90 protein-coding genes and 2 pseudogenes (2 of these 92 only partly in view) are annotated in these 115343 nt (G+C 71.3%); 43 read left to right on the top strand and 49 right to left on the bottom strand.

Features of this window, described 5'->3' with window-relative positions; all coding sequences use genetic code 11:
• Window positions 1–333, top strand: partial view of a hypothetical protein gene (locus tag ACZ7MF_RS10815; RefSeq protein WP_471475830.1) — the 3' portion only. 267 nt of this gene lie to the left of the window's left edge; only the last 333 of its 600 coding nucleotides appear in the window; its start codon lies beyond the left edge, outside the window; its stop codon occupies window positions 331–333.
• 26 nt (window positions 334–359) lie between these two features.
• Here ACZ7MF_RS10815 and ACZ7MF_RS10820 read toward each other — a convergent pair whose 3' ends face one another.
• Window positions 360–788: a DUF2326 domain-containing protein gene (locus ACZ7MF_RS10820; RefSeq protein ID WP_471475832.1), complete on the bottom strand. Its 429-nt coding sequence runs from the start codon at window positions 786–788 to the stop codon at window positions 360–362.
• A gap of 293 nt (window positions 789–1081) precedes the next feature.
• Window positions 1082–1351, bottom strand: a pseudogene (locus ACZ7MF_RS10825) (restriction system modified-DNA reader domain-containing protein); the annotation flags it as partial.
• 127 nt (window positions 1352–1478) lie between these two features.
• Between ACZ7MF_RS10825 and ACZ7MF_RS10830 the strand changes: the two are divergent.
• Window positions 1479–3623 (top strand): UvrD-helicase domain-containing protein, encoded by a 2145-nt coding sequence (locus tag ACZ7MF_RS10830; RefSeq protein ID WP_471475833.1) that lies wholly within the window; start codon window positions 1479–1481, stop codon window positions 3621–3623.
• A gap of 14 nt (window positions 3624–3637) precedes the next feature.
• On the opposite strand, the gene ACZ7MF_RS10835 is transcribed toward ACZ7MF_RS10830, so the two are convergent.
• Window positions 3638–4783, bottom strand: coding sequence for a sigma-70 family RNA polymerase sigma factor (locus tag ACZ7MF_RS10835; RefSeq protein ID WP_471475834.1), 1146 nt, complete (start codon window positions 4781–4783; stop codon window positions 3638–3640).
• A gap of 679 nt (window positions 4784–5462) precedes the next feature.
• Here ACZ7MF_RS10835 and ACZ7MF_RS10840 point away from each other — a divergent pair.
• Together ACZ7MF_RS10840 and ACZ7MF_RS10845 are read left to right on the top strand one after the other, a co-directional pair.
• The gene (locus ACZ7MF_RS10840) at window positions 5463–8498 is read left to right on the top strand and encodes a hypothetical protein (protein ID WP_471475835.1); all 3036 of its coding nucleotides are present in this window, start codon (window positions 5463–5465) and stop codon (window positions 8496–8498) included.
• A 107-nt stretch (window positions 8499–8605) separates the two neighbouring features.
• Window positions 8606–13300: a DEAD/DEAH box helicase gene (locus ACZ7MF_RS10845; protein WP_471475837.1), complete on the top strand. Its 4695-nt coding sequence runs from the start codon at window positions 8606–8608 to the stop codon at window positions 13298–13300.
• 1186 nt (window positions 13301–14486) lie between these two features.
• Here the strand turns inward: ACZ7MF_RS10845 and ACZ7MF_RS10850 are convergent.
• Complete coding sequence (locus ACZ7MF_RS10850; protein WP_471477218.1) at window positions 14487–17468, bottom strand: carbohydrate binding domain-containing protein; 2982 nt, start codon at window positions 17466–17468, stop codon at window positions 14487–14489.
• A gap of 353 nt (window positions 17469–17821) precedes the next feature.
• Here ACZ7MF_RS10850 and ACZ7MF_RS10855 point away from each other — a divergent pair, with 353 nt between their 5' ends.
• The 4 genes from ACZ7MF_RS10855 (at window position 17822) to ACZ7MF_RS10870 (ending at window position 23767) form a co-directional block, all read left to right on the top strand.
• On the top strand, window positions 17822–19546 hold the full coding sequence (locus tag ACZ7MF_RS10855; RefSeq protein WP_471475838.1) for a carbohydrate-binding module family 20 domain-containing protein: 1725 nt from the start codon (window positions 17822–17824) through the stop codon (window positions 19544–19546).
• Window positions 19547–19727: 181 nt separating this feature from the next.
• Window positions 19728–20831, top strand: a complete 1104-nt coding sequence (locus ACZ7MF_RS10860; protein WP_471475840.1) for a C40 family peptidase — start codon at window positions 19728–19730, stop codon at window positions 20829–20831.
• A 4-nt stretch (window positions 20832–20835) separates the two neighbouring features.
• Window positions 20836–21768: a hypothetical protein gene (locus ACZ7MF_RS10865; RefSeq protein ID WP_471475841.1), complete on the top strand. Its 933-nt coding sequence runs from the start codon at window positions 20836–20838 to the stop codon at window positions 21766–21768.
• Between the two features lie 121 nt (window positions 21769–21889).
• On the top strand, window positions 21890–23767 hold the full coding sequence (locus tag ACZ7MF_RS10870; protein WP_471475842.1) for a GNAT family N-acetyltransferase: 1878 nt from the start codon (window positions 21890–21892) through the stop codon (window positions 23765–23767).
• A gap of 25 nt (window positions 23768–23792) precedes the next feature.
• On the opposite strand, the gene ACZ7MF_RS10875 is transcribed toward ACZ7MF_RS10870, so the two are convergent.
• The gene (locus ACZ7MF_RS10875; protein ID WP_471475843.1) at window positions 23793–25262 is read right to left on the bottom strand and encodes a serine/threonine-protein kinase; all 1470 of its coding nucleotides are present in this window, start codon (window positions 25260–25262) and stop codon (window positions 23793–23795) included.
• Window positions 25263–25316: 54 nt separating this feature from the next.
• The gene (locus tag ACZ7MF_RS10880; protein WP_471475845.1) at window positions 25317–26234 is read right to left on the bottom strand and encodes a LysR family transcriptional regulator; all 918 of its coding nucleotides are present in this window, start codon (window positions 26232–26234) and stop codon (window positions 25317–25319) included.
• Window positions 26235–26305: 71 nt separating this feature from the next.
• Between ACZ7MF_RS10880 and ACZ7MF_RS10885 the strand changes: the two genes are divergently transcribed.
• Window positions 26306–26767, top strand: coding sequence for a tautomerase family protein (locus ACZ7MF_RS10885; RefSeq protein WP_471475846.1), 462 nt, complete (start codon window positions 26306–26308; stop codon window positions 26765–26767).
• 19 nt (window positions 26768–26786) lie between these two features.
• Here ACZ7MF_RS10885 and ACZ7MF_RS10890 read toward each other — a convergent pair whose 3' ends face one another.
• Entirely contained in the window at window positions 26787–27836 is a 1050-nt protein-coding gene (locus ACZ7MF_RS10890; protein WP_471475848.1) for a LacI family DNA-binding transcriptional regulator, read from the bottom strand.
• 138 nt (window positions 27837–27974) lie between these two features.
• Between ACZ7MF_RS10890 and ACZ7MF_RS10895 the strand changes: the two genes are divergently transcribed.
• Genes ACZ7MF_RS10895 through ACZ7MF_RS10910 form a run of 4 tightly spaced genes read left to right on the top strand, consistent with a single transcriptional unit; the run spans window position 27975 to window position 33451 of the window.
• On the top strand, window positions 27975–29279 hold the full coding sequence (locus ACZ7MF_RS10895) for an ABC transporter substrate-binding protein (RefSeq protein WP_471475849.1): 1305 nt from the start codon (window positions 27975–27977) through the stop codon (window positions 29277–29279).
• Window positions 29280–29289: 10 nt separating this feature from the next.
• Window positions 29290–30246 carry a carbohydrate ABC transporter permease gene (locus tag ACZ7MF_RS10900; protein WP_471475851.1) on the top strand — a complete coding sequence of 319 codons (957 nt, stop codon included), beginning with the start codon at window positions 29290–29292 and terminating at the stop codon, window positions 30244–30246.
• Window positions 30243–31061 (top strand): carbohydrate ABC transporter permease, encoded by an 819-nt coding sequence (locus ACZ7MF_RS10905; protein WP_471475852.1) that lies wholly within the window; start codon window positions 30243–30245, stop codon window positions 31059–31061. Before ACZ7MF_RS10900 ends, ACZ7MF_RS10905 begins: the two co-directional genes overlap by 4 nt.
• Window positions 31058–33451 carry a beta-xylosidase/alpha-l-arabinosidase gene (locus tag ACZ7MF_RS10910; RefSeq protein ID WP_471475854.1) on the top strand — a complete coding sequence of 798 codons (2394 nt, stop codon included), beginning with the start codon at window positions 31058–31060 and terminating at the stop codon, window positions 33449–33451. Before ACZ7MF_RS10905 ends, ACZ7MF_RS10910 begins: the two co-directional genes overlap by 4 nt.
• 56 nt (window positions 33452–33507) lie before the next feature.
• Here ACZ7MF_RS10910 and ACZ7MF_RS10915 read toward each other — a convergent pair whose 3' ends face one another.
• Complete coding sequence (locus ACZ7MF_RS10915; protein WP_471475855.1) at window positions 33508–34080, bottom strand: dihydrofolate reductase family protein; 573 nt, start codon at window positions 34078–34080, stop codon at window positions 33508–33510.
• 39 nt (window positions 34081–34119) lie between these two features.
• A complete protein-coding gene (locus ACZ7MF_RS10920) occupies window positions 34120–35820 on the bottom strand; it encodes a PucR family transcriptional regulator (RefSeq protein WP_471475857.1) in 1701 nt (566 codons plus the stop codon).
• Window positions 35821–35971: 151 nt separating this feature from the next.
• Here ACZ7MF_RS10920 and ACZ7MF_RS10925 point away from each other — a divergent pair, with 151 nt between their 5' ends.
• The 4 genes from ACZ7MF_RS10925 to ACZ7MF_RS10940 all read left to right on the top strand — a co-directional run bounded on the left by ACZ7MF_RS10925 (window position 35972) and on the right by ACZ7MF_RS10940 (window position 44111).
• The gene (locus ACZ7MF_RS10925) at window positions 35972–37234 is read left to right on the top strand and encodes an aspartate aminotransferase family protein (RefSeq protein WP_471475858.1); all 1263 of its coding nucleotides are present in this window, start codon (window positions 35972–35974) and stop codon (window positions 37232–37234) included.
• 154 nt (window positions 37235–37388) lie between these two features.
• Window positions 37389–38828, top strand: a complete 1440-nt coding sequence (locus ACZ7MF_RS10930) for an NAD-dependent succinate-semialdehyde dehydrogenase (protein WP_471475860.1) — start codon at window positions 37389–37391, stop codon at window positions 38826–38828.
• Between the two features lie 58 nt (window positions 38829–38886).
• Window positions 38887–40332: an argininosuccinate synthase gene (argG, locus tag ACZ7MF_RS10935; RefSeq protein WP_356865825.1), complete on the top strand. Its 1446-nt coding sequence runs from the start codon at window positions 38887–38889 to the stop codon at window positions 40330–40332.
• A gap of 383 nt (window positions 40333–40715) precedes the next feature.
• Window positions 40716–44111, top strand: coding sequence for a CARDB domain-containing protein (locus ACZ7MF_RS10940; protein ID WP_471475861.1), 3396 nt, complete (start codon window positions 40716–40718; stop codon window positions 44109–44111).
• A gap of 51 nt (window positions 44112–44162) precedes the next feature.
• On the opposite strand, the gene ACZ7MF_RS10945 is transcribed toward ACZ7MF_RS10940, so the two are convergent.
• The 5 genes from ACZ7MF_RS10945 to ACZ7MF_RS10965 form a co-directional block, all read right to left on the bottom strand.
• The gene (locus tag ACZ7MF_RS10945; RefSeq protein WP_471475863.1) at window positions 44163–46445 is read right to left on the bottom strand and encodes a hypothetical protein; all 2283 of its coding nucleotides are present in this window, start codon (window positions 46443–46445) and stop codon (window positions 44163–44165) included.
• 96 nt (window positions 46446–46541) lie between these two features.
• Window positions 46542–47561, bottom strand: a complete 1020-nt coding sequence (locus ACZ7MF_RS10950; RefSeq protein ID WP_471475864.1) for an oligopeptide/dipeptide ABC transporter ATP-binding protein — start codon at window positions 47559–47561, stop codon at window positions 46542–46544.
• Complete coding sequence (locus ACZ7MF_RS10955) at window positions 47558–49570, bottom strand: dipeptide/oligopeptide/nickel ABC transporter permease/ATP-binding protein (RefSeq protein WP_471475866.1); 2013 nt, start codon at window positions 49568–49570, stop codon at window positions 47558–47560. The genes ACZ7MF_RS10950 and ACZ7MF_RS10955 overlap by 4 nt, the downstream gene beginning before the upstream one ends.
• Window positions 49570–50520, bottom strand: coding sequence for an ABC transporter permease (locus tag ACZ7MF_RS10960; protein WP_471475868.1), 951 nt, complete (start codon window positions 50518–50520; stop codon window positions 49570–49572). Before ACZ7MF_RS10960 ends, ACZ7MF_RS10955 begins: the two co-directional genes overlap by 1 nt.
• Window positions 50521–50600: 80 nt before the next feature.
• Window positions 50601–52154, bottom strand: a complete 1554-nt coding sequence (locus ACZ7MF_RS10965) for an ABC transporter substrate-binding protein (protein ID WP_471475870.1) — start codon at window positions 52152–52154, stop codon at window positions 50601–50603.
• Between the two features lie 185 nt (window positions 52155–52339).
• On the opposite strand from ACZ7MF_RS10965, the gene ACZ7MF_RS10970 reads away from it, so the two are divergent.
• The 6 genes from ACZ7MF_RS10970 (at window position 52340) to ACZ7MF_RS10995 (ending at window position 58602) form a co-directional block, all read left to right on the top strand.
• Window positions 52340–53092, top strand: coding sequence for a FadR/GntR family transcriptional regulator (locus tag ACZ7MF_RS10970; RefSeq protein WP_388525018.1), 753 nt, complete (start codon window positions 52340–52342; stop codon window positions 53090–53092).
• Window positions 53093–53352: 260 nt separating this feature from the next.
• Window positions 53353–54375, top strand: a complete 1023-nt coding sequence (locus ACZ7MF_RS10975) for an acetylxylan esterase (RefSeq protein WP_471475871.1) — start codon at window positions 53353–53355, stop codon at window positions 54373–54375.
• Between the two features lie 25 nt (window positions 54376–54400).
• On the top strand, window positions 54401–55885 hold the full coding sequence (locus ACZ7MF_RS10980) for an exo-alpha-sialidase (RefSeq protein WP_471475872.1): 1485 nt from the start codon (window positions 54401–54403) through the stop codon (window positions 55883–55885).
• Between the two features lie 88 nt (window positions 55886–55973).
• The gene (locus ACZ7MF_RS10985) at window positions 55974–56933 is read left to right on the top strand and encodes a dihydrodipicolinate synthase family protein (protein ID WP_471475874.1); all 960 of its coding nucleotides are present in this window, start codon (window positions 55974–55976) and stop codon (window positions 56931–56933) included.
• On the top strand, window positions 56930–57877 hold the full coding sequence (locus ACZ7MF_RS10990; RefSeq protein ID WP_471475876.1) for an ROK family protein: 948 nt from the start codon (window positions 56930–56932) through the stop codon (window positions 57875–57877). Before ACZ7MF_RS10985 ends, ACZ7MF_RS10990 begins: the two co-directional genes overlap by 4 nt.
• Window positions 57874–58602 (top strand): N-acetylmannosamine-6-phosphate 2-epimerase, encoded by a 729-nt coding sequence (locus ACZ7MF_RS10995; protein ID WP_471475877.1) that lies wholly within the window; start codon window positions 57874–57876, stop codon window positions 58600–58602. Before ACZ7MF_RS10990 ends, ACZ7MF_RS10995 begins: the two co-directional genes overlap by 4 nt.
• Here ACZ7MF_RS10995 and ACZ7MF_RS11000 read toward each other — a convergent pair whose 3' ends face one another.
• Window positions 58603–60057 carry a glyceraldehyde-3-phosphate dehydrogenase gene (locus ACZ7MF_RS11000; RefSeq protein WP_471475879.1) on the bottom strand — a complete coding sequence of 485 codons (1455 nt, stop codon included), beginning with the start codon at window positions 60055–60057 and terminating at the stop codon, window positions 58603–58605.
• A gap of 211 nt (window positions 60058–60268) precedes the next feature.
• Between ACZ7MF_RS11000 and ACZ7MF_RS11005 the strand changes: the two genes are divergently transcribed.
• A complete protein-coding gene (locus ACZ7MF_RS11005) occupies window positions 60269–60685 on the top strand; it encodes an SseB family protein (protein ID WP_471475881.1) in 417 nt (138 codons plus the stop codon).
• Window positions 60686–60718: 33 nt separating this feature from the next.
• On the opposite strand, the gene ACZ7MF_RS11010 is transcribed toward ACZ7MF_RS11005, so the two are convergent.
• On the bottom strand, window positions 60719–61126 hold the full coding sequence (locus tag ACZ7MF_RS11010; protein ID WP_471475883.1) for a MarR family winged helix-turn-helix transcriptional regulator: 408 nt from the start codon (window positions 61124–61126) through the stop codon (window positions 60719–60721).
• A 128-nt stretch (window positions 61127–61254) separates the two neighbouring features.
• Between ACZ7MF_RS11010 and ACZ7MF_RS11015 the strand changes: the two genes are divergently transcribed.
• The 5 genes from ACZ7MF_RS11015 (at window position 61255) to ACZ7MF_RS11035 (ending at window position 63807) form a co-directional block, all read left to right on the top strand.
• Window positions 61255–61542 carry a helix-turn-helix domain-containing protein gene (locus tag ACZ7MF_RS11015; RefSeq protein ID WP_016327912.1) on the top strand — a complete coding sequence of 96 codons (288 nt, stop codon included), beginning with the start codon at window positions 61255–61257 and terminating at the stop codon, window positions 61540–61542.
• A gap of 212 nt (window positions 61543–61754) precedes the next feature.
• The gene (crcB, locus tag ACZ7MF_RS11020; RefSeq protein WP_471475885.1) at window positions 61755–62219 is read left to right on the top strand and encodes a fluoride efflux transporter CrcB; all 465 of its coding nucleotides are present in this window, start codon (window positions 61755–61757) and stop codon (window positions 62217–62219) included.
• Window positions 62216–62560 (top strand): DUF190 domain-containing protein, encoded by a 345-nt coding sequence (locus tag ACZ7MF_RS11025; RefSeq protein ID WP_471475887.1) that lies wholly within the window; start codon window positions 62216–62218, stop codon window positions 62558–62560. The genes crcB (ACZ7MF_RS11020) and ACZ7MF_RS11025 overlap by 4 nt, the downstream gene beginning before the upstream one ends.
• Window positions 62557–62931, top strand: a complete 375-nt coding sequence (gene crcB, locus ACZ7MF_RS11030) for a fluoride efflux transporter CrcB (RefSeq protein WP_356864925.1) — start codon at window positions 62557–62559, stop codon at window positions 62929–62931. Before ACZ7MF_RS11025 ends, crcB (ACZ7MF_RS11030) begins: the two co-directional genes overlap by 4 nt.
• A gap of 39 nt (window positions 62932–62970) precedes the next feature.
• Complete coding sequence (locus ACZ7MF_RS11035) at window positions 62971–63807, top strand: undecaprenyl-diphosphate phosphatase (RefSeq protein WP_471475889.1); 837 nt, start codon at window positions 62971–62973, stop codon at window positions 63805–63807.
• Window positions 63808–63846: 39 nt separating this feature from the next.
• Here ACZ7MF_RS11035 and ACZ7MF_RS11040 read toward each other — a convergent pair whose 3' ends face one another.
• On the bottom strand, window positions 63847–64905 hold the full coding sequence (locus ACZ7MF_RS11040; RefSeq protein ID WP_471475891.1) for a fatty acid desaturase family protein: 1059 nt from the start codon (window positions 64903–64905) through the stop codon (window positions 63847–63849).
• A 135-nt stretch (window positions 64906–65040) separates the two neighbouring features.
• Here ACZ7MF_RS11040 and ACZ7MF_RS11045 point away from each other — a divergent pair, with 135 nt between their 5' ends.
• Window positions 65041–65973 carry a glutaminase gene (locus ACZ7MF_RS11045; protein ID WP_471475893.1) on the top strand — a complete coding sequence of 311 codons (933 nt, stop codon included), beginning with the start codon at window positions 65041–65043 and terminating at the stop codon, window positions 65971–65973.
• Between the two features lie 18 nt (window positions 65974–65991).
• On the opposite strand, the gene ACZ7MF_RS11050 is transcribed toward ACZ7MF_RS11045, so the two are convergent.
• The 3 genes from ACZ7MF_RS11050 to ACZ7MF_RS11060 form a co-directional block, all read right to left on the bottom strand.
• Window positions 65992–67167: a D-alanyl-D-alanine carboxypeptidase family protein gene (locus tag ACZ7MF_RS11050; RefSeq protein ID WP_471475895.1), complete on the bottom strand. Its 1176-nt coding sequence runs from the start codon at window positions 67165–67167 to the stop codon at window positions 65992–65994.
• A 124-nt stretch (window positions 67168–67291) separates the two neighbouring features.
• Window positions 67292–68431, bottom strand: coding sequence for a transcription termination factor Rho (gene rho / locus ACZ7MF_RS11055; RefSeq protein ID WP_471475896.1), 1140 nt, complete (start codon window positions 68429–68431; stop codon window positions 67292–67294).
• A 360-nt stretch (window positions 68432–68791) separates the two neighbouring features.
• Complete coding sequence (locus tag ACZ7MF_RS11060) at window positions 68792–69220, bottom strand: nuclear transport factor 2 family protein (RefSeq protein WP_471475898.1); 429 nt, start codon at window positions 69218–69220, stop codon at window positions 68792–68794.
• Between the two features lie 80 nt (window positions 69221–69300).
• On the opposite strand from ACZ7MF_RS11060, the gene ACZ7MF_RS11065 reads away from it, so the two are divergent.
• Both ACZ7MF_RS11065 and ACZ7MF_RS11070 read left to right on the top strand, forming a co-directional pair.
• Complete coding sequence (locus tag ACZ7MF_RS11065; RefSeq protein WP_471475899.1) at window positions 69301–69894, top strand: PadR family transcriptional regulator; 594 nt, start codon at window positions 69301–69303, stop codon at window positions 69892–69894.
• Window positions 69895–70067: 173 nt separating this feature from the next.
• Window positions 70068–70793, top strand: a complete 726-nt coding sequence (locus tag ACZ7MF_RS11070; RefSeq protein ID WP_471475901.1) for a class I SAM-dependent methyltransferase — start codon at window positions 70068–70070, stop codon at window positions 70791–70793.
• Window positions 70794–70802: 9 nt separating this feature from the next.
• Here the strand turns inward: ACZ7MF_RS11070 and ACZ7MF_RS11075 are convergent, their stop codons facing one another.
• From ACZ7MF_RS11075 to ACZ7MF_RS11100, 6 genes are all read right to left on the bottom strand, one after another.
• Window positions 70803–71576, bottom strand: coding sequence for a GntR family transcriptional regulator (locus tag ACZ7MF_RS11075; protein WP_471475902.1), 774 nt, complete (start codon window positions 71574–71576; stop codon window positions 70803–70805).
• A gap of 124 nt (window positions 71577–71700) precedes the next feature.
• The gene (locus tag ACZ7MF_RS11080) at window positions 71701–72669 is read right to left on the bottom strand and encodes an acetylxylan esterase (RefSeq protein ID WP_471475904.1); all 969 of its coding nucleotides are present in this window, start codon (window positions 72667–72669) and stop codon (window positions 71701–71703) included.
• A 118-nt stretch (window positions 72670–72787) separates the two neighbouring features.
• Window positions 72788–73372, bottom strand: a complete 585-nt coding sequence (locus tag ACZ7MF_RS11085) for an Rv1733c family protein (protein ID WP_471475905.1) — start codon at window positions 73370–73372, stop codon at window positions 72788–72790.
• Window positions 73373–73523: 151 nt separating this feature from the next.
• Window positions 73524–74306 (bottom strand): ferredoxin reductase, encoded by a 783-nt coding sequence (locus ACZ7MF_RS11090; RefSeq protein WP_471475907.1) that lies wholly within the window; start codon window positions 74304–74306, stop codon window positions 73524–73526.
• On the bottom strand, window positions 74299–74904 hold the full coding sequence (locus ACZ7MF_RS11095) for a sulfite oxidase-like oxidoreductase (protein WP_471475909.1): 606 nt from the start codon (window positions 74902–74904) through the stop codon (window positions 74299–74301). Before ACZ7MF_RS11095 ends, ACZ7MF_RS11090 begins: the two co-directional genes overlap by 8 nt.
• A gap of 49 nt (window positions 74905–74953) precedes the next feature.
• Window positions 74954–75490 (bottom strand): MarR family winged helix-turn-helix transcriptional regulator, encoded by a 537-nt coding sequence (locus ACZ7MF_RS11100; RefSeq protein WP_471475911.1) that lies wholly within the window; start codon window positions 75488–75490, stop codon window positions 74954–74956.
• Between the two features lie 262 nt (window positions 75491–75752).
• Here ACZ7MF_RS11100 and ACZ7MF_RS11105 point away from each other — a divergent pair, with 262 nt between their 5' ends.
• Window positions 75753–76595, top strand: a complete 843-nt coding sequence (locus ACZ7MF_RS11105) for a putative protein N(5)-glutamine methyltransferase (protein WP_471475912.1) — start codon at window positions 75753–75755, stop codon at window positions 76593–76595.
• On the opposite strand, the gene ACZ7MF_RS11110 is transcribed toward ACZ7MF_RS11105, so the two are convergent.
• Entirely contained in the window at window positions 76585–78690 is a 2106-nt protein-coding gene (locus ACZ7MF_RS11110) for a SpoIIE family protein phosphatase (RefSeq protein ID WP_471475914.1), read from the bottom strand. The two genes, ACZ7MF_RS11105 and ACZ7MF_RS11110, sit on opposite strands and share 11 nt — an antisense overlap.
• 256 nt (window positions 78691–78946) lie before the next feature.
• Here ACZ7MF_RS11110 and ACZ7MF_RS11115 point away from each other — a divergent pair, with 256 nt between their 5' ends.
• From ACZ7MF_RS11115 to ACZ7MF_RS11130, 4 genes are all read left to right on the top strand, one after another.
• Window positions 78947–79864, top strand: coding sequence for a hypothetical protein (locus ACZ7MF_RS11115; protein ID WP_471475916.1), 918 nt, complete (start codon window positions 78947–78949; stop codon window positions 79862–79864).
• 106 nt (window positions 79865–79970) lie between these two features.
• Complete coding sequence (locus ACZ7MF_RS11120; protein WP_356864944.1) at window positions 79971–80342, top strand: hypothetical protein; 372 nt, start codon at window positions 79971–79973, stop codon at window positions 80340–80342.
• Between the two features lie 111 nt (window positions 80343–80453).
• The gene (locus ACZ7MF_RS11125; protein ID WP_471475918.1) at window positions 80454–82469 is read left to right on the top strand and encodes an FAD-dependent oxidoreductase; all 2016 of its coding nucleotides are present in this window, start codon (window positions 80454–80456) and stop codon (window positions 82467–82469) included.
• Between the two features lie 76 nt (window positions 82470–82545).
• On the top strand, window positions 82546–83097 hold the full coding sequence (locus ACZ7MF_RS11130) for a PadR family transcriptional regulator (RefSeq protein WP_471475920.1): 552 nt from the start codon (window positions 82546–82548) through the stop codon (window positions 83095–83097).
• A 21-nt stretch (window positions 83098–83118) separates the two neighbouring features.
• Here ACZ7MF_RS11130 and ACZ7MF_RS11135 read toward each other — a convergent pair whose 3' ends face one another.
• Both ACZ7MF_RS11135 and ACZ7MF_RS11140 read right to left on the bottom strand, forming a co-directional pair.
• The gene (locus tag ACZ7MF_RS11135) at window positions 83119–83676 is read right to left on the bottom strand and encodes a hypothetical protein (RefSeq protein ID WP_471475921.1); all 558 of its coding nucleotides are present in this window, start codon (window positions 83674–83676) and stop codon (window positions 83119–83121) included.
• A gap of 155 nt (window positions 83677–83831) precedes the next feature.
• A complete protein-coding gene (locus ACZ7MF_RS11140) occupies window positions 83832–84815 on the bottom strand; it encodes a fibronectin type III domain-containing protein (RefSeq protein ID WP_471475923.1) in 984 nt (327 codons plus the stop codon).
• A 399-nt stretch (window positions 84816–85214) separates the two neighbouring features.
• Here ACZ7MF_RS11140 and ACZ7MF_RS11145 point away from each other — a divergent pair, with 399 nt between their 5' ends.
• On the top strand, window positions 85215–86075 hold the full coding sequence (locus tag ACZ7MF_RS11145; RefSeq protein WP_471475924.1) for a glycoside hydrolase family 75 protein: 861 nt from the start codon (window positions 85215–85217) through the stop codon (window positions 86073–86075).
• Between the two features lie 59 nt (window positions 86076–86134).
• Here the strand turns inward: ACZ7MF_RS11145 and ACZ7MF_RS11150 are convergent, their stop codons facing one another.
• The 3 genes from ACZ7MF_RS11150 to dhaK are packed head-to-tail and all read right to left on the bottom strand — an operon-like array spanning window position 86135 to window position 88179.
• Window positions 86135–86545 carry a PTS-dependent dihydroxyacetone kinase phosphotransferase subunit DhaM gene (locus ACZ7MF_RS11150; RefSeq protein ID WP_471475926.1) on the bottom strand — a complete coding sequence of 137 codons (411 nt, stop codon included), beginning with the start codon at window positions 86543–86545 and terminating at the stop codon, window positions 86135–86137.
• A complete protein-coding gene (gene dhaL / locus ACZ7MF_RS11155) occupies window positions 86538–87137 on the bottom strand; it encodes a dihydroxyacetone kinase subunit DhaL (RefSeq protein WP_356864951.1) in 600 nt (199 codons plus the stop codon). The genes ACZ7MF_RS11150 and dhaL overlap by 8 nt, the downstream gene beginning before the upstream one ends.
• Window positions 87138–87186: 49 nt before the next feature.
• The gene (gene dhaK / locus ACZ7MF_RS11160) at window positions 87187–88179 is read right to left on the bottom strand and encodes a dihydroxyacetone kinase subunit DhaK (protein ID WP_471475928.1); all 993 of its coding nucleotides are present in this window, start codon (window positions 88177–88179) and stop codon (window positions 87187–87189) included.
• Window positions 88180–89207: 1028 nt separating this feature from the next.
• Here dhaK and ACZ7MF_RS11165 point away from each other — a divergent pair.
• Entirely contained in the window at window positions 89208–92906 is a 3699-nt protein-coding gene (locus ACZ7MF_RS11165) for a KAP family P-loop NTPase fold protein (RefSeq protein ID WP_471475930.1), read from the top strand.
• A 19-nt stretch (window positions 92907–92925) separates the two neighbouring features.
• Window positions 92926–93090 (top strand): annotated as a pseudogene (locus tag ACZ7MF_RS11170) (pirin family protein); the annotation flags it as partial.
• A 967-nt stretch (window positions 93091–94057) separates the two neighbouring features.
• Here the strand turns inward: ACZ7MF_RS11170 and ACZ7MF_RS11175 are convergent.
• Window positions 94058–94360 (bottom strand): helix-turn-helix transcriptional regulator, encoded by a 303-nt coding sequence (locus tag ACZ7MF_RS11175; RefSeq protein WP_471475931.1) that lies wholly within the window; start codon window positions 94358–94360, stop codon window positions 94058–94060.
• A gap of 412 nt (window positions 94361–94772) precedes the next feature.
• Here ACZ7MF_RS11175 and ACZ7MF_RS11180 point away from each other — a divergent pair, with 412 nt between their 5' ends.
• Window positions 94773–96509, top strand: a complete 1737-nt coding sequence (locus ACZ7MF_RS11180; RefSeq protein ID WP_471475933.1) for an ATP-binding SpoIIE family protein phosphatase — start codon at window positions 94773–94775, stop codon at window positions 96507–96509.
• Window positions 96510–96824: 315 nt separating this feature from the next.
• On the opposite strand, the gene ACZ7MF_RS11185 is transcribed toward ACZ7MF_RS11180, so the two are convergent.
• The 11 genes from ACZ7MF_RS11185 to ACZ7MF_RS11235 all read right to left on the bottom strand — a co-directional run bounded on the left by ACZ7MF_RS11185 (window position 96825) and on the right by ACZ7MF_RS11235 (window position 107189).
• Window positions 96825–97994 carry an alpha/beta hydrolase family protein gene (locus ACZ7MF_RS11185; protein WP_471475934.1) on the bottom strand — a complete coding sequence of 390 codons (1170 nt, stop codon included), beginning with the start codon at window positions 97992–97994 and terminating at the stop codon, window positions 96825–96827.
• Between the two features lie 114 nt (window positions 97995–98108).
• Window positions 98109–98771 (bottom strand): CoA transferase subunit B, encoded by a 663-nt coding sequence (locus tag ACZ7MF_RS11190; RefSeq protein WP_471475936.1) that lies wholly within the window; start codon window positions 98769–98771, stop codon window positions 98109–98111.
• Window positions 98768–99523 carry a CoA transferase subunit A gene (locus tag ACZ7MF_RS11195; RefSeq protein ID WP_471475938.1) on the bottom strand — a complete coding sequence of 252 codons (756 nt, stop codon included), beginning with the start codon at window positions 99521–99523 and terminating at the stop codon, window positions 98768–98770. The genes ACZ7MF_RS11190 and ACZ7MF_RS11195 overlap by 4 nt, the downstream gene beginning before the upstream one ends.
• Before the next feature lie 13 nt (window positions 99524–99536).
• Complete coding sequence (locus ACZ7MF_RS11200; protein ID WP_471475939.1) at window positions 99537–100316, bottom strand: SDR family NAD(P)-dependent oxidoreductase; 780 nt, start codon at window positions 100314–100316, stop codon at window positions 99537–99539.
• Entirely contained in the window at window positions 100313–101065 is a 753-nt protein-coding gene (locus tag ACZ7MF_RS11205; protein ID WP_471475941.1) for an SDR family NAD(P)-dependent oxidoreductase, read from the bottom strand. The genes ACZ7MF_RS11200 and ACZ7MF_RS11205 overlap by 4 nt, the downstream gene beginning before the upstream one ends.
• Window positions 101062–102033 (bottom strand): fumarylacetoacetate hydrolase family protein, encoded by a 972-nt coding sequence (locus ACZ7MF_RS11210; protein ID WP_471475942.1) that lies wholly within the window; start codon window positions 102031–102033, stop codon window positions 101062–101064. Before ACZ7MF_RS11210 ends, ACZ7MF_RS11205 begins: the two co-directional genes overlap by 4 nt.
• Window positions 102034–102123: 90 nt before the next feature.
• The gene (locus tag ACZ7MF_RS11215) at window positions 102124–103056 is read right to left on the bottom strand and encodes a VOC family protein (protein ID WP_471475943.1); all 933 of its coding nucleotides are present in this window, start codon (window positions 103054–103056) and stop codon (window positions 102124–102126) included.
• A gap of 4 nt (window positions 103057–103060) precedes the next feature.
• Window positions 103061–104074, bottom strand: a complete 1014-nt coding sequence (locus tag ACZ7MF_RS11220) for an amidohydrolase family protein (protein ID WP_471475944.1) — start codon at window positions 104072–104074, stop codon at window positions 103061–103063.
• A complete protein-coding gene (locus ACZ7MF_RS11225) occupies window positions 104071–105204 on the bottom strand; it encodes an FAD-dependent oxidoreductase (protein ID WP_471475946.1) in 1134 nt (377 codons plus the stop codon). The genes ACZ7MF_RS11220 and ACZ7MF_RS11225 overlap by 4 nt, the downstream gene beginning before the upstream one ends.
• Window positions 105205–105228: 24 nt before the next feature.
• On the bottom strand, window positions 105229–106191 hold the full coding sequence (locus ACZ7MF_RS11230) for a cyclase family protein (protein WP_471475947.1): 963 nt from the start codon (window positions 106189–106191) through the stop codon (window positions 105229–105231).
• Window positions 106188–107189, bottom strand: a complete 1002-nt coding sequence (locus ACZ7MF_RS11235) for a fumarylacetoacetate hydrolase family protein (RefSeq protein ID WP_471475948.1) — start codon at window positions 107187–107189, stop codon at window positions 106188–106190. The genes ACZ7MF_RS11230 and ACZ7MF_RS11235 overlap by 4 nt, the downstream gene beginning before the upstream one ends.
• A gap of 128 nt (window positions 107190–107317) precedes the next feature.
• Between ACZ7MF_RS11235 and ACZ7MF_RS11240 the strand changes: the two genes are divergently transcribed.
• Both ACZ7MF_RS11240 and ACZ7MF_RS11245 read left to right on the top strand, forming a co-directional pair.
• Window positions 107318–108247: a LysR family transcriptional regulator gene (locus tag ACZ7MF_RS11240; RefSeq protein WP_471475950.1), complete on the top strand. Its 930-nt coding sequence runs from the start codon at window positions 107318–107320 to the stop codon at window positions 108245–108247.
• 513 nt (window positions 108248–108760) lie between these two features.
• Window positions 108761–110278 (top strand): MFS transporter, encoded by a 1518-nt coding sequence (locus ACZ7MF_RS11245; protein ID WP_471475951.1) that lies wholly within the window; start codon window positions 108761–108763, stop codon window positions 110276–110278.
• 163 nt (window positions 110279–110441) lie between these two features.
• On the opposite strand, the gene ACZ7MF_RS11250 is transcribed toward ACZ7MF_RS11245, so the two are convergent.
• The 5 genes from ACZ7MF_RS11250 to ACZ7MF_RS11270 all read right to left on the bottom strand — a co-directional run.
• On the bottom strand, window positions 110442–112139 hold the full coding sequence (locus tag ACZ7MF_RS11250) for a sodium:solute symporter family transporter (protein WP_471475952.1): 1698 nt from the start codon (window positions 112137–112139) through the stop codon (window positions 110442–110444).
• 229 nt (window positions 112140–112368) lie between these two features.
• A complete protein-coding gene (locus tag ACZ7MF_RS11255; RefSeq protein ID WP_471475954.1) occupies window positions 112369–113004 on the bottom strand; it encodes an NAD(P)-dependent oxidoreductase in 636 nt (211 codons plus the stop codon).
• A 134-nt stretch (window positions 113005–113138) separates the two neighbouring features.
• Window positions 113139–113720 (bottom strand): NADPH-dependent FMN reductase, encoded by a 582-nt coding sequence (locus ACZ7MF_RS11260; RefSeq protein WP_471475956.1) that lies wholly within the window; start codon window positions 113718–113720, stop codon window positions 113139–113141.
• A 5-nt stretch (window positions 113721–113725) separates the two neighbouring features.
• Window positions 113726–114724 (bottom strand): amidohydrolase family protein, encoded by a 999-nt coding sequence (locus tag ACZ7MF_RS11265; protein ID WP_471475957.1) that lies wholly within the window; start codon window positions 114722–114724, stop codon window positions 113726–113728.
• Window positions 114725–114734: 10 nt separating this feature from the next.
• Window positions 114735–115343, bottom strand: the 3' portion of a protein-coding gene (locus ACZ7MF_RS11270; RefSeq protein ID WP_471475958.1) for an LLM class flavin-dependent oxidoreductase. 522 nt of this gene lie beyond the right edge of the window; 609 of the gene's 1131 nt are visible here — the last part of the coding sequence; the start codon falls outside the window, past its right edge; the stop codon is at window positions 114735–114737.

Raw genomic sequence — 115343 nt, forward strand, 5'->3', positions numbered from 1 at the left:
CCCCGCCCGGCCGAGCGCCCACGGCGCAGCAGCCGGCGAGCTCCGGGGGTGATCGACCCGTTCGCGGTCTTCGCCGAAGGCGACGAGGCGGGACTCCGCTCACACCTGGGTGAACTCAGCCTCGAACAACTGCGGGACATCATTTCCGAACACGGGATGGACCACGACCGGCTGGCGATGAAGTGGAAGGCCTCCGAACGGGTCATCGACCGCATCGTGGAACGCGTCCAGTCGCGGACCGCGAAGGGGGCAGCCTTCCGGGGCCGCCCGGAGCATGCCACGCCCCGGCACGGCGAGGCCGGCGGCCCGGCGGCCGAGACCTCGCCGCAGTGAGGTGAGCGGAGTGCGGGGCGAAACGGTCAGAACCGGAAGCCGAACATCCCGCCCTCTTCGTACCTGTCGTCGAGCTTCGGCTCGATAGGCGCCACGTGCCGCACCGAACCGAGGAGCCGTACCTGCTCCAGTACATCGGAGTTGAGAGTCACGATGTACTGGAGTCCCTCACTGGCACAGACCTCGTCGGCGAGTTTGAGGGCCTCCGCGATCTGCCGCTCGTCGACCCCGTCGAAGAGGTGGCTGTCGTGGACCAGGAAGTCGGGACCCCTGCCGTGGCGGTGGCAGATCACAGCGGCCGTCAGGTCCAGGCAGAAGATCACCATGCGGTTGATGCCGAGACTGTCACCGCTGTCGACGTGCGGGGTGATCTCCAGGCTGTGCGTGCCCGCGTTGATGAGGAGATAGGCGTCGCGCTCGCCGCCGTAGAGTCGGCGGGCGAACTCGGTGAACATCAGAATGGCTTCACGCGTCTGGGGTGCGCGCTCTTCGAGGTCGCCCTCCAGGGTGGCCCGTAGCCTCGCCCGGCGTAAAGGACCTTGTCGCCGAGCATCAGCCCGTCCGCACCCACGTGGCCCAACGGGCCGTGGGCCCGTACCGGCAGGTAGTCGGTGTGCAGAAGGCCGAGCAGCCTGTCCACGAACCGTTCGACTGGGTGTCGTCCATATCGACGAGCTGTTGACGCAGTAACGAGCGCGCAAACATGCGCTGGGTGAAATCCATTGTGCCGCCCCCCTGTTCTGGACGCTCAGATCCGGCTGCGCAGCATGCCGAGCGAGACACCCTCATCAGTGCGCCAGGCATCCCACCCGTTGACCTTGCCGTGGGCCGCGGCGTCACAGGTCCCTGACGGGGAGTCGCATATGCGGCCGTCTTCCAGCCGGAGAGAGCCCTCCGGCGTGACGTGCGCGAAGTACTCCTGCCCGAGGTTGCGGCGACGCCAGAGGAGTCGCTGCCCGGACTTCAGCAGGCCGGCGTCGAGCAGCGGGCCGAGCGCGCCCGGCCGCACGGGCGGTGAGCTCCGAGTAGTTGTCCAATCACCCGCGCGGCATCGTGTTGATGCGGCACCGCACGACGAACATCATGGCTTTCGTAAACTCAGTCAACAGCAGTACCGTGGGCCGTCGCCGACGAGGGTGGGAAGCATGCCGCAGATCGCGATCACCAACACGTTCTGGGAGGGCGTCGACCGGCTGGACCGGCCGGCCCGGGCCCGTGTCCACAAGGCGATGGCCAAGTTCCAGCAGCTGACGGTCGCGCAGCTCCACGCGGACAAGGGGCTGCACCTGGAGTCGGTGGTCAGCTCCCGCGATCCCCGGATGCGCACGATACGCGTCGACGACGGGCTGCGGATCGTGCTGCTCGCGCCCGACGACGGCAGCGACCTCTTCGTCTTCGTGCACGTCGTCAGCCACGACAAGGCCTACACCTGGGCCAAGCGGCGGCTCTACACGGTCAACAGCGTCACCCGCTGCCTGGAGGTGCGCGACCTGACCGCGATGGAGCAGATCACGCCGCTCTTCGCGCAGGAGGCCGCCGCCGCTCCCCAACTCCTGTTCGCCCCCTGGTCGGACACCGTGCTGCGGCACCTCGGTGTCGACGACGTCACGTTGCGCGCCGCTCGTACCGTCACCAGCAAGGCGCAGTTGGAGGCGTTCGGCTCGCTGATGCCGGAGGACCAGTTCGAGGCGCTGTGGCTGCTCGCCGACGGCCTCGACCCGAACGACATCTACCGCGAGCTGGTCGCCGTGCGGCAGAAGGAATCCGCGGCCGCGGACGACACCACCGGGGGCGACCTGGCCGCCGCCGTAACCCGGACCAGGAGCCGGATCGCGCTCGTCACCGGAGCCGACGAGCTCGCCGACATCCTGGCCAAGCCCTTTGCGGCCTGGCGGATCTTCCTCCACCCCACCCAGCGGCGCATCGCCTACCGGCCCTCCTATGCCGGACCCGCCCAGATCTCCGGCGGGCCGGGCACCGGCAAGACGGTCGTGGCTCTGCACCGCGTCAGACACCTGCTGGACCGTGCCCCCGACACGCGGGTCCTCCTCACCACGTACACCAACGCCCTGGCCCGCTCCCTGCACAGCAGCCTCGCACTGCTGCTCGACCACGACGAGGAACTGCTCGCCCGCGTCGATGTCACCACCGTGGACGCCGTCGCCCACCGCACCGTACGGCAGTTGCGGGGCAACCCCGGCGGAGCGCTCGGCGACAAGGACGAGCGGACCCGCTGGCAGCGCCTGCTCCGCCGTCTCGACCTGCCCTGGAACGAGGCGTTCCTGGCGCAGGAGTACCGGCATGTGATCCTCGCCCAGGACCTGCGGAGCGAGGAGGAGTACCTCGCGTGCGAGCGGCGCGGACGCGGCAGCGCGCTCGGACGGGCCCAGCGGCGGCGGATCTGGCAGGCCGTCACCCTCTTCGAGGAGGAGCTGGCGCGCACCCGGTCGCACACCTGGCTCCAGGTCTGCGCCGAGGCGGCCCGGCTGCTGCGGGACAAGCCTGGGGCGGGTCCGTCGTACGACCACGTCGTCGTCGACGAGGCACAGGACCTGCATCCGGCGCAATGGCGGCTGCTGCGCGCGCTGGTCCCGGAGGGCCCCGACGACCTGTTCGTCACCGGCGATCCCCACCAGCGGATCTACGACGCCCGGGTCTCCCTGCGCTCCCTCGGCATCGCCGTGGCCGGCCGCAGCGGACGGCTGCGCGTCAACTACCGCTCCACCGAGGAGATTCTGCGCTGGTCCCGCTCCCTCCTCGACAGCGAGCCCGTCGCCGACCTGACCGGTGACGGCCACGACACCCTCACCGGATACCGCTCCCTGCTCCACGGCGCCCACCCGGTGTGCGAGGGACACGGGTCGGAGAACGAGGAGGCCGACGCCGTCGTCCGGCAGGTGCGCGGCTGGACGGACGCCGGAGTCGCCCCGTCGGACATCGCGGTCTGCGCCCGCTTCAACACCCTGACGCGCAAGCTCGCCGACCGGCTCACCGCGGCCGGTCTCCCCGTGGTCCGGGTGCGCGACGGCGAACCGGACAGCGCGGTCGGGGTGCGCGTGTCGACCCTCCACAGCATGAAGGGACTGGAGTACCGGTGCGTCGCCGTCGCCGGGGCCACCGCGAGCGCCTTCCCGTTCCCCCCGGCCGTCACCCCCGCCGACATGGACGGCATCCAGCACGCCACCGACCTGGCGGCCGAACGCTGCCTGCTCTTCGTCGCCTGCACCCGGGCCAGGGAGGCGCTGTACGTGTCGTACAGCGGGCGGCCCAGCGAGTTCCTGCCGGGATGACGGGGCGTCGCGGTTCAGCCGACGGCGCCGTAGATCCAGCGGGACTCCACGAGGTGGCGGCGGGGGGCGGCCGCGATCTGGTGCCCCCCGTCGACGACCCGGAACCAGTCGTCCTCGATCAGGACGGTGACCATCTTCCGGCACCACTGCCCCCCGACGTGGATCGTCTGGTGGCCGACCACGACGATCCCGGGCGGATACACCTTCCTGCGTGCGCGCAGGACGGCGGACGGCGGTGCGGCGGCCGGTCCGGTGGCGCGGGTCCGGTACTCCCGGATTCCGCCGAGCAGCTTCGCGACGGCCTTGGATTCGATCTGGCGAATCCGCTCCCGCGTCACGCCCAGTTCCCGTCCGATGGCCTCAAGAATCAACTCGGGCCCGCCGTCGAGTCCGTGCCGAAGGACCATGACCTGGTGCTCCCGCTGGGTGAGAGAGCCGACCAGCAGCGCGTGCACCTCCTGCGCCGACATGTCCTGGTAGTACGCGTCGGGTTCGGACCAGTGCGGCCCGCGTGTACTCCGGTCGGTTTCCTCATGCAGCATGTCGTCACCGATCGCCTCCGCCAGCTCCTCCAGCGGAACCGTCCGACGCACCCGGGACAGCACAGTGCGTGCCTCGTCCGGAGTAACACCCGCGCGGGCGGCCACCACGGGCAGTGCCGCCTCGGGAGTGGGGTGTCCCAGCTCCCGGGCCGCTCTGCCCAACGCGCTCACCGTGTCGTGGGCGTGTACGGGGAGCCGGACCGTGCGGCTCTGATCGGCGATGGCCCGGCTGATCGCCTGGCGGATCCAGGGCACGGCGTAGGTGGAGAACCTGAAGCCCTTGCGGTGGTCGAACTTGTCGATCGCGTGCAGCAGACCGATGTTGCCCTCCTGGATCAGATCCATGAGGTCAAGCCCGCGCCCGGTGTAGTGGGTGGCGACACTCACCACCAGACGAAGGTTCGCTTGGCTGAAATCGGTGAACGCCCGTTCCCCGATGTCCACCAACTGCCCGAGCTCCTTGCGCAGCTTGGGGGCGATCTTCCGGTTCTCCTCGTCCCGTTTCTCCCGCGCCAGCAGTCCCGCTTCGATGGCCTGCGCCAGTTGTGCCTCCTGCTGTCGGGAGAGCAGGGGGAACGTGCCGATCACCTTGCGGTAGTACTTCAACGGGTTGAACACGGGCCGGCCGGTGTCGGATTCCTCGAAACCCACATCGGCCGACCGGGAGGCCGGGCGTGGCTGCGACTTCGGTGCCGGCTCGGACGGAACAGGGTCCGGTTGCAGCGTTCGCACCGACAACGCGGCCAGATCAAGTTGGCTGTCAGGGCCCAGCTCCAGCGTGAAGCGAGGCCCAGGATCCCTCTGCGCCGGGACGGCCGGGAGTCCGGAAGCCGGAGAAGCCTGGTCGGGGTTGCGTGCGGGACCGGGACCCTTCGGCCTGGAAGGGGCTGCACCGCCGACCGGTACGCCGAACTGCGCTGCCACGGCGGGAGGGAGCGTCACCCCGTCCCGCGCAACCTGGCTCAATGCCTCGATCAGCGCGGACTTGTTCACGCCGGCCAGCAGCTGCCGCAGGGCTGCTGGAGTGAGAACCCGCTCCGGGCCCGCCGCCGCCAGAAGCTCGGCGTGCAGCGTGGCCGGCGTCGCGGCATCGAGGTCGGTCCTCATCGGCGTACCCCCCAAGTACTGAACAGTGGTGCAACAAGCCCTCTTGTATGGGATCACCCGCCACTGACAACGCGAGAGGACCCACAGCCGAAAACGGAGTCCCTGTGGCTTTCGTGTGAGGGAATGGTAAAACAGTGAACATCAGCCGGTCCGGTCTGCACGGGAGTACGGTCCGGTCGGGGAGGAAACAATGCTGGTGGATCCCGCGCAGCTGCTGGACGACTGCGAGCGGGCATGGAGCGAGGCGGGCGAGCCGTCGGCAGGCGACGGGGCGGATTCCGTCGTCCGACGGACCACGCTCGTCCTCGAGGCACTCGTAGCCCATGTGCTCCTCGCCGAGCGGTCGAGCCTGGCACACGAGGTCGTGTTCACCCGCTGGCCCGCGTGCACGGTCCATGGGGTGGCCTTCGGTTCGCAGACCGGTACCCCCGGTTTCGCGCATATGCTGGCCGAGGCACGGAGACGTGTTGTCGCGGCCCGGCCCGAGTTGGGCCGCCGTCGTACTGCCTCGTCCCCGCCCACCACCGAGGCGGACTGGATCAGGGCCGCACGGGAGGCGGCGGCCTCCTTGGGCTGGACCTGGCGCCCACCGGTCACCGGGCGCCCGGCGGACACTGCTCCGCCCGATCCCCCCGTCCGGAACCTCGCGGCTCCGCCTCAGCTGCGTCTCGGTCCCGGCGCGGGCAGCGTCCTGCTGACCCTGCCCGGCGGCCCGGACGCGGCCACCTGGCAGCTTGCGGCCGATGGCGAGTCGTTCACCGCGTCACCGCCGCACTGGGTCCTGCCCGCGCCCGTCCGCCGGGTCGAGGCCACCGACCCGGCCGGTACCACCCATGCTTCGGCCGTCGTCGACCCGGACACCGTGCTGTTGGCCTTCGCCGCCGACGGCCACCACGTCCCCCTGGACGAGCCGCTGCCCGCAACCGAGGTCCATCTCCTGCACGTGGGCACCCTGGAGACGGAGGGGACGCAGGCCGCAGTCGTCGAACTTCCCACCCCGTACGGCTGGAGCGGGTGGATCCTCAGCAAGGTGTCCCTGGTCGGCGTGACCCGGCTCCGCGCCTCCGACGCCGCCCCCGGAAAGTGGCTGGAGGTGGCCGTCGGGCGGTCGTTCGGCTGGGAAGGGGGCGCGACGCTGCCCTGGCTCACCGGTGAGGACGGAACTCCGGTGTGGCACCGACCGCCCGCGCTCCGACTCCGGCGCCGTCCCGGTGAGCCGGAGACACCGCACTGGCAGGTGGAGGTGCGCCGTCCCGGCCGTGAGGCGATGCTCGCCGTTCTCACCGGCGTACCCGGCGCTCTTCTCGACCCTTGGGAACACGTCCCCGGCCCGCTGCTCGGCCCGTACGAGATCCTCGTCCACCGCCCCGGTCGGCGACGGGGGCAACGCCGCCTCACCGCCTTCCTCGCAGAGGGCGTCGAGGCCAAGCCCTCCGCCGAGTGGCGCCTGCTCGCTCCACAGGGCGGACTGGTGCCGACGCGACTGGACGTCCGTACCGTCGGACCGGTCACCGTCTTCCGGAACGCGGTCGAGTTCGCCCCGTACGAGATCAGCAGGGAACTTGTACTGCGCGACGGCACGCGCGGGTTCCGGGTCCAGGCACTCGTCCCGTACTCCGAGGTCCGCCTGGAACTCGACGGCAGTCCACTTCCCTGGTCGATCCGGCCGCTCGACATCGACGCGGCCGACCTGGCACGGGACAGTGCCCTGACCGTGCGCCTGCCCGAGCAGGCGGTGGCCGTGACCCCCGAACTGGCGCTCGTCGTCGAGGGCGCGACCCTGGTCAGCCTGTGGCCCGAACGCCGTACCCGGACTCGCAGGGGCGACCTGCGTTATTCCCTCACCGCCCTGACGGACACCGTCCGCGACTGCGCCAAGGCCGAACTGCGGCTGCTGGTCGCGGGGCAGGACGTCCACGTCGGTAGCGTCCGCACCCAGCCCGTCGCGGAGGACGTCATACCGGACGGCACCGGACTGCTGCTGCGCGGGCTGCGCCACCCCGGTGAGCTGACCGCCCGGCTCTACCAGGTCCTCGCCCCGTGGCAGCAGCCGCTGAGCGTGCCGGTCGACGACAGCGGGCGTATCCCGCTGCCCGCCGCATGGCGGTCGGCCGGACCGCTCGTCGTGAGCCTGCGTGCCGGGACCCACACGGCCGACGTCGCGCCCGCCTGGCCCCGTCTGCGCGACCGCGACACCCTGGTACTGCGCCGTTCCCCCTGGACATCGGGGGGCGTCGACCGCACTGTCGCGGCTCGGACCACGGAGTACCTGGGCGGGCGCGGAGCGCTGCCGCGAGGCACCGAAGCCATTCCGTACCAGTGGATCGTGGCAGCCCGCGGCCGGGATCTGCAGGCGTGCGGGGCGAAGGAGGCCGCACCGGCGGAGTGCCTGCGCGCCCTGGGGGACGCCGGGCCCGACGCCCTCCTGGGAGCGGCGGACAGCTCCCTGCGCTCCGGCGAGCCGGCCGCCGCGCTGGTGGGCAGCGGCCTGGCCGCCCTGCGTATCCGGGAGGTGACCGACCCGGCCGCCGTACGCCCCGTCTGGCGGCGGGCACCCCTGTGCGCGCTGCTGCTCACGGCGCCGCTGCTGCCGTATCTGTCCGGCGACCCGGCCTACCAGATCGACGAGTTGTATCCGGAGGAGAACGAACTCCTCGACGAGGCGGGGCAGTTTCTGGGGGATGTCGGTATGACGATCCTGTCCGGACAGGACGACCCCAGCGGCACGGCCGGCCGGTTCGACGCCCACGCCCGTGCCCTGAACGAGCTTCCCGAAATCCAGCAGCAGGCCATGTGGCGCACGGCGGGTGTCGTACCGCGCGGACTCCTGGACACCGACACCCGGGCCGCAGCCGCCTGGCAGGCGTTCCGCGACCGTCGCACCCTTCAGTACTACGCCCTGCGCGAGGAGTACGAGGAATGGCTGACGGCCGTCGAGAACTTCCTCGGTGACGGGCATCCCCTCCTGGTCACGGCGTTCCTCGACCGGGGGCCGGGTTCACTGCGCGGACCCGGCGAGGCGTGGATGCGGGTGCCCCAGTTCTCGCTTGGCTGCGCGCTGATCGCCCGGCTCGCCGCCGCGGGAGATCCACGGGCCGTCAAACTGGAGCGGGGACTGCGGCCGTTGTGGACGTCCGTGGCCGCCCACGCACCCGACCTCACCGCCGTCGACCTCGCCCTCGCGGAGTGCCTGGTCGCCGCCGAGACCGTACGGACCACCGGCTGAGCCGGCCGGAGACAGCCGTCCCGCCCGAGCGGGCCCCGACCATACCGGCCTTCGGCCACGTTTCGCACCGCCACATCCATCCCCCGCCGCAGCCTCGGAGTCAGTCCGTGCACAGCCTCGACCCGCTCGCCACGTCCACGCTGATCAGCGACACCTACCGCCGCTACCTGCGCTCCCTGCTGCCCCTGCGCGACCCCCGCCTGGCCGAGGCCCTCGCCCAGGCCATCGACACCAGTCCACTGCTCACGAAGGGCCCCCTGCTGGAGGCCACTCCGGCCTACGCGCCGGGCGCCACCCTCAACGAACTCATCGGCGAGGGAGTACTGGACCCCGCGTTCCGGCAGCTGACCGGCCCCGCCCTGCCCGCCGACCGCCCCCTTTACCGGCATCAGGAGCAGGCACTGCGCAAGGCCGCGGCCGGACGCAACCTGGTCGTCGCCACCGGTACGGGATCCGGCAAGACCGAGAGCTTCCTGCTGCCCATCCTCAACGCGCTCGCTGCCGAACACGCCCGCGGCTCCCTCGGCCCCGGCGTCCGCGCTCTCCTGCTGTACCCCATGAACGCGCTCGCCAACGACCAGATGAAGCGCCTGCGCCGAATGCTCGCCGCGGCCCCCCACATCACCTTCGGTCGCTACACCGGCGACACCAAGGACGACCCGCGCCGAGCCGCCGACACGTTCGAGCAGCTCAACCCCGGCGAACCACGCCTGCCCAACGAACTGCTCAGCCGCCGCGAGATGCGCGCCACGCCGCCCCACCTCTTGCTCACCAACTACGCCATGCTTGAGTACCTGCTGCTCCGCCCCCAGGACATGGACCTTTTCGAAGGGGAACACGCGGGCGGCTGGAAGTTCATCGTCGTCGACGAGGCCCACGTCTATGACGGAGCGCGCGGCGCCGAACTGGCCATGCTGCTGCGCCGGCTGAAAGACCGGGTGGGCCAGGGGCGAGAGATCCAGGCCATCGCCACCAGCGCCACCGTCGGCGCGGAGGAGAACCCCGCCGCCGTCACCGCCTTCGCCCAGGCCCTCTTCGACGTCCCCTTCCACTGGGACGCCGACGACCGCGCCGCACAGGACCTCGTCACCGCGACACGAGTGGCCACGCCCGACGGCCCGCACTGGGGACCGCTGCCGACCACCGAGTACCTGCGGCTGTCCACCATGGCCGATCCCGGTCCCGAGATCGTGTCGGCCGCACGCATGCACGGACTGCCCACCCACACCAACCCGGCCACCGCCCTCGCGGCCGAAGCCGGCACCGCCGCCCTGCGCCGGGCCCTCGCCGAGGGGCCACGGCCCGTGCGCGACATCGCACAGGCCGTATTCCCCGGCGACCCGGTGGGACCGGCCGCTCTCACCGCGCTCATCCAGCTCGCGAGTCAAGTGACGGACACCGATGGTGCCCCCGTTCTCTCCGCCCGCTACCACCTCTTCGCACGGGCCACCGAAGGCGCGTTCACCTGCCTGGCCCCGGACGGTCCCCACCTCGACCTGGCCCGCCACGAGGTCTGCCAGCACTGCGCACGGCCCTCGTTCGAGCTGGGCGCCTGCCGTCGCTGCGGTGCCGTCCACCTGCACGGCACCCTCGACGGCCCCGGGGCGCCGTCCCGCCTCGCGCACCGCAAGTCCCCCGACAAGCCCCACACCTGGCTGCTCCTGGACGGGGACGACTCGGGCGCCGGCGTTGACGAGGACGACGAAATCCTCTACGAGAGCGCCAAGGGCGGACTCAGTGAACGCAGACTGTGCACCCACTGCGCCGCCGTGCACCCCGCCGGAACGACGGCCTGCACGGCGGACGACTGCCGGGGGACCGAACTGCGCCGCGTCCACCAGCTCGACACCCGCGAGGGAACCCCGGCCTCCTGCCTCGCCTGCGGTGCCCGCGGCCACGGCATGATCCGGCTCTTCGAGACGGGCAACGAAGCCGCTGCCTCCGTCCTCGGCACCGCCCTCTACCAGGCGCTGCCCCCGGCGACCGACGGTCCCGCCGCCGCGCTGCCCGGACGTGGTCGCAAGCTGCTGTTCTTCAGCGACAGCCGCCAGGCCGCCGCCTACTTCGCCCCCTACCTGGAGGAGTCCTACACCCGTATCCAGCACCGGCGCCTGATGACCCAGGCCGCGCTGAAAGGTTGCCCCTACCCCGACGAGCCGCTGCACATCGACGACCTCGTCGCCCACACCGTCCGAGCCGCCGACCGCGCGGGCGTCTTCCGCCGCAACGACTCGCGCCAGGCCAAGCAGCGCGATGTCGCCCTGTGGGTGATGCAGGAAGTGCTCAGCATCGACGACCGCCAGTCGCTCGAAGGAGTTGGGCTGCTCCGGGTAGACCTCGACCGCGAGCCCTTCTGGCAGCCGCCCGCTGCGCTCACCTCCCTCGGCCTGACCGACGACGAGGCATGGTGGCTGGTGCAGGAACTGCTGCGCACCGTGCGCAACCAGGGTGCGCTCACCATGCCCGAGGATGTCGATGCGGGCGACGAGGCGTTCGCCCCGCGCCGCGGACCCGTCTGGGTCCGCTCCAAGGGGTCCGACGCCAAACGCAAGGTGATCAGCTGGCTGCCGAGTGCCGCGGGCGTCTCCAACCGGCGCGTCGACTATCTGGAACGGGTGCTCGACGTCCTCGGGCATCAAGGCGACCGGCGCGGGGCCGCCCTGGAGATCCTGGGCCGGCTGTGGACCGACCTCACCACCGGACACCTCGCCGACTGGCTGCCGGGGGAGAACCAGGCCGGCATCGGCGCGGTCCGCCGGCTCGACCATGCCTGGCTGCGGCTGCGGCCCGTCACCGAGGACAGCGAGCCGCTGCACGCCTGCGACCGCTGCCGCCGTGTCGTCGCCGTGTCCGTGCGCGGAGTGTGCCCCACTCTGCGCTGCACAGGCAGCCTCGAGGAGTACAAGCCGACCACCGAGACGGACGGCCACCTCCGCCGCCTCTACCGCACCTTCGACCCCGTCCCGCTGCGTGCCCAGGAACACACGGCCCAGTGGACCGGCGAGAAGGCCGCCGAGATCCAGGGGGAGTTCGTCCGCGGACAGGTCAACGCCCTTTCCTGCTCGACCACGTTCGAACTCGGCGTCGACGTGGGCGAACTGCAGGCCGTGGTCCTGCGCAACATGCCACCCTCCACCGCCAACTATGTGCAGCGGGCCGGACGCGCCGGCCGTCGCGCGGACTCCGCCGCGCTCGTCCTCACCTACGCCCAACGACGCCCCCACGACCTCGCACGGTTCGCGGAACCCCAGCGGATGATCGCCGGAGAGGTCCGGGCCCCGATCGTCCCCGTCGACAACGTCCGCATCGACCGCCGCCACGCCCACTCGATCGCCCTCGCCGCGTTCTTCCGCGCCATGAAGGAGGAACGGGGCCGCATCTGGCGCACAGCGGGTGAGTTCTTCCTCCCCGACGACACCACCGGCGAGACCGCGGCCCACATCGTGCGCGACTGGCTCACGCCCGTCCCGGAGAGCGTGGCGGCCTCGATCCGCCGAGTGCTTCCCCCAAGCGTCCAGGCCGAGATCGAGGTGGAGTCGGGCGCGTGGACCGGCGAGCTGGACCGGTTGCTGCGGGCAGCGGGACAGATCCTCGGCCAGGACGTCACCGCCTACAGCGAACGACGCGACCAGGCGGTGACCGCCCGCAAGTACCGGCTGGCGGACATGTACGAGAAGGTCATCCGCAACCTGACGCACCGTGACCTCCTCGGTGTCCTGGCCAACCGCAACGTCCTGCCCAAGTACGGCTTCCCGGTGGACACCGTCGAACTGCGCATTCCGCAGGACAGCGGCGCCGTATCGGGCCAGCTCGAACTCACCCGCGATCTCAGCGCCGCCGTCCATGAGTACGCGCCCGGAGCCGAGATCGTGGCGGGCGGCCGTCTGTGGGCATCCGCCGGCGTCTACCGACTGCCCGACCGTGAACTGGTCAGCCGTTACTACGCCGTGTGCGGCACCTGTGGCCGTTACGGTGAGGCCACCGAGCCCGTCGACCCCACCTGCGCCGCCTGCGGCACGCCGTCCACCTCCGTCCCGCGCCGCTACGTCGAGCCGGTCTACGGTTTCGTCGCCGCGCGCGGACCCCAGCGCAGCCCGGGACAGGCACCGCCGCGCCGCTCCTGGTACGGCGACGTCCACATGTCCACCGACACCGCGGACGTCCACGAGGGAACCACCGTCTTCGCCTCCGGACACAGCACGGCCTGGTCGGCGGGTGCCCGGGGCGAGATGGTGGTCGTCTCGGAAGGGCCGGGCGGTGCCGGGTACGAGATCTGCGACTGGTGCGGCTGGGGTCGTCCGCACGCGCGAGCGGCGTCCCGGGGTGCGGCACACCCTCATCTGCTGAAGGACGCGCAGTGCACCGGCCCGCTCCGGGTCGTCTCCCTCGCACACCGGTACCCGACGGACTTCGTCCAGATCCACCTCGATCCGCTCACCGCGCTCAGCGCGACGCAGGAAACCCTGCGCTCCGGTCTCTACGCACTGCTGGAAGGCGCGGCCACCCACCTGGAGATCAGCAGGGACGACATCGACGGCACGGTCCACACCGGAACGGACGGAATGCCATCGCTGCTGCTCTTCGACACCACACCGGGGGGCGCGGGCAACACGATCCGCATCGGGGAACACCTCGAAGCCGTCGTCGCGGCGGCGACTACCCGGATGAACGGCTGTGAATGCGGCCCTGAGAGCAGCTGTTACGCATGCCTGCGGACCTTCCGCAATGAGCGCTTCCACGAACTGCTGAGCCGCCGCGAGTCCATGATGCTCCTGGGCGCCTTGTCAGGAGTCGGCAACTGACCGCGCGAAGGTGAAATGTGAAGTAGGGGACAGCTTGTGAAGTGAGTGTAGGGATCAGATCCTGGTGTCGAAAACGATCAGTGTGACGTCGCCCCCGGCGGGCGCGGACAGTCCCCGGGGAGACAGTGAGTGGTCCGGACAGCAGACTCGTGCAGACCGCGGTGATCGGGAGCCCGAACTCGGGACGCGCGATCATTCTGCCGACGGACGCCGACGAACTGCTGCGGTGGCGCCGCGGTCACCGTGCCTTCACATTCTGGTGCGGAACACAGCTCGGCGGTTGCGGCAACGAGCTTTCCGACCGCCTGTACCGGGACAAGGTCTGCCACTTCGCGCATCGGCCCCGTGCCTCGTGTCGCCGCACGGCCACGGGTGCCAAGGCGCCGAATTCACCTCTTCAGCAAGGATGATCTCGCCGCCTGGACCGGCAGACTCGGGATCAAAGGCCGTGCCACCTCACGCGATCTAGGGTCCGGACCCGGCCACGCTGTCGACTTCCGTGCCGAGAGCGACGGGCAGCAGCACGTACGCTTGCAGTTCAGCAAGCTCTCTCACGGCGAGTGGACCAGCACACGTGATCGGCGGACGGGTGAGGCGGCCACCCTCGACTGGGTCTTCGGGCCGAACACCGTGAAACCGGAACATGACTCCCGAGGGACTGAGCGTGCCAGGAGCCGAGCTGCGACGCCGGTACATCAGGCTCGAGACCTCTCGAGGTGGCAGGTACCGCAGGGCGCCGAGGTCGCCCACTCTCTGAGGCTTTGCGCGGAGCACGGGAGAGGCAGGACATAGGGCTCGAGGTGGGTCTTCTCGAACAGGCGGAAGATCGATAATCACCCTGCCGAAACCCGAACGCACCACACTGCTGCAGGAGATGAGGACGGCACGCGACTGGCTGAACAGTAGGGTGACGAAGCGCCAGGCGCTGGCGAATCCGGGGAAGAAGATGCGGGCGAAGAAGAAGGGCGGCACGCTGAGTGACGCCCGTCTGCTGCAGCGCCTCGGGGAGAAACCCAAAAGAGGGAGTCGTCGTAGTGATCTCACGCGCCGTTCGGCATCCCACAGGAGGTGTGGGGCACCCGCCGAGCCGTCACCGGAACGCGGCGGCGTACTCAGCAACCGTGCAGCGTGACGTGTGGGGCCGACGGCGGACGCTGCCGGCCCCACGTCGGAGGCTTCCGGTGGTCTACTTCAGATAAGGCCCGTCCGCTCCGATCTTCCCGGGACCGTTCAGGACGTACACCCGCAGATTGCCCTTGCCCGGTGCGGCGACGGTGAGGCGGCCGTCGGTGACGGTGCGGGTGTCGCCGGTGACCGCGTCCCGGTAGGTGCCGTTGGGGATGCCGCCGTAGGTGGCGCCGCCCGAGACGGTGACGAGGGCGAAGCTGTCCGTGCCGCCGTCGGTGTAGCGCCGCTTGAAGGCCATGTCACCGGTGATGCCCTCCGTGGAGTACTGGCCCGTCTGGAGGGCGGGGACGGCCCGCCGGATCTGGTTCAGCCGCTGCACGTGCTTGACCAGCGGCTGCTGGAGGGTCGTGGCGACGGCGCCGGAGGCCGAGTCCACCTCGGAGAAGTCGGAGGCCGTGACGTCGCCGGCGAGGTGGTCGCCGTAGTAGGCGCGGCCCGTCGTGGCGAGGGGGCAGGTGGGGCCGCAGTCGATCTTCCTGCCCTTCTGGAACTCGATCTCCGATCCGTAGTAGAGGGTGGGGATGCCGCGGAAGGTCCACATCAGGGACATGTTCTCGGCCCAGGCGTCGGTGCCGCCCGTGTAGCGCTCGCTGCTCTTGTTCGGGCCGTAGTCGTGGCTGTCGACGTAGACGACGTTGTACGTGGCGTCGTTGTAGCTGTCGTCGGAGTCCTTGCCGTTGTGGAAGGCGTTGCTCGCGTCACCGAAGTTCATGTGCATCCGCATGTCGATGACGTTCATGCCGGAGAAGCGGCTGTGGTCCGGGGTGTGGTAGCTGTTGCCCTCAAGGAAGGCGTTGGCCGACGTGGGCTGGTTGCCCGTGCCCTGCTGCTGCTCGTACTCGTACATCTCCAGGGCAGCCTTCGCGTCGTCGGCGCTGTACTCCTTGCGCTCCTTCCACGTGTAGAACTGCGCCGAGTGGTTGACCGAGCCGCGGTTCCACTTGTCGTTGACGAAGGCGGCGACCTCGCCGAAGACGAAGAAGTTCTTCGCGGCCTCGGCGCCGTGCTGCCGGGCCACGCGCTCCTGGATCGCAGGCAGGAAGCGGCGGTTCCAGGTGGTGCGCGGGATGTGCACGGCCGTGTCGACGCGGAATCCGTCGACGCCCATGTCGATGTACTTGTCGTAGGCGCCGATGAGGTAGTTCTGCACCTGCGGGTTCTCGGTGTTGAAGTCGGCGAGGTCCTCGTGCAGCCAGCAGGAACGGGAGTCCTCGCCCTCCCAGTTGCCGATCCAGCAGTTGTGGTACAGCGCCTTGGGGAACATGCCGGACGTCGGGCTGGGCCACTGGCAGTTGTAGATGGTGTAGCCCTCGGGGCTCCTCGCCCCGGTGGGTCTGCCCCAGTCGACGCAGGTGTTGCCGGTCGGCTCGGCGGTCGACCAGAGGTCGCCGTTGTAGTAGGACTTGCCGCTCTTGGGCTCGACGGTCAGGCCGTCGTACTCGAAACCGGGCTGCTCCTCGTCGTAGTACCAGCTCCACTGGGAGTCGCGTACTCCGTAGACGGTCGGCGTGAACAGGCCCTTGGCGCCCCAGCGGGAGGAGTGGTTGTAGACGACGTCCTGGTAGATCTTCATGCCCTTGGCGTGGGCCGCGTCGATGAGGTCCTGGTAGGAGGCGCCGGCGGACTCCAGACGCGGGTCGACCTGGTAGAAGTCGTAGCCGTGGTAGCCGTGGTAGTCGTAGTCCGAGCGGTTGAGGACCACCGGAGTGATCCACACCGCGGAGAAGCCGAGGGCCTTGATGTAGTCGAGCTTGTTCACCAGGCCCTTGAAGTCGCCCCGGAACATGGGGTCGTCGTTCGCCGCGTTGCCGGACTTCTCGTGCTGGCTGCCGCCGCGGTTGTTGGAGCTGTCGCCGTCGTTGAAGCGGGCGGTCAGGACGAAGTAGACCGGGTCCTTGCGGGGATCGGTGGCCAGGGGCTTGCCGGCCGCGGGCGCCGGCGGTTTCGTGCCGGTGGTGGCGATCGCGGCGGCCGAGGCCGCGGAGACGTTGCCCGCGGCGTCCGTCGCCCTGACGGTGTAGGTGTAGGTGGTCCGCTCCGCCAGGCCGGTGTCGGAGAAGACGGTGGAGCCGACGTCGCTCACGACCTCGCCCCCGGTGCCGCCGCTGCGGGTCACCTGGTACTTGGCGACCCCTTTGTCGTCGGTGGACGGCTCCCAGGTCAGCACGACGGACACACCGTCGGCCCGGGCGCTCACCCCGGTGGGGACGGTCGGTGCCGCTGTGTCGGGCACCTCCTCGGTGCACGCGTCGTCGGCGTCGGCGGTGACCGTGCTGTCGGCGACGGTGGTGACGCCGGCGGGCAGGGTGTAGTCGGCGCCCTTGTTGTTGTCCCACACTCCGTTGCCGTTGTTGAACGCGGCCGTCATCGAGGTGGCCGCGCCCAGATCGACGTCCTTCTTCCACCAGCCCGCGCAGGCGGCCTGCATGCCGACGCCGGGGACGGCGGTCCAGGAGCCGCCCGCGGGCCGGTAGTGGATGTTGGCGGTGGTCCAGCCGAGGGTGCGGGTGGAGTAGTAGACGGTGGCCCTGTTGCCGTCCCCCGGCGTCGGGTCGGGATCCTGACCCCCGGCGCAGGGGTCGGAGTGGGCGATCACGCCGTCCTTGACCGTGATGGCGCCGGTGCCGAGGGCGTAGTTCGCGCCCCCGTTGTTGTCCCAGGTGCCCGAGCCGTTGTTGAAGGTGGCCCGCAGCCCCTCGGCGCTGCCCAGGGGGACCGTCCTCTTCACCCAGTCCGTGCACGCGGCCTCCATCGCCACGCCGGGGACCTCGGTCCAGGAGCCGCCGTCGGGTGCGTAGTGCAGGTTGTACCGGTCCCAGTTCTTCGTCTTCGTGTAGTAGAAGACGGTCGCCGTGTTGTCGGCCTCGGCCGCCGCCGCGGTGGGGTCTGTGGCGGGGGAGGCGGCGGGTGGGGCGGACACCACCGACAGGACGGCGCCGACGGCGACGGCCGCGGCCAACGGCCGTCCGAGCCGGCGCATACGGATGCGTCTCGTGCGTCTCGTGCGTCTCATGCGTGTCTCCGGGGAGGCGGGCGAAGCAGCGGGCGGGTGATCGGACGCGGAGGGCTTGAAAGGGTGGACGGAAAGTTGCAGAAATCTCTTACGGCAGCGGGAAGTTACCCGTACGCGGCGACGTCGTAAAGAGGTCGCGCTTCAACTTTCCGGCGTGCGGGAGGGGTTGACCGTGGTTGAAGGCCGCCCTTACGGTCACGACCGCAACCGCTTGCAGAATTCTTGCTGCAACGCGTTGCAAGTGTGTGCCGACCCGTCGACTCCCCGGACACCCGTCGGCACCGCACCCGGGACACCCGCATCCTCACACGGGAGACTCCATGCACGGGAACACCAGCCCAGCGCGAAGAATCACCGCCACCGCGCTCGCCCTCACCGCCGGCGTGGCCGGCAGCCTCCTCGCCACCACGGCACCGGCCCAGGCGTCCCCACCCGGCGACAAGGACGTCACCGCGGTGATGTTCGAGTGGAAGTTCACCTCCGTCGCCCAGGCGTGCACCGACACCCTCGGCCCGGCCGGCTACGGCTACGTCCAGGTCTCACCGCCCCAGGAGCACATCCAGGGCGGACAGTGGTGGACCTCGTACCAGCCGGTGAGCTACCGGATCGCGGGCCGCCTCGGTGACCGCGCCCAGTTCAAGAGCATGGTCGACACCTGCCACGCGGCCGGTGTGAAGGTCGTCGCCGACTCGGTCGTCAACCACATGTCGGCAGGTAACGGCACGGGTACCGGCGGCTCGTCGTACACCAAGTACAACTATCCCGGCCTCTACTCGTCCAACGACCTCGACAACTGCACCTCGCAGATCAACAACTACGGCGACCGCTTCAACGTCCAGGAATGCGAACTGGTCGGCCTCGCGGACCTGGACACCGGCGAGGACTACGTCCGGGGGAAGATCGCCGGCTACCTCAACGACCTGCTGTCCCTCGGCGTCGACGGCTTCCGCATCGACGCGGCCAAGCACATGGCCGCCGCCGACCTGGCCGACATCAAGTCCCGGCTCAGCAACCCCAACGTCTACTGGAAGCACGAGGCGATCTACGGCGCGGGCGAGGCCGTCTCCCCGACCGAGTACCTCGGCAGCGGCGACGTACAGGAGTTCCGCTACGCACGCGACCTCAAGCGCGTCTTCAACGGCGAGAACCTCGCGTACCTGAAGAACTTCGGCGAGGCCTGGGGCTACCTGCCCTCGGACAAGGCCGCCGTCTTCGTCACCAACCACGACACCGAGCGCAACGGCGAGACCCTCACCTACAAGGACGGCGCCACCTACACGCTGGCGCACGTCTTCATGCTGGCCTGGCCGTACGGCAGCCCCGACGTCCACTCCGGCTACGAGTTCACCGACCACGACGCGGGCCCGCCGAGCGGCGGTCAGGTGAACGCCTGTTACAGCGACGGATGGAAGTGCCAGCACGCCTGGCGCGAGATCTCCTCCATGGTCGGGCTCCGCAACACCGCACGCGGCCAGGGGGTGACCGACTGGTGGGACAACGGCGGCGACCAGATCGCCTTCGGCCGCGGCTCCAAGGCGTACGTCGCCATCAACCACGAGGGCACCTCGCTGACCCGTACGTTCCAGACTTCGCTGCCCGCGGGGGACTACTGCGACGTCCAGACGGGCAAAGGTGTCACGGTCGACGGGGCAGGCCGGTTCACCGCCACCCTGGGTGCCAACACGGCGCTCGCCCTGCACGTCGGCGCCCGCACCTGTGACGGCGGCGGCGATCCCGGCGACCCCGACCCGGTGTCCTCCGGCGTGTCCTTCGCGGTCGACGCCACCACCAGCTGGGGCCAGAACATCTACGTGACCGGCAACCGGCCGGAACTGGGCAACTGGAACCCGGCCGGCGCCCTCGAACTCGACCCGGCCGCCTACCCGGTGTGGAAGCGGGACGTCGAACTCCCCGAGGGTACGACCTTCGAGTACAAGTACCTCCGCAAGGACGGTGCGGGCAACGTGACCTGGGAGAGCGGCGCCAACCGCACCGCGACGGTGAACACCACGAAGACCGCTCTCAACGACACCTGGCGCAACTGAGTACTGCCCGGTGAACAGTTGCGTGTGAGCAAGCCGACACACGTGGGGAGACCGGGGTGGGCCGTTCGGGGGAAGGTAGTGTGTTCAAGGCCCGAACGGCCCACCGCGTCACCCGCGGTGGCGACCGCGGCGGCAGCCGCCCGTCCGGTCCGCCCGCACGCGACCTCTGAGAGTGGAGCTCATGAACGTGTCGACCGGCGGCAGACGGTTACGGAGTCGGGGAGCCGCGATAGCCCTCGTCTGTGCGATCGCCCTGTTGCCCGGCCCAGGTTACGCGGCTCCGGGCGAGCCCGACCCTGGCACCGGCCAGTCGATCGAGGACATCCGCGACGAACTGGACGGCCTCTACCGCGAGGCGGAGGTGGCCACCGAGGCCTACAACGCCGCGAACGAGAAGGCGGGCAAGCAGGAGAAGCGGCTGACGACCCTCCGCAAGGACCTCACCCGTGCCGAGAAGCGGGTGAAGGACCTGCGCGACCTCGCCGGCGCGGCCGCCCGGACCCAGTACCGCGGGGGCGATCTCGCGGCCACCGGCATCCAGTTGCTGCTCGGGGACCACCCGGAACAGGCCCTCGACGAGGCGTCCCAGGCCCGCCAGGCCATGCGCGGCCTGGTCAACGTCTCCGAGACCCAGAAGACCGCCCGCGAGGCACTGGGCGAGCAGACCGAGGCCGCCTCGAAGGAACTGCGGGAACTGAAGAGCAGCCGTGCGGACAAGGCCGCGGCGAAGCAGAAGATCGAGAAGAAGATCGCCTCTGCCGAGCGGATCGAGGCCGGACTCGAGGAGGAACAGACCCGCAGGCTGGCCGCGTTGGAAGAGCAGCGCACCCGGGAGGCCGAGGCCAGGTGGACGGAGTCCGGCGGCTCCTCCGGCGGTTCTTCGGGGAAGAGCAAGGGCAAGGGGCGGGCGCCGGGCGGCGGGACGCAGGTGAGCGGAGCGGCCGGGAAGGCCGTGGGCTTCGCGATGGCGCAGATCGGCAAACCCTACGTGTGGGGCGCGGTGGGCCCGTCCTCGTACGACTGCTCCGGACTCACCTCCGCGGCCTGGGCGGCGGCCGGGCACCCCATTCCCCGCACCTCGCAGGCACAGTGGGGCGGCCTGACCCGCGTCAGCCTGTCCTCGGCCCGGCCCGGAGACCTGATCATCTACTACAACGACGCCACCCACGTGGGCATGTACATCGGAGGCGGACAGATCGTCCACGCACCGCGGCCCGGCCGCAACATCACCACCGCGCCGGCCGCCTCCATGCCCGTCCTCGGCGTCGTACGACCCGGAGCCTGACCGGATGACCCACTCGCTGACCCCCCGTGACGAGGGGAACCTGCCCGCGCTCGCCGCCCCGCCGCTGATCCGACTCGACGCCTACGTGGCCGAGGACGGGTCGACGGTGGTCAACGGCCACCTGCTGGAGATGGGCGGCATGCGACCGCCCAACGAGGCGATCCTCGACGCCGTCGCCATGTTCGCCCGCACCCTGGGGGCCCCGGTCGCGGCCACCGTCATCGACCGCACCGTGCAACAGGTGGCGCGCCTGCGGGTCCACCCCGACGGCTCCAGCCGGACCATCGCCGACGAGGACGACCTGCCGCCCGGTCGGGAGCGCACCGCCGCGGAGGAGGAGGCGTTCCCGCCGCTGGCCCGCGTCGAGCGCATCATCCAGCACGCGCAGCGCGAGGAACTGCACGCCGCGTTCGTCCTCGCCAGCGCACTGCGGGAGCACCTGACGCTGCGCCGTGGTGCCGAGGACGAACTCTCCCTGGAGGCACGGGCGATCGAGGCCTACCTCGCGTACCTGCGCGGTGACCACATGCTTTCCACCGTCCTCGCGCTGACCGTCGCCCGCATCCGCTGCCGCACCGACCTGAACCGGGCCGCCCCCGACGTGGCCCGTGCCACCGCGGCATGGCAACGGCTGTGGGACGAGAGCCAGGTGGCCACCCGGGGGCAGGAACTGCTGCACATGTGGGAGCGGCTGTCCGCGGCCGGCCTGCTCCAGGAGGCATCCCACCACGCCATGGCCCAGGCCGTGCGGACCCGGCTGGAACAAGGTGGCCGTTCCGTACCGCCGCAGTCCGTGCCCGCGGCGGCGGCCCTGCCCGCGGGCAGCGGCTCGGCCCCCACTGCCGTTGCCCCTGAGGACAAGCCCCTCAAGCCCGCTCGGCGCGGTCTGCGCCGCTTCACCCGACGGGCCGGCAGGCCTCCCGGGCAGTCCTCCTGAGGGTCGTTCGTTAGAGGGCGAATCCATGTCCATGATGACAGCTCAGAGGTGGATTTCGTAGGACGGACGGCACAGCCCGTCGGCCTTCCCCGACGCGTGGGCGAGGCTGACAATCGTCGTCATGCCCAAGCCCACAGAGGTCGATCAGGACAGCGTCGTGCGCGCGCGGAACATCCTCCTCGCGTCCGGACGACGGACCGCACGCGAGGAGGTCGACGCCTGCCGGGTGCTCGCGCGCGTCAGCCCCGCCGCGTATCTGCCGCGGCTGGCACGCGCGCTGCGGAATCTCAGCTACGACCGCGTGTACCGGGACCGCCCCGAGGACCGACTCGCCCTGTGTGAGGAGGCGGTGGCCGCCGCACGCGCCCTCGATCCGGCCCACCCCAAGTACACCGACGTGCTGTACGACGCCCTCGACGGCTGTCAGCGCGCGCTCTACACCCTCGGCCGCCGCGCCGAAGGCCTCGCCGTGCGGGCCGAGATGCTCGCCGTCGGACGGACGCGGGCCGAGTCGTCCGGCGACGGGGCGGTGTGGGGACTGTCCCCGTGGGCCACCGGACTCCTGGAGGAGGGCCGCTGCGCGGAGGCCGCGGACGTGCTGTCGGAGTCCGTGGCCCGCGGACGCCCCCACGGCCCGCAGGACGGCACGTTCGCCTGGACGCTGCTGGAGTGGATCGCCGCCCTCGACGCCGCGGGCCGGTCCGACGAGGCGCTGACCGCCGTGGCGGAACTGCTCGCCGTGCTGGCGGCGGGGGCCGTGAAGGACGGGCCGCGGGCCTGCCGGCTCTACGTGCTGATCCGGTATGCCCAGATGCTCGACGGCGTCCTCCGCCGGGCCGAGGCGACGGAGGTCCGTCAGGAGGCGCTCGCCCTGTTCCAGGAGCTGGCCGCCCACGGGGAGGAGGAGGCGAAGTCGTGGAGCGGATACCACGCCGCGTTCTGGGCCCTCCTGTTCTTCATGTCCGTCGCCGACAGCGAGCGACCGGCGGCCGGACAGCCCCGCCCGCCTGTCGGCACCGACGTCCACCACTGGTCGCCCGACGTGAGGGAGCGCTACTTCCAGAGCCGTGAGAGTCTCCGGGCCGACGTGGACCGACTCGCGCTCCGCGCGGCGGACGGCCCGGACGGCCCCGACGGCCTGGCGGAACAGATCCGGCTGCACCGGATGCTCACCGTGCGCTGGGCCCTGTCCTGGGGGTGGCAGAAGGCACGGCTGCGCGAACTGTTCGACGAGGGCGTGACTCTGGCCCGGGACCTGCGTCGGCAGGACTCGGTCGCCGGGAGCAGGGCACTGGTCACGGCGCTGACGAGCAGAGCCACCTTCCATGTCGCCGCCACGGAGTTCACCGAGGCCCTCGAAGACTTCCGGCAGGTTCTGGAACTCCACCGAGGCCCTCTTCAAGCAGTCGGCCGGGTGGGCCAGGATGCAGACATGACACAGGGAATACGCTCCGGGCTTCCGCGAGAGAACATCGAACTGCCGGACGGTTCAGTACTGCGACGGCGCTCCCTGGTCTCCGACGACGCGTTCATCGACGCGGTCGCCGCCGACGTCGGGCATCTGGGTGAGTGGCTTCGCTGGGCCCAGCATCCGCCCACCCGCGAGGAGACCGAGCGGTTCCGTGCCGAACAGGACGCGGACTGGGACGCCGGGCGGTCCTTCGTCTATGTGCTGACCCCGCCGGACCGTCTCGACCGGGTGCTCGGCGGGGGCGCGCTGTTCCCGAACGGCGAGGCGGGCGTCCTGGAGATCGGCTACTGGGTCTGTTCGCCGGCCACCGGCCGCGGACTCGCCACCCGGGCCGCGGCCGCGCTGACCGAGGAGGGCCTCGGGCTCCCCGGCGTCGAGGCCGTGGAGATCCACTGCGACCGGGCCAACGCCCGAAGTGCCGCGATCCCGCCCCGGATCGGGTACCGGTTGCTTCGCGTCGAACCCGACGAGCCGCAGACCGCCGCGGAGGCCGGACAGAGCATGGTCTGGCGCCACGACGGCGCCTGACCCCGGAGTGTCGGGCGTCCCGGACTCAGCGGCCGTCGAACCCGCTGTGCGTCATGGTGGCCACGACGCCCGCCACCTTCACCTCCACGACGACCTTGCCCCTGGTCCACCTGGTCGACGTGCCGTCCGGCGCGCCCAGCGCCTCGAGGACCGACACGGGAAGGCGTTCCCGGTCCCCGGGCTCGGGATAGAAGGCGACCAGACACAGCTCGCCGCGGCCGTTGAAGGCGTACTGCGCGTCCATGGTGACCCCGCAGAACGTCTCGGGACCCTGGCCCGTGACCCACCAGTCGCCGTTCTGCTGGGCCGCGTCCGGGAACCTCGCCCGGAAATCGGCGACGCTCGCTCCCCAGGGCAGGCCGTTCCAGCTCTGCGCGAGGGATCGTGCGCCGGGGTCGGCCGGGCCCGCGTGCTCCGGGGTGCCGCGGCCGTCCTTGCGGCGGGTGGGGATCAGCCGGGCCAGTCCGCGGCGCCGGGGTGGAGCGGCGGCCGCGGCCCCAGGTCCGGCCCCAGGTCCGGCTCCGGGTCCGGCCCCAGGTCCGGCTCCGGTCCCGTAGGGCTTCGTCTCGTCGGCGAGTGTTTCGCGGACCAGTGTCGCCTCGGCGTCCGCCGATGCGGTGCCGACGCCGTGTGCGGCCCCGAACTCGCTGATCATGCGGGTGATCGCGGCCGGCAGCCAGTCGTCGGTGACCGCGTCGTCCGAGAGCGAGCCGAGGATGCCCGCCGGAGTGGGGCGGGCGTCGGGGTCCTTGGCCAGACAGGCGGCGACCAGACCGCGCAGTTCGTGATCGACGAGGGTGAGGTCCGGTTCCTCCTGAACGATCCGGTACATCATCGCCGCGGGATGCCCGTCACCGAACGGGGCGCGACCGGTGGCGGCGAACGCCAGCACCGACCCGAGGGCGAACACGTCGCTCTCGGGACCGACCCCGCGGTCCCCCCGCGCCTGTTCGGGCGACATGTAGGCCGGGGTGCCCGCGACGACCCCGCTGACCGTGTGCGACGTGGCCTCCAGCGCCCGCGCGATGCCGAAGTCGATGACGCGGGGCCCGTCGGCCGCCAGGACCACGTTGCCCGGCTTCAGGTCGCGGTGCACTAGGCCGCACCGGTGAACCGCGTCGAGCCCCTCGGCCAGACCGGCCGCCAGCACCCGCAGCGCCCCGGCCGGCAGGGCGCCGTGCTCGCTCACCACCGTGTGCAGCGAGGGCCCCGGCACGAACGCACTGACCAGCCAGGGGCGTTCCGCGTCCGGGTCGGCGTCGACGACCTGCGCGGTGAAGAACCCGCCGACCCGCCGGGCCGCCTCGACCTCCCGGGCGAAGCTCCGCCGGAACCCGGCGTCGGCCCCGTACTCCGGGCGAACCACCTTGACGGCCACGGGTCTTCCGCCCGCCGACCGTCCGAGGAACACCTGTCCCATGCCGCCGGCGCCGAGCCGGCCCACGAGCCGGTAGGTGCCTATGCGGTCCGGATCCCCTGGCTGCAGCGCTTCCATCGGCCCCCCTGGTCGCCCGACTTCGGAGATCTTCTCAGACACCGACCCCGCGCGTCAGCCGGCCAGGTCGGCGGCGCGCCTTCGCAGGGCGTTGACCAGTGACCCGGCGGGCGCCGTGAGCCGGCCGGGCAGCGACACCAGGTCGATGCGTCGTACTTCCTCCGCGACGCCCGTGACGTCGACGAAGCGTACGCCGTCCGGGACCACGGGCAGCAGCGCCGGTGAGGCCGTGGTGACGCCCGCCCCGGCCGCGACCAGGTGCAGCTTGGTCAGCCAGTCGCGGGCGGTGTGCGCGATGCGGGGTCGGCCGGGCAGCCCCGGCCAGACGCCGAGCAGCGGCTCGTCCGCGCTGCCGGGACCGGCGATCCAGGGCTGCGCGGCGATGTCCTCGACGTCCGCGGTGCCGCGTTCGGCGAAGCGGCTGTCCGCCGGCACGGCCAGGGCCAGACGCGTCTCCAGCAGGGGTTCGACGTGCAGGGGAGGGTCGTCCGTGTCGGGCGAGCGGTGCGGGGGCCGTGAGGTCAGGAGAGCCAGGTCGAGGGTGCCACTGCGCAGCGCGCGCACCAGTGCGGGTGTGCTCCCCTCCCGCGTCGTCACCCGCAGACGGGAGTGTTCCCGGCGCAGTGCCGACAGGGCGTCGGCCACGAGCACCGCTCCGGCGGCCGGAAAGTACCCCAGCCGGACCCGGCCGGTGGCGTCCCGCACCCCGCGCAGTTCCCGGTCGGCCGCCTCCAGGGCGTCGAGCGCGGCGACGGCGTGGCGCAGCAGGGCGCGGCCCGCGCCGGTCGGCCGGACACCGCCGGGGAAGCGGTCGAACAGGCGGGCTCCCGTCGCCTGTTCCAGCGCGGCCACCTGCCGGGAGACCGCCGACTGCGTGAAGCCGAGGCTGTGCGCGGCCGCGGTGAAGGTGCCGCGCTCGGCCACCTCACGCAGCACCCGCAGCCCGGCCAGTGTCACATCGGCCATGCCCATGAGGCGACAGCATATCCACCATGCCGAACATTCGCTGTCGGAATGCCTGCCCGGCTCCTAGCGTCGGCGCCATGCCTCTGATCACCGTTTCCCTGCGGCAGGGAACCACGCCCCAGTACCGCCGCCTCGTCTCCGAGGCCCTCCACAAGTCCATGGTCGACGTGCTGAAGATCCCGCAGGACGACCAGTTCCACGTCTTCCACGAGGTCGCGGACGACAACTTCGTCATACAGCCGGTCGTGTTCGGCCTGCGGCGCACCCCGCGCACCCTGTTCATCCAGTTGTCGTTCAACCGGCGCGGCGCGGAGCAGAAGGCGGAACTGTTCCGGGCGATCGTCGCCAACCTCCGGCTGTACGCGGACGTCCCCGAGGAGGACGTCATGCTGGTGGCCTTCGAGACGGCGAGGGAGAACTGGTGGGCCGCCGGCCGCGTCGTCGACCCCGCCACCGGCTACGACGAGCGCATGACCGACGTGCCCGACCTGCCCGACCTGCCCAGTGTGCATGGCGCGCCCGAGGACCCGGGCCGGTAGGAGCCGCCGCGGTTCGCCGTCAGGTGTCCGCGCCGCCGGGCGCAGCGGGAGCCCCGCCCGCTGGCGCCGTGCTCTGCCGTACGACGAGATGCGTGGCCAGTTCGATGCGCCGGCCGGCCCGGCCGGGCTCGTCCGGACGGAAGAGCATGCGGGTGGCCTCCTCGGCCATGTGCCGCAGCGGCTGGTGGACGGTGGTCAGCGGCGGGCTCGACCACTGGGCCAGCGGCACGTCGTCGTAGCCCACGACCGAGAGGTCCTGAGGGACCCGCAGGCCCCTGACGCGGGCCGCCTCCAGCACCCCGAGCGCCTGGAGGTCGCTGCCCGCGAAGACCGCCGTCGGCCGGTTGGGACCCGCCAGCAGGTCCATGCCGTGCTCGAAGCCGCTCTCCACGCTGTAGTCGCCGTACCGGACCAGGGCCGGGTCGATCGGCAGGCCCGCCATCGTCATCGCCGAGCGGTAGCCGTCCAGCCGGGCCAGTGAGCACAGCATGTCCTCGAACCCCGTGATGATGGCGACGCGTTCGTGTCCGTGGTCGGTGAGGTGACGGGTGGCCGCCAGGCCCCCGGCCCAGTTGGCCGAGCCGACCGACGGGACGTCGGGGTCGGGGTCGCCGGCCGGGTCGACGATGACGAAGGGGATGTTCCAGGACCGCAGCCGCTGCTTGACCTCGGCGGGGAGCGAGGAGAAGACCAGTACCACGCCCAGCGGCCTGCGCCTGAGCACGCCGTCGATCCAGTCCGGCGCGGGTGCGTGCCGGGTGCCGCTGCGGGTGAGTACGACCTCGGTCCGGTTGGCCTTGGCGACGTCCTCCACACCCCGGACGAGTTCCATCGCCCAGACGCTGTCCAGCTCGTGGAAGACGAGTTCGACCAGCGGCGAGCGCGGCGGGCTCGCGTTGCGCCGACGGTAGCCGTGCACCTCGAGAAGCCGCTCCACCCTGGCCCGGGTGGTGCTGGAGACATCCGAACGACCGTTGAGGACCTTCGAAACTGTCGGAGGAGAGACCCCCGCCTCTTTCGCCACCTCGGCCAGGGTCACCCGGGCGCCCACCTCAACTTCATCGTGCATGCAGGAAGGATAGGCCATGCGATCGATAACGTTTTGAGTCGGCAGCCGCACGGCCATTGACCAGAAATCCGGTCTCACTTTACTGTCCGACCAGCATGGACTTTCGGTGATGGTGCCGAAACTTTCGAAAGGCGAACGATGAAGACACGTGCGCGCTTGCCCAGACTGGTCGCCACCAGCGCGACGCTCGCCCTGGCGCTGAGCCTGTCGGCCTGCGGTGACGGGGACGGCGGGGCGTCGTCGAACGACGGCAAGATCCATGTCCTGGTCTACGGGGACGCCAGCAACAAGGTCGAACAGCAGATCGTCGACACCTTCAACAAGACGTCCGACGTCAAGGCGGTGCTCGACACCATCCCCGGTGCCGACTACCAGACGAAGCTCCAGACGATCATCAACACCCCGCAGGCCCCGGACGTCTTCTTCAACTGGGGCGGGGGCAGCATCAAGCCGTTCGTCAAGGCGGACCTGCTGCTGCCGCTCGACGACTTCATCAAGAAGGACCCGGGCCTCAAGGACAAGTTCCTCCCGTCCGTCTTCAACAGCGCCGTCGTCGACGGCAAGCCGTACGGCATACCGATGCGCGGCACCCAGCCGGTCCTGCTCTTCCACAACAAGAAGGTCCTCGAGGACGCGGGCGTCCAGCCGCCGAAGACCTGGGACGAGCTGCTCGCCGCGGTGGACAAGCTCAAGGACGCGGGTGTCACCCCGATCGCGCTCGGCGGCGGCGACGTGTGGCCGACCCAGATGTGGTTCCAGTACCTCTACGACCGCATAGCCGGTCCCGAGCTGTTCGCCAAGGCTGTCGGCGGCGACAAGAGCGCCTGGGAGAGCGCGGACAGCAAGAAGGCCCTGGACATGATCAAGGAGCTCGTCGACACCGGCGCCTTCGGCAAGAACTACGACTCCGTCAAGTACACCAACGGCGGCTCGGTCCAGCTCGTGGCCTCCGGCAAGGCCGGCTTCGAGCTGATGGGCTCCTGGTACTACTCCCAGCAGCTCACGGACCACAAGGAGTTCGCCGAGAAGGACCTCGGTTACACCGCCTTCCCGAGCGTCGAGGGCGGCAAGGGCGACCCGGGGAACGTCGCCGGCAACACCAACAACTACTACTCGGTGATGAAGAAGACCAAGCACCCCGAGGCGGTCGCCGAGTTCCTGAAGCTCATGTACTCCGACGAGTTCGTCAAGGCGCAGCTCGACATCGGCAACCTGCCGACCACCACCAACACCGACAAGTTCATCGACAGCTCGGGCACCCCCGAGTACTCGCGCTTCCAGTACGACCTCGTCGCCGACGCCCCGAACTTCCAGCTGTCCTGGGACCAGGCGTACCCGCAGAAGGCCAGCTCGGACATGCACAAGGCCATCCAGCAGTTCTTCAACGGACAGCTCGACACGGACGGCTTCATCAAGGCCATGCAGGCCCTCCCGACCGAGTGACGAACGGCTCATGACCACACACCTCACGAGCGAACGGCCCGCCGCCGGACCCCGCAAGGAGTCCCGGCGGCGGCCGCCCGCCGCGTCCGCGACGACGGTGGGCCGCCCCAGCTTCGCCTGGGCGGTTCCCGCCGCACTGTTCTTCGCCCTCTTCGCGATCGTCCCGCTGATCATGGTGGCGGTGCTGTCCTTCATGAGCTGGGACGGCATCAGCTCGCCCGAGTTCGTCGGCACGGACAACTGGTCGCGCCTCATCGACGACCCGGTGATGCTCAAGAGCATCTGGCTGACCCTGCTGCTCACCGTGCTCGGCGTGGTCCTCCAGACCCCGCTGAGCATCATGCTCGGCGTCTGGGCCGCCGGTCACCAGCGCAACCGCGCCGTCCTGTCGGTCATCTACTTCATCCCCCTGCTGCTGTCCGCGACGGCGGTGTCCGTGCTGTGGCGGGCGCTGCTCGACCCGAACTTCGGCATCCCGGCGGAGGCGACGTGGCTCTTCGGCGACGGCAACCTGTTCGGTGAACAGACCACCGCCATCGGGGTGCTGGCGTTCGTCAGCACCTGGCAGTTCACGCCGTTCCACACGCTGATCTACCAGGGCGCCGCCCGCGCCGTCCCGCCGGTGCTCTACCAGGCGGCGGAGATCGACGGGGCGGGCCGCTACCGGCAGTTCTTCCACATCACCCTGCCGCAGCTGCGCACCTCCATGATCACCTCGATGATCCTGATGATCGTCGGCGGCCTGACCACGTTCGAGACGGTCCTCATCCTGACCCAGGGCGGCCCGGGCACCGACACCACCATCAGCGCCTACTACATGTACGACAAGGCCTTCAAGAGCTTCGACTACGGCATCGGTTCCGCGATCGCCCTGGCCCTGGTCGTGGCGGCCACGATCATCTCGCTGATCGTCGTCCGGGTCTCCGGCTACGACAAGATGCGCAGCTCCATGGAGGGTGTGTCATGAGGCGCCGACCCAACTACGTGGCCGGCGTCGGCTCGCTCGTCTGGCTCTTCGTGGTCGGACTGCCGCTGTTCGTGCTGCTCGCCGCGACCCTGCGCACCCGCCAGGACTACGCCGAGAACGGCCCGGTCTCGCTCCCGGACAGCTTCACGCTGGACAACTTCACCGGCGCCTTCGACTCCGGCTTCGGCCAGTACTTCTTCAACACGCTCGTCGTCACCGCCTGCGTGATCGGCATCGTGCTGCTGCTGGTCCCGCCGCTCGCCTACGCCATCGTCCGCAGCCGCGGCAGGGCCACGTCGGCGATCTTCCGGCTGTTCCTGCTCGGCCTCGCCATCCCGGCCCAGGCCGTGATCGTGCCGATGTTCTACCTGATCAGCGAAGCCGGGCTGTACGACAACCTGCTCGGCGTCATCCTGCCCACGGCCGCGTTCTGCCTGCCGATGTCCGCGCTCATCCTCAGCGGTGCGATGCGGGACATCTCCCCGGAGCTGTACGAGGCCATGGCGATGGACGGCGCGAGCCCGCGGCGCATGTTCTTCCAGCTCGTCGTGCCGCTGTCCCGCGGGGGACTCTCCACGATCGTGGTGTTCTCCGCACTCCAGGCGTGGAACGGCTTCCTGTTCCCGCTGGTGCTGACCCAGTCCGAGTCCACCAAGGTGGTCACCCTGGGTCTGTACAACTTCCAGACCGCGCACGGCATCGACATCCCCGGTCTGCTGGGAGCCGTGGTGCTGTCCATGGTGCCCATCCTGCTCGTCTACCTGTTCGCCCGTCGTGCCCTGATCCAGGGGCTGATGGGTGTCGGAGGAAAGTGACTGCCGACGTGGCCGTAGAGACCACCCCCGAAATCCCCCTCTGGAACGACCCCACCCACCCCGTCGCCACCAGAGTCGACGCGCTCGTCGCCGCGATGACCCTCGAGGAGAAGATCGCCCAGCTGTACGGAGTGTGGGTGGGCGCCTCCGACCAGGGCGGCGAAGTCGCCCCGCATCAGCACGACATGGAGGAGGCCGTCGACCTCGATGCGCTTCTCCCCACCGGACTGGGCCAGCTGACCCGCCCGTTCGGCACGGTCCCCGTCGACCCCGCGCTGGGTGCCCTCTCGCTCATGCGCAGCCAGGCCCGCATCACGTCGGCCAACCGGTTCGGCATCCCCGCCCTCGCGCACGACGAGTGCCTGGCCGGCTTCGCCGCCTGGGGCGCCACCGCCTACCCCGTCCCACTGTCCTGGGGCGCCACCTTCGACCCGGACGCGGTGTGCCGGATGGCCGCCGCCATCGGCCGCGACATGCGGTCCGTCGGCGTCCACCAGGGCCTCGCGCCCGTCCTCGACGTGGTCCGCGACGCCCGCTGGGGCCGGGTCGAGGAGACCATCGGCGAGGACCCCTACCTCGTCGGCACCATCGGCACCGCGTACGTCCAGGGCCTGGAGTCCACCGGGATCGTCGCCACCCTCAAGCACTTCGTCGGCTACTCCGCCTCCCGCGCCGGCCGCAACCTCGCCCCGTCGTCCGTGGGCGCCCGCGAGCGGGCCGACGTCCTGCTGCCGCCGTTCGAGATGGCGGTCCGCGAGGGCGGCACCCGCTCCGTCATGCACGCCTACACCGACATCGACGGCGTACCCGCAGCGGCCGACGAGACGCTGCTGACCGGGCTGCTGCGCGACACCTGGGGCTTCGAGGGAACGGTCGTCGCCGACTACTTCGGCATCGCCTTCCTCAAGACCCTGCACGGCATCGCCGCCGACTGGGCCGACGCCGCGGGCGCCGCGCTGGGGGCGGGCGTGGACGTCGAACTGCCCACCGTCAAGACGTTCGGCGCACCGCTCGTCGAGGCGGTCACCGAGGGCCGGGTCCCCGAGGCGCTCGTCGACCGGGCGCTGCGCCGCGTACTCGGCCAGAAGGCGTTGCTCGGACTGCTCGACCCGGACTGGAGCCCGGTCCCGCCCGCGCTCGACGGGGTGGACCTCACGGACCCGGAGGCGCTGCGCGGCCGGATCGACCTGGACCGGGCCGAGAACCGGGAACTGGCCCGCGAGATCGCCGAGAAGGCGGTCGTCCTGCTCACCAACGACGGCACCCTGCCGCTCGCCCGGCCCCGCCGCATCGCCCTGGTCGGCCCCAACGCCACCGAGGCCACCGCCGTACTCGGCTGCTACTCCTTCCCGCGGCACGTCGGGGTGCAGCACCCGGAGGTCCCGGTCGGCATCGACCTGCCCACCCTGCACGACACCCTGACCGCCGAGTTCCCCGACGCCGACATCACCGTCGCCCGCGGCACCGGTGTCGACGACGGCGAGGTGTCCGGCATCGGCGAGGCGGTGGACGCGGCCCGGGACGCGGACGTCGTCGTCGCCGTACTCGGCGACCGCGCGGGCCTGTTCGGCCGGGGCACCAGCGGCGAGGGCTGCGACGCCGAGTCCCTCACGCTGCCCGGCGCCCAGCAGCAGCTCCTCGACGCGCTGCTCGACACCGGCAGGCCGGTGGTCACCGTCCTGCTCGCCGGACGGCCCTACGCGCTGGGCCGCGCCGCGGCCGAGTCCGCCGCGATCGTGCAGTCGTTCTTCCCCGGGGAGGAGGGCACCGCCGCGATCGCCGGCGTGCTCGGCGGGCGCACCAGCCCCTCCGGGAGACTGCCCGTCAGCGTGCCCGGCAGCGCGGGTGCCCAGCCGACCACCTACCTGGGGGCGCGGCTCGCCCAGGCCAGCGAGGTGTCCAACATCGACCCGTCGCCGGCCTTCGGTTTCGGGCACGGGCTCACGTACACCACGTTCGCCTGGAGCGACCTCGAAGCGCACACCAAGGAGGCGCCGACCGACGGAGCGTTCGCGCTGGAGCTCACCGTCCGCAACACCGGCGAACGGCACGGCACCGAGGTGGTGCAGCTCTACCTGCACGACCCGGTCGCCTCCGTCGTCCAGCCGGTGCAGCGCCTCATCGGCTACACGCGGGTGCCGCTGGCCCCCGGCGAGGCCCGCAGGGTGCACGTCGAGGTGCCCGCCGACCTCGCCTCCTTCACCGGCCGCGACGGCCGCCGGATCGTCGAACCGGGCGACCTGGAACTGCGGTTCGCCGCGTCCAGCACCGAGCCGCGGCTGACGGCGACGGTCACGCTCACCGGAGCGGAACGGCGGGTCGACCACACCCGGCGACTGCACGCCGTCTTCGCGCAGGAGACCGTGGAAGGTGCCGCCGAGGGCGCCTGAGCACAGCCCATGGACGGCGAGCGGTGGTCCCTGGGGACCACCGCTCGCCGGGCGGTTCAGCGGACGACGTCGAAGACGTTCTTCTGCAGGCCGTTGGCGTAGACCTCGTGCTCGACGAGCCTCAGCCGCTGCGCGTCCTTGTCCGTGTCGCTGAACAGCCGCTTGCCCGCGCCGAGGAGGAGCGGGAAGACCAGCAGGTGGTAGCGGTCGATCAGCCCGGCGTCCGACAGGCTCCGGTTCAGGGCGGCGCTGCCGTGGACGATGATGGGGCCGCCCTCGCCCTCCTTCAGCGCGGCGACCTCGTCGAGCGAGCGCAGGATCGTCGTCTCGCCCCAGTTCGTGACCAGGTCGTCATCGGTGAGGGTGGTGGAGACGACGTACTTCGGCATCGTCCGGTACTCGGGGAACTCCGCCATGTCCGGCCACACCGGGCTGAACGCCTCGTAGCTGACCCGGCCGAGGAGCAGTGCCGCGGCTTCGCTCTGCTCCCGGCCCTTGATCTCGTACGCCTCGGGGAGGAAGTCCACGAGCTTGAAGGTCCAGCCGGAGTTCCGGTAGCCGGGCTCGCCGCCGGGGGCCTCCACGACACCGTCGAGCGAGACGAAGGCGGTGCTGATCAGAGTACGCATGGGGAGTTCCTCAACGTTTCGTTTCCGGACTGTGTACCACTACGACCGCGGGCCGGGGGGAAACTCATCGGTCCCCGGCCCGGTCCCGATCGGCGGCGGGGCGACCGGGGGTGCCCGCAGCGCGTCGACGGCGTGCAGGGCGGCGTGGAGTTCGGTGCGCTGCTCGCCGGACTCCAGGTCGCCGCCGAGCAACCGCTCGATGGTGCGCAGCCGTTGGTAGACGGTCTCCCGGGACAGACCCGCCGAGCGGGCGGCCACCGTCTTGTTGCCCGCAGCGTCCAGATAGCCGCGCAGGGTCGCCACCAGGTCGGTGCCGTGCCGGGCGTCGTGGTCGAGCAGCGGGCCCAGCCGCCGTTCCGCGTAGTCCTGGACGCGCGGGTCGTCGCGCAGGGCGTACAGCAGGCGGCGCAGGCCGATGTCGGCCCGCTCGTGGAAGGAACGGCCGGCGGGGAGGGGCCGGCCGGGCTCGGTGGCCTCGGCCACCCGGGCGGCCTCCCGGAACGAGCGGGCCACATCGGCGAGGTCCCCGGCCGGCGCACCCACGCTCACCGTCGCGCCCGGGGCCGCGTCCAGCGCGGCGCGGGCCACCCGCTCGACGGTCTCGCGCCACGGCCGGGCCGGGCGCAGCGCCAGCAGCACGCCGAGCCGGCCGGGGGACAGGAGCCCCACGAGGGCCGCTGCCCCCGTGGCGGTCAGCTCCTCGGAGAGCCGGAACTCGGTGGCCTCCCCGTCCCGCTCGGGCGGCAGGTCCGCGAGGACCGCGACCAGGCGGACGTGTTCCGCGGGCAGCCCCAGGGCCGCGACGCGGGCCCGTGCGTCCGCGGGGGAGCGGTGACGCTGCTCGACCAGGTCGCGCAGGGCGTTGCGGTGGGCGGTGCGCTCCCACGGCGTGGGACGGGTGAGGCGCGCGATGGTGAGCGCCATCGCGGTCCGCTCCAGCACCGTGACGTCCTCGGGCCCGCAGTCCCGGCCGGGGAGCGCGGCGGGGAGCGTGCGGGGGAGCATGACGACGCGCCCCCACCGCTCGCCCTGGTACTCCACCGGGGCCGCGAGCCAGCCCTCGGGACCGGAGACCCCCGCGCGGTCGGTGGCGGGCGTGGTGCGGGAGCGCCGCTCCCAGTCCGTGAGCGCGGCCTGGGCCGTGGTCCCGGAGGGCTCGCAGGCCAGCGCCCGGTGCACCAGGTTCTCCAGCACGACCGTGCGGCCGCTCATCTCCGCCGCGGCGCGCAGCACCTCCTCGGGGCCCGCGCCGCGCAGGGTGAGGGCGGTGAACGCCTCGTGGACACGCTGGGTCCGGCGCATCGCGTCCGCCTGGTGGCCGAGGATCAGGGTGTGGACGACCTGGGTGACCTCCAGGAAGTTGACGTCCCTGGCGAGCGTGACGAGGGGCAGTCCGCGCGCACGGCAGGCCCGGACCAGGGCGTCGGGCGGCCGGTGATAGCGGCGTACCAGCTCCATGACCAGGGCGGCGGCACCGACGGCCGCGAGTTCGTCGACGTAGCGGCGGACCCCGGCCCAGTCGTCGGGCAGGGGCATGCCGGTGGTGAGGACGAGTTCGCCGCCCTTGAGGAAGGAGGCGGGGTCCGTCAGTTCGGTGACGTGGACCCAGCGGACCGGGCGGTCCAGGTGCTCCTCGCCCGCCACCACCCGCGGATCGCCACCGGCCAGGACCGGCAGGGCCAGCACGTCGGCCACGGTGGGCGGCCGGCCCGCCGGGCCGGGCTGCCGGTTCTCGCTCACGGTGCCTCCCTGGGCACCCAGGCTACGCCGAACGCCTGACACATCGTCCGGACACGCTGCCCCGGCCGGACAGATCACGCGTTGCCGTGCCCGCCGGGGCGGGAAGGCTCGGGGGACCGCAGGACACCGACGAACAGGCCGGGAGACGAGCATGACCGCACTGTCGCCGCACCTTCGCCAGGCCACCCCCGTGGTGGCCGTCCGGGGCGAGGGCGTCCACCTCGACGGCGAGGACGGCCGCCGCTATCTGGACTTCACCGCCGGCATCGGCGTCACCAGCACCGGCCACTGCCACCCCAGGGTCGTGGCCGCCGCCCAGGAGCAGGTCGCCACCCTGGTCCACGGCCAGTACACGACCGTCATGCACCCGCCGCTGCGCCGCCTGGTCGACAGGCTTGGCGAGGTGCTGCCGCCGGGACTGGACAGTCTGTTCTTCACCAACTCCGGCAGCGAGGCGGTCGAGGCCGCGCTGCGCCTGGCCCGCCAGGCCACCGGACGGCCCAACGTGCTGGTCTGCCACGGCGGCTTCCACGGCCGCACGGTCGCCGCCGCCTCCATGACCACCTCCGGCACCCGCTTCCGGTCCGGGTTCTCGCCGCTGATGAGCGGCGTGGTCGTCACCCCCTTCCCGACGGCCTTCCGCTACGGCTGGGACGAGGAGACCGCCACCCGCTTCGCCCTGAAGGAACTCGACTACACCCTCCAGACGATCTCCTCACCCGCCGACACCGCCGCCGTGATCGTCGAACCGGTGCTCGGCGAGGGCGGGTACGTCCCCGCGAACCGCGCCTTCCTCCAGGGCCTGCGGGAGCGGGCCGACCGCCACGGCTTCCTGCTGATCCTCGACGAGGTGCAGACCGGCGTGGGCCGCACCGGCCGGTTCTGGGGCCACGAGCACTTCGGTGTCGCCCCGGACGTCCTCGTCACCGCCAAGGGCCTCGCCAGCGGCTTCCCGCTCTCCGGCATCGCCGCCCCCGAGGAGCTGATGCGCAAGGCCTGGGCGGGCTCGCAGGGCGGCACGTACGGCGCCAACGCGGTCGCGTGCGCGGCGGCCTGCGCCACGCTGGACGTCGTACGCGACGAGAAGCTCGTCGAGAACGCCGGGGCGATGGGTGCCCGGCTCCGCCACGGCCTGGAGGCGGTGGCGTCCCGGAACCCGGCCATCGGCGACGTACGGGGGATGGGGCTGATGCTGGCCAGCGAGTTCGTCACCGAGGACGGCGAGCCGGACCCGGAGACCGCCGCCCGGGTGCAGCGGGCCGCCGTCGACGAAGGACTGCTCCTGCTGCTCTGCGGGGCCTGGAACCAGGTGGTGCGGATGATCCCGGCCCTGGTGATCGACGAGACGGCGGTGGACGAGGGCCTCCGGGCCTGGGCCGCCGCCGTCGAGGCCGGGACGTCGGGGGCGGCGTGACGCCGACGGCCGCCGCGCACCACCGCACCGCCTGCACCGCACGAACGGCCTGCCCCGTATGCACGGCCCGCCCCGCACGCACCGCCTGCCCCGCACGCACCGCCTGCACCGACCGCCCCCTACGCACGACGCACCGGCGATCAGGAGGGACCCCATGACCGACACCCCCACGCAGCTGTTCCTCGGCGGTGGCTGGGCGGACGCCGCGGACGGCGCCGTCATGCCCGTCGACGACCCCGCGACCGGCGAGATCCTCGCCCATGTCGCCGACGCGGGCCCGGGGGACGCCCGGCTCGCCGAGGAGGCGGCGGTCCAGGCGCAGGAGGAATGGGCCCGGACGGCGCCGAGGGCGCGCAGCGAGATCCTGCGCCGGGCGTACGAGCTCGTCCTGGAGCGCACGGACGCACTGGCCCGCCTGATGACCTCCGAGATGGGCAAACCGCTGGCGGAGGCCCGGGGAGAGGTCGCCTACGCGGCGGAGTTCTTCCGCTGGTTCTCCGAGGAGGCCGTCCGCATCGACGGCGGCCACGGCGTCCTGCCCGACGGCCGCAACCGCATGCTGCTCTCCCGGCGCCCGGTCGGACCGTGCCTGCTGATCACGCCGTGGAACTTCCCGCTCGCCATGGGCACCCGCAAGATCGGCCCGGCGATCGCGGCCGGTTGCACGATGGTGCTCAAACCGGCACCCCAGACCCCGCTCTCCAGCCTGGCCCTGGCGGCGATCCTCAAGGAGGCGGGTCTGCCGGACGGGGTGCTCAACGTCGTCACCACGTCCAGGGCGGGGGAGGTCTGCGAACCGCTCCTGCGCGGTGGGCGCATCCGGAAGCTGTCCTTCACCGGTTCGACGGCCGTGGGGCGGCTGCTTCTGGCACAGTGCGCGGACACCGTCGTGCGGACCTCGATGGAGCTGGGCGGCAACGCGCCGTTCGTGGTCTTCGACGACGCGAACCTCGACGCGGCCGTGGACGGCGCGATGGTCGCCAAGATGCGCAACATGGGCGAGGCGTGCACCGCCGCGAACCGCTTCTTCGTGCACCGCTCGGTGGCGGGGGAGTTCGCCGACCGGCTGGCCGGGCGGATGGGAGCACTCGTCGTGGGCCCCGGTACGCGGGACGGCGTCGACGTCGGCCCGCTCATCGACGCCGCCGGGCGCGCCAAGGTCGAGGAACTGGTCGCCGACGCGGTGGAGCGCGGTGCCCGGGTGCTGGTCGGTGGCACCACGCCGGAGGGTCCCGGCCGCTTCTACCCGCCCACGGTGCTCACCGACGTCTCACCGGACAGCCGCCTGATGACGACGGAGATCTTCGGCCCCGTCGCGGCGATCCTCACCTTCGACGACGAGGACGAGGTGGTCCGCCGCGCCAACGACACCCCCTGGGGGCTCGTCGGCTACGTCTTCACCGACGGCCTGGACCGCGCCCTGCGGGTCAGCGAACGCCTGGAGGTCGGCATGGTCGGGCTCAACACCGGCCTGGTCTCCAACCCCGCCGCGCCCTTCGGCGGCGTCAAGCAGTCGGGGCTCGGCCGGGAGGGCGGCCGGGTCGGGATCGAGGAGTTCCTGGAGTACCAGTACGTGGCGCTGCCGACGGGGTGACGCAGACGACGCGGGACGAGGCTTTGCATGGTCATGCGTAATCATGCATACTCTTCCTATGTCCAAGGTCCTCACCTCCCTCCCCACCGGCGAGCGCGTCGGTATCGCCTTCTCGGGCGGCCTCGACACCTCCGTCGCGGTCGCGTGGATGCGTGACAAGGGCGCCGTCCCGTGCACGTACACCGCCGACATCGGTCAGTACGACGAGCCCGACATCGCCTCGGTGCCCGACCGTGCCAAGACGTACGGCGCCGAGGTCGCGCGCCTGGTCGACTGCCGCGAGGCGCTGGTCGAGGAGGGCCTGGCCGCGCTCACCTGCGGGGCGTTCCACATCCGCTCGGGCGGGCGCGCCTACTTCAACACCACGCCGCTGGGCCGTGCCGTCACGGGCACCCTCCTCGTCCGGGCGATGCTGGAGGACGACGTCCAGATCTGGGGCGACGGCTCCACGTTCAAGGGCAACGACATCGAGCGGTTCTACCGGTACGGCCTGCTCGCCAACCCGCAGCTGAGGATCTACAAGCCCTGGCTGGACGCGGACTTCGTGACGGAGCTCGGCGGCCGCAAGGAGATGTCGGAGTGGCTGGTCGCCCACGACCTGCCCTACCGGGACTCCACGGAGAAGGCGTACTCCACCGACGCCAACATCTGGGGCGCCACCCACGAGGCCAAGACCCTGGAGCACCTCGACACCGGCGTGGAGACCGTGGAGCCCATCATGGGCGTGCGGTTCTGGGACCCGTCGGTCGAGATCGCGCCCGAGGACGTGACCATCGGCTTCGACCAGGGCCGCCCGGTGACGATCAACGGCAAGGAGTTCGCCTCCGCGGTCGACCTGGTCATGGAGGCCAACGCCGTCGGCGGCCGGCACGGCATGGGCATGTCCGACCAGATCGAGAACCGGATCATCGAGGCCAAGAGCCGCGGCATCTACGAGGCGCCCGGCATGGCCCTGCTGCACGCCGCCTACGAGCGTCTGGTCAACGCCATCCACAACGAGGACACCCTCGCGCAGTACCACACCGAGGGTCGGCGCCTGGGCCGGCTGATGTACGAGGGCCGCTGGCTCGACCCGCAGTCCCTGATGATCCGCGAGTCGCTGCAGCGCTGGGTCGGCTCGGCGGTCACCGGCGAGGTCACCCTCAGGCTGCGGCGCGGCGAGGACTACTCCATCCTCGACACCACGGGCCCGGCGTTCAGCTACCACCCGGACAAGCTCTCCATGGAGCGCACCGAGGACTCCGCGTTCGGCCCGGTGGACCGGATCGGCCAGCTGACCATGCGCAACCTGGACATCGCCGACTCCCGCGCCAAGCTGGAGCAGTACGCCGGTCTCGGTCTCATCGGCACCGCCAACCCCGCCATCGGCGCCGCCCAGGCCGCCGCGACCGGGCTGATCGGCGCCATGCCGGAGGGCGGCGCGCAGGCCATCGCCTCGCGCGGCGAGGTCTCCGCCGACGACGAGCTGCTGGACCGCGCCGCGATGGAGTCCGGCACGGACTGACCCCTCGTCCCCTGTCCGAGGGGACCCCGCACCGGCAAGGGCCGGCCCGACACCTCAGGGTGTCGGGCCGGCCCTTCTGTTTCTCTCCATCGTGCACGACTTGCGTGCTTTGCAAGCTTCCAGCGACCCACTCTGCTCACTCAAGAGCTTCATTGCCAGTTCAAGTGCTACGCAAGGATGCCGCAAACAACGCAAGCGGTTTACGTGCCAACTCCGGCCTCAGTCGCGACCGTTGACAAATACATGACGCGCTAGAAACCTGATGACGCACTTTCCGCAAAGAATCGACTGTCCTGCTCAATTGGCGCGCAGATTCGGTGCTTCCCCCCAACTGCCGGGCCGCCGCGCCCTCCCCGACTCCCCACGGAACAGAGGACACACCCATGAGACGGAGATCTCTCGGCCGGCGGACGCTCACGGGCGCCGCCGTCGCCGGGCTGATGACCCTCGGGCTGCTGCCACTGCCCCTCGCCGCCACCGCGCAGGCGGCGACGGCGCCGGTGACGGCCGCCGCCGACGTCAACCTGGCCCTCGGCCGCCCCGCCGAGGCGGGCGGCTCGCACGGCGCCTACCCGGCGGGCAACGCCACCGACGGACAGCAGGCCACCTACTGGGAGGGGCCGGCCGGCACCTTCCCCGAGTGGCTCCAGGTCGACCTCGGCACCGCCCGCGACGTCGACCGGGTGGTCCTCAAACTGCCCGCCGGCTGGGAGAACCGCACCCAGACGCTCTCCCTGCGGGGCAGCACCGACGGCTCCACGTTCCACAGCCTCGACGGCTCCGACGGACGGGCGTTCGGCCCGGCGCAGGCGGGCACCGTGGCCATCGACCTCGACTCACCCTCCGAGGCCCGCTACGTCCGCGTCGACATCACCGGCAACACCGGCTGGAACGCCGCGCAACTGGCCGAACTGGAGGTGTACGGAGACGACGTCGACACCGGGCCGCCGCCCACCGGCACCAACCTCGCCCGCAACAAGCCCGCCGAGGCCACCTCCACGACCCAGAACTACGTCGCCGCCAACGCCACCGACGACTCCACCTCCACGTACTGGGAGGCCGCCGGCAACCCGGCCGACCTCACCGTGAAGCTCGGGGCCGACGCCGACGTCAGCGGTGTCGTCGTCAAGCTCAACCCCGACCCGGTGTGGTCCGCCCGCACCCAGAGCATCCAGGTGTTCGGACGGGCGCAGGGCGAGAGCGGCTTCACCTCGCTGCGCGAGCGCGCCGACTACGCCTTCAGCCCGGGCCGGGACAACGCGGTGACCATCCCGGTCAGCGGCCGGGTCTCCGACGTACGGCTCCGGTTCTTCTCCAACACCGGGGCATCCGGCGGCCAGGTCGCCGAGTTCCAGGTCCTCGGCACCGCCGCGCCCGCGCCCGACCTCACCGTCACCGGCCTCGACTGGTCGCCCGCCGCGCCGAACGAGCGCGACGAGGTCACCGTCAACACCACGGTCCGCAACGCCGGCACCGCGGCCTCGGCCGCGACCACCACCGAGGTCACCGTCGAGGGCACCACGGCCGGCAGCGCCGCGGTCCCCGCGCTCGACCCCGGCGAGTCCGCCGAGGTCGCCGTCGCCACCGGCACCCACGCGGCCGGCAGCTACGCGGTCGCCGCCGTGGCCGACCCGAAGGACACCGTCGCCGAACTGGACGACACCAACAACAGCCGCTCCGCCACCGACCGACTCGTCGTCGACCGGGCACCCGGACCCGACCTCGAAGTGCGCTCCGTGACCACCAACCCGGCCAACCCGGCGGTGGGCGCCGAGGTCTCCTTCACCGTCGCCGTGCACAACCGCGGCACCAGCGCCGTCGAGGCGGGCTCGGTGACCCGGGTCCAGGCCGGCTCCACCACCCTGGACGGCACCACCGGGCAGGTCGCGGCGGGCGCCACGGTGAACGTGCCGGTCGACGGCACCTGGAAGGCGACCGGTGGCGGGGTCACCCTCACCGCCACCGCCGACGCCACCGCACGGGTCGCCGAGACCAACGAGAACAACAACGTGCTCGCCAAGTCCCTCGTCGTCGGACGCGGCGCCGCCGTGCCGTACACCGAGTACGAGGCGGAGGACGGCCGGTACGACGGCACCCTGCTCAGCACCGACGCCAAGCGGACCTTCGGGCACACCAACTTCGGCACCGAGTCCTCGGGCCGCGAGTCCGTCCGGCTCGACTCGACCGGCGAGTACGTCGAGTTCACCTCCACCACGCCCACCAACTCCATCGTGGTGCGCAACTCCATCCCCGACGCCCCCGGCGGCGGCGGAGCCGAGGCCACCATCAGCCTCTACGCCGACGGCCAGTTCGTGCAGAAGCTCAACCTGTCGTCCAAGCACAGCTGGCTCTACGGCAGCACCGACGACCCGGAGGGCCTCACCAACCGGCCCGGCGGCGACGCCCGGCGCCTCTTCGACGAGTCCCACGCACTTCTCGACCGGACCTTCCCGCAGGGCACCGAGTTCCGCCTCCAGCGCGACTCGGGCGACTCGGCCGCCTATTACGTCATCGACCTGATCGACCTGGAGCAGGTCGCGCCCGCCAAGGCCAAGCCCGCCGAGTGCACCTCCATCACCGAGTACGGGGCCGTCCCCGGCGACGGACTCGACGACACCGACGCCATCCAGCGCGCCGTCACCGACGACCAGAACGGCAGGATCGACTGTGTCTGGATCCCCGCCGGACAGTGGCGCCAGGAGCAGAAGATCCTCACCGACGACCCGCAGAACCGCGGCCAGTACAACCAGGTCGGGATCAGCAACGTCACCGTCCGCGGCGCCGGCATGTGGCACTCCCAGCTCTACACCCTGACCCCGCCGCAGGAGGCCGGCGGCATCAACCACCCGCACGAGGGCAACTTCGGCTTCGACATCGACGGCAACACGCAGATCTCCGACCTCGCCATCTTCGGCTCGGGCACCATCCGCGGCGGCGACGGCAACGCGGAGGGCGGCGTCGGGCTCAACGGCCGCTTCGGCAAGGACACCAAGATCAGCAACGTGTGGATCGAGCACGCCAACGTCGGCGTCTGGGTCGGCCGCGACTACTCGAACATCCCCGAGCTGTGGGGCCCCGCCGACGGCCTGGAGTTCACCGGCATGCGCATCCGCGACACCTACGCGGACGGCATCAACTTCTCCAACGGCACCCGCAACTCCACCGTCTACAACTCCTCCTTCCGCACCACCGGCGACGACTCGCTCGCGGTCTGGGCCAACAAGTACGTGAAGGACCCGTCCGTGGACATCGGCCACGACAACCACTTCCGCAACAACACGATCCAGCTGCCGTGGCGGGCCAACGGCATCGCGGTGTACGGCGGTTACGGCAACACCATCGAGAACAACGTGGTCTCCGACACCATGAACTACCCCGGCATCATGCTCGCCACCGACCACGACCCGCTGCCCTTCTCCGGGCAGACCCTCATCGCAGGCAACGCCCTGCACCGCACGGGCGGCGCGTTCTGGAACGAGGACCAGGAGTTCGGTGCCATCACCCTCTTCGCGCAGGGCCAGGACATCCCGGGGGTGACCATCCGGGACACCGAGATCCTCGACTCGACCTACGACGGCATCCAGTTCAAGACGGGAGGCGGCGCGATGCCGGACGTGAAGATCCAGAACGTCCGCATCGACAAGTCGAACAACGGCTCCGGCATCCTCGCGATGGGCGGCGCCCGCGGCAGCGCGACCCTGACCGACGTCACGATCACCAACTCGGCCGAGGAGGACGTACAGATCGAACCCGGCTCCCAGTTCAAGATCAACCAGTAGGAACCGAGCAGCAGGAGCCCGACCGGTAACAGCCGACCAGGCCGGAGCCGGTCACCAGGGGACCGCCCGGCGGCGCGGAGCACCACCGCGCCGCCGGGCTTCCGCCGCGCCCGGGATCCGGCCGGGGGTGCGCTCGACCGGGACGCGGGGGTCGTCCTCGACGCGTTCGGCGTTGAGCTCGTTCACCGCGCCGAGCGCGTCGCCGATCGTCGCGTAGTCCACCGCGATGAAGTTGACCGGTCTGCCGCGCTGCCGTTCACAGGTGTGCGCCCGCTCCAGCACCCGCTGCCGCGAGTTGACGACCCCGGCGTCCAGCCGCAGCCCGCCGCCCGCCGTGACGAAGTGGTTCAGCAGGAACAGCCGCTTGTCCGAGCCGCCCCGGTTGGGCAGGCACGACATCTCGTCCGGGCTGCGGAAGGCGAACGGCGTCTCCATGCCGTACCGGTAGAGGTTGCGGTACCAGGGCGCGGGTCCGTCCGCCTTCTCCGCGAAGACGACCAGCCGCCGGCCGCTGTCGATCATGTCCCCGAGCTTCGGCCACGGCCGGTCCGGGTCCCGGTCCGGCTCGTACAGCAGGTCCGAGAGACCGGCCCGGACGAAGGCGTCCTGCGTCGTCACCGCGCCCACCCCGTCCTGGAGGATCAGCGTGACGATCTCCGTGGGGTTGTCGCGCAGCCACTCGCCGATCTGCCGCAGCGTCGGTTCCAGTTCGAGGGCCCCGGCGCCGCACACCGAGTGGCACAGCCACAGGCCCGGATGGGGCGGGTTCACCCGTTCCAGGATCGCGGTCAGCCGACGGCGCTCGGCGGGGGAGAAGTCGGAGGTGCTCAGCCGCTCCGCGACCTCCTCGGGCCGCTCCCAGCGGTGCGTGTCGAGCAGCAGGACCCGCGAACCGGCGCCCAGCTGACCGACGATGTCCGGGTCCTGGAGGGGACCGATGAACCGGTCCGCCGTCGTCGCCATCGCGTTGTGCGACGCGAGCTGGGCGATCTCGTCGTAGCGGGCGTCGCACAGCTCGGCACTGCCCTGGCAGATCCGCGGGGAGGAACCGCTGATCGCCACCGGCGCCAGCATCGTCCCGACGAGGGCGACGGCGGTGACGGTGAAGGTCAGCGCCGGAACGTGCCGCGGATCGGTGAGGACCGGCACGCTGGGCCGAGTCTGCCAGACCCAGCCGACGGTGATCAGCAGGGCGCCCGCGGCGAGCAGGATCACCGCGACGACGACGGCGGTGGTCAGCAGCCGGTCGAGCGCGGCGGCCTGCACGTCGGCGAGCAGCCCCGTGGCCGCCGGCGGCCAGGACGTCGGGGTGCCGAACAGCGTGTCGCCCAGCGTGAGCCGCAGCACGAGCACGGTGAGCGCCATGAGCGAGGCGGCGGCGGCCGGCACCCAGCCGAGCGGAATCAGCCGGCGCTTGGCGGGCGACGGCGTCAGGAACCACAGCAGGGTGAGCGCGGCGGCGCACAGCACGGCCGCCGCCGGTTCCACCACTTCCTGGAAGAGCCGGGTGACCTTGCGGGCACGGTCCAGCGGAGCCAGTGCCTCGGTCCCGGGCTCGACGTCGACGGTCACCACCCACGTGCCCCGCTTCGCCTCCCGCAACAGCTCCTCGGCCGCGTCCCGGACCTGGTCGGTCAGGGCGACCGGGGCGATCGCGGCCAGGGCGGCGGCCACGTCGCCCCGGTCCAGGGCCGTCATCACGGTCGATCTGACGCCGTCGCGCGTCGCGCCGTCCGGCACCAGCCGCATCAGCGCGTCCGTGGCCGCGTCCGCCTGGCTGTGGGAGAGGGGCAGCGTCGGCAGCTCGTCCAGCGGCGCCTCACCGGCCACCACCCGTGCCACCAGCTCACTCAGGTGCTGCACGAAGGCCTGGAAGTCGGGTTCGGACCGCTTCTGCAGCGCCGCGACGGCATCACCGAAGTACGCCTGGCTGAGCCGTTCGACGTTCGCGACGACGGGCTCCAGATCGACCGTGATCCGCAGCCGCTCGCGGTCTCCCTCCAGATAGTGGACCATTTCCGCGATCTGGCCCTCGCCCATGGTCCGCAGCGTCTCGGGCGGGACCACCACCTTGAGGTTCGAGGTGATGGTCGACTGCGGAACGGGCAGCCGCTCCAGCAGGTCGCTGGTGAACGGCGTACTGCGCGGGTCCACCAGCACCTCGTCGTAGAAGCGCTGATAGGCGTGCTCGTCCTCCAGCACCTGGCCGTAGAAGCCGGGGTCCAGCACCGTGCTGCGGACGACGGCCGCCGCGGCCAGGACGGTCAGGCTCAGCACGGCCACGCACCAGACCAGCACCCCGACCCAGGGCGAGCGCCGAACCAGTGCGTTCATGGAACCATTCTCGTATCAGCCGGCCGTAGTGCCGCACGGCGCCCGGACGGGGCGTGCCCTCACACGCATGCCCCGGTCCGGGCCGGCCGATACCCGTCAGCCTCCGCCCGGCGCCCCGTGCGGTGCGTCGCCCCCCTGCGGATGGACGCAGTGCCACCGATGTGCGCCGGGACCCTCAGCAGCCGCCGGGAAGACGGTGGCGCAGGCGTCGTCCGCCTTCCAGCAGCGGGTGCGGAACGGGCAGCCGGAGGGCGGGTGGGTGGCCGAGGGCACCGGGCCGTGCAGCACGATCCGCTCGGGGCGTTCCAGCAGGCTCGGCGTCGCGGAGAGCAGCGCCTCGGTGTACGGGTGCCGGGAGGCGCCGGAGACCTCGGCGGCCCCGCCCTCCTCGACCACGCGGCCCAGGTACAGCACCGCGATGCGGTCCGCGAGATACCGGACCGTCTGGACGTCGTGCGAGATGAACACCATGCCGAGGCCGAGCCGGGCGCGCAGGTCCACCAGCAGGTTGAGGATCTGGGCGCGCACCGACACGTCCAGGGCGCTGGTGGGCTCGTCGGCGACGATCAGCTCCGGCTCCAGGGCCAGGGCGCGCGCGATGGCCACCCGCTGGCGCTGGCCGCCGGACAGCTGACCCGGCAGCGCGTCCAGTGTGTGCCCGGGCAGCCCGACCAGGTCGAGCAGCTCCTCGACCCGTTCCTCGCGCTCGGCCCGTGTGCCGCGCCGGTGCACGTCCAGCGGGTCACGCAGGATCCGGCGCACCGGCAGCCTCGGGTTCAGCGCGGTGGAGGCGTCCTGGAAGACCACGCCAACGGCGGCTCCGAACCCGGTGCGGCGCTCGGCGGCGCCCATCGTCCACAGGTCCCGGCCCCGGAAGTACACGTGTCCCTCGGTGGGGCGCTGAAGTCCGGTGACCACGCGGGCCAGCGTGGACTTGCCGCAGCCCGACTCGCCGACCAGGCCGAGGATCTCGCCGGGCCGGACTTCCAGCGAGGTGTCGGTCAGGGCGTGCACGGCGTCCCGGCGCAGGATGCCGCCGCTGCGGGCCCTGTGCCGTACGTGGATGCGGTCGAGCCGGACGAGTGGGTCCATGGTGCTGTCCTCGGTGGCGGTCATCGGGCGCCCTCCAGCGACTTCGCGGGCCCGGTCCCGGAAGCCGGTCCGTTCCCGGCGGGCGTCCGGTTCGCGGACGCCGGGTGGTGGCAGGCGAAGAGGTGGTCCGGGCCCGCGTCCCGGTCGGTGGCGGGCGGCGGTGTGGTGGTGCACAGTTCGGTGGCGGCGGCGCAGCGGGACGCGAACCGGCAGCCGGCGCCGAACGCCTTCGGGGCCGGTACGACGCCGCGGATCTGGTGCAGCCGCTCGGCACCCGACTCCAGCGAGACGACCGAGCCGAGCAGCCCCCGGCTGTAGTGGTGCGCCGGATCGGTCAGCAGCGCGCGGGTGTCACCGGCCTCGGCGACCTGACCGGCGTACATCACCGCGACCCGGTGGGCGAGGTCACCGACCAGGGCCAGGTCGTGGGAGACGAGGACCATCGCGAAGCCGAGTTCGTCGCGGAGCCGGACCAGCAGCTCGACGACCTGGGCCTGCACGGTGACGTCGAGGGCGGTGGTCGGCTCGTCGGCGATCAGCAGCCGCGGGCCGCGGGACAGGGCCATCGCGATCAGCACGCGCTGGCGCTGGCCGCCGGACAGCTCGTGCGGGTAGCTGCGCAGGGTGCGCTCGGGCGAGAGACCGACCAGTTCGAGCAGCTCGGCGGGCGTGCGGGTGCCGCCGCGGGAGGTGAGCCACTTGAGCTGGGTGCCGATCAGCACCGACGGGTTCAGGGACGACATGGCGTCCTGGTAGACCATCGCGATCTCCGGGCCCATCAGCGCCCGGCGCTCCTTCGGCGTCAGCTTCAGCAGGTCGCGGCCCCGGTAGCGGATCTCGCCGTCGGCCTCGGCGTTGCGGGCCAGCAGGCCCATGATCGCGAGGCTGGTGATGGACTTGCCGCAGCCCGACTCGCCGACCAGACCGAGGGTCTCGCCCTCCCGGACGGTGAAGGAGATGCCGTCGACGACGCGGGTGTCGCCGTAGCGGTCCGGGAAGCGGATGGACAGGTCCCGTACGACGAGCAGATCGGCCGCGTCCTCGGCGAGCGGCGGCACGGCGGGCTCCATGGCCTCGAGCCGGGCCGCCAGTTCGGCGAGCGCGGCGTTCACCTCGGTCTCGTCGACCGCCGGCGCGGGGTCGGCGGCGTTGTCGTCGGTGTCGGTGCCGCCGGTGCGGGAGCGGTCCGGGGAGGCGGCGGCATCGGTCATGCCCTCGGAGAGCACGTTCAGCGCGAGCACCGTGACCAGCACGCACAGACCGGGGAAGAGCGTCGCCCACCAGCCGCCGGACAGCAGGATCTGCCGGCCGTAGGCCAGCACGCTGCCCCAGCTCGGGTCGGGGTCCTGCACACCGGCGCCGATGAAGGACAGGCTCGCCTCGAAGATGATGGAGTCGGCCACCATGACCGTCGCGAACACCAGGACCGGCGCCGCGCAGTTGACGGCGACGTGCCGGGCCACGATGTAGCCGCGACGGGCGCCGACGACCCGCTCGGCGGCGACGTAGTCCTCGCCGTACTGCTCCAGCACGTTGGCCCGCACCACGCGGGCCAGCGAGGGCGAGTAGACGAACGCGATGGTGAAGATGATGACCGGCACACTGGGCCCGAAGACCGCGACGAGCACGGCGGCCAGCGCGATCGGCGGGAAGGACATGACGACGTCCAGTGTGCGCATCACCGACTCGTCGGCGAGCTTGCGCGAGGTGGCCGCCAGCGCGCCCAGGACCGAGCCGAGGACCAGGGCGAGCAGGGTCGCGCCGAGCCCGATGACCAGGGAGTAGCGGGCGCCGTGCACGACCCGCGCGAACACGTCGCGGCCGGCCCGGTCGGTGCCGAACCAGTGGTCGGCGCCGGGGGCCCGGGCGGGGATGCCGGTGGCGAGCGGGTCCTGGGTGAGCAGCGGCGCGAACACCGCGCCCAGCACCACCACGAGGAGGACCCCGAGGGCGATCCGGGAGGACACGGGCAGCCGGCGCAGGCGGGTGCCGGGCCGGGCGAGGTGCCCGGCGAGGGAGCGTGGAGCGAACATCACACCGTCCTGATGCGCGGGTTGACGAGCAGGTAGAGCAGGTCGACGACGACGTTGACCACGAGGAAGGCGATCGCGATGGTGAGCACGGTGCCCTGGACCAGTCCGACGTCGCCCCCGTTGACACCCTCGAGGATCAGCTTGCCCATGCCGGGCAGGTCGAAGATCGCCTCGATGACGACGGCGCCGCTGAGCATGTAGCCGACCTTGACGCCCAGCACGGTCAGCGGGGTGACCAGCGCGTTGCGCAGCACCGAGCGGATGATCAGGAACGGCGGCAGGCCGCTGCCCCTGGCGGTGCGCACGTAGTCGCGGTCGAGTTCGGTGACCATCGAGGTGCGGATGAGGCGGGCCAGCGACGCGGCGACCGGCAGGGCGAGGGAGAAGGCGGGCAGCGCCATACTCTCCAGCCAGCCGGAGAAGGAGTCGGCCGGGTTGACGTAGCCCCCGGTCGGGAAGACCGGCATGTTCAGCGCGAACTGCTGGATGAGCAGCACACCGACCCAGAAGGACGGCAGCGCGATGCCGGCCATCGACAGCACCCGGAAGACCTGGTCCGGCCAGCGGTCGCGGTAGACGGCGCTGAGGACACCGAAGACCAGTGCCAGCACGACGGCCAGCGCCAGACCGAGCAGGGTCAGTTGCAGGGTGAGCGGGAACGCGGTGGCGATCCGGTCGGTGACGGGCTGACTGGGCGACATCGTGACGCCGAGGTCACCGCGCAGCAGGTCGCCCAGGAAGGCGAAGTAGCGCACGGGCAGCGGGTCGTCGAGTCCGTTCGCCTCGGCGAACGCCGCTCGCGCCTCGGGGCTCGCCGACTCGCCCAGCGCGTTGTACGCGGGGTCGGTCGGCGAGAACTGGAGGACCACGAAGACCAGCAGCGCGATGCCGAGGACCATCACCGGCATCATCGCGACGCGGCGCAGCGCGAGCCGGAGAAATGCAACCATCGTGAGGTTCCTAGCGATTGGGGCGGGGGCCGCCGCCCGCGAATGGCGCGGCGGCGGTCCGGCGGCCTGGGCGTGCGGAGTCAGCCCCGGCCGACGTCGAGGAAGGACAACCCGGTGGTGGGCAGCGGCTTGAACCCGCTCAGCGTCCCCTCCCGCCAGGCGGTGGGCAGCTTGCGGTGCAGGATCGGGTACAGGGCCGCCTCGTCGGCGACCAGGTCGGTGACCTGGCCCCACAGCTCCTTGCGCTTGGCCTCGTCGGCCTCGGCGGCGGCCTTGTCGAGCAGCGACCTGGTCTGCTTGTAGGCGTCGCTGCCCTTCCAGCCGTAACGGTTCTCCGGCCAGAAGCCGTAGTAGAACCAGCGCAGCAGCAGGTCCGCGTCGTTGCCGAAGACGGACGGGTCGCCCGGCGCGGCCAGCGCCTCGAAGTTGCCCTGGTCGATCTCGGCGTACTGGGCGGCGGACTGCTGGATGTCCAGCTTGGCGTCGACGCCGACCGCGGCCCAGCTCTCCTTGATCAGCGGCGCGACGTCCTTGACCCAGCCGGTGTCGGTGAGCATCAGCGTGAAGGAGAGCTTGCCCACGCCCGCCTCGGCGAGCAGCTTCTTCGCCCTGGCGACGTCGTGGGTGTAGACGGTGGCTGCCTTGTGGTAGTCCGGGTGCGTGGCCTGGACGTAACCGGTGGCGGCCTCGGCGTTGCCGAGCAGCGCAGTGGAGATGATCTTCTCGGTGTCCAGCGCGTAGTGCAGGGCCTGTCGCACCCGCTTGTCCTTGAACCGCTCGTCGGCGCAGTTGAACATCAGGAAGAGCAGTCCGAAGGACTGGACCGACTCCACCTTGTCCTTCCCGGTGAAGCCCTTGACGTCGATGTAGGGCACGTCCTCGATGGCCTGCACGCGGCCCGACTTGAGCGCGCTGACCCGGGCGGACGGGTCGGACATCAGCCGCCAGATCATCTTCTTGGCCTTGGCCGGGTGCGGCCCGTTGTACTTGTCGTACGCCGCCATGACGATCTTGTCCTCGCGGACCGCCGAGACGAACTTGTAAGGGCCGGTGCCGACGGGCCTGGCGTCGAAGGACTTGGCGTCGGCGCCCGCGATCTTCTTCGGCACGATCCGCACCACGGATATGCGGGAGGGGAAGAGCGCGAAGGCGTACTTCAGCTTGAACTCCACCGTCGACCTGTCGACGGCCGTGACCCGGTCGATGAACGGGACGAACTGCGCCATCAGCGAGGCGTTCGCCTCGTCCAGGACCCGCTCGAAACTGAACACCACGTCGTCCGCGGTGACCGCCGAGCCGTCGTGGAAGGTCGCGCCCTCGCGCAGGGTGGCCCGGTAGGTCGTCGCGTTGATCTTCTTGGGCATCCCGGTCGCCAGTGCCGGCCGCGCCACGAGCGTGGCGGGGTCGAGGTCGACCAGTCCCTCGAAGATGTGCATGTTGGCCGCGTACGGGGTCGCGCCCGAGGTGATCATCGGGTCGAAGCCGGTGGACAGCGCGTAGGAGAGGCCGGCCTCGATGGTGTCACCACCACTGCCGGAGTCACCGGTACCGTCTCCGCTGGAGGCCGGGCCGCCGCAGGCCGTCAGACCCGTGGTGACCGCGGTCGCCACACCGATGGCACTGGTGTATCTCATGAACGTGCGGCGATCGACGCCGGCTGCACTGCGCGCGGACAAGGAGTCCTCCAGGCGGGATATGAGAGTCGAGCAAGGTGGAGGAGGCGAGTGTGGTCGGCGCCTCACCGACGGAGCGTCAGACGTCTGATGTCTGATGCTTGATAACGTGGGAACGTAGCCGGGCAAGTGAGAGGGGTCAAGAGGTGGCGGTGGGGCAAAGGGCGATTCGGCGCAGAGAGCCGGAGCCCAAGACGGCACGACAACCGTTGCGGCAGGAGGTCGTCGACGGCATCAAGGCCTACATCCTGCGCAACGACCTGCGCCCGGGAGATCCGCTGCCGACCGAGCCCGCCCTGTGCGAGGCGCTCGGCGCGAGCCGGTCCAGTGTGCGGGAGGCGATCAGGATCCTCACCGCGCTCGACATCGTCGAGGTGCGGCACGGGCACGGCACCTACGTCGGCAGGCTGAGCCTGTCCGCCCTGGTGGAGAGCCTGACCTTCCGCGGCCTGCTCAGCCCCGACGACGACTTCCAGGTGATGAGCGACCTCATCGAGGTCCGGGAGCTGTTCGAACGGGGCATGGCCGAGCGGCTCGTCTCCTCGCTGGACGAGGAGCAGATCGGCCGGCTCGAGGCGCACGTCGACGAGATGCGCAGGGCCGGCGCGGGAGAGGGGCACGGGTTCGTCGAGGCCGACCGGGCCTTCCACACGCTGCTCCTTGCTCCGCTCGGCAACGACCTCATCGGCCAGCTCTCCGCGGCCTTCTGGGACGTCTACGTCATCGTCGCGCCGCATCTCGACGTGTTCACCCGCGAGCACGAGGCGGCCACCATCGCCAACCACCAGCGCATCGTGGACGCCGTGCGCGACCGTGACCCGGTCGAGTTCGCGGCGGCCCTCGCCGAGCACTACGCGCCGGTCCGCCTGCGGATCGAGGAGGCCCGCGCCCGGCGCTGACCGGGTCGCACGGACGACGAAGGCGCCCCCGCCGCGGGGCGCCTTTCCCGTGCCCGCGCCCGGACCGCCCGGCGCGCGGCCCGAGGACCGGGGCACTTGACGGTCGTCTTCGGGATCTCTAATGTCCTCGATCAGCAGACATCAGACGTCTGCTGATGCGATCGAGGCCGAACCGCTCGCCTCGTCGGGACCGGTTCGGCCGGTCCCTCCCGCTCCCTCCGCGCTGCGCCGCGCGCACGCCTCACCCACCGGGCCCCTCCATGCCACTGACGGACCTCACCCTTGCCCAGTGCCTCGCACTGCGGCCCGACCTCGACGAGCCCGCCGACCTCGACGCCTTCTGGGAGCAGACCCTCCACGAGGCCCGGGACGCCGGCGGCGCATCCGGCTTCACGCCGGTGGACACCGGCCTGACCGAGGTGACGACGCACGACGTCACGGTGCCGGGGTTCGCCGGCGAACCCGTCCGGGGCTGGCTGCACCTGCCCGCCCGCGGGAGCGGACCGCTCGGCTGCGTGGTGGAGTTCCTCGGCTACGGGCGCGGTCGCGGCCTGCCGCACGAGCAGGTGCTCTGGGCCAACGCCGGTTACGCCCACCTCATCATGGACACGCGGGGCCAGGGCTGGTCCACCGCGGGCGGCGACACCCCCGACACCGCCGCCCTGAACGGCACCGTCCCCGGGTTCCTCACCCGTGGCGTCGAGAGCCCCCACGACCACTACTACCGGCGGGTGTTCACCGACGCGGTGCGCTTCGTGGAGGCCGCCCGCGCGCACCCGGCCGTCGACCCGGACAAGGTCGTCGTCACCGGAATCAGCCAGGGCGGCGGCATCGCCCTCGCGGTGGCCGGCCTCGTGCCGGGCCTGGCCGGCGTGCTGCCCGACGTCCCCTTCCTCTGCGACATCAGGCGCGGCGCGACGATCGCGGCCCGGCCGCCCTACACCGAGGTCGCCGAGTACCTGCGCCTGCACCGCGACCGCACCGAGGCCGTCTTCACCACCCTGTCCTACGTCGACGCCGCCCTGCTGGCCGCGCGGGCCACGGCCCCGTCGCTCTTCTCCATCGCGATGATGGACGACATCTGCCCGCCCTCGACGAGCTTCGCGGCCTACCACCGCTACGGCGGCCCCAAGGACCTGCGTGTCTACCAGTTCAACGGCCACGAGGGCGGCGGCGGCCACCACCGCCGCGAACAACTCGCCTGGGTGCGCGAGCTGCTCACCGCGCCCCGCTCCGAGGCCCCTACCGCCCCGACCGCACTGCACGACCCCCAACTCGCCTGATCCCTCACCCGAGAGAGGCCTGTTCATGCAGCGAAGAGTCACCCTGGCCATCGGCACCGCCGCCCTGGTCGTCCTGGGCAGCACCGTCCCCGCCGCCCACGGCGCCGACTCCGCCCGCAGGGCCGCCGCGGCCGCCGGGACCCTCACCTCGCAGGACCTCGCCACCGCGGGCACCGGCTCCCCCTACTACCGCATCCCCGCCCTGACCCGGACCACCGAGGGCACGCTGCTCGCCGCCTACGACGCCCGCCCCACCCTCGGCGACCTGCCCGGCAACATCGGCGTCGTCCTCAGGCGCAGCACCGACGGCGGCACCACCTGGCAGGCCCAGCAGGTCGTCCGCAAGGACGCCGCGCCCAAGGGCTACGGCGACCCCAGCCTCCTCGTCGACCGTGAGACCGGCCGCGTCTTCCTCTTCTACGCGGCCTCCGTGAACCAGGGCTTCTTCGGCTCGGCCACCGGCAACGACGAGAGCGACCCGGACGTCCTCCAGGCCGACTACAGCTACTCCGACGACGACGGCCTCACCTGGAAGCACGAGCGGATCACCGCCGACATCAAGGACCCCTCCTGGGCCGGCATGTTCGCCGCCTCCGGCGAGGGCATCCAGCTGCGCCACGGCACCTACAAGGGCCGCCTCATCCAGCAGTACGCCATCCGCAAGGACGGCGCCAACTACGCGGTGAGCGCCTACAGCGACGACCACGGCGCCACCTGGCGGATGGGCACCCCCGTCGGCCCCGGCGGCGACGAGAACAAGACCGTCGAGCTGTCCGACGGCCGCGTCATGCTCAACAACCGCTCCAAGCCGTACCGCACGGTCGCCCACTCCACCGACGGCGGCGTCACCTACACCCCCTTCCAGCAGGACACCGAGCTGCCGGACCCGGCCAACAACGGCTCCATCACCCGTTTCGCGCCGAACGTGGACGCCTCGCACCCGAGGGCCTCGTGGCTGCTGTTCAGCAACACCGCGACGACCAACAGCCGCAGCAACCTCACCGTCCGCCTCTCCTGCGACAACGGGCAGACCTGGCCGGTACGCAGGACCGTCGAGTCCGGCGCCGCCGCCTACTCGACGCTCACCCCGCTCAGCGACGGCACGGGACCCAACCCGAGCATGGGCCTGCTGTGGGAGCGGGGGAACGTCGACCACATCACCTACTCCTCCTTCGACCTCCAGTGGCTCGGCGGAGTCTGCGCGCCGGTCACCGTCACCCCTCCCGCCTCCCTCCCCGCGGGGCGGACCACCACCGTCACCGTCCGGGTGGTCAGCCAGAACGACGTACGGCTCCCCGCCGGGACGGTCTCGCTCGCCCTGCCCGACGGCTGGAGCGCACCGGAGGTCACCGTGCCCGCGCTCGACCCCGGTCAGGGCGCGAACACGAAGATCCCCGTCACGGTCCCCGCGAACGCCACCGCGGGCAGCGTGCCGGCCACCGCCGCCTACGAGGTCCGCGGTCGCCAGCACTCCTACGGCGATACGACGTTCACCGTCACCCAGCCGTAGCCGGCCACGGGCCGCCCGCCGCCGGCACCCCGGTGCCGGGCGGCCCGTTCCACCCGTACCACCACTCGCACAGCCCAGGAGAAACACCATGTCCTCGTCCCAGCCCCTGCGCGGCGTCGTGCCGCCCGTCTGCACTCCTCTGGACGCGTCGGGCGAAGTCGACACCGCCTCGCTCGCCCGGCTCGTCGAGCACCTCGTCGGCGGGGGAGTGCACGGGCTGTTCGCCCTGGGCTCCAGCAGCGAGGTCGCCTTCCTCACCGACCGGCAGCGGGCCGTCGCCCTCGACACGGTCGTCGAGGCGGTCGCGGGCCGCGTCCCGGTCCTCGCCGGGGTCATCGACATGACCACCCCGCGGGTGCTCGTCCACGCCGAGGCCGCCCGCAAGGCCGGTGCCGACGCCCTGGTGGCCACCGCCCCCTTCTACGCCCGCACCCACCCGCGTGAGATCGCCGCCCACTTCCGCGCCATCCGCTCCGCCGTCGATCTGCCGTTGTATGCCTACGACCTCCCCGTCTCGGTGCACAGCAAGCTCTCCGCCGCCCTGGTGCGCGAACTCGCCGAGGACGGCACGCTCGCCGGGCTCAAGGACAGCAGCGGCGACGAGGGCGGCCTGCGTCGGCTCCTCGTCGAACTGGGCGGACGCCACGGCCGCGCCGACGGCCCCGCCCCCTCCTTCAGCATCCTCACCGGCTCCGAACTGACCGTGGACGCCGCCCTGCTGGCCGGCGCCGACGGCGTGGTACCGGGCCTCGGCAACGTCGACCCCGCCGGTTACGTCCGCCTCTACGACGCCGTGCGCGGCGGCGACCTGGACGGCGCGGCCAAGGAACAGGAGCGGCTCGTCGAGCTGTTCGGGCTGGTCGACGCGGGCCCGGAGAGCGAGATGGGCCGCAACTCCTCGGCCATCGGCGCCTTCAAGCACGCCCTGCGACTGCTCGGCGTGTTCAGCCACGGCACCACCGCCGCGCCGCAGATCCAGCTGGGCGAGGACTCCGTCGCCCACGTCGAGCGGCACCTGCGCGGCGCCGGGCTGCTGCCGGTCCGATGACCGCACCGCACCCCGATGCACCGGTGATCGGCCTCGACCTGGGCGGCACCAAGATCGCCGCCGCCCTGGTCGGGTCCGACGGCACCGTCCTGGCCCGGCACACCCTGCCCACCCCGGCGACGGAGGGCGCCGAGGCGGTGCTGGACGCCCTGGCCGTCGCCGCCCGTGCGGTACGGGTCCACGGCACCACCGCGATCGGCGTCGCCGCGGCCGGCGTGATCGACCCCGCCACCGGGACCGTCACCAGCGCCACCGACACGATCCGCGGCTGGGCCGGCACCGCCCTCGCCGCCGGTCTCGCCACCCGCACGGGGCTCCCCGTGGCCTGCGACAACGACGTACGGGCCGCCGCCACGACGGAACTGGACGGACCGGACGACGACGCCACCCTCCTCTACGCCGCCGTCGGCACCGGAGTCGGCGGGGCCGTCGCCGCCGCGGGACGCATGCTGCACGGAGCCGCCGGCATCGCCGGGCACCTGGGGCACCTGCCCAGCCCGGAGGCCGACGGACTGCCCTGCACCTGCGGAGCCACCGGCCACCTGGAGGCCGTCGCGGCGGGCCCCGCCATCACCGCCCACTGCGTACGGCTCGGCGGGCAGCCGGCCGGCCGCCTCCAGACCGTCGCAGAACGCGCCGCTCTGGGCGACCCGCACGCCACCACCGCCATCACGCTCGGCGCCCGTGCGACGGGCCGCGCCCTGGGCGGCCTCGCCAACACGCTCGGCCCGCACCGCGTCGTCGTCGCCGGCGGCGTGCCCCGCATCGGCGCCCTGTACTGGGACGCCCTGTGCGCGGCCTTCGCCGCCGAACTCATGGCCCCGCTGCGCGGCCTGCGCCCGCGCCCGCCGCGGGGCGGCGCCGACGCCGCGGTCCTCGGGGCGGCCGCGCTGCCTCGCACCCTGCCCCTGCACCAGCCCGCCACCACCGGAGCACCGTCATGACCCCGTCCCCGCCCCCGTCCCTGGCCGAGCAGTTCGAGGGCCGCCTGATCGTGTCCTGCCAGGCGCCTCCCGGCGATCCGATGCGCCACACCGACACCCTGGTCCGCATGACCCTGGCGGCGCGTTCCGGCGGCGCGGCGGCCGTACGCGTCAACGACCCGGAGGTCGTCGCGGCCACCGTCGCGGCCGTCGACCTTCCGGTGATCGGCCTGTGGAAGGACGGCGACAGCGGCGTCTTCATCACCCCGACCGTGCGCCACGCGCTGGCCCTGGTGGAGGCGGGGGCGGCGGTCGTCGCCGCCGACGCCACCGCGCGTCCGCGGCCCGACGGCAGCACCTTCGCCGAGCTGGTCGAGGCCGTCCATGCGGCGGGCGCCCTGGTCATGGCCGACGTGTCGACGCTGGGCGAGGGCCGCGCGGCAGCCGGCCGGGGGGCGGACTTCCTCGGCACCACGCTGTCCGGCTATGTGCCGGGCTCCCCGGTGCAGGACGCCCCCGACCTGGCCCTCGTGACCGACCTCGCCGGAGCGCTCGACACCCCGGTGATCGCCGAGGGCCGTATCGCGACGCCCGAGCAGGCGGCCCGGGCGCTCGCCGCGGGTGCGCACAGCGTCGTGGTCGGCACCGCCATCACGGCACCGACCGCGCTGACCCGGCTCTTCGCGAACGCCCTGGCCCCCGGACCGGACCGGATCCGACCGGGGACCGGACCCGACTCGACCTGATCAGACCGCCGGAGCCGGGTACGTCGGGTACTCCACCCCGGAGACGTGCTGCACGACGCGGACGACCTGGCAGGAGTAGCCGAACTCGTTGTCGTACCAGAGGTAGAGGATCGCGTTGTCGCCCTCGACCTTCAGCGCGCCCGCGTCCACGATCGAGGCGTGGCGCGAGCCGATGAAGTCGCTGGAGACGGCGTCGGGCGCGCCGATGAAGTCGATCTGGCGCTTGAGCGGCGAGGTCAGCGACACCTCGCGCAGGTGGTCCAGGACCTCTTCGCGGCTCGCCTCGCGGGCCAGCTGGAGGTTGAGGATCGCGATCGACACGTTGGGCACCGGCACCCGGATCGAGCTGCCGGTGATCCGCGCCTTCAGGTCGGGCAGCGCCTTGGCGACCGCGGAGGCGGCGCCGGTCTCCGTGATGACCATGTTCAGCGGCGCGCTGCGGCCGCGGCGTTCCGACTTGTGGTAGTTGTCCAGCAGGTTCTGGTCGTTGGTGAAGGAGTGCACGGTCTCCACGTGACCGCGCAGCACACCGTACTCGTCCTCCATCGCCTTCAGCGGCGGGACGATCGCGTTGGTGGTGCAGGACGCGCAGGACAGGATCCGCTCGTCCGGCTTGATGGTGTCGTGGTTGACGCCGTGGACGATGTTCGGGACGTCGCCCTTGCCCGGCGCGGTCAGTACGACCTTGTCGATGCCCGGACGCAGGTGCTTCGACAGACCCTCGCGGTCGCGCCACTTGCCGGTGTTGTCGATGAGGATGGCGTCCTTGATGCCGTACGCCGTGTAGTCGACCTGCGTCGGGTCGTCCGCGTAGATCACCTTGACGGCGTTGCCGTTGGCGAGGATCGTGCCGTTGTCCTCGTCGACGGTGATCGTGCCCTGGAACTGGCCGTGCACGGAGTCGCGGCGCAGCAGCGAGGCGCGCTTGACGATGTCCTCGGCGGCCCGCTCCCCACCCCCGCGGACGACGATGGCGCGCAGCCGGAGCCCGTTGCCCGACCCGGCCTTCTCGATGAGCAGGCGGGCGACGAGCCGGCCGATGCGGCCGAAGCCGTACAGGACGACGTCCCGCCCCTCGCGCCGGTCGATCTTGTTGGCGCCGGTGGCCCCGGCGACGGCCTCGGCCGTGAACTCCTCGACCGACAGACCCCGGTCGTCGGTCCGGTAGGTCGCGGCGAGCATGCCGATGTCGATCTGCGAGGGACCGAGGTCCAGCGCGGTGAGCGCGCGCAGGAAGGGCATCGTCTCGGTGACCGACAGCTCCGCCCCGGCGATCTGGCGGGCGAAGCGGTGGGTCTTGAGGATGCTGACCACCGACTTGTTCACCAGGGAACGGCTGTGCAGCAGGATCGTGACGTCCTGCTCCCGGTGCAGCTTCCCGATCATCGGGATCATCGATTCCGCGGTCTCTTCGCGGTGCTTCCAGTTGGTGAACGAGTCGTCGTTGACAGTCACGTCTCTATCTTTCGAGCTAGGCGGCGCTCATATGCTAACCCGACCGCGTTGCCGATCGATCAAGTGGGCCCCTCGCTGATCAGATGAGTACGGCATCGAGTGCCCGGCTCGAACAGGGTTGCGCCGTGGGTGACCGGGTACGCGAGGCTGGACCATGTCCGCGCCGATCGTCCGTGCGGGCCGTAACGCCGCCGCTACCAGGGAAAATGCCATGGAGACACCCGCGAACGACCACCCCGTGACACCCGCGCAGCGGGCACTGGACACGCTCGCCGAGACCACCGCGACCACCGAGACCGCCGACAACACGGCGGCGCTCGACACGCTCGCCGGCAGCGACGTCCTCGTGCCGGTGCCCGACGACGCGAACGACCAGGACGCCGCCGACCCCGGCATGCTCGCACTGCCGGTCCTGGAGCAGCAGGGCGGCGGCCAGGTGGTGCCCGTGTTCACCTCGGAACTGGAGATGGCCGACCTGCTGCCGTACGTCTCCCGCTACCGCATGGTGCCGCTGGGCGCCCTCGCCGCGCAGTGGCCGGCCGACGACCTGTCGCTGTCGATCGACGCCGGCTCGGAGCACCGCCTCACCCTCACCTCGGACGGCGTGCGCACCCTGCTGGCCCGCTGAGGCCGAGGCCGGGGCGGAGGCCCGCGTCCCGGGTCAGGGGCGGGGGCCTTCGTCGTCGCCGAGCGTGCGGGCCAGCGCGGCCCGCTGCAGTGGCAGTATCTCGGCGTGCAGTTCCCGGCCCCTGGAGGTCGGCGTGACGTACACGCCGCGCCGGTCCTCCGCGCACATGGAGCGCCGCACCAGCCCGTCCTTCTCCAGTCGGGCGATGAGCCGGGACAGCGCGCTCTGACTGAGGTGGACCCGGCCGACCAGGTTCTGCACCCGGCACCGGTCGCCGTCGTCGGGCGCCCCGGTCACGAGGAGGTCGAGCACCTCGAAGTCGCTCGCGCCCAGGCCGTGCGGGTGCAGTGCCCGGTCGATCTCGCACATCGTGCGTGCGTGCACCGACAGGATGTCCCGCCACCGTTCCTCGAGCCGCGCACCGGCCGTCCTGGCTCCCATGACTGAACGGTAGCACCGGAACCGATATTGGTTGAATGTGCAAATGGCCCGGTTGCCGGACAACCGGGCCCCGGCTGCGGGAAGGTGGAGGGACACGGTCCGGGCGGCCCGCACGGAGGGAGGACGAGGTGCTGAGGACCCCCGTGCACGGCACGCGTCTCGACATCCTGGAGTGGCTGAAGGACCCGGCAGCGCACTTCCCGCCGCAGCGCCACGCCGACCCCGCGGAGCACGGTGTCCACGCGGGCCCCGTCGCCGCCCGGCTGGGCGTGTCCCGCCGGGTGGCCGAGACCCACCTCGGGCTCCTCACCCGTCTCGGCCTGCTGCGCGCCACCAGGATCCGCCGCCGCACCTACTACCGGCGCGACGAGGTGCGGATCGCCGAGGTGGCCCGGATGTTCGAGAAGGGATGGTAGGCGCGGGGACCGCAGGCACGGGTGCCCTCCCGGAATGACCCGGGCGCCGCCCCGGCGTTACGCTGAGCATCAGCCGCGGCTCGCACGGGCGCGGCGCGGCGGTGGGGCCCGCCGTACCCGAACCGCGGCACGGGCGCCGCCAACGGTCCCTACTTGACCAGCGCAGGGGCATCCCAGCATCCCCCTGCCCGGCGAGTAGGAGACGTACGACCATGACAGTCCCGAAGACCGGGCGTCCCGGCGGCATCCGGGCCACCGCCCCGAGACGGTCCGGGTGGCGCACCCAGGCACCGGTCGTCGCGGTCGTGGCCCTCGGCGGGGGCACCGGGGCCGCCGCCCGCTACGCGGCCTCCCTCTGGTGGCCGACACCGGCCGGGGGCTTTCCCTGGACGACCTTCGCGGTCAACGCCGTCGGCTGTGCCGTGATCGGCGTGTTCATGGTGGTCGTCACCGAGATCCGGCCCGCCCACCGCCTGGTCCGGCCCTTCTTCGGCACCGGTGTGCTCGGCGGCTTCACCACCTTCTCCACCTACGCCGTCGACAGCCGGTCCCTGTTCGCCGACGGCCGGGCCCTCACCGGCCTGGCCTACCTCGCCGCGACCCCGCTCGCGGCACTCACGGCGGTGTGGCTCTCCGCATGGGCCACCCGCCGGGTCCTGAAGTGGAGGCAGTCATGACGAGGCTGACCGGCGGCGCCCTGCGCCTGACCGTCTACGTCGGCGAGAACGACACCTGGCACCACCGCCCCCTGTACTCGGAGATCGTCCACCGCGCCCATGCGGCGGGCCTCGCCGGTGCCAGCGTCTTCCGGGGCGTCGAGGGTTTCGGCGCCTCCTCGATCGTCCACACCGCCAGGCTGCTGTCCCTGAGCGAGGACCTGCCGGTGGCCGTCGTGGTCGTCGACACCGAGGAACGGGTCCGGGCCTTCCTGCCGCTGCTCGACGAACTCGTCACCGGGGGCCTGGTCACCCTCGACCCGTGCGAGGTCGTCAGGTACGAGGCCCGGAGGCCGTCGTGAACTGGCTGCTCGTCGTCGCGGGCGGCATGATCGGCGCCCCACTGCGCTACCTCACCGACCGCGCCGTGCAGTCCCGGCACGACTCCGTCTTCCCCTGGGGCACCTTCACGGTGAACGTGATCGGCAGCATCGTCCTCGGCCTGCTGACCGGCGCCGCCCTGGCCGGAGCGGTCGGCTCCGACCTGCGGCTGCTGCTGGGCACCGGCCTGTGCGGCGCCCTCACCACCTACTCGACCTTCTCCTACGAGACGCTCCGGCTGACCGAGACCGGCGCGCGCCTGCAGGCCGCCGTGAACGTGGGGGGAAGCGTGGCGGCCGGGCTCGCGGCGGCGTTCGCGGGGGTGACTCTGGCCGACGCGCTCTGGACCTGACGCCGGGCACACAGCCTGGTGTAGTAGGAACTGGATGCCATGAGCGCCATCAGCATCGGTCAGGCCGTCGTCCTCGGAGCCGTCGAGGGGGTGACCGAGTTCCTGCCCGTCTCCTCCACCGGACACCTCAAGATCGTCGAGGGGCTGATGGGCATCCCGGTCGACGACGACGCCGTCATCGGCTTCTCCGCGGTCATCCAGGTCGGCGCGATCGCCGCCGTGCTCGTCTACTTCTCCAAGGACATCGCGCGGATCCTCTCCGCCTGGGGCCGCGGGCTGCGCGACCGGGAGGAGCGGTACCACCACGACTACAAGTTCGCCTGGTGGGTCATCTGCGCCACCATCCCCATCGTCCTCGTCGGCCTCGCCGCCAAGCCCCTGATCAAGGGTCCGCTCGCCTCGCTGTGGGTGGTCGCCGGCTCGCTGATCGTGGGCAGCGGCGTGATGTGGTGGGCCGACCGCACCGGCCGGCACAAGCGGGGCGAGGACGACACGTCCTTCAAGGACGCGATGCTGGTCGGCGGCTCCCAGATCCTCGCCCTGCTCTTCCCGGGCTTCTCCCGCTCCGGCGCCACCATGTCCACCGCCCTGATGCTCGACCTGGACCGGGTCGCCGCCACCCGGCTGTCCTTCTTCCTGGGCATCCCGGCCCTGACCGGAGCGGGGCTGTACGAGCTGAAGGACGCCCTGGGCACGGGAGCGGGTGCCGCGCCCCTGGCGGTCGGCACCCTCGTCTCCTTCGTGGTGGCCTACGCGTCCATCGCCTGGCTGCTGAAGTTCGTCGCCAAGCACACCTTCAACGCGTTCGTCGTCTACCGGATCGCGGTCGGCGTCCTGCTGTTCGGGCTGCTCGGCACCGGCGTGCTGCAGAGCTGACCGCTGCACAGCCGACCGCTGCTCAGCCGACCGCTCTGCTCAGCGTGCGGCGCGCAGCGGCTCCCCGACGCTCCTCATGTGCCGCAGGGCCTCGCGGTGCGACGCCAGCAGCCCCGTCTGGTGGTAGGGCACGCCCAACTCGGCGCAGTACGCCTCGGTGATGGCCTGGGCCCGGCCCAGGGCGGGGGTCGGCATGCTGGGGAAGAGGTGGTGCTCGATCTGGTAGTTGAGGCCGCCCATGAAGGCGTCGATCAGCGCACCGCCCCGCACGTTGCGGGAGGTCAGGACCTGACGGCGCAGGAAGTCCAGCCGCATGCCCTCCTCGATCATCGGCATGCCCTTGTGGTTGGGGGCGAAGACCGAGCCCAGGTAGATCCCGAACAGCCCCTGGTGGACGGCGAGGAAGACCAGCGCCTTGCCCGGGGAGAGGACCGTGAACAGGCCGCCGAAGTAGACGGCGAAGTGGACGACGAGCAGCGTGCCTTCCAGTACCGGCCGTTTCACGGCCCGGCTGCCCAGCGCCTTGAAGCTGTTGAAGCTCAGGTTGAGGCCCTCCAGCGTCAACAGCGGGAAGAACAGGGCCGCCTGGTGCTTGCCGACGAACCGGGGGAGCCCGGTCGCCCTGCTGGCCTGGCCCCGCGACCACACCAGGATGTCGGGGGAGACGTCCGGGTCCTTCTCCTCGTGGTTGGGGTTCGCGTGGTGGCGGGTGTGCTTGTTCATCCACCAGCCGTAGCTCATGCCGAGCAGCAGGTTGGCCGCCAGCAGGCCGCCCGCCTCGCTGGGGCGCCGGCGCGTGAAGACCTGCCGGTGGGCGAGGTCGTGGGCCGCCAGTCCGAGCTGGCCGAAGACGACGGCGAGCGCAACCGCGACGAACAGCTGGCTCCAGCTGTCCCCCAGGGCGACGAACGCGGCGACACCGCCGGCGAGTGCGAGGGCGACGGCGCCGAAACGGACCGTGTAGTACAGCGGGCGGCGCCGGAGCAGCCCCGCGTCGGCTATGCGCCGGGAGAGTTCGGAAAAGTCGCTTCCCCTTTCGCGATCCTTCTCCTGGGCGGGCGTGGGCAGGCTCTCGACGAGCACCGTTGGGTTGGCCATGCGCCACAGTATGTGGGCTGTCTCTCGGCGGGGGGATGACGGCTACCCCCGAAGTGGGGGTGTGGTCAGCACCACCCCGGTGCGGGGGACCACCCGCCGTCGGCCTCCCGCCGTCCGGACCTCACCGGAGGGAGAATGGCGATCATGAGCACACCGACGACCTTCCGGCCGGTCCTGGAGCGCATCGCGGAGGAGATCGAGCGGACCCCGGGCAGCGGCCGGCCCGCCGACTACATCCCCGCCCTCGCCGCCCGCGACCCGCGCCGCTTCGGCATGGCCGTCGCCGAACCGGACGGCACGGTCTACGGCGTGGGGGACTGGCGGGAGCCGTTCTCCGCGCAGTCCCTCACCAAGGTCTTCACCCTCGCCCTGGACCTCGCCAGGGAGGGCGACGCCCTGTGGGAGCACGTGGGCCGCGAGCCGTCCGGCAACCCGTTCAACTCCCTGGTGCAGCTGGAGTACGAGAACGGCATCCCGCGCAACCCGTTCATCAACGCGGGCGCCCTCGTCGTCACCGACCGGCTGCACACCCGCACCGGCGACGCGGCCGGCGAACTGCTCGCCTTCCTGCGCGCGGAGAGCGGCAACCCGGACCTCACCCACGACGAGGAGGTCGCCGCCTCCGAGGCCGCGCACGGCGACCGCAACGCCGCCCTCGCCCACTTCATGGCGTCGTACGGCAACATCGACAACCCCGTCCCGGTGCTCCTGGACCAGTACTTCCGTCAGTGCTCCGTCGCCGCGTCCTGCGCCGACCTCGCCCTGGCCACCGGATTCCTGGCCCGGCACGGCATCCGCGCCGACGGCACCCGGCTGCTCAGCCGCAGCCGGGCCAAGCAGATCAACGCGGTGATGCTGACCTGCGGGACCTACGACGCGGCCGGCGACTTCGCGCACCGGGTGGGTCTGCCGGGCAAGAGCGGGGTCGGCGGCGGCATCATCGCGGTCGTGCCGGGACACTGCACGCTGTGCGTGTGGAGCCCCGGCCTGGACGAGCGGGGCAACTCGGTGGCCGGGGTGGCGGCCCTGGACCGCTTCACGACGCTCACGGGACTGTCGGTGTTCTGAACGTGCCCGGCACCCCCGTCAACTGCCGTCGTCCCGGACGAGCTTGAGGCGCAGGGCGAGCGCCATGACGCCCGCGCCGAGACCCGCGACCCCGAGGATCGCGCCCGTCTGGGGCCAGCCCGGAGAGTCCTCGGCCGGCTTCGCCGCGGTCACCGCCGCGGGTACGGCCTGCGGTCCGTGCGGTGGCCGGTCGCCCTCGGGGACCAGCGAGCCCACCGGATCGACCTCCCCGTCCGCCTCGAAGCCCCAGTCGAGCAGTGCCCGGGCCTCCTCGTACACGGCGTGGCCGCCGCCCTCCTGCGGGTTCATCACCGTGACGACCAGGGTCCGTCCGTCGCGGCGGGCGGCGGCGATGAGCGTGTTGCCCGCGTTGCTGGTGTAGCCGTTCTTCACCCCGATCAGACCCGGGTACGGCTCCACGCCGTCGGCCCCGGTGAGCAGCCGGTTGGTGTTCATGATTCCGTACGAGCTCCCGTCGCGGCCGGGGAACATCGCGTCGACCTTGGCGCAGTACCGCGCGAAGTCGGGACGCCGCAGCCCCTCCCGGCCGAAGACGGCCAGGTCGTACGCGGAGGAGACCTGGCCCGGGGCGTCGTACCCGTCGGGCGAGCGGACGTGGGTGTCGCGGGCGCCGAGCGCGCGGGCCTCGGCCTGCATCCGGGCCGCCGTGGCGCTCCAGCCGCCGGTGAGCGAGGCGAGGACGTGCACGGCGTCGTTCCCGGAGTTGAGGAAGACGCCGTTCCACAGGTCGGAGACGCGGTACGTCTGGCCCTCGACGACACCGACCAGACTGCTGCCCGGACCGATGCCGGACAGGTCCTCGGGGTCCACCTCGTGCCGGATGCCGCCCGGCAGGGCGGGCAGCACCGTGAGCGCGAACAGCGTCTTGAGGGTGCTGGCCGGCGGCAGCTCGCGGTGCGCGTCGTTCGCCGCCAGCACGTCGCCCGTACCGGCGTCGGCCACGACCCAGGACAGGGCGGAGACTTCGGGAACCCGGGGCGCCGCGGGGTGCGGCCGGACCTGGGTGCCGGAGCGGTACAGCGGCGACGACCGGGCCGCCGCCGCACCACCGGACGGGCCGGGGTCCGGCCGCCCCGCGCGGGCGGCCGCGGTGGCGGGCACGAGCGTCAGCAGCCCTGCCGCGCAGAGCATGCAGGTGGATCGAACCGCCCGGGATGAGAATCCGATAGTCATACCGCAAACGTAGGAACGGTCCCCCGCACCGCCACGCTGACCGGGCCGGGTCCGCCCCGCAAACACCCGGATGCCGTAGCGCGGGCCGAGGGTCGGTGCCGGCCGGTGCCGTCGGGGGGAGGTGTCAGCCGGCGGGCAGCGTCGGCTGGACCTGCCGCAGGAACGTGGCGTTGTCCGGCGTCCGGCGCAACCGCTCCAGCAGGGTCTCCAGGCCGGACTGTCCGTCCCGGGTCCCCAGGGCCCGCCGCAGGCCGCGCACGGTGGTCGTCTCGGCACCGGACAGCAGGAACTCCTCGCGCCGGGTGCCCGAGCCGACCGGTTCGACGGCCGGGAAGACCCGGCGGGAGGCCGGCTCCCGGCTCAGCCGCAGTTCCATGTTGCCGGTGCTCTTCAGTTCCTCGAAGTAGAAGTCGTCGGCACGCGAGCCGGTCTCGACCAGGGCGGTGGCGAGGATGGTGAGGGAACCGCCCTCCTCCGCCTTGCGGGCCGCGCCGAAGAACCGCTTGGGACCCAGCAGTGCCGCGGCGTCGACGCCGCCGCTGAGCGTGCGGCCGCCGGAGGAGGCGGCGTTGTTGTGGGCCCTGCACAGCCGGGTGAGGGAGTCGAGGAGGATGACGACGTCCTCCCCGGCCTCGACGAGCCGCTTGGCCCGCTCGATCACCAGCTCGGCGAGCGCGATGTGCTGCTTGGCGCTCTGGTCGAAGGTCGAGGAGTACACCTCGCCCCGCACCGAACGCCGCATGTCGGTGACCTCTTCGGGGCGTTCGTCGAGCAGCACCACCATCAGCCGGGCCTCGGGGTGGTTGCCGGCCACCGCGGCGGCGATCTGCTGGAGGAGGACGGTCTTGCCGGTCTTCGGCGGGGCGACGATCAGGCCGCGCTGGCCCTTGCCGACCGGCGCGATCAGATCGACGACGCGTCCGGCGAGGCCGGCCGCCGGGTGTTCGAGCCGCAGCCGCTCGTGCGGGTGCAGCGGGGTCAGGTCGGCGAAGTGCCGCCGCTTGTCCCGCCGGTCGGGCGTACGCCCGTTGACGCGGACGACGTCGGTCAGGGTGCGCCGGTCGCCGCACACCCCCTCGACGAGATCGCCCCTGCGCAGCCCGTACCGGCGGATCAGCGCGGGGGAGAGGGCGGGATCGGCCGGCTCGGGCTGCAGGTTCTTGCCGCGCAGGCGCCCCTTGCCGCCCGCTTCGACGTCGAGGACGCCGCTCGCGATGTCGGCCGGGGAGTGCTGCACAGGGGGGTGTTCGAGTGTGGTGGTCATGTGGTCGGTCCTTTCGAGGACACGGGCATGGGACATGCGGAAGGAAGGGGGGAAGCCGCGCGAGGGGTCGGACGACACGCCTCCGGACGGCGGAGAACAGCACCTCGGACAGGGCGGGGACGGGCCCCGCTCACGAGGTTGCGCTGAGAAGCGGACGAGCCGGTCGCATCAGGACGAGCGAATCCGCGAACCGAAGGGAAACTGGCACCGGCGCCCCGATCAAGGGGGGCGTACACAAGTGCTGAGTGCAGCCTACCACGGTGCGCCGTGGCGGTGCGGGTGGGGCAAGTCACGCCCCACCCACCTGCAACGCGGCCGGTGCGGATTCTGTTCCGGTTTCCGCGATGTCCCGTGCGGGGCTCAGCCCGCCGAACGCGCCCGGGCCTCCTGCGTCTGCTGCGTCGCCTGCGCCTCCTCGGCGATCCGCTCGAACTGCGCGGCCATGGCTGCCTGAAGGGCCTGTGCGCCCGAGAGCGGGCGCACCATCACAGTGAGTTCGTCGATGCGGCCGGACGCGTCCAGGTGCAGGAAGTCGCAGCCGCTGATCTCGCGGTCGCCCACCCGTGCCGCGAAGAGCAGGGCGTGGTCGCGGCCGTCCGCCTCGCCGATGACCCGCTCGTAGCGGAAGTCCTCGAAGACGCGCTCGACCGCGCGCAGGATCGCCGCCGTGATCGCCCTGCCCCGGTAGGGCTTGAAAACGACGGGGCTGGAGAAGACCACGTCGTCGGCCAGCAGTGCTTCGACGGCGTCCAGGTCGTGTGCCTCGACCGCCGCGCGGAATGCCCGCATCGCAACTCCTTCATAATCAACTAATTGAATAAGTGTGGAGTAGAGTAGTCGGCCTGGCCCCCGCTTGCTAGCGTGTCGACATGTCTCTCAAGTACGCCGTCCTGGCCGCCCTGCTCGAGGGCGAGGCCTCGGGCTACGAGCTGTCCAAGGTGTTCGACGTGTCGCTCGCCAACTTCTGGCCCGCCACGCCGCAGCAGCTCTACCGGGAGCTGGAGCGCCTCGCGGGCGACGGACTCATCGAGGCCCGGACCGTGCCGCAGGAACGCAGGCCCACCAAGCGGCTGTTCTCGCTCACCGAGGCGGGCCGGGAGCAGCTCGCCGTCTTCGCCGCCGCGCCGACCCGGCGGCCCACCGCCATCCGCGACGAGTTCCTGATCAAGATGCAGGCCATGGACGGCGTCGACCCGGCGGCGGTCCGCGCGCTGGTCGAGGAGCGCAGGGCCTGGGCGCTGGGCAAACTCGCCCGCTACGAGCGGGTGCGGGAACGCCTCCTGGACGGCCGCACCGAGGAGGAACACCTCCGGGACGCCGACCGCGTCGGGCCCTACCTCACCCTGGCCGCCGGCATCACGTTCGAGCGGGAGAACGCCCGCTGGTGCGAGCGCGTACTCGCCGTGCTCGACGAGCGCCGCGCACCCGCGGGGCCCGCCGGACAGGCCCTAGGGCCTGTCTGACAATTCCCGTCTGCCGCCCGACGCCATGCACGCACTCTCGCCGCACCGGCCCCAGACCCGAGTACGGCCAGTACGCGGATCTGGGGCCGGCACACCGAGAGCACGCACCTGACGCCGCGCGGCCGCCCTTCGGGCGACGACGCGAATTGTCAGACAGGCCCTAGGCTGACCGGATGTTCAGCCCCGAAGGCCCCACCCTGCGCGAACTCGCCGTCCAGGCACTGTCCTCGGTCGAGCGCGGCTACGACCTGCTCGCCCCGAAGTTCGACCACACTCCGTACCGGACGCCGGACCGGGTGCTGGACGCCGTGGCCCGCGGGCTGGAGCCGCTGGGACCCTTCGCCACCGGACTCGACCTGTGCTGCGGCACCGGCGCGGGCGTCGACGTACTGGCCCGGGTGTGCCAACGGGGCGTGACCGGGGTGGACTTCAGCACGGGCATGCTGGAGGTCGCGCGCGGGCGCACCCTGCCACGGGGCCCGGCGGTCTCCTGGGTCCGCGCGGACGCCCGCGCCCTGCCCTTCGGCCCCGCCTTCGACCTCGTGGTGAGCTTCGGGGCGTTCGGACACTTCCTGCCCCGCGAACTGCCGGGCCTGTTCGGCCAGGTGCGCTCCGTGCTCCGGCCGGACGGCTGCTTCGCCTTCCCCGTCGTCGCCCCGCCCCGGCCCGGCTCCCCGGGGTACTGGACGCTGCTCGGCTTCGACGCGGCGATGCGGGTGCGCAACGCGCTGCGGCGGCCGCCGTTCGTCATGTACTACCGGACGTTCCGGCTCGGGGACGTGGGCCGCGAGCTGTCGCGGGCCGGCTTCCGGACGGACCTGTACGCCCTGCCGGAGTTCGGACACCGCCCCGACGGCAGCCCGCGGGTCCGGCTGGTGGTGGCCCGGCGACTCCCGTAGGACGGCGGGTCAGCCGGCCGCCGGCAGCGTGAACTCGTAGACCAGAGCGTCCTGTCGGGTGTCCACCAGCAGGTCGGTGATCTCCAGCGGCCGCGCGTACTGGTCGTGCACCCGCCGCACGACCCGGACCGACGCGGTGTCGGGCTGGAGCGTGATGGTGTCCCGGTGATGCAGCGTCAGGCCCGCCCGGCGCATCCAGTCGTAGGCCCGCCGCAACTGCGCGCAGGCGACCCCGTCGGCCCGGTCGCGGTAACGGGCCAGTTCCTCGACCTCGGCCAGCGCCACGGCGGAAAACGATGTCACCGCACTCCGCCTGCCGTTGCCGCCGGCCGCCGCCGACGTGTAGCGGTGCATCAGGGTCGGCCGGCCCGGCACCAGCCCCAGCGCCGCGGCGTGCTCCGGTGGCGGCGTCCCCCAGACGACGGTGGCACGGTCGCCGGTGCGCGGCTCCGCCGCCCGGGCGCCGACCGGGAAGACCAGGGGCGCCGCACTTCCGGCCGGCGGCCCCGGCAGGGCGACGTGACTGCCCCGCCGGTCGGTGGTGAGCAGACCGTCCCTGCGCAGCACGTCCAGGGCCTGCCGCACGGTCTCCCGGCTGACTCCGAAGTGCTCCGCCAGCCGGCGCTCCCCGGGCAGCCGTTCCCCCGGGGGGACGGTCCCGTCGCGCAACTCGCCGAGCAGTTGGTCCGCCACCCGTCGGTACAGGGGCGGTGGGGCGTCGGCGGGTGCCGGAGCGGGTGCCGGATCGGCGGGGGGCTGGTCGTGCGGGGTGGTGCGGGCCATGCCGCGCCTCCTGTTGATGACGTACGGTAGCCGCGCGGGCTCGGTGCGCCACCAGAAGTACCATTGGTCTAAACCAGGTGGGAAGCCCGGTCCGCCGGTTCGGCCGAAACCCCACCCACGAACCTCAGGCGTGGCGGCTCAGCCAGCGCAGCTTCGCGGCCTCCTGGTACGGCCCGCCGCCCTCGTGATCGTTGAAGTCGTACACCTCGATCGTCCGGTCCTCGTGCGACCAGGCGTTGAACGCGGCGAAAACGGTCGACGGCGGGCAGGTCTGGTCCTCCAGGGCGGCCGAGAACAGGGCCGGGGCCCGGCCCCGCGCCGCGAAGTGCACGCCGTCGAAGTAGGACAGCGTGCGCAGCACGTCCGCGGTCCGGCCGCGGTGGGTCTTGAGGTACAGGCCGACCTCACGGTAGGGGTGCCGGTCGGTGAGCGTGGTCGCGCGCGGGAAGTCGCACAGGAACGGCACGTCCGGCGCGACGGCGACCAGGTCGGGCACCAGGCCGCCCACCGCTATCGTGATGCCGCCGCCCTGGCTCGCGCCCAGCGCGACGGTGCGGCCCGGGTCGGTCAGCGGGTGCGAACGGGCCGCCTCGACCGCACGCACGGCGTCGGTGAAGACCCGGCGGTAGTAGTAGTTCTCCGGAGCGTCCAGGCCGCGGGTCATGAACCCCGGGTACGCGGGCGTGCCGCCGACGGGGTCCGCGGTGCCGCCACCGCCGCCCCAGGCGCTGCCCTGACCCCGGGTGTCCATCACGAAGTGGGCCCGGCCGCTGGACGCCCACAGCAGGTGCTCGTGCGGCAGCCCGCGCCCACCGCCGTACCCGACGAACTCCACGACCAGCGGCAACGGCTCGGCCGCCGCGGCCGGCAGGATCAGCCAGCCCTTCACCGGGTGGCCGCCGAACCCGGCGAACGTCACGTCGTACACCCGCACCGTGGACAGTCCCGTGTCGACCGCTTCGAAGCGGGCGTCCAGATCGTGCTCGCGGGCCTCGGCGAGCGTCTTGCTCCAGAACGCGTCGAAGTCCTCGGGCTCGGCCGACGCGCTGCGGTAGGCGTGCAGTTCGTCGAGCGGAAGGTCGAACATGGCCATCGGGAACCGCCTTTGCGGAGAGACGCAGCAGACCGTACGGATGATCACACGGTACGTGAGCGGCTCGCGGAAACGCCAGGTCCGGCCGCCCCCGGGGACCGCGCGGGCGGGGGCGGCGTCAGGCCCGGCGGTGGGTCCACTGCGGCTCCGTGAGCGCCCAGTCGCGGTCCCACTCCGCCATGCGGTGACGCAGGGCCACCGCGCGTACGGCGCGGTGCGCGAGGAGCACCGTGAGCACCGTCCCGATGGTGGTGAACGAGCCGATGGTGGCGCTGTGCTGCCAGATCTCGGCACCGTCCGACGGCGGCGGCACGCTCTGGCCGTGGGCGTCCAGCCACACGTCGACGGTGTCACCGTGCCGGGTGCCGGCCGGCACCCGCGCCGTGGTGCTCTTCTCCGTGCCGTCCGGTGCCTTCCAGTGGACGGTCGCACGGTAGGTGTGCTGTCCGCCGAGCTGTCCCGTCGACAGGGCGCTCGGGGTGCGGTCCACCACCGTGGCACGGACGTGGTGCCGCTCGGCCCGCTGCTCCGCGACGATCGCCTGCGCCTGCCCGTAGCCCCACCACGCGGTGGCGGCACCGAGCGCCGGCGCGGCCAGGAACAGCAGGAGGGCGACGACCACCTTGGTCCACGCCTCGACGACGTCCGACCGGCGTCGCAGTGGATTGCGCCACCGGCGCCGGCCGCCTGCCCGGATTCGCATGTCGACCTCCCCGCGATCACCGCGACCGGAGGAGCGGACGGACGGCCGTCGAGCGCGGGGGCCGCCGCGCCTTCGTGTCGCGCCCTGTGTGCGAGTGCCCGCACTGGACTGGTACCCAGTCCTGGGGGCCTCGCTCACGAACCGGGCGGGATCAGCCGAAGCGCTCGATCCGGATCCGGTCCACCGGCTGTCCGGCCGCCACCAGCAGCCGTGAAGCGTGCTCCGCGAACGCGTTCGACCCGCACACGTAGGCCTCCCAGCCCCCGGTGGGCGGCTCGGCGAGGAGCGGCGCCACATGTGCGGACGTCAGCCGGCCCACCGGCGTCCCGGCCGGCGCCGTGCGGGTGAACACGGGCGTCGTCTCCGCACCGAACTCCCGGGCGTAGATCAGCTCCTCGGGGCCGCGCGCGGACACCAGGAGCCGCAGCGGCACGGTGAGCCCCCGGGCCCGGTGGTGCCGCACCATCGACATCAGCGGTACGACCCCGGACCCGGCGCCGAGCAGCAGGGCGGGCCGGTCGCCCGGCCAGGCGAAGAAGCCGCTGAGCGGGCCGCGCACCTCGATCTCGTCGCCGGGCCGCGCCACCGTGTGGAACCAGCCGGACACCTCCCCGTCGGGCACCCGGTCCAGGGTCAGCTCGATGTGCCCGGAGTTGTCCGGTGCGGACGCCAGCGAGTAGTGGCGCTGGGCCCGGTAGCCGTCCGCGGCGGTGAGCCGCAGCATCAGGTGCTGGCCGGGCAGGTGGCCCGCCCAGCCGGGCACGGCGAGGCGGAAGGTCGACGCGCGGGGCGTCTCGCGGCGGATCCCGGTGAGCGTGGCCGTCTGCCACGTCCCGGCCACCCGGCCGTTCACCTCGATGCGCCCGGGCACGGCGAACCGGGTCAAGGGAGCGAAGGCATCCGCCCCCGTCGTGTGCGTGGCCGTCTCAGTCACCGGAGTACCGCTGCTCCTCCCAGGGATTGCCGCGTGCGTGGTAGCCGTTCTGCTCCCAGAAGCCCGGCTCGTCGTGGTCGAGCAGCTCGAGCCCCGCGATCCACTTCACGCTCTTCCAGAAGTACAGGTGCGGGACCACCAGCCGCGCCGGACCGCCGTGCTCGGGGGCGAGCGGCTCCCCCTCGTACTCCCACACGATCCAGGCCCGTCCGCCGGTCAGGTCCGCGAGCGGCAGGTTCGCGGTGTAGCCGGTGTGCGCGTGGGCGACGGCGTGCGTGGCCGACGGCAGCGGACCCGCCGCGTCCAGGAAGGCGTCCAGCGACACGCCCCCGAACCGCACCCCGAACTTCGACCAGCCGGTGACGCAGTGGATGTCGCCCGCGTACCCGGACGCCGGCAGCAGGCGCGCCCCGGCCAGGTCCCAGGTGCGGACCTCGGCCACCAGGCCGCCCACGCGGAAGGTCCAGTCGGCGGGCGCGATCTCGGGCGTGACCTCGGCGGACAGCACGGGCCAGTCGTCGCCCGCGTCGTACTGGCCGGGCGGCAGCCCCGGCCGGGCGGCGCGCGGGCGCCCGGTGAAGCCTCGGGTGGTGTTCATGCGGTGGGGCCTTTCGGGCCGGCGGAGCGGGCTGCCCGCGGCCGGGTGATCAGTGTGTACCCGTCCCACCGTACGTGTCCGGAGGCGCCGTCCGGTCCCGCTCCCGGCCCGGGGCCGCGTCCGGCCACGCGTTGTACCGCTCCAGGTACGCGGCGAAGTCGAGCAGCTCCTCCTCGGGCCAGTCGGCGAGCCGCTCCCGGAAGGCGGCCCGCCGCCGCTCGGTGACCCGGTCCAGGACGTGCCGTCCGGACTCGGTCAGATGCAGGACCTGGACGCGGTGGTCGTCCGGGTCGACGCGCCGCTCGATCAGTCCGGCGCGCTCCAGCGCGGACACCTGGCGGCTGACCGTGGACTTGTCCAGGGCGTAGTGGGCGGCCAGATCCGTGGCCCGGCGGCCGTCCCGCTCCTCCAGATGCCCGAGCAGCGTGTACGACACCAGCGACAGCTCCGGGTGCATGCGGCCCGCCGAGGCGCGGGCCCGGCGGGCGAAGACCGTCATCTCGCGCTGGATGGTCTCCACGGCCGCGTCCGCGGGGCGTCCGCCGGGAACGACGGTCGTCTCGTCCGGTGTCTCGGCAGCCGTCACCACTCCTCCTCCGCGTCGCAGGTTGCACAGTACAACTTTGACGAGGAGGTCCCGGGAGTCAACCACGTGCGGGAGGCCCTCGGGGTCTGATCATTGGGGTAGTGTGTCCGTCGGCCGCGGACCGCCCCGGCCGTCGGACGACCGGGAGGTGAGACCGATTACCGCTGTGTCGGCCCGGGTGCTCTCACCTCACGGCAGTGCGGTCACCGGAGACGAGTGACCGCGAGAGCGCCCTTCGGTTCCCGAAAGGCTCTCGGCTTCCATGCCTCCCACTTTCCCCGCTTCGCCCACCCCGGCGTCCTCCGCCGTCCTCCGCGCCCTCTTCTCGGCGTCCCTCCCGTCGCCCGACGCCGTCGTGGCCGCGCTGCGCGCCGCCGGCTGCGTCTTCGCCGAGGACGAGGCCGCGCTCATCCTGGCCGCCGCCCGCACCGCCGCCGAACTCACCGCACTGGTCGACCGCCGCGTCAGCGGCCTGCCCCTGGAACTCGTCCTGGGCTGGGCCGAGTTCCGCGGCCTGCGCATCGCGGTCGCCCCCGGTGTCTTCGTGCCCCGCCGCCGGACCGAGTTCCTGGTCTCCGAGGCCCTGGCCCACGCACCGCACGCGAACGTCGTCGTGGACCTGTGCTGCGGGTCCGGGGCCGTCGGAGCGGCACTGGCGGCCGCCCTGGACCGGCCCGAGGTGCATGCCGCCGACGTCGATCCGGCCGCCGTACGCTGCGCCCGCGGCAACCTCGCGGACGCGGGCGGCCGGGTGTATGCGGGTGACCTGTTCGACGCGCTGCCCGACACCCTGCGCGGCCGGGTGCACATCCTCGCGGCCAACGTGCCGTACGTGCCCACCGGCGAGGTCGCCCTGCTGCCCGCCGAGGCCCGCGACCACGAACCGCTGGTCGCCCTCGACGGCGGCACCGACGGCCTCGACGTGCTGCGCAGGGTCGCGGCCGCGGCGCCCGGCTGGCTCGCCCCGGGCGGCTGTCTGCTGGTCGAGACGAGCGAACGCCAGGCACCCGACGCCGTCGACGCCTTCACCCGGGCCGGTCTGACGACCCGCCTCGCGGTCTGCGAGGAGCTGTACGCCCATGTGGTGACCGGCGTCAGGGACTGAGCGTCCCGCCGCGCTGCGCCGGCGGTGTGGCCCGGGCGATCAGCAGGGCCACGTCGTCGGAGTTCTCCGGCTCGTGCAGGGTGCGCAGCAGCAGGTCGCAGACCTCCTCCAGCGGGCCGTCCGGGCCCTCCAGCAGGGCGAGGAGCGCGTCCAGCCGCTCGTCCAGCGGATGCCTGCGCGTCTCGACCAGGCCGTCGGTGTAGAACACCAGCCGGTCGCCCGGCTCCAGGCCGACCTCGGTGGTGGTGAAGGCGACGCCGCCCACCCCGAGCGGCACCCCGGTGGGCAGGTCGAGCAGCTCGGGCGGCCGGCCGGCCCGCAGGCGGACCGGGGGGAGGTGCCCTGCGTTGGCGATCAGGCAGCGCCGCCGGTGCGGGTCGTGGACGGCGTACATGCAGGTGGCGATGGCCTGGTCGAGGCCCGCCGTGGTCCGCTCGAGATGTCCGAGCAACTGCGCGGGGTCCAGCTCCAGGGCGGCCAGGGTGTTCGTCGCGGTGCGCAGCCGCCCCATGGAGGCCGCCGCCGCGATACCGCTGCCCATCACGTCGCCCACCACGAGCGCGGTCCGGCCGCCCGTCAGCTCGATCACGTCGAACCAGTCGCCGCCGACCTCGCTGGTGCCTCCGGCCGGCTGGTAGCGGGAGGCGACCTCGAGACCGCCCGTCACCGGCGGATGGCTGGGCAGCAGGCTGCGCTGGAGGGTGAGGGCGGTGTCGCGGGCGTTCTGGTACCAGCGGGCGTTGTCGATCTGCAGCGCCGCCCGCGCGGCCAGCTCCCGGGCCAGCAGCAGGTCGTCCTCGTCGAACGGCAGGGGGTTGGAGATCCGCTTCAAATCGAGGGCGCCGAGCACCTCGCCCCGCGCGATCAGCGGCACGGCCAGGTACGAGTGGACGCCCGCCCCGCGCAGCAGCTCGGCCGCCTCCGGCGAGCGGGCGATGCGTCCCAGGTCCTCCGGCGTCACCCGGGCCACCAGCAGCGGCCGGCCGGTGCGCACGCACTCGGTGACCAGGCGGTCCGGTCCGTACCGGGCGACGGCGCCGGGCGGGTCGGCGGCCCGCAGAGCGTCCCGGGCCGCGTCGTCCGCGCGAACGGCCAGTGCCCTGATCACCGCCGGTTCGGCCGGACCCAGGGTGCTGCGCCGGCCCTCCACCACGGCGTCCAGCAGGTCCACGGCGGCGACGTCCGCGAGGCCGGGCACCGCCACGTCGGCCAGCTCGTATGCGGTGCGGTCCAGCTCCAGCGTGGTGCCGATCCGGGCGGAGGCGTCCGCCACGGCGGCGAGCCGGCGCCGCGCGCCCTCGGCCTCGGCGGCCGTCCGGTACTGCGCGGTCACGTCGACGATCGAGACGGCCACCCCCAGCACGGCGCCCAAGGCGTCCTCCAGCCGGTACAGCGACACCGACCAGGCGTGCTCCTCGTCCGGGTCGGCGGGCGTCCGCCCGGTCGCGGGCCGGTCGACCACCGGACGCCCGGTCTCCAGCACCCCGCGCGCCGCCGCCTCCAACGCATCGGCGTCCACCTGCGGCAGCAGCTCACGGACCGTCCGGCCGAGGTGCTCCTCGGCGGGGATGCCGTTGAGCCGCTCCAGGGCCGGGTTGACCGAGACGTACCGCAGGTCGGTGTCCAGGACGGCCAGCCCGATCGGGGACTGCATGATCACCCTCGTGGACAGGGCCACGTCCCGCTCCAGCCGGCGGACCATCGACTGGTCGGCCGCGAGCCCCAGGGCGTAGACGTCCCCGCGGTCGTCGAGCAGCCGCATGTTGCGGAACTCGACCAGCCGGGTGCTGCCGTCCTTGTGCCGGACGGGGAAGGCGCCCGCCCAGCTCCGGCCGGTCTTCATGACGTCCCCGAACAGCTTCACGACCAGGTCGAGATGGCGTTCGTCGACCATGATGCGGGCGGCGTACTGCCCCAGCGCCTCCGGTGCGGACCAGCCGAACAGCTCCTCGGCCTGCGGGCTCCACAGGACGATCCGGCCCTCGGTGTCCAGCACGATCGAGGCCACGTTCAGCAGGTCGAGCAGTCCACTGGGCCGCACGGGTCCGCGCGGCGACGGCTCGCCCTCGAACTCCGCAGACCCCGCTGCACCCATCCCACGCCCCGCCTTCACCGTCCGACGCGGCACGCCCTTCGCTGCCGACCCCCCTGTTCTACCGCGTTCCGCCGCGTGAAGGGCCGGTTCTGCCGGGGCTCCGCCGTCTCCTCCCAGCATCTCCCCGCAGGCCGGGGACCGCCGCACGAAGCGCGTCCGGAGTTGGTCTGTACATGACCCTACGGACGGTCCAGACTGTGCGCCGAGTGCCACCCGCCCGCCCGTGCCGCCCGGCCACCCCCACCGAGGAGCCCCCATGCCCCTGCGTGCCCGGCAACGTTGTCACACCGCCCTCACCGGACTCGCCGTCCTCGCCCTCTCGGTCGGCCTCGCGGGTCCGGCACAGGCGGACGCGCCCGCCGCCGAGCCCGCTGCCCCCGCCGCGGATGCCCGGACCGCGGACACCTGGACCGAGGTGGGCTCCGACCGCGCCGACCCGCTGACCGAGAGCCAGGGCCTGGCCTCGGTCGAGGTCCCGGCCGGCAGCCCCAACCGCTACACCGGGATCGGCACCATTCCGCTGGGCCTCAGCACCCGCGGCTGGAACCACGTCGGCGACCCCGACGCGTCCTACGACGGCCACTACGTCGAGCCGTACCAGCGCGACGACGGGAACACGAAGATGTTCCGCGTACAGGCACCGGACGGGAGCTGGTCGGAGTACGTGCACACGCTGAGCCCCGGCGAGGCGCTGAACAACTCGTGGTCCGCGATCTCGCCGGACGGCCAGTGGATGCTGGCGGGCGAGTGGGGCACCATGAACCGGCTGCTGGTCTTCCCGACGCCCGGCGTCAACCCCGCCACCTCGCCCTCGGCGAACCTCCCGCAGGCGGCCACCGTCCACCTGGACCACGCCGTGCGCGACGTCCAGGGCTGCGACTTCCAGGACGCCACCACGCTGCTGTGCTCCTCCGACGACCCGGAGGGCACGCTCTTCGGCGTCACCAAGCCGCTCCTGCGGATCGACCTGTCGGCGGCGCCGAACGGCACCTCCGACGTCACCGGACATGTCACCGCGCTCAGGCAGCTGCCCCTGCGCAGCGCCTGCTCGGGCGGCTTCGAGGCGGAGGGCATCGACTACGACCGGCGTACCGGCACCCTGCGCGTGATCGTCGTGTCGCCGGGCTTCTGCGTGCTGACGGACAGCAAGACGTACCGGTTCACCCGGGGCTGACCCCGCGGTCCGGTTCCGGCCCCTTCGCGCCGGGCCGCCGGTGGTGCTTTTCTGGTGGTATCGGCGAGAGCCGTTTCGGTCATGACCACGAGAGGGAGCGATCACGATGGACGGTGAGCGACTGCATCCGGAGTCCGTCTCGGTGGAGCTGAGCGGATGCAGCAAGGAGGACGCCCGGACCGTGTTCGACACCCTGTGCGCGTGCTTCTCCTCCGACCGGCACGCGGGCGACGTGACCCGGGAGTACGACGAGGTGCGCCCGACCGTGTGGCTCGGCACCTTCGACGTGGCCGACGCCCGCGGGGGCGAGTGCGACCCCGCCCGGCTCGGGGCGTCGGTGGAGGCCGACGCGCAGGGCGGCTACTGGGCGATCGAGAGGCTGCGCACCACCCTGGACTCCCTGTTCACCGTGCACGACCTGAGCCAGGCCTCCGGGGACCAGGAGCGGGAACTGCACGTACGGCTCGAGAGCCGCTGAGCCGGTCCCGGCGGGTGCGGTGAGGTGTGTGCCACCCCATTGTGCAACTAGTTGCACAATGGGGTGGCCGTCCTCTACAACAGAGGCACGTCACCGCGCACGGAGGGCCCGATGAGCCGTTACCCGCACCTGCTGAGCCCGCTCGACCTGGGCTTCACCACGCTCCCCAACCGGGTCCTGATGGGCTCCATGCACGTCGGCCTGGAAGAGGCCGAGCGCGGGTTCGAGCGCATGGCCGCCTTCTACGCCGCCCGGGCCCGCGGGGGAGTGGGCCTGATCGTCACCGGCGGCATCGCCCCCAACGACGAGGGCCGCCCGTACGAGGGCGGCGCCAAGCTCACCTGCGAGGCGGAGGCGGAACAGCACCGTGTCGTCACCGACGCCGTGCACCGCGAGGGCGGCCGCATCGCCCTCCAGATCCTGCACTTCGGCCGCTACGCCTATCATGCGGACCTGGTCGCCCCGAGCGCCCTCCAGGCCCCGATCAGCCCGCACGTCCCGCGTGAGCTGACCGACGCCGAGGTCGAGCGCACGATCGACGACTACGTCCGCACCGCCCGCCTCGCCCGCGAGGCCGGGTACGACGGCGTCGAGATCATGGGCTCCGAGGGCTACCTGATCAACGAGTTCATCGCCGCCCGCACCAACCACCGCACCGACCGCTGGGGCGGCTCGTACGAGAACCGGATGCGCTTCCCCGTCGAGATCGTCCGCCGGGTGCGCGAGGCCGTCGGCGAGGACTTCATCGTCGTCTACCGCCTGTCCATGCTCGACCTGGTGCCCGACGGCTCCACCCTCGACGAGGTGATCACCCTCGCCAAGGCCGTCGAGGCCGCCGGGGCGACCCTCATCAACACCGGCATCGGCTGGCACGAGGCCCGCATCCCCACCATCGCCACCTCCGTCCCCCGCGGCGCCTACACCTGGGTGACCAAACGCCTCATGGGCGAGGTGTCGGTCCCGCTCGTCACCACCAACCGCATCAACACCCCCGAGGTCGCCGAGGCGCTGCTCGCCGAGGGCACCGCCGACATGGTCTCGATGGCCCGCCCGATGCTCGCCGACCCCGACTTCGTCGCCAAGGCCGCGGCCGGCCGCCCCGAGGCCATCAACACCTGCATCGGCTGCAACCAGGCCTGCCTGGACCACACCTTCAGCGGCAGGATCACCTCCTGCCTGGTCAACCCGCGCGCCTGCCACGAGACCGAGCTGGTCCTGTCCCCGACCCGGCGGCGCAAGCGCATTGCCGTCGTCGGCGCCGGACCGGCGGGCCTCGCCTGCGCGGTGAGCGCCGCCGAACGCGGCCACGAGGTCACCCTGTTCGACGCCGCGAGCGAGATCGGCGGACAGCTCAACGTCGCCCGCAAGGTCCCCGGCAAGCAGGAGTTCGATGAGACGCTGCGCTACTTCCGCACGCAGCTCGCGGCGCACGGCGTCGACGTGCGCCTGAACACCCGTGTCGGCGTCGACGACCTCACCGGTCACGACGAGGTCGTCGTCGCCACCGGCGTCACCCCGCGCACGCCCGACATCCCCGGCGTCGACCACCCGTCCGTCGTCGGCTACCTCGACGTCCTGCGCGACGGCGCCCCCGTCGGCGAACGCGTCGCGATCCTCGGCGCGGGCGGCATCGGCTTCGACGTCGCCGAGTACCTCACCGACGGCGGCGACAAGGCGCACGAGGACCCCGAGACGTACTTCCGCCTCTGGGGCGTCGACACCGACTACCGCGCCCCCGGCGGCCTCGCCGCCCCCGAGCGCCCCGCGCCGCCGCGCACCGTCCACCTGCTCCAGCGCAAGACGTCCAAGGTCGGCGCCGGACTGGGCAAGACCACCGGCTGGATCCACCGCACCGAGCTGAGGCACCGCGGTGTCACCATGGTCCCGGGCGCGCGCTACGACCGGATCGACGACGCCGGACTGCACATCACCGTCGGCGACGAGTCCACCGTGCTGGAGGTCGACACGGTCGTCCTGTGCACCGGCCAGGAGCCGAGCCGGGGCCTGTACGACGACCTGGTCGCCGCCGGACACCGCGCGCACCTCATCGGCGGCGCCGACGTGGCCGCCGAACTGGACGCCAAGCGCGCCGTCAAACAGGGCACCGAGCTGGCGGCTGCGCTCTAGCAGAGGGTATGGACTGAGGACGGGAGGAGCGCGGGAGGAGCGCGGGCGGAGGACGGGCCGTCCCTAGGATGAGGCCATGTCACTCCCGCACGCGATCCTCACCGCCCTGGTCGAAAAGCCGTCGTCCGGGCTGGAGCTGACCCGCCGGTTCGACAGGTCGATCGGTTACTTCTGGTCGGCGACGCACCAGCAGATCTACCGCGAGCTGGGAAAACTGGAGGCGCAGCGCCTGATCCGCGCGCTGCCCGACCAGCAGCCGGCCCGCGGCCAGAAGAAGTCCTACGAGGTCCTGCCCGCCGGCCGTGCCGAACTGTCCCGCTGGACCGCGACCCCGCAGGACCCCAAGCCCCTGCGGGACACCATGCTGCTGCGGCTGCGCGCCGCCGCCGTGGTCGGCACCGCCGGTGTCGAGGCGGACCTTCGACGTCATCTGGAGCTGCACGAGCGACAGTTGGCCGAGTACGAGGAGATCGAGCGGCGCGACTTCCCGCCCGGCCGGGACAGCACCGAGGACCGGCTGCGGCACCTGGTGCTGCGGGCCGGCATCGACCTGGAGACGTTCTGGACCCGATGGCTCGGACACGCGCTGGCCGAGTTCGCCGAACTGCCCGGCGACGAACCGGCCTGACAGCCTTGGTGGGTGGACCGCTCAGAACCGGTACGGCTTCGAGCGGCGGCGCAGGAACCAGGCCGCGGCGATGACGCCGGTCCCCACCAGCGCGCCGCCCGCCACCAGGGTGGCCGTGCCGTACTCCTGGACGGCACCGCCGAGACCTCCCATGACGCCGCCGGGCGAGGCGGACGGGGCGGGAGTGGCCGAGCGGCTGGGCGAGGGGGAGGGAGAGGGGGCCGAGGAGACGATGACCGTCTGGGTGCCCGCGGTGCTGTTGTTGGAGCACATGACGATCACCGTGTACGTGCCCGGCGAGATTCCCGACCAGGCCGCGGACTGGCCCGAACCGCTGCCGGACAGCGCCACCTGACGCCCCTGGGCGAAGTCCCGCTGGCTGCTGGTGAGCAGCGAGGCGGTGCCCCAACTGCCGTTGAGCTGGGCGCAGGCCGTGGTCGTGACCGACACCGTGGTCCCGGTGGTGCTCACGGAGATTCCCGGTCCCGCCTGGGCCGGACCGGCGGCCAGGGCGACGGGCAGCACGGCGGCGGCCGCCACGGTGGCGCCGGAGCGGAGAAGCGGCGATGAGATGCGCATGTGGACTGCCCTCCGGCGGCACGGTCGGCGGTACATCCCTTGCGCCGCCGGGATCGGGAACGCCCGTGCCCCCTCTGGCAGCCAACAGGCCACCGGCCGTGCCCGCATGCGGAGCGCGACCGCCCAGGTGACGCGGTCCCCGAGCCGGACGTACGTCAGCGTCCGGCCCCCAACGTCACCTGCCGTTCCGCCGAGAGGCCGCCCCAGGTTCCGTCGGCCAGCCTTGCCCGGATCCGCACCCGGTGCACGACCCCGGCCTCGCGTCCGGCGTAGAAGCTGTACTCGGCCCGGTCGCGCGGTGCGTCGGCGCCGTAGACCAGCGAGGTCGCCGCACGGCCGTCCAGGTGGATCTGGTACTCGGTCACCGGTGTCTCCGTGCGCGGCGGGACCCAGGAGAGGTCCAGGTAGTAGGCCCCGTCGGCCAGGTGGGAGGCGGCGCGCAGGTCCGTGGGCGCGGTGGCGCGTCCGTCGTCGGTGCCCGGGGTGGTGAGCCGGACGGCGGCGCCCGCGGGGGAGACGTTGTCGGCGGCGTCCCGGGCCCGCACGGTGAACGCGTAGCGGGTGCCCGCCCGCAGTCCGGTCACCACGGCCGCCGTCTGGTTGCCGCCGACGCTGTGCACCTTCGTGTCGCCCTGGTAGACGTCGTACGACACCACACCGCGGTCGTCCTTCGCCGCCGACCAGGTGAGCTGCACCGCCCGGCTGCCCGCCGCCCGGCCGTGGACGCCTCCCGGGCGGGTCGGCGCGGAGTCGTCGGCCACCGCGGCGGGTGTGGTCGCCCGCACTTCCCGGCTGCGCGGCCCGAGCCGCCCGTCGGCGTCCCGCGCCCGCACGGTGAAGACGTACGCCGTCGAGGGGCGCAGCCGGGTGACGTCCACCATCCGCTCGGCCGCCGGCACCTCCTTCACCAGCGTGCCGCCGCGATACACCTCGTAGGTCCGTACGTCGTCGACCGCGTTCCACATCACGTGCACGGTCGTCGCGCTGCCGGCCTCGGCCGTGACGCCCGTGGGCACCGCGGGCAGGCCGTCGTCTGCACCGTCACCGTCCCCGCCCCAGCCGCAGGAGGTGAGCAGGAGGAGCGTCCCGCAGAGCAGGGCGCACCGGTGCGGGAGAGGGGGAACGGGAACCTCGCGCACGGCTCTGCCTCCCCTGCGGCGCCGTTTCGACGGCGGTGGACTGTAAAGGTCCGGACCAATATGACGCCCGTGACGCGGCCACATCAAGGGGGCCGTGGGCAAAGCCCCCTCGGGAGGGTTACGTATGCTGGGTCACCTCACGGCCGAACTCCCCGCAGCTTCGGGGAAGTTCGGGCCGATGGCGCGTGGACCGCTGTCGTCGTCGTCCCGCGCCGGCGCGGGCGGCCGGGCGGGCCGGAGCCGGAACAGGCCCGGCCCGCCCGCCCCCGGTCCCGCGCCCCCACGCACCGGGCGCACGGCGGGCGTGCACCGTCTGGCCCTGCGAAAGGTGGTCGCGCGGGCGTTTCGGGGACAGATGAGGCCGAGTGTCCGTCCATGCCCCCGAGGAGAGGCCACATCGTGCGTGTCCAGTCGCTGACACTGGTCGCGGCCAGCGCCGCCCTGCTCGCCCCCACGACGTTCCCCGACGCTCCGCACCCGCCGCTTCCCGAACCGCCGGCACAGCTGCTGCTGCCCGGTGCCCCGGACCGGACAGGGCCCCTGCGCGCGGACCGGTCCGGGGTCAGGATCGGCCCCGTGCCGCACGTCATGGCCGGGCCGCCCGCGCCCCCCGCGCGGCTGCGGGCGGACCCCGGCCCGGAGGCCGGGGCCGGTTCGCGGCGGGGCGGGAGCGGGGGCCCCGTCCGCGCCGCCGACCTGCTGGCCAGGGTGCGGGACTGCGACCCCGTCTCGCGCGGGCGCTACCGCAGCGACGCCGGAGCACCGGCGGACATCCCGGTCTGCGGCACCAAGGAGGCCGTGTACTGGAAGGCCGACCTCGACGTCGACTGCGACGGCCGGCCCGGCGACCGGTGCAACAGCGGCACCGACCCGCACTTCAGCCCCGCCACCGCGTACACCGGTTCCGACGGCCGCCCGCTGGACGCCGAACGCCTGCCCTACGTCGTCGTGCCCGGACCCAGCGACACCTGGGACCACCGCGAGGACGACGTCCGCGGCGGATCGCTCGCGGCCCTCGTCCACGGGGACCGGGTGCGGTACGCGGTCGTCGGCGACGTCGGCCCCAGCGACCTCATCGGCGAGGCCTCCTACGCCGCCGCACGCTCCCTCGGCATCCCGGCGGACCCCGAGGGCGGCGGAGTGGCCTCCGACGTGACGTACATCGTCTTCAAGGGCAGCGAGGTCGAGCCCATCGAGGACACGGCCGCGGCCGAGAAGACGGGGGAGCGGCTGGCACGGCAGTTCGTGGACGGGGGCTGAGCGGCCGGCCGGGGCCTTCCGCCCAGCCCTTCCCGGGCCTTGAGACCGTTCCGGCGCCTTCAGACCTTTCGGTAGGAGTACGCCTCCGCGGCCGCCGCCTCCACGGCCGCGAGGTCGGCGCCCGTCGAGGCCGTGACGACCGCCGCCACCGCGCCCTCGACGAAGGGCGCGTCCACCAGACGGGTGTTCCCGGGCAGTTCGTCACCCTCGGCGAGCAGCGCCTTGACGGTGAGCACCGCACTGCCCAGGTCGGTCAGGACGGCGACCCCCGCGCCCCGGTCCACCGACGCGGCGGCGGCCGCGACCAGTTCCGAACTGGTGCCGAACTCGCCGGACGCGGTGCCGCCCGCAGGGGCGACGGCCACCGACCCGGCACCGCCCGACAGGGCCTTGGCCAGCTCCGCCACGGAGGCGGCGACCTCGGCGCTGTGCGACACCAGGACGATCCCCACCAGCTTCCCGTCACTCACCGGCCGTCTCCTCCAGCGCCACGAAGAGCAGCGCGGACGAGGTCGCCCCCGGGTCCTGGTGCCCGATGCTGCGCTCGCCCAGATAGCTCGCCCTGCCCTTGCGGGCCTGCAAGGGCGTGGTCCCCTCGGCCCCCTCCACGGCCGCCGTGCGGGCCGCCGCGAACGAGTCGCCCAGGGCGTCCACGGCGGGCACCAGGGCGTCGACCATCGTCTTGTCGCCCGGGGCCGCACCGCCGAGCGTCCGGACCGCGTCCACGCCCGCCCGCAGCGCCTCGGCCAGCTGATCGGTGCTCACCTCGGGAGAGTCCCCGAGCGCCTTGCCGGTACGGCGCAGCAGCGTCCCGTACAGGGGCCCGGAGGCGCCGCCGACCGTGGAGATGAGCTGCCGCCCGGCGAGGGTCAGGACCGCGCCGGGGGTGTCGGGTGCCTCCTTCTCCAGCGTGGCGGCCACGGCCGTGAACCCGCGTTGGAGATTGCTGCCGTGGTCGGCGTCGCCGATGGGTGAGTCGAGGGCGGTGAGCCGGTCCGCCTCGCGGTCGACCAGCGCGGTGGCCGCCGTCATCCAACGGCGGAAGAAGTCGGCGTCGAGCACAGGATCTCCTTGCCTGGTAGGTACCTCGCGATTCTTCCCCCGTCGGCCCTCACATGCCCCACCGCAGACCCGGGGTACTGACCGGCGCGTCCCACAGCCCGAGCAGCTCCTCGTCGATCTCGCACAGGGTGACCGAGGCACCGGCCATGTCGAGGGAGGTGACGTAGTTGCCGACGAGGGTGCGGGCGACGGCCACGCCGCGCTCGCCGAGTACCCGCTGCACCTCGGCGTTGAAGCCGTACAGCTCCAGCAGCGGCGTCGCGCCCATGCCGTTGACCAGGACCAGGACGGGGTTGCGCGGGCCGAGGTCGGTCAGCACCGCGTCCACGGCGGCCTCGGCGATCTCGCCGGAGGTCATCATCGGCCGCCGCTCCCGGCCGGGCTCGCCGTGGATGCCGATGCCCAGCTCCAGCTCACCGGACGGAAGGTCGAAGGTGGGACTGCCCTTGGCCGGCGTCGTGACGGCACTGAGCGCCACGCCGAAACTGCGCGAGCTCTCGTTGACCCGGCGGGCGATCGCCTCCACCTGCTCCAGCGGCCGCCCCTCCCGGGCCGCCGCCCCGGCGATCTTCTCGACGAACAGGGTCGCCCCCGTGCCGCGCCGCCCGGCCGTGTAGAGGCTGTCCGTCACCGCCACATCGTCGTTGACCAGCACCTTCGCGACCTGGATGCCCTCGTCCTCGGCCAGTTCGGCGGCCATGTCGAAGTTGAGCACGTCACCCGTGTAGTTCTTGACGACGAAGAGCACCCCGGCCCCGCTGTCCACGGCCGCCGCGGCCCGCACCATCTGGTCCGGCACCGGCGAGGTGAACACCTCACCCGGACAGGCGGCCGACAGCATCCCGGGGCCCACGAACCCGCCGTGCAGCGGCTCGTGCCCGGAACCGCCGCCCGACACCAGCGCGACCTGTCCGGCCACGGGGGCGTCCCGCCGCACGATCACCCGGTTCTCGACGTCCACGGCCAACTCGGGATGGGCGGCGGCCATACCGCGCAGCGCATCCGCGACGACGGTCTCCGGGACGTTGATCAGCATCCTCAACGGTATCTCCTAAGCAGGATAGCAGATGGGCTTCTGAGCTGTGTTTTCGCTGGTCAGAGTGGGAGCGGGTGGTCCGTGATCTTGGCGGTCCGTGCCGGTCGTAAGCGGGTTCTGGCGGTACTGATGCTGACTCAATGCTGACTTTGGTGACGTGCCGTCAGATCTTTGCGGCAAGCCGACCACAGACCTACGTAAGTCCTTAAGGGGCAGTATCGACCTTGCGACCGCGAAGGTCACGCGAGGCGACGTCTGCAGGGGCCAGGGAATACCGATCTGGCAGATACCGGCCGAACCGGGTCATGCCCCGAGGCGCCGTCGTTTGCCTTCTACGAACCGACCTGCTCGCGCCGTCACCGTCCTGGCGCCATCGCCGTGTAACGGAGATGGGACGAGCGTGAATGTTGACACGGTTGCGCCGGCGGGACCGACCACCGGGCAGGCCGGGCGCGGTGCACAGTGGTCGCGACCGTACGCCGGGAACGTGCCTGGTCACCGGTACGTATGGCTCCTGCGGGCAGGCGTCGCAGATCGCCGCGTCGGGTGGAAACGCACGGGCGCGGTCGCCGGTATGTGCGTCTCCCTGCCACCTTGCCCTCCGCGTGTACGTCCGTGGCTACCACCCAGCCGTCGAGTCCTAGCGCCATTGCCGTGGGGTCACGAGGGGGGAAGCGGCACCCTGCACGGTGCCGTATAGGTCGAATCGCTGCACGCTCAGGGTGGACCGTCTTCCGTCACTTCGTGCGCTGCAGATGATCCCTTGCTCAGGGCGATGCCGAGAACAATCGGCGTCTTCCACCGTGTACGGGATGAGCCGTCCGGGCAGCCGACTCAGGATGCGGGCGATCTTGTTTGAGGGGGGCGTAACAGTCTGGTCGCCATGGTGCCGTACCCCAGGGAGCGGGCCACTGTGTACTCGGAAGGGTCTCGTTGTCAGTGGTGCCGCTTATCGTGTTGCGCAGGCGGAGCAACGGTGAAAGTCGTGTGCTTCAGGGGGACGTGGGCGAAGCAAGCCCGAAGGCGGGGTCGTAGTGGCACAAGCGAACAACAGTCGTCTGGAGTTGGACGACCTGGTCCAGGATCGTGAGGTCGACGACGCCAAAGGTGACCGGCTGGCTCACAGTCACATCGCCGATCAGCTCTACGATGTGGTCCTGTCGGTACCCACACCGACCAACGTCGCCGTCTGGGGGCCTTGGGGCTCTGGTAAATCGGGCGTGGGTAACCTCTTGAATAGGCTGCTCGACAGGCCGCAGGGGGTGCGGTTTGTGCGATTCGACGCCTTCAAGTACGCGGAGAACCCACTTCGCAGAAACTTCATTTTCGCTGTTGCCGCTGCGCTGGGGGTCGACGACGCGAAGTTCCACGACGAGCTTTACGGTGGCCGAGTAGCTGCGAAGTTGCAGTTCGAGCGGGGCGACGTGAAGCGCCTCGTGAAGATGTTCTCTCTCACGTTCGGCGTCGTTGTCGCCTTCTTTGTTCTGGTCATGGCTCTTTTCGCCTGGTTGCACGGAGGAGCTTTCCGGCCCACCTTTGCCAATATGACGGCAGGAGCGTTGAAGGCGGGCCTCGCGCCGGCGGTCCTATTGACCTCGATAATGGTCCTGGTGTCCCGGACTCTCACCCGCGAGCACAAGACAGAGGCAGCCAATAGCGACGAGCAGTTCGAGAAGCTATTCGCGGAACTCGTCACACGTTCCCGGGTGGAACGGCTCGTTGTGTTCGTCGATGAGCTGGACCGGTGCAAGCCTTCCGATGTCGTGGCAACGCTCGATGCCCTGCGTACCTTCCTGGGAGTTGACGGCTGTGTCTTCGTCGTTGCCGCCGACCAGCAGGTCTTGGAAGAGGCGCTGACGCGCGCCTTGGAACAGGCCACGCCCGCCGACGCTGTAAACCCGTACTACAGCAGCGGTAGCGGCTACCTGGACAAGGTGTTCCAGTACCAGATCAGTCTCCCGCCGCTACTGGTGCCCAAGGTGACCAACTTCGCCGCCGGCCTCGTCCGCGGGCGGGGCGGCGTGTGGGCAACGATGGACGTCAATCTGGTGGTCAGCATCCTGGTGCCATCGCACGTACGTAGCCCTCGTCGGGTCAAGGCGCTCCTGAATACTTTTGTTCTGACCTACCGACTGGCTCAACGTCGTTCAGCGGACGGGTTGCTGGAGACCGATCCCACCACTCGGGCCGAGGAGATCGCCAAACTGGTCTGCCTCCGAGTGGAGTTTCCTCTGTTCGCCAGAGACCTGATGCTTGACCATCGTCTATGTGCATACGTACTGGCACTGGCCGAGAATCCCGAAGCCCACCTGGGGTTCCATGTACGGCCGCAAGTCAGGGCCGCTGCGGGCAGGTACGCGAACCTGGACGCCGCGGTCGACCAGCACCTCAGTGGCCCTGAGGGCCTGGACGAAGAGGAAGACAGCGAGGAAGAAACGGGTTCGGTCCGAAGGCACCACGGCCAGCAACTCGTGGCGTACCTCAAACGGACCCGGACGGTGCCGGGCCCTGGCCGTGACCTGATCTTCATGGAGACGAGCGGCAGTATTTTCGGACTGCCCGCAGCCCTGGCCGAGACGCTCGAGGAACAGGCGCAGAACGCCGAGTTGGACGCGGTACTGTCGTCCCTTGGTGTGCTTCCCCCCGAAGAACGCCCCGCCGCGCTGGCGCTGCTAACCCAGCAGGCCCGGGACGCGATCGGCTTGGAGGAGGAGAACGTCGCACACTCCGTCCTGGCTGTCTGCGGCGACACAACCATTCCTCTGGAAGGCATCGCTGACACAGCGGTCGAGGTCATCACCCCAATCCTGACTCACTCCCCGCACGAAGTGCCAGACGAGGTTCTGGCCGGATGCTGGCGCCTGGCGCTAGCGAGTTCCCGCCCCGCAGCTCTCGAAATGCGCGCGATCGTCCTACAACATGCCTCGGTCAGCCGGAACGCCTCGACGGCCGCCATGGTGGTGCGTGATGTCGAGCCGGCGCTAGCAGCGGACGTGGAACGCGTGAAGCAACTGGTCGCCACTCAACTGCTGTTGGGCGAGGACGACGATATGGCGGACATGCTTGCCGAGCTCCCCGCTGCGCATGCTGCGATCCTCATGCAACAGGTTGGCGCCCGTACGGCGGAAGACCTCAAAGTGTTGATCGAAAAGCACGCGGAATGGGAGACAGTCAAGGCACGGCCGGGAATCGCCGCGACCGAGCCTCTATCGGAGCCGCCGTCTCCCGCCGCTGCGCTGCGGAGGCTGGAGCACCTATTGGAGCACTGGTGCGAGGAGTCCTCCGAAGCAGCGCATGCTGTTGTGGGACTGCTGCTGGCACTGGACAGCAGCCTTGGCCGGGACGTCGTGTCACAGAAGACTGGCTTGATTCCCGCCGTGGGAGAAGCGAAGCTGGTACAGGCGGTTCTCACGAACGCCCGGCAGTGCCCGGCCAAGACGTGGCCCCAGTGGCTCCGGCTGCTGGACCCGCAGTCGGCCATAAATGATGTGTCCGCGGAGATCGACAGCCTGCTTGAGGAACTGTGGATGCAGGCCAGCAGACCGGACGACACTCTGGAATCTGCCGTAGTCCGCGATATCGCCAACGCCTTCATGGGGCTCTTCGACTACCAGCACCCGGACCGGCATCCGTATATCACGCGCTTCGTCTTGCCGTCGCTGTCCTGGCCCTCGACCGATGAGGAAGCGATCGAGCAACTGCGGCTGTTCGAGGTGATTCGGCCACTAGAGGAGAGCGGCCTGCTGGAGCGCACGGCTCTCGTCCGGCACCAGGCGACCGTGCTCACTGAGTTGCTCACTAGCGAGGATGAGTCCGACACTCCGGACTCCCATGCGTTTCTGACCTACATCGAGTCGGTCCTGATCAAGTGCTTGAGTGCTCTCAGCTCTTCCGGACCGGCTTCGCTGAGCCCAGAAGAGGCCCGCGCTTTGGTGGGTGCACTTGACAGTTATGGCTGGCTCCCGGAGTGGGAACACACGCGCCAGCGAGTCCGCGCTCACCACCTTCTCTCGGCCGCCGGCGTCAGCAGGGACGGTCTGCAGGCCCTTCCGACTGCGGCGACCATGGCTAACTACGCCCGAAGCGTCCCCGACCATGCTGGCGAAGAATTGGCCTGGTGGATCGCCCTGGAAGAGCCCTCGGCCACGGATCTGTTGACCGCCGTATCGGTGATACTCCGACAAGTGGCACCGCAGCGGACCGACGCGGGACTGCACCATTCGGTGGCATCGCGGCTGGCTAATCTGCCAGCGCAGGACCAGGCCGGTTTCTGGAACCGTCTGTTGGGTGGCCCGGGCACTCACCTGCCGGAGCAGAAGCTGACCGCCGTCGGGTGGCCATCGCTGCCGGACTCGTTCGCTGCCGAGATACTGATCGACAGGTACACCCGGGCATCCAGGAACCCCGACCGTCGCGCCGTACTCGAACTCTGGAAGGCCGCGAACATTACCAACCAAGCAGTCCGCCGCAGCCTGCTCCAAGCGGTCTTGCTCCCTATGCTCGAAGCCAACCAGGGAGCCGCCGAACAGGCCATCCAGTATCTGCCGCAATTGATGGAATCCGTACCCAGGGGTACGCGGACCTCCGTGCGCGAGGCCGTCGAAGCCAGCGCCACGAAGTGGCGGACACTCGAGGACCGTGCTCTCAAGGCGCTGAAGACTGTGGGTTACTCCACCGAACGGACCGGCTTGCTCAGACTGCGCGAACGCATCACCCGCAGCAACGATGACTGAAGCCCGCTGGCCTATGCGTATGTTCTGGAACTGGATCGGACGGTCGCAGGAGGAGATCGTACAGGCGCGTCGGGACTGGATGGAAGGGGCAAGATTCGGAACAGTGAAGGGCTACGACGGCGCCCCGCTGCCCGCCCCCGAACTGCCTCCGGTGCCGCTGAAGCCGCGCGGAAGGGTTCGCTGACCTGGGAGAACGGCTGACCGGCGGTGACGGCCAGCCGGTTGCCTGTCCTGTCTCATCCCTTGCAGGATCCTCGCGCGCACTGGGCGGCTGGGTCCGCTGTGAGCCCGCGGCGCTGCGCCGTGACCGTCGAAGGTCTGTCCATCTGTGGGTGGCTGTGGCAGGACACTTGCTAACCCTTTGCTAACTCTACTGACACGTCATCAGGTGCCTGTGAGGTTCTTGGCGTATCGCCACGTGGTGGCATCTGCGCTGAAGGCTCGGTGGCCACCTCATAGATTTTCGAACCGGCTTGGGACAGTCGAGTGCTCTGGCGCACGGGCTTGCCGCTCCGTCCGTCGTCTTGTGGATGTTCTACAAGGCGTGTGACTGCTCTAGCAGTGAGGTTCGTGGAGCGCTCGCATCAAGTTCTTCGCCTGCTGGTGGTATATGCCCGATCTCGCTCCTGACTTGCAACCAGGAGTGGCATCGTTGAGTGCCCGGCTGATTCGGTCCGCACCTGGCCCGGATGTCGAGTGGTACGTGGCGCTAGCGAGTGGGCCCCGCGGTACCACATAGCACAGGTTGTAGAGACCGTCCAGGGGCGTCTAGGTCAGTCCAGTACAGGCAGCCAATTGCGGTTCAGAGCCTTTTGGTGCGGGAGGGTCTGCCCAGTTGGTGATTGCTGCGTGATACCCGGGTGATACGGCGAGCGCCCACCGAGACGTGTCCTGACGGGATCCCTGCGCCGATCCGTGACCTCACGGCGATGCCGCACCAGAGTACTCTGGTGCGGCATCGCCGTGAGGTCGAACGCGTCAGCGCGGGACGCGTTCACTTCCTCACTCAGTCAGGTTCCTGCGGCAGTTGTGAGGACGACGGATTTGCGATCGCGCCGCTGAGGGCGTCCGTGTTGGCGCGAGTGCGGGGACGAGGCCCCGCCGAGTGTTTGGCGGGGCCTCCTCGTCATTGGCTCCAGGCGTCGATGACATCAGGTGCGGGTATCGTTGTACTCCGGTTCTCCGCTTTCGAGCACGCGAAGCAGGGAAGCCGTGACGACGCGCGAACTTCGTCCAATGCGAAGCACGCGGCACGGGAACCGGCCTCTGCGGATCAGGTCGTACCCCTTCGCCCGCGAGAACCCAAGCGCCCTTGCGGCGTCCTCCACGCTCCCCGTTCCGTTCCAGGTGGCACGAATGTGCGCGGGACTGTCCTTCTGGCGGGTGGCGACGGCGTCAACACCGAAAGGCGCGGTGAGTGCCCGTGTGCTCAAGTCGGGCAATTCGGTGCGCATTCAGCAGGCGTTGTCCGGGGGTGAGCCGGGGCGGTGATGGGTTGGCGCAGGTCGAGGTAGCAGCGCAGCCGGACGCCTGCTGTCGTGCACATTGTTAAACGCTTCCATGACCGGCATCCTTGCCGCGCTGTACCCGGGCATGGCACCTTCGCCCAGCCACAAGGGGCTGGACCCGGCTCCAGGTGAGGGCCTCGGCCTTGCCATAGGGGGCGTGTCGTTCACCATCAGTACCCGCATTCGGCCAGATCTCCGGCTTCGCCAGTCGGAACTCTGGTCCGTGCTTCGATGAGACGGAAGCAGGCGTGCATGTGCCTCGCACGAGACAGGCGTAGCATTTCTGTACAACCTTGCATAGGTAGTTGCTTTTCGGTCTCGGCGGCATCAGTGCGTCGCCTTGGCTCGGAGGTGAGGCATGCCTGACACGCGCACTTATGAGGCCATGCGTCGGCGTATGGAGCTGATGTATGAGGCCAGCAAGCGCATCGGTGCGAGCCTTGATGTCCGGGAGACCGCTGAAGGCATTGCCGACCTGTTGGTTCCGGCTATGGGCGATATGGCGTTCGTCGACCTGGCTGAAGAGGTACTCGCCGGTGATGAGCCGCCTCGGCATGGGCAGCTGAGGACGCCCCCGAGATTGATGAGGGCGGCTACCAGCGGCGATCTTCCTCCCGGACTGCTCGGCATCGACGAGAAAGTGCCACTGCCGGCGCCGAAGTCCAGGCACCGCGAGGTGCTCGACCAGGAATCGGTCTTTGTGACACGTCTGCGTCCGGCTGATGCATCCGTCCGGGAGATGGACCCGCAGGCCCTGCGTCGCTTGGTCCCACCGGACGCCCGCTCCATGATCGTGGCGCCGCTGTATGCGCGCGGGCTGGTCATGGGCATGGCCGTGATCATGCAGTGCCAGGAAGAGTGGAGTGGAGACGATGATGATTTGAGGCTGCTTGCTCAGATCACTTCGCGCGGTGCGCTGGCGATAGACAACGCCCGTCGGTATGAGCGCGAGTACCGCACGGCGGTGTCCCTGCAGCGGCGTTTGCTGCCCCCTACGGTCACCGACACGTCTTCCGCCGAGACCTACGCTGCCCATCTGCCCGCGGGGCGCCGCGGTGTCGGTGGGGGTGACTGGTTCGATGTGATCCCGCTGTCCTCCGCGCGTGTCGCGTTGGTGACCGGCACAGTCTCTGGCCACGGCCTCCAGGCCAGCGCGACGATGGGGCGGCTGCGCAGCGCCATGTACACGCTGGCGGACCTCGACCTGGAACCCGACGAGCTGCTGACCCATCTCGACGATCTGGTTCGGCGGCTCAATGCCGAGGGCGGCATGGGGGCCGAACCCGTTTGCGCAACTTGCACGTACCTCGTCCATGATCCGGTCCGCCGACGCTGCTCGGTGGCCAGTGCCGGGCACTCGGTACCCGTGCTGGCACCTTCCGACGGCACGCCGATGCCCGTGCCATTGCGTCCGGGACCCGCGCTGGGATCAGGTGGGGCACCGTTCGAGGTCAGCGAGTGGGAAGTGACTCCCGGCTCCCTGGTCGCGCTGTACACCAACGGCTTGCCCGACGCCCTGGTCTGCGCCGCTGCGGCCGATTCCAGAGGCCGCCGCGCAGGAGGGACCGAGACGGTCCTTGGCGCGCTGGGTACCGTGCCGCTGTCCCGACTGCGGCTGGCTGAGATCTCCGACCGGCTGCTGGACGGGGTAGACAGCGGTCCGCCCAACGACGTAGTGCTCCTGCTGTGTCGCCTGAAGACCTTCGACGACGCGCACAATGCCCGGTGGTCACTCGCGGCCCGCCCGGAGCTGGTCGCCCCAATACGTGCCGCAGCGACCAAGTGCTTGACCACTTGGGGCTTGGACGACCTCACCGTGATGACCAGTGAGCTGGTCCTCAGTGAACTGGTGACCAACTCGGTCCGCTACGCCGGCGGCCCACTCGAAGTGCGGCTCATTCGCACGGCGCAGGCGCTGGTGTGTGAGGTGAGCGACCCGAGCAGCACGCAGCCCCGGCTGCGCCGCGCGCGCAGCACGGACGAAGGAGGGCGCGGCTTGTTCCTGGTGGCCCAAATGACCGCACGCTGGGGTTGCCGCTACGGGCACGAAGGCAAGACCATCTGGACGGAACAGCCGATCACCGCTGGTCCTTGACCGTAGGCGTTATGCCTGCAGCGGGCTGGTGGAGCTCGCCCATCGTGCACGGTATGTCTGTGGTTGACTGCGGCCCAGGGCCCTCGTCTCTGCTTCTCTCATACGGTGAGCCAGCCCGGGGGCAAGTCCGGTTGCCGCTCCTACTGTTCGGCAGCTGTTCCCGTCCGGTGAGGCCCCTCGGAAGCGGCCAACCCCGTGTACGCCTCGGGGACGTAGGTGCGGCCGGTGTGCGACTCGACGGCTGTGCGCAGTTCGCCGAACTGGCGTAGGCCGAAGTCGCCGGCGCCGGGCTCCAGGTACAGCGTGCTGGTTCACTCACGCTTGCCCGGTGTCCAGATCGGTGAAAGTCGCGTCCACCCAGTCCGCGACGAAGGAGCTGACGTGGGGGAGGTGATCGAGACCGACGTGTTCCGCACCACCCTCGGCGCGGGTGAACACTCGCAGTTCCCTGTTGGGGCTGTTGACCGCCTGGTCGTAGGAACGGTGAGCGTATTCGACCGGGATCTGGCGGTCGTTCGCGCCATGGCAGACCAGGAACGGAACTGTGATCTTCTCCACCACGCCGTCGAGGCGGACGCCGTCGGCGAACTCGATGAAGGTGTCGAGGTCGTCGTGGCCCCATACCCAGAGCACGTGCTCCCAGTAGTGGGGCACGGGCCGTTCGCCCTCCCGCTCCAGGCGACGGCGCTGCACGGCGCCCCAGTCGTGGTTGGCGCCCCAGGCCACCGCGAGCGCGAGGCGCTTCTCGAAGGCGGCGGCGCGCGGCGCGTAGTAGCCGCCGAGCGACCAGCCGACAATGCCGATGCGGTCCGGGCGCACATCGGGGCGCGTCTCCAGGTAGTCGACGCAGGCCGCCGCCCAGGTCTCCGTCTGGATCCGTGCCGTCAGACCTCCCATGCGCAAGGCTTCGCCGCTGCCCGGGCAGTCGACCGCCAGCGTGGAAATGCCGCGAGTCGCCAGTTCGGCCGGGAAGCCGGACAGGTACATGTGCTCCTTGGTGCTGTCCAGGCCGTTCCACATGATGACGACAGGTGCCGGGGAGCCGTCAGGAGTGGTGGCCCGGGTGAAGTACCCCGGCAACGTGGTCCCGTCGAACGGGACGGCGACCCGTGAGGTCGCCGGGTCGACCAGTTCCAAGGAGCGCTGCATCAGGGTCAGACAGCGCTGATAGGTGGCCAGGCGGTCAGGTTCGGTCACCGCTTGCATGCGCTCTGCGTTGACGAGGTAGTTGGCGGCGCGGGCGTACATCTGTCCGGCGGTGCGGGTGCGGCCGGTACGGGCGGCTTCGTCGGCCTGATCGGTCAGGGAGTCGACCAGGCCGGTCCACGCGGCGAGGAGGTCGCGGGTGCCGACGTCCTCACCACGGGCCGCGGTGTCCCGGAGGGGCCGGCAGGCCCGGTCCACCTCGTCGATCAGACCGCCGCTGTTCAGAGCGGCGACCACACCGAGGTTCCACACGTAGTTGCCGGGAAAGTACTCGAACACTGTCCGGTATTCCTTTCGGATCGTGGTGACGTGCTGGTGAAGGCAGATGTCGGGACAGCGCGCGCACCGGCCCGTGGGCTCTCCGAGGGGGCGGTGCGGGCGGGGGCCTTCCGGTCAGCAGGCGGCCGTGAAGCTGTCGAGCCGCACAGGTGCGCCGGTGCGGGCGACGATGTCCTCGACGGTGACGCCGGGGGCGGTCTCGACGAGGGCGAGGCCGTGCTCGGTGATGTCGAGGACGCCGAGGTCGGTGATGATGCGGTGGACGCAGCGTTCCCCGGTGAGGGGAAGTGTGCACTCCTTGAGGATCTTGGGAGTGCCGTCCTTGGTGGTGTGTTCCATGAGGGCGATGACGCGGCGGGCGCCGTGGACGAGGTCCATGGCTCCGCCCATGCCCTTGACCACCTTGCCGGGGATCATCCAGTTGGCCAGGTCGCCGCGTTGCGACACCTGCATGGCGCCGAGGACGGCGGTGTCTATGTGCCCGCCGCGGATCATGCCGAAGGAGAGCGCGGAGTCGAAGAAGCTGGCGCCGGGCAGGACGGTGACGGTCTCCTTGCCGGCATTGATGAGGTCGGGGTCGACCTGGTCCTCGCTGGGGTAGGGGCCGGTGCCGAGGATGCCGTTCTCGGAGTGCAGGACGACGTGGACGTCGGGCGGGAGGTGGCCGGGGATCAGGGTGGGCAGGCCGATGCCGAGGTTGACGTAGGTGCCGTCGGTGAGTTCGGCGGCGGCGCGGGCGGCCATCTGGTCGCGGGTCCAGCCCGTCGGGGTGTTCATGCGCGTACCGTCCTCTTCTCGATCTGCTTGTCGGCGGCCTGTTCGGCGCTGAGTTCCACGACTCGCTGGACGTAGATGCCGGGCAGGTGTACTTCGTCGGGGGGCAGTTCGCCGGGTTCGACGAGTTCTTCGACCTCGGCGACGGTGACGTGGCCGGCCATGGCCGCGAGGGGGTTCAAGTTGGCGGCGGCGCGGCGGAAGACGAGGTTGCCGTGGCGGTCGCCGCGCCAGGCTCGTACGAGGGCGTAGTCGGTGGTGATGCCGTGTTCGAGGACGTGTGGGCGGCCCGCGAAGTCGCGGGTCTCCTTGGGCGGGGAGGCGACGACGACCGAACCGTCCGGGGCGTACCTCCAGGGCAGTCCGCCGGTGGCGACCTGGGTGCCGACGCCGGCCGGGGTGTAGAAGGCGGGGATACCCGCGCCGCCTGCCCGCAGCCGTTCGGCGAGGGTGCCCTGTGGCACCAGCTCCACTTCCAGTGCTCCGGTCAGGTATTGGCGGGCGAATTCCTTGTTCTCGCCGACGTAGGAGCCGGTGACCCGGGCGATACGGCCGGCCGCGAGCAGGACGCCGAGGCCGCGGCCGTCGACGCCGCAGTTGTTGGACACGACCTCCAGGCCGCTCGCCCCCTGCGCGTGGAGGGCGCGGATGAGGGCTTCGGGGACACCGCTGAGGCCGAAGCCGCCGACGGCCAGCGACGCTCCCTCACCGATGTCGGCGACCGCGTTGGTCGCACTGTCGCGCACTTTGTTCACGTGGAGTGTCCTTTCAGGGGGTGGCGCCGGGCAGGACGGTGGACCAGCCTCCGTCGACGACGAGGTTGGCGCCGGTGATGTACGTGGCCTCGTCGGAGGCGAGGAAGACGGCGGCGTTGACCACCTCGTCGGGCGAGCCGACGCGCCCGAGGGGGATGTGGCGGGCTATGCCGCGCATCGGGTGGCCGGCTGCGAGCAGATCTCCGCGGGTCGCCTCGGTGTCGATCATTCCGGGGCTGACGCAGTTGGCGCGGATGCCGTACGGGGCTCCCTCTGCGGCGAGTTGGCGGGTCAGCGCGATCACCGCTCCCTTGGAAGCCGAATGTGCGGTACGCCGGTTGGTGAGCGAGCCGGTGAGCCCGGCCGTCGAGCCGACGGTCAGGACGCACCCGTGGCTGCGCCTCAGATGTGGCCAGGCCGCGCGGACGGTCAGCCACACCGAGTCCAGCTCGGTGCGCATGGTGAGGGCGAAGTCCTCGTAGGGCTGGCTGTCTATGGCACCGAAGCGGACGGCGCCGGCGTTGGCGTAGACGATGTCGATGCCGCCGAACGCGTCGGCCGCCGCCTCGGTCCAGGAGCGGACGCAGTCCTCGTCGGTGACGTCGAGCGGGCCGGGTGTGAGGACAGTGCCGCCCTCCCGCGCGATGAGTCGCTGGGTCTCGACGGCCTCCTCGTGCAGCAGGTCGCCGCCGACGACGAGTGCTCCCTCGGCGGCGAAGCGTATGGCGGCGGCACGGCCCTGGCCGCGGGCGGTGCCTGAGATCAGTGCCACCTTGCCGTCGAGTCGTTTCACGAGGTCTCCTCGCGCAGGGCGTCGGAGACGGACTTGACGCCGCCGTGCGCGGTCATGCCGCCGTCCACCGGGATGTCCGCGCCGGTGATGAACGACGATTCGTCCGAGAGAAGGAAGACGACGGTTGGCACGACCTCGTCGACCGTGTCGGTGCGCCCCAGCGGAGTCTCGCGGATGTTGGCCTCGCGGAAGGCGGGGGCGGCGGAGGCCGTCATCTCGGTTTCGATGTAGCCGGGGTGGATGGTGTTGACACGGATTCCGCGCGGGCCGAGCTCCAGGGCAGCGGTCCTCGACAGGCCGCGCAGTCCCCACTTGCTGGCGGTGTAGGCGACCGGGTAGTGGGCGGTGAGCGCGGCGGAGGAGCCGACGTTGACGATGGACGACCCCGTCGGCATCAGTGGCGCCAGGTGCTGGATGGCGAGGAGCGGGCCGGTGACGTTGACGGAGTGGACGCGTTCGAAGTCCTCGGTCCGGACGTCGCCGAGGCGGGCCCGCCAAGTGATGCCCGCGTTGTTGACCAGGCCGTGCACCTGCCCGTAGGCCTCACGCAACTCGGTGGCCAGCTCGGCCCAGTCCCGCTCGCTGCTGACGTCCAGCCGCCGGCAGCCGGGCGCCTCGGTCACGTCGGTGGCGATGACCCGGGCACCCTCCCGGGTGAGTGCTTCGGCCTCGGCAGCCCCCTGGCCACGCGCCGCACCGGTGATCACGACGACCTTGCCGAGCAGTCTCTTGGGTCGCAGGTCGTTCACGGCCGCTCCCGGGTCCGTCGACGGCCGGTCGGTACGGGCACGGGATGGGCGCCGGGCACGATGGTGTTGGTCAGTGTGCCGATGCCCTCGACCGTGAGGGTGACGGTGTCGCCGGGCTTCAGGGGTGGCGGGGTCTGTTCGCCGCGCCGGCCCCAGAGTTCGGCGAGGCAGCCGCCGTTGCCGCAGGTGCCGGAGCCGAGGACGTCGCCGGGGACGACGCGGGTGCCGCGGGAGGCGTAGGCGGTCATCTCCTCGAAGGTCCAGCTCATGTTGCACAGCAGGTCCTCGCCGACCTGCTCGCCGTTGACCTCGGCGGTCAGGGCCAGGGGCAGGAAGCCGTCGGCGTCCCGGTAAGGCTCCAGTTCGTCGGCGGTGACGAGGTACGGGCCGAGGGTGGTGGCGGTGTCCTTGCCCTTGCAGGGGCCGAGGCCGACCTTCATCTCGGCGGACTGGAGGTCGCGCGCGGACCAGTCGTTGAAGACGGTGTAGCCGACGATGTGGTCGCGGGCCTGTTCGGGGGTGAGGTCTCGGCCCTCACGGCCGATGACGGCGGCGACTTCCAGCTCGAAGTCCAGCACGGCCGAGCCGGGTGGCACGGGGATGTCGTCGCCGGGACCGTAGATCGCGTGCGGGTTGGTGAAGTAGAAGGTCGGGGCCGCGTACCACTGCTCGGGCACACCCGACGCGCCGTCGACGGAGCGCCGTACGCCCTCGACATGCTCCTCGAAGGTGACGAAGTCCCGTACGGAGGGAGGCTGGAGGGGCGCGAGCAGGCGGACCTGGGAAACGTGGGGGCCGGGCGGGAGGTCCAGTGCGGAGGCACCGGCTTCCAGCAGCGTGGACAGCCCCCGGCCGAAGACGATGAGTTCGGTCAGGGAGCGAGCACCGGGGACGGGGCGGAGAGTACCGTCCCCGTCGACGACGGCGACACCGGTGTCGTGACGGTGTTCGTAGGCGGCGAAGCGCATGAGCGATGTCCTGAGAGCAGAGGACCGGGGGCGTGGCGTGCTGAGTCAGGGCGGTGACAGGGCTGCCGCGCCCCCGGGGTCGGGAGAGGGTCAGACCGGCGGGGCGACGAAGACGCCGCGGTCGGGGGCGTTGAAGGACTCCTTGGCGACGAGTTCGTTCATGGGGTTGGCGGTGCCCCACTGGTCGGTGACCTCGGGCCGGGTGAAGTCGTAGACATGCGGGTGCCAGGTGTCCTCGTCGAGGAGTTCCAGCTCGGTCGTGTACTCGACGGTGTTGCCGTGCGGGTCGAGGAAGTAGGTGAAGGTGTTGTCGCCCGCCAGGTGGCGGCCGGGACCCCAGATCTTCCGGTGTCCGGCGCGGATGACGCGGCCGGAACCGCGCATGTACTCGTCGAGGCCGCGCATCTCGAAGGAGATGTGGTGCAGGGCGGTGTGCGGGCCCTGGGCGATGGCCATGGAGTGGTGCTGGTTGCTGATCCGCATGAAGTGCATCGCCTCGCCCATCCGCGGGTGCATCAGGGTGTCGGTCAGCGCGAAGTCGAGGTGCTGCTCGTACCACTCGCGGGTGCGGTTCAGGTCCGGGGAGTTGAGGACGACGTGCGAGAGCTTGACCGGGATGGCCTCCTTCTCCTCGATTTTGCGGTGCCGCCTGACCTCGACGTCGGCCAGGACCTCGATGGTGCGGCCGTCGACGTCGAAGAAGCGGAAGCCGTAGCCGCCGCCGGGGGTGTCGGCCTTGCCCGGCTGGGAGACCAACTGGACGCCGCCCGCGAGCAGTCGCTCGGCGAGCGTGTCGACGTCCGCGGCGGAGGCGGCGCCGTAGGAGACGAGGTCGAGGCGCTTCTCCTCGGCCTTGCGCAGCCGTACGACGTACTGCTCGGGGGAGCCCTCGGCGGCCAGGAAGGAGAGGCCGGAGTCCTCGGCGACCTTGGTCAGGCCCCAGACACCGGAGTAGAAGTCGAGCTGTTTGTCGTAGTCGGGCACGGCGAGGTCGACGTGCCGCAGGTGGGTGAGCAGACGCATGGTGTCAGTCCTTCCGGAGGAGGGCGGCGGCGTTGCCGCCCCGGACGGCGTGGAAGTCGGCCTCGGGCAGTCGCGCGGCGCGCAGGGCGCCGACCGGGTCCTCGGTGCCCATGTCGAAGGGGTAGTCGGAGCCGAGCAGCACCCGGCCGGCACCGGCGACGCGGACCAGTTCGCGCAGCACGTGCGGGTCGTGGACGAGGGAGTCGAAGTACAGGCGCTTCAGATAGCTGCTGGGCAGGTGGGCGCAGCTCGCGCCCGCGTCGGAGCGGGCCGACCAGGCGTGGTCGGAGCGGCCGATGTGGGTCGGCAGGTAGCCGCCGCCGTGCGCGGCGATCAGCCGCAGGCCCGGGTGCCGGTCCAGGACACCGGAGAAGATCAGGTGCGAGAGGGCGACGGCGTTCTCGGTGGGCTGGCCGACCGTGTTGGACAGGTACCACCGGTCCAGGCGCTCGTCCAGGGTGCAGCCGAAGGGGTGCAGGAAGAGCAGCGCGCCCGTCTCCTCGGCCCGGGCCCAGAAGAGTTCGTAGGCCGGGTCGGACAGTTCCCGTCCGGGCGCGTGACTGGAGATCTCCACACCCAGCAGACCCAGTTCCAACGCGTGATCGAGCGCCTTGGACGTCAGGTCCGGGTGCTGGAGGGGAACAAGTCCGAGGCCACGGAGCCTGTCGGGGGCGGCGGCGCAGTGCGCGGCGGTGGCCTCGTTGGCGAGCCGGTACAGCTTTTCCGCGGTCTCCGCCTCCGCCCAGTAGTGGTAGTGCGAAGGTGAAGGGCTGACGAGCTGTACGTCCACGCCCTGGGCGTCCATCGAGGCCAGCCGCACGGCGGGGTCGGTGAGCCGGGGGAGACGCTCACGCACCATGGAGCCGTTGACGTCGAGTGCGGCGGGCCCGTTGCGGCGGGTGTCCAATACCTTGGCTTGGGCCAGGCCGGGCGCGTCGGCGACGAGGGCCTCGACTTCGGGCAGCAGGACGTGGGCGTGCACGTCGACCGTGGGCACCTCGGTGATGGGTACGGTCATGGCAGCTCCCGGAGCATCGACATGGTGCGGGCCATCAGGCCGGGCACGTCGGCGTCGTGGACACTGTCCAGCTGCCACTGGCCGATCTGCACGGAGGCTTCCACGACGGGGCGCACGCGGGTGATCCGCCGCTCGTAGTACGCCTGGAACAGCGCGTCGTCCCAGGATTCGGAGTCGGCCAGCATCTGTGCGAGGACCCAGGCGTCTTCCAGGGACAGGGCGGCCCCCTGGGCGAGGGTGGGCGGGCAGCAGTGGGCGGCGTCACCGATCAGGACGACGCGGCCGCGGTGCCAGGAGCCTTCCACCAGCATCTGGTCGAACCAGGTGTAGTTGACTTTCGTCGCGTCGGTGATGTGCTCGGTGATCTCCGGCCAGTGGCCGCCGTACGCGGAGGCGAGGCGTCGCATCTCGTCGGCGTACGACTCGGGCGGTATGGAGGCGCGGTCGCGGTTGGCCTCGACGACGTACGCATAGAGGGTGGTGTCGCTCGTGGGACAGTACCCCGCGATGTAGGCGGGCCCGCCGTAGGCGAGGTCCGTGCGGGTCACTCCCCGCGGGCGCGGGGCGGCGACGCGCCAGATGGCCATGCCGGTCGGCGCGGGTCTCTCGGTGATGCCGATCGCGGCTCGCGTGGCGGATCCCAGACCGTCGGCGGCGATCACCAGGTCGTAGCGGCCTTCAGTAGTGCCGTCGCTGAGGCGGACGGACACGCCTTCGGCATCCTGGACGAGCAATTCGGCGGTGGTGCCCAGCCGTATCCGGGCGCCACTCGCGCGCACGGCCTCAATGAGGATCTGCTGGAGACGGGGACGCTGCATGCCGACGGTGGCGGGCAGGTCGTCGCCGCCGGTGCGGACGTCGTGGCCGATGTGCAGGACCGCGCCGTCGGGGGCGGTGATACCGACGGCGCCGAAGCCGAAGCCGGACGCCTCCACCTCGTCCCACACGCCGAGTTCGCGCAGCACGCGCAGGGCGTTGCCCTGGAGGGTGATGCCGGAACCGGCGGTGGCGTTCCAGTCGCCCTTGGCCTCGACCAGGTCCACGGCCAGACCGGCTCGGCGCAGCAGGATCGTCACGGCGTTGCCGGCCGCGCCGCCGCCGATCACCAGTACGGTGCGGGCTCTGCTCATGAGGTAACTCCTTCGCTCCGCCGGCTACTTGACGGCGATCGGATTGACGGGCGAGCCGACCGCGCCGGTGATGGGCAGGGGCGCGGCGGTGAGCCAGAACTCGTAGACGCCGTCGGCGGCGCAGTCCTCGGCGAGGGCTTCCGGATCCCACATCTCGCCGATGAGGAGCCCCATGTTGGGGATGGCGACCTGGTGCAGGGGCTGAAAGGCGTGCTCGAACTCGTTCGGGCGGACCTCGAAGCCCCAGGTGTCGGTGGCGATCGCGGCGATCTCACTGCGGTGCAGCCAGCCGGCCGAGGTGAAGGAAAGGCCGGGTGCGGGACCGCCGGCGTAGTCGCCCCAGCCCTCCCGGCGGACCCGGGCGAGCTGCCCGGTGCGCACCAGGACCATGTCCCCGCGCCCCACGGTCACGCCCTGGGCCGCGGCGGTCGCCGTCAGGTGGTCGCCGGTGATCGCGAAGCTGTCGGGCAGCTCACCGTTCTCGCCCAGCGCACGGCCGACATCCAGGAGTACGCCACGTCCGGCGACGGGCGAGGCCATGTGCTCGATGCCGGTGACCAGGTCGCCTTCGGAGGTGACGACCTGCTCGGCCGGCCTGCCGTTCCACGCCTTGCCGTAGTCGAAGATGTGCCCGAGCCCGTCCCACTGCGTCGAGCACTGCAAGGGCATGGCGATGACGTCGTCGGCGCCGCCGAGACCGTGCGGGAAGCCCTGATTGCCCAGAGCGGCGTCGGCACCGGTGTCGATCATGGTGTGCACCGGATTGGTGCGCCGCCGCCAGCCCTTCTGCGGGCCGTCCATGTCGAACCGCTGCGAGAGGGAGAAGCTGACGCCCCGCCGGACCAGTGACGCGCCCTCGCGGCGCTTGGCCTCGTCGAGGAAGTTGAGGGTGCCGAGGACGTCGTCCTCTCCCCAACGGCCCCAGTTGGAGTACGCCTTCGCAGCGCGGGCGATCGACCCCTCGGGGTCGGTGCGGTCCAGGGTCACCGTGCCGCCTCCGCCACGCAGCGGGTGCGCTGGGTGCCGAGCCCGGTGACCGAACCCTCCATGACGTCGCCGTCGTGCAGCAGCCGGCCCCAGTGCATGCCGTTGCCGGCCGGGCTGCCGGTCAGCACCAGGTCGCCGGGCAGGAGACAGGCGGTCTGCGAGGCGTGGGAGACCATGCGCGCCACGTCGAAGACCATGTCCTTGGTGGACTCGTCCTGCATCGTCTCGCCGTTCAGTTTCAGCGTCAGACGCAGGTCGTCCGGGTCTGCGATCGACTCGGCGGGCACGATCCACGGGCCGAGCGGGGTGAAGCCGGGCGCGTTCTTGCTGCGCAGCCAGTCGCTGCCGATGGCGGGCATGTCACGGCGGAAGACACTGGCACGGTCGGTGAGATCGTTGGCGATCGTGTAGCCGGCCACGTATTCCAAGGCCTCGTCCGGAGCCACGCGGTGGGCGGTTCGGCCGATGACCGCCGTCAGTTCGAGCTCCCAGTCCGGCTGCTCGGCCCAGGACGGGAGCACCACGTCGTCGTAGGGGCCGGTGATCGCGCTCGGCAGGCCGATGAAGACGTACGGCAGGTCCTCGGCCGCCCGCCGGTCCATGAGCTCCGCCGCCTCCTCGCGCCGGGCTTCCTCGGGCCGGTCGTCCCCGGGGCCGCGATGAGCCACATGCAGATCGATCACGTGCTGCCGGTAGTTGGCGCCGGACTGGAGCACCTGGCGCGGCTCGACCGGCGCGTGCACCCGGAAGTGTGCCAGCGGCCTTCGGGGGGCTGTGGCGTCGCCGGCCAGGGACCGCAGACGAGGCAGGAACGCCTGCCAGTCCTCCAGGAGGCCGCGCACCGTCAGCTGCTCGTCGGTGAAGGCGACCCGGAGGTCGAAGACCTGCCCCTGGACGGTGACGAGAGCCGGGAATGGGGACGCGCCCGGGACTGAGAGAGTCGCGAGGGCGAAGGGGCCGGCGAAGAGCGCGGACGCGGGTTCGGGTTTCACGGACATGTCCTCCTGATTGCGGTGGGACTAATCTGAACCTGCCACCGCGGATCAGGGAAATAGATTGTATGGATGACTGTCATCCATGCCGCAAATCTCGCCTGGTCCACGCGGAACAGTAGGGGAGAAGGCACGTGAACCTGGCTCGTCTGGACCTCAACCTGATCGTCGCCCTGCGCGCCCTGCTCGAGGAGCGCAACGTCACGCGGGCCGGCGAGCGCGTCGGCTTGAGCCAGCCCGCCATGAGCGCGGCCCTGTCCCGCCTGCGCCGCCACTTCGACGACGACCTGCTCGCCCGCGTGGGCGGTCACTACGAACTGACCGCCCTCGGACAGGTCCTCCTGGACCGCACCTCCACCGCCTACGAGGTACTGGAACGCCTGTTCGCCAGTCAGGCGGAATTCGACGCGGCCAGGGAGAACCGCGAGTTCAAGCTCGTGGCATCCGACTACGCCGTCGCCGTCTTCGGCACAGAACTCGCCCGTGTCGTGCACGAGAAGGCTCCCGGCATCAGGCTGCGCTTCTCCCACACGCCGCCCACCGTCGTCGACGACACGGCCACCCTCCTGAGCGCCACGGACGGTCTGCTCATGCCGCACGGCGTCATCAGCGACTTCCCGGCCACCGACCTGTACGACGACCAGTGGGTCTTCCTCGTCGCCGAGGGGCATCCGAGCGTCGGGGACCGGCTCACCCGTCAGGACTTGGCCCGGCTGCCCTGGGTGACCTACCAGCGCACCTACGACGCCCCGGCCGTCCGCCAGCTCGGAATGCTCGGCATCGAGCCGCACGTGGAGGTGTCCGTCGACAGCTTCCAGCTGCTGCCCCTGCTGGTGGCCGGCACCCGGCGCATCGCCCTGGTCCAGGCCCGGCTCGCCCGACTGCTCGCTCCGCTCGCCGCCGTGCGGGTCATGAGGCCGCCCTACGAGGCCGTGCCCCTGCAGGAGGCGATGTGGTGGCACCCGGTCCACACACACGACGCGGCCCACATCTGGCTGCGGGAGACCGCTGCTCAGGTGGGCGGGCGCCTGTCTCGCGCGAGTGGGGGACGGATGCCGTTCTGACGGTGTTGCGCGCCCCGGTGTCCGGTGTCGCGGCGGCAGTGAGTTCCCGCGTCCCGAGCGGCACCGGGGCGGGCGCCAGAAGCAGGCCAGGCAGGCACCCGGAATCGCTGCCGCGACCGGGCGCCGGGTCTGCTCCAGGGCGACGCGCATGTGCTCAGTTGGCGACCCTCGTCAGGCTCAGACGGTCTCACATGCCGGGACGCGCAACCGACCGCTGCACGAGAGGCGCTTGTGGCCCGCGTCGATCCGTCGCCGACGGCAACTGCACGCCGGGGCGTGAGCGGGAGAGCAAGACTCGGATCACGACGGTCGATCGATAGACAGCACCTATAGCTGTTATCGGCAGATGCGGCTTCCTCAATAGCTGGTGGGTCGCCATCATCGTTGCGTGGGGCTCGGTCCGACGTCGACGGCGACGTGGCGGCCCCCCTCGCGCGTGTAGCAGAAGCCGGAAGGGCCAGCAGCCGGCGCGCAGTCAGCTTTCACCCTGTTTCTGTTTGGACGGACGTACTCATGCCCCAGCCAGCCAATGAGCCCGACACCGTGACACTCGCAGAAGCGGAGGGCCGGGCCGAGCCAGCGGGCCCCCGCCACCGGTGGTGGATCCTCGCCGTCGTCGGGCTCGCCCAGCTCATGGTCGTGCTGGACGCGACCATCGTGAACATCGCGCTGCCGTCGGCTCAGGCCGACCTCGGCTTCTCCGACGGCAACCGCACCTGGATCGTCACCGCGTACTCCCTCGCCTTCGGCAGCCTGCTGCTCGTCGGCGGCCGGGCAGGTGACCTCTTCGGCCGCAAGGCCGCCTTCCTGACCGGTGTCACCGGCTTCGCCATCGCCTCAGCCGTCGCAGGCGCCTCCGTCACCTTCGAGATGCTGGTCGCGGGCCGTGCTCTCCAGGGTCTGTTCGGTGCCTTGCTCGCGCCTGCCGCGCTCTCACTGCTGACCACCACGTTCACCGACGCGAGGGAACGCGCCAAGGCGTTCGGCATCTACGGCTCCGTCGCCGGCTCGGGAGCGGCTGTCGGACTGCTGCTCGGCGGCGTCCTGACCGAATACCTGAACTGGCGCTGGACCCTCTATGCCAACCTCTTCATCGCGGCCTTCGCCATCACCGGCGGCTGGCTGCTGCTCGGGGGCGCGGCCCGCGACCGCAGCGCCAAGCTCGACGTCCCCGGGACCGTCCTGGTCACCACGGGCCTGTTCGGCATCGTCTACGGGTTCTCCAACGCGGAGTCCCATCACTGGAGCTCGCCGATGTCCTGGGGCTTCCTCGCTGCAGGTGCCGTACTGCTCACAGTCTTCGCCTGGTGGCAGACCAGGGCGACGCACCCGCTGCTGCCATTGCGGGTACTGCTGGACCGAAACCGCGGGGCGTCCTTCGCCGCCATGCTGATCGCCAGCGCCGGCATGTTCGGCATCTTCCTGTTCCTGACCTACTACCTCCAGCTCAGCCTCGGCTTTTCCGCCATTCAAACGGGCCTGGCCTTCCTTCCCCTGGTCGGTGCTCTCATGCTGAGTGCCAACGCATCGTCGAGCCTCCTGGTGCCGCGCACCGGACCGACGCCGGTGGTGCCGCTCGGCGCCGCCCTGGCAGCCGCCGGAACGCTGGGGCTGACCGCCCTGGGCATGGACAGCACCTACGCGGCCGATGTTCTCCCTCCGCTGCTCGTCGCCGGCCTCGGCCTCGGCCTCGGCCTGATCATGGCCCTCGCCATGCGCACCGCCACCAGCGGTGTGGCCGCCGAGGACGCCGGCGTCGCCTCGGCGACCGTCAACACCATGCAGCAGATCGGCGGCTCCATCGGTACCGCGCTCCTCAACACCCTCGCCGCGAGTGCGGCCACGTCGTACCTGGTCGGCAAGGACCACACCAGCAAGATCGTCCAGGCTCAGGCGTTGCTGGAGTCGTACTCCACCGCCTACGTGTGGTCGGCCGGATTCTTCGCGGTCGGTGCGGTGATCACGTCGCTGCTCTACCGGCGCGGCGCACCGGCCGCTGAAGCGGACGCCATCCAGACGGTGCATGTGTGAGCAGCCGCTGTCATCGATCTCCGGGGGTGATGCGCGTGAACCTCCTTTCTCACCCCGGGACGTCCGGACCGGAGCGGGACGCGGCCGGGCCGTGGCACCAGGCGCGGGCCCACTCGGACACCGCGAAGGCGAGTTGCCGCTGACGGCCGTGCCTGCGTGTTCGTCACTCACGCCGGGGGCGTGCCCCTCGCCGTGGCCGGTGGACCGGTGCCGGCTCTCCGGGCCTGGCGGCCGGGTACGGTCCGGGTGCTCGCGGTGCACCGGCGCTGTCGATCGGCGCAGCGGACCGCGGGAGCCGGCGACCGCTACTGCGGCGCCCGACGAGGCTGCCCACCCAGGCCAGCGCGAAGGCGGCCGGGACGGACACCAGGGCAGGGTTGTTGTGGTCGAACCAGGCCAAGTCCAGGCCCGGGAACATCGCTGCCGGGTTGCCCGAGACCGAGGGGGAGAAGCCGTACAGTCCGATGGCCGTCACCGTGCCGCCGTACACGCTCCAGAGCAGGCCCACCCGGTTGAACGCCTTCCAGTGGAACGTACAGACAAGGGCGGGGGCGATGCCTGACGCGGCCGTCACCACAGCGAGCTGCGACAAAAAGCCTGCCGGCCGGCCCTGCAGCCAGGCGGCCGACGCGATCGCTCCGCTCCCGATGAGCAGAACCGCGACCCGGGCCACAGTGGTTTCCCGGGCGTCATTCGGCGGTCCGGACCGAGCGATCTGACCGTAAAGATCGCGGGAGACGGCCCCGGCGGCGGCCACCGCCGTACCACCGACGACGGCGAGCACGCTGAGGAAGACGGCACAGGCGACCCCGGTGAACAGGACGCTTCCCGTCGACGTGCCGATGCCTCCACCGAGTTCGCCCGCCAGCAGCAGAAGGGCGTCGTCCCCGCTCGACCCCCCGTGCGCGATCGTGCTCGCTCCGACGAGGGCAGCGGCCCCCAGGCCCAGAACCACCACGGCGACCCCGACCATGGCGACCACGCCGACGGCATGGCGCACGGACCTCCGCGCGCTGTCCGTGTCCGGGGCCGCCTGCACGCGGGCGAGGACATGGGGCATGCACGCGCTGCCGAGAATCATCGACAGTTGCGCGCCGAGGAAGTCGACACGCGCAGCCCCCGTGGTGCCGAGCAGCCCACCGGAATCCAGGTACCGGCCTGGAGGACCGCTTCCCTCCTCCGCGGCGGACAGCAGGGAACCGGGGTTTCCGTGGAACTCGACGACGACGGCGAGGGCGGCCGCGCCCAGCGCCGCGAGAACCAGGACCGCCGCCAGAATCTGCACCACGGTGAGTCCCTTGGCGCCGCTGAGCATGCCGCAGACCACGACCAGACTGCCGATCAGTACGGTGCAGACCTGCTCCACCCCGAGCTTGGAGAAGCCAAGAAGCGCCGCTGTGACACTTCCCGCCGCCACGAGTTGCGCGACCAGGAGCGGGACACTGACCGCGAGAGTGACCAAGGCGGCTGCCACTCGAGGAGCGGTCCCGGGCGCCCGAAGCGAGAAGATGTCCCCCAGGGTGTGTGAACCGCTGAGGTGGGCATGCCGGGCGAGCAGGAGCAGCAGGAAGAGCGACAGAACCACGGCACCAGCCATGAGGATGCCGTCCAGACCCGTCACGGCCACTACCCCCGTGATCGTGACCAGCAACGACGTGGAGACGTAGGCGCCGGCCAGCGCCATGCCGCCTGTCCGGGGTGAGTGCCCCTCTGCGCCGACGTAGAACTCCGAGGAGGTGCGGCCGTTGAGGCTGGCGAAGACCGAGATGAAGAGGCAGATGACCATGAAGAGCATGAAGCCGGTCAAGATCAGGCTTTCGTTGCCGGTGACAGCCAGCGAGTGCCCCGTGCTGTCCCTCATCTTCGCCACCCGGTGGCGCAGGCGGCGCGCGTGCCGTGGTTCCGGGATGTGCCCCGGCCCATGACGAACCGCTGTGATGTGCTGCTCATGAGACCCCCAGTGGGAGAGTGGACGACTGACTGTGTGCTTCGTGTCCGGCGGAAGTGGGCGGTGGAGCGCGGGACGGAGCGAGCCGGTGGCCGACCTGGTCGGCCACCGGCTCATCGGCTCACCGCGGTGCGGCCGAGGCTCAGTACGCGATGGTGATGCGGCGCCGGAGGGCGGTTCCGCGTTCCAGTTCGTCGGTCAGGGCGAGGGCGAAGTCGGGGATGGAAATGGTGCTGTTGCCTTCGCTGTCGGTGAGGACCCGGTCATCGCCGAGTCGATACCGGCCGGTGCGTTCTCCGGGCTTGATGACGAGGGCGGGGGAGAGGTACGTCCAGTCGAGGTCCTCGACCGTGCGGAAGACGGCCAGCGCTGCCGCCTGCGCGTATGCGGTGAACTTGTAGGGCTCGGGGAACCCGGGTGTGTCCACGAGCCGGACACCCGGCTCCGCCTCGAGCGTGCCCGCTCCGCCGACGACCAGGAGCCGTCGTACGCCTGCTCCGCGCAGGCCGCGTACCAGCCCAGCCGCGCTTTCGGCGAGCGAGGCGGGGTGGCTGGCGGAGACGGCCGAGACGACCGCGTCGTGCCCGGCGGCCAGTGCTTCCACGGAGTCCGGGTCGGTCGCATCCCCTACGTGGTGCCGGTGAAGCCGTGGGGCGTCCTGTGACGGTCGGTCCCCGGAGCCGCGGGAGACTCCGCTGACTTCGTGACCGCGCTCGGTGAGCTCCCGCGCGACGGCTTGGCCGATGGCCCCCGTGGCGCCGAACAGCAGAACCTTCATCGAGTATGTCCTTCGAAACAGTACGGGCATGCCCGCCTGCCCTGCGGTGTCCGGCCGGCACGTCCTCAACTGGGGACGGGGCGTGGTGTCGGGACACGGCGAGGGGCAGATGGCGTTGCTGGACGTGGATTGCGTCAGCTGGTCAGGGCGCCGTCGCGCAGCTGGGCCGGGACACCGAACTCCATGACCTGGTCGGCGAGTTCGGTGAGTCGGGTGGTGGCGGTGGGGTCGGTGCAGGTGCCGTCGGGGGTGAAGAGGGGGGTGCCGCTGGTGTTGAGGGTGACGCCGAGGGGGGTGGGCCAGCCGCGCATGGCGTGGACGACGGATCGCAGTGAGGTGAGGGTGGTTCCGCAGGCTTGCCAGCCGGCGGCGGTGACGATGCAGCCGACAGCGCGGTCCTGGAAGTAGGGGCGGGTGTCGTCGCGGAGGTCTTCGAGGAGGTCGAGGGCGTTCTTGACGAGGGCGGAGATGCCGCCGTGGTAGCCGGGGGTTCCGATGACGATGGCGTCGGCCCGGCGGACGGTGTCGACGAGGTCGAGCTGGGCGTCGGTGCGTGCCGGGTTGTCGGGTGCGTAGTGGGGCAGGGAGGCGAGGAAGGTGCCGCCGAACTGCCGGGTCTGCGCGCCGCGGGCCGCAGCGGCGCGCAGGGTGGTGGCGATGGCCTGTTCGCTGGAGGAGTGGGGGCGGGTGGTGCCGCCTATTCCGACGACGAGCATGTGGATCACGTGTCCTTGGAGGGGCTGAGCGCCAGCATGTGTGCGGCGTTGTGGTCGAGGATGGCGTCCTTCTCGGCGGCGGTGAGGTCGGCCGAGTTCTTGATCATCTGTACGGACTCGGTGAGGGAGGCGAAGATCGCGTCGCTGCCGAGGAGGATCCGGTCGGGGCCGATGGTCTGCTTCGTCAGCCGCAGGGCCTCGGGGATGTCCTGGACGGAGGTGTCGTACCAGAAGTCACGCAGCAGGCTCATCGGGTCGTCGGGGTCGAGCGGCACCTTCTTGATCCAGTCGAAGAAGCCTCCGCCGACGGCTGCGACGGCGCTCATCTCGATGCCGCGGCGCAGGTTTCGTTCGTAGCGGTGCCACAGGTAGGGCAGGGTGCCGCCGCACAGGGCGAAGACGAACCGGAGCGAGGGGTAACGGGTGGACAAGCCGGACAGGGCGATCCGCAGCGGGGCCAGGGCGACCTGGGTGGGGCTGCCGAGGGCGAACTGGAGGCCGAAGGCGTCGAGTCCGGGGTGGCAGGCGGAGTCGGAGCCCACGGGGTGGACGTAGACGACGGAGTCACGCTCGGCCAGGTGGGCCCAGAAGGGCTCGTAGTCCGGGTGGTCGAGAGGGCGCCCGCCGACGATGCACGGCAGGGCGACGCCGGCGAAACCGAGTTCGTCGAAGACGCGGTCGACCTCGGCGACGGCCCGGTCGGTGTGGGGCAGCGGAACCGAACCGAACGCCTTGAACCGTCCGGAGTGCTTGGCGACGACGTCGGCATAGACGTCGTTGATGTGCCGGGCTGCCCTGGCGGCTCCCCCGGCGTCGGCGACCTCGGTGTTCAGACCGATCGCCGAGAGGATCTGCAGGTCCACTCCCGCTTCGTCCATCTCGGCGAGCCGGGGGGTGAAGTCGTCGCTCTGCCGGCCGGCCGAGGCCAGGTCTGCGCGGCCGAGGGAAACCAGCAGGTCGAGGTAGGAGGCGGGCCAGTAGTGGGCATGGACGTCGATGCGCATGCGTGGCTCCTCAGGCGGTGGGGGTGGTCGGCCGGTGTTCCGCCGCGACCTGTTCGGGGCTGAGCGGGGGGAAGAGCTCGTTGTCGATCTGCGGCAGGACGTGCTGGGTGAACAGGTCGAACGAGCGGTTGATCAGTTCCGGCTGGTAGGGCCCCACCATGAAGCGGACGTTGATGTGCCGCACTCCGCCGCGGTCGTAGGCGCGGATCTGTTCGGTGACCTGTTCCGGCGTGCCGGCCATGATCCACGACGCCACGTGCTTGACGTGCGCGGGGAAGGCGTCCTTCTCCCACGCTTCGGGGTCGACGGAGGCCAGTTCGCGCAGGGACCGGGGGTCGGCCTTGCGGTCGAGCATCGGGGCGCGGCCCGCCATTGCCTCGGCCATGTCCCAGGCTTCGTCCTCCGTTCCGCCGACGAAGACATGCCGGGTGACCAGGGACTTGCGGGTGACGTCGTCGATGAGGGCGTCGTTGTGTCCGGAGGTCTTGAGTCCTTCGCGGTACTGGGCCAGGAGCGAGGCGGCCTGGTCGGGCGGGCACGGGCCGAGGAAGACGGGCAGACCGCGCCGGGCAGCGTCCAGCAGCTTCGCGGGGGTGTTGGTGCCGATGGCGAGTTGCGC

This window comes from Streptomyces sp. NPDC111628, from assembly GCF_055635195.1.

Bases quoted from the DNA above. Each gene is read 5' to 3' on its own strand.
- ACZ7MF_RS10945 (WP_471475863.1), bottom strand. From the start codon at position 46,445: ATGAACGCACTGGTTCGGCGCTCGCCCTGGGTCGGGGTGCTGGTCTGG.
- ACZ7MF_RS11225 (WP_471475946.1), bottom strand. From the start codon at position 105,204: ATGAGCAGAGCCCGCACCGTACTGGTGATCGGCGGCGGCGCGGCCGGC.
- ACZ7MF_RS11255 (WP_471475954.1), bottom strand. From the start codon at position 113,004: ATGAAGGTTCTGCTGTTCGGCGCCACGGGGGCCATCGGCCAAGCCGTC.
- ACZ7MF_RS10850 (WP_471477218.1), bottom strand. From the start codon at position 17,468: ATGCGCCGGCTCGGACGGCCGTTGGCCGCGGCCGTCGCCGTCGGCGCC.
- ACZ7MF_RS11060 (WP_471475898.1), bottom strand. From the start codon at position 69,220: ATGCGGGCATTCCGCGCGGCGGTCGAGGCACACGACCTGGACGCCGTC.
- ACZ7MF_RS11035 (WP_471475889.1), top strand. From the start codon at position 62,971: ATGAGCGCCATCAGCATCGGTCAGGCCGTCGTCCTCGGAGCCGTCGAG.
- ACZ7MF_RS11045 (WP_471475893.1), top strand. From the start codon at position 65,041: ATGGCGATCATGAGCACACCGACGACCTTCCGGCCGGTCCTGGAGCGC.
- ACZ7MF_RS11120 (WP_356864944.1), top strand. From the start codon at position 79,971: ATGGACGGTGAGCGACTGCATCCGGAGTCCGTCTCGGTGGAGCTGAGC.
- ACZ7MF_RS10890 (WP_471475848.1), bottom strand. From the start codon at position 27,836: ATGCACGATGAAGTTGAGGTGGGCGCCCGGGTGACCCTGGCCGAGGTG.
- ACZ7MF_RS11125 (WP_471475918.1), top strand. From the start codon at position 80,454: ATGAGCCGTTACCCGCACCTGCTGAGCCCGCTCGACCTGGGCTTCACC.
- ACZ7MF_RS11075 (WP_471475902.1), bottom strand. From the start codon at position 71,576: ATGGCCCGCACCACCCCGCACGACCAGCCCCCCGCCGATCCGGCACCC.
- ACZ7MF_RS11245 (WP_471475951.1), top strand. From the start codon at position 108,761: ATGCCCCAGCCAGCCAATGAGCCCGACACCGTGACACTCGCAGAAGCG.
- ACZ7MF_RS11115 (WP_471475916.1), top strand. From the start codon at position 78,947: ATGCCCCTGCGTGCCCGGCAACGTTGTCACACCGCCCTCACCGGACTC.
- ACZ7MF_RS11080 (WP_471475904.1), bottom strand. From the start codon at position 72,669: ATGGCCATGTTCGACCTTCCGCTCGACGAACTGCACGCCTACCGCAGC.
- ACZ7MF_RS10820 (WP_471475832.1), bottom strand. From the start codon at position 788: ATGTTCACCGAGTTCGCCCGCCGACTCTACGGCGGCGAGCGCGACGCC.
- ACZ7MF_RS11005 (WP_471475881.1), top strand. From the start codon at position 60,269: ATGGAGACACCCGCGAACGACCACCCCGTGACACCCGCGCAGCGGGCA.
- ACZ7MF_RS11235 (WP_471475948.1), bottom strand. From the start codon at position 107,189: ATGTCCGTGAAACCCGAACCCGCGTCCGCGCTCTTCGCCGGCCCCTTC.
- ACZ7MF_RS11180 (WP_471475933.1), top strand. From the start codon at position 94,773: ATGCCTGACACGCGCACTTATGAGGCCATGCGTCGGCGTATGGAGCTG.
- ACZ7MF_RS11070 (WP_471475901.1), top strand. From the start codon at position 70,068: ATGTTCAGCCCCGAAGGCCCCACCCTGCGCGAACTCGCCGTCCAGGCA.
- ACZ7MF_RS10940 (WP_471475861.1), top strand. From the start codon at position 40,716: ATGAGACGGAGATCTCTCGGCCGGCGGACGCTCACGGGCGCCGCCGTC.
- ACZ7MF_RS10990 (WP_471475876.1), top strand. From the start codon at position 56,930: ATGACCGCACCGCACCCCGATGCACCGGTGATCGGCCTCGACCTGGGC.
- ACZ7MF_RS11220 (WP_471475944.1), bottom strand. From the start codon at position 104,074: ATGACCGTACCCATCACCGAGGTGCCCACGGTCGACGTGCACGCCCAC.
- ACZ7MF_RS11250 (WP_471475952.1), bottom strand. From the start codon at position 112,139: ATGAGGGACAGCACGGGGCACTCGCTGGCTGTCACCGGCAACGAAAGC.
- ACZ7MF_RS10895 (WP_471475849.1), top strand. From the start codon at position 27,975: ATGAAGACACGTGCGCGCTTGCCCAGACTGGTCGCCACCAGCGCGACG.
- ACZ7MF_RS11085 (WP_471475905.1), bottom strand. From the start codon at position 73,372: ATGCGAATCCGGGCAGGCGGCCGGCGCCGGTGGCGCAATCCACTGCGA.
- ACZ7MF_RS11110 (WP_471475914.1), bottom strand. From the start codon at position 78,690: ATGGGTGCAGCGGGGTCTGCGGAGTTCGAGGGCGAGCCGTCGCCGCGC.
- ACZ7MF_RS10925 (WP_471475858.1), top strand. From the start codon at position 35,972: ATGACCGCACTGTCGCCGCACCTTCGCCAGGCCACCCCCGTGGTGGCC.
- rho (WP_471475896.1), bottom strand. From the start codon at position 68,431: ATGACCACCACACTCGAACACCCCCCTGTGCAGCACTCCCCGGCCGAC.
- ACZ7MF_RS10985 (WP_471475874.1), top strand. From the start codon at position 55,974: ATGTCCTCGTCCCAGCCCCTGCGCGGCGTCGTGCCGCCCGTCTGCACT.
- ACZ7MF_RS10980 (WP_471475872.1), top strand. From the start codon at position 54,401: ATGCAGCGAAGAGTCACCCTGGCCATCGGCACCGCCGCCCTGGTCGTC.
- ACZ7MF_RS10840 (WP_471475835.1), top strand. From the start codon at position 5,463: ATGCTGGTGGATCCCGCGCAGCTGCTGGACGACTGCGAGCGGGCATGG.
- ACZ7MF_RS10995 (WP_471475877.1), top strand. From the start codon at position 57,874: ATGACCCCGTCCCCGCCCCCGTCCCTGGCCGAGCAGTTCGAGGGCCGC.
- ACZ7MF_RS10900 (WP_471475851.1), top strand. From the start codon at position 29,290: ATGACCACACACCTCACGAGCGAACGGCCCGCCGCCGGACCCCGCAAG.
- ACZ7MF_RS11050 (WP_471475895.1), bottom strand. From the start codon at position 67,167: ATGACTATCGGATTCTCATCCCGGGCGGTTCGATCCACCTGCATGCTC.
- ACZ7MF_RS11260 (WP_471475956.1), bottom strand. From the start codon at position 113,720: ATGCTCGTCGTCGGAATAGGCGGCACCACCCGCCCCCACTCCTCCAGC.
- ACZ7MF_RS11065 (WP_471475899.1), top strand. From the start codon at position 69,301: ATGTCTCTCAAGTACGCCGTCCTGGCCGCCCTGCTCGAGGGCGAGGCC.
- ACZ7MF_RS11105 (WP_471475912.1), top strand. From the start codon at position 75,753: ATGCCTCCCACTTTCCCCGCTTCGCCCACCCCGGCGTCCTCCGCCGTC.
- ACZ7MF_RS10875 (WP_471475843.1), bottom strand. From the start codon at position 25,262: ATGGAAGCGCTGCAGCCAGGGGATCCGGACCGCATAGGCACCTACCGG.
- ACZ7MF_RS10960 (WP_471475868.1), bottom strand. From the start codon at position 50,520: ATGGTTGCATTTCTCCGGCTCGCGCTGCGCCGCGTCGCGATGATGCCG.
- ACZ7MF_RS10880 (WP_471475845.1), bottom strand. From the start codon at position 26,234: ATGGGCATGGCCGATGTGACACTGGCCGGGCTGCGGGTGCTGCGTGAG.
- ACZ7MF_RS11190 (WP_471475936.1), bottom strand. From the start codon at position 98,771: ATGAACACCCCGACGGGCTGGACCCGCGACCAGATGGCCGCCCGCGCC.
- ACZ7MF_RS10965 (WP_471475870.1), bottom strand. From the start codon at position 52,154: ATGAGATACACCAGTGCCATCGGTGTGGCGACCGCGGTCACCACGGGT.
- ACZ7MF_RS11215 (WP_471475943.1), bottom strand. From the start codon at position 103,056: ATGCGTCTGCTCACCCACCTGCGGCACGTCGACCTCGCCGTGCCCGAC.
- ACZ7MF_RS11210 (WP_471475942.1), bottom strand. From the start codon at position 102,033: ATGCGCTTCGCCGCCTACGAACACCGTCACGACACCGGTGTCGCCGTC.
- ACZ7MF_RS10830 (WP_471475833.1), top strand. From the start codon at position 1,479: ATGCCGCAGATCGCGATCACCAACACGTTCTGGGAGGGCGTCGACCGG.
- ACZ7MF_RS11265 (WP_471475957.1), bottom strand. From the start codon at position 114,724: ATGCGCATCGACGTCCATGCCCACTACTGGCCCGCCTCCTACCTCGAC.
- ACZ7MF_RS10855 (WP_471475838.1), top strand. From the start codon at position 17,822: ATGCACGGGAACACCAGCCCAGCGCGAAGAATCACCGCCACCGCGCTC.
- ACZ7MF_RS10930 (WP_471475860.1), top strand. From the start codon at position 37,389: ATGACCGACACCCCCACGCAGCTGTTCCTCGGCGGTGGCTGGGCGGAC.
- ACZ7MF_RS10885 (WP_471475846.1), top strand. From the start codon at position 26,306: ATGCCTCTGATCACCGTTTCCCTGCGGCAGGGAACCACGCCCCAGTAC.
- crcB (WP_471475885.1), top strand. From the start codon at position 61,755: ATGACAGTCCCGAAGACCGGGCGTCCCGGCGGCATCCGGGCCACCGCC.
- ACZ7MF_RS10860 (WP_471475840.1), top strand. From the start codon at position 19,728: ATGAACGTGTCGACCGGCGGCAGACGGTTACGGAGTCGGGGAGCCGCG.
- ACZ7MF_RS10915 (WP_471475855.1), bottom strand. From the start codon at position 34,080: ATGCGTACTCTGATCAGCACCGCCTTCGTCTCGCTCGACGGTGTCGTG.
- ACZ7MF_RS10865 (WP_471475841.1), top strand. From the start codon at position 20,836: ATGACCCACTCGCTGACCCCCCGTGACGAGGGGAACCTGCCCGCGCTC.
- argG (WP_356865825.1), top strand. From the start codon at position 38,887: ATGTCCAAGGTCCTCACCTCCCTCCCCACCGGCGAGCGCGTCGGTATC.
- ACZ7MF_RS11175 (WP_471475931.1), bottom strand. From the start codon at position 94,360: ATGCGCACCGAATTGCCCGACTTGAGCACACGGGCACTCACCGCGCCT.
- ACZ7MF_RS10870 (WP_471475842.1), top strand. From the start codon at position 21,890: ATGCCCAAGCCCACAGAGGTCGATCAGGACAGCGTCGTGCGCGCGCGG.
- ACZ7MF_RS10950 (WP_471475864.1), bottom strand. From the start codon at position 47,561: ATGACCGCCACCGAGGACAGCACCATGGACCCACTCGTCCGGCTCGAC.
- ACZ7MF_RS11040 (WP_471475891.1), bottom strand. From the start codon at position 64,905: ATGGCCAACCCAACGGTGCTCGTCGAGAGCCTGCCCACGCCCGCCCAG.
- ACZ7MF_RS11095 (WP_471475909.1), bottom strand. From the start codon at position 74,904: ATGAACACCACCCGAGGCTTCACCGGGCGCCCGCGCGCCGCCCGGCCG.
- ACZ7MF_RS10955 (WP_471475866.1), bottom strand. From the start codon at position 49,570: ATGTTCGCTCCACGCTCCCTCGCCGGGCACCTCGCCCGGCCCGGCACC.
- ACZ7MF_RS10905 (WP_471475852.1), top strand. From the start codon at position 30,243: ATGAGGCGCCGACCCAACTACGTGGCCGGCGTCGGCTCGCTCGTCTGG.
- ACZ7MF_RS11135 (WP_471475921.1), bottom strand. From the start codon at position 83,676: ATGCGCATCTCATCGCCGCTTCTCCGCTCCGGCGCCACCGTGGCGGCC.
- ACZ7MF_RS11130 (WP_471475920.1), top strand. From the start codon at position 82,546: ATGTCACTCCCGCACGCGATCCTCACCGCCCTGGTCGAAAAGCCGTCG.
- ACZ7MF_RS10975 (WP_471475871.1), top strand. From the start codon at position 53,353: ATGCCACTGACGGACCTCACCCTTGCCCAGTGCCTCGCACTGCGGCCC.
- ACZ7MF_RS11010 (WP_471475883.1), bottom strand. From the start codon at position 61,126: ATGGGAGCCAGGACGGCCGGTGCGCGGCTCGAGGAACGGTGGCGGGAC.
- ACZ7MF_RS11025 (WP_471475887.1), top strand. From the start codon at position 62,216: ATGACGAGGCTGACCGGCGGCGCCCTGCGCCTGACCGTCTACGTCGGC.